Here is a 115,343-nt window from a genome sequence, read left to right as displayed (position 1 = left end):
TTCGCACGGGCGGTGTCTTGAATACCTGGAAGCTGCACAACAATGCGATCAGCACCTTGCTTTTGTACAAGCGGCTCAGCCACACCAAGTTGGTTTACACGATTACGAATAATGGTAATGTTTTGCTTAACCGCGTTGTCGCGAATTTCCTGAAGCTTGCTTTCAGCAAAAATAGCGCGAAGTGTTAAGTCGTCCACCTGGTTAAAGGTAAGGTCGCGACTTTGGTTGCGCAAAAAGAACTCTGCCTTGTCTAGCGCATCTTCATCACGGAACGTAATGTCGATATGATCGTCAACCTGTTTTACACCGCGATAACGAATGCCCTCTTCACGCAGCGAAGTACGGAAACCACCCTCTGCGTCTTCTAGCGACTTAGCAATCACTTCGGTCATATCCACTTCCATCAAGAAGTGAACACCACCGCGAAGGTCAAGACCTAGCTTCATTGGCGCGCCACCTAGGCCTTCAAGCCATTCTGGCGTGTCAGGGGCAAGGTTCATAGCCACGTAGTAGTCATCACCAAGCGCCTTTTCAAGCGTTTCGCGCGTTACAAGCTGGGTGTCAGAATCCGAAACGCGAACTAATATTTGTTCATTCTCAAACTCAACACGTTTTGGAGAGATATTCTTTTCACTTAGCGCGGCTTTTACTTGTTCCACAGTGGCGTCAGTTACCACAGCGTCACGGCCTGCTGAGATTTGTACGGCGTGATCTTCACCGTAAATGTTAGGAAGCGCATAAAGTGCACACATTGCAACCACAATGAGTGCACTCAGTACTTTCCAAATAGAGTTTTTGTTTAGCACTGGATAATCCTTTCGTGCCAGTACCGGGAAGCGTCCCGGCCCCGGCTATTGTTACTTACAGTGACTTCATCGTGCCTTTAGGCAGCACAGCAGTTACTGAAGACTTCTGAACAACGATGTTGTTTGAATCGTTAAGTGCAACTTCAATGAAGTCTTTTTCTTCTGACACTTTAGTGATTTTTCCTACCAAACCACCTTGTGTTAACACTTCATCGCCTTTGCTAAGTGACGATACTAGGTTTTTATGCTCTTTTACACGCTTAGCCTGTGGACGGTAAAGCAAGAAGTAAAAGATTAAACCAAATACAGCTAGCATGATGATCATTTCCATGCCGCCACCTTGCGGCGCACCAGCAGACTGTGCGTAAGCGTTAGAGATAAATAGGCTCATAAAATTCCCCAAATATTATCGTTGTTATAGTGCCGGAACCGGCAACCCTTTTTGTTCATAAAATTCTTGTACAAACTCATCAAGCGTACCTGCGTCAATCGCATCGCGAAGACCCTGCATCACACGCTGATAGTAGCGAAGGTTATGGATGGTGTTTAAGCGCGCACCCAGGATTTCGTTACACTTGTCCAAATGATGTAGATAAGAGCGAGAATAGTTTTTACAAGTGTAGCAATCACAATTCTCATCTAATGGCGAGGTGTCGTTTCTGTGTTTCGCATTGCGAATCTTCACTACGCCTTCAGTCACAAACAGGTGACCGTTTCGCGCGTTACGCGTGGGCATTACACAGTCAAACATATCGATGCCGCGACGCACAGACTCTACCAAATCTTCAGGTTTACCCACGCCCATTAAATAGCGAGGTTTATCTTCCGGAATTTTAGGCGCGGTATGATCGATAATGCGGATCATATCTTCTTTCGGCTCACCTACTGAAAGACCACCAATGGCGTAACCGTCGAAGCCAATAGCTTCAAGGCCAGCAAGTGAAACGTCGCGCAGACCTTCGTACATACCGCCTTGAATGATACCAAACAGTGCCGCTGGGTTATCGCCATGGGCTTCTTTACTACGTTTGGCCCAACGTAGCGACATTTCCATTGAAACGCGCGCTTCTTGTTCAGTAGCGGGGTACGGCGTGCACTCATCAAAAATCATCACGATGTCAGAGCCCAAATCGCGCTGAACTTCCATCGATTTTTCAGGCGTAAGTAAGATCTTTTCGCCGTTTATCGGAGAGCGGAATGTTACACCTTCTTCGGTAATTTTACGCAAATCACCCAGGCTAAACACTTGGAAGCCGCCCGAATCCGTAAGGATTGGCTTGTCCCAATTCATGAAGTCATGTAGGTCGCCATGCTGGCGAATAATGCCTGTACCAGGACGAAGCATCAGGTGAAACGTGTTTCCAAGACAGATGTGTGCACCGCTGTCTTTTAATTCTTCAGGGGTCATTCCCTTAACAGTACCGTATGTACCTACGGGCATGAACGCTGGGGTTTCTACAACACCGCGTTCAAACACCAAACGACCGCGTCGTGCTCGGCCTTCGGTTTTTAACAACTCAAATTGCATGTGAAAGCATTCCCACTTTGGTGCGCTTTTGCGCTGGGTATAAAAATAAATTGGCGGCGATTATACCAGTAATTCGGCTGAGATCATGCCCCGTATCTATGTTTATCTGTAACTAAGCTAGAAAGGCCTGCAAAACACCGATTTAAACGCCTGATGTCCTTGAGCAAATGTGCTTAGGCGCGTTCAATAAACATAGAATCTCCATAGCTAAAGAATCGGTATTCTTTCTCTATCGCTTCTTGATACGCCTTCATGACATTCTCTTTGCCAGCAAATGCGCTAATTAACATCATTAGCGTGGACTCTGGAAGGTGAAAATTGGTGAACATTGCGTCTACCACTTTAAACTCAAAACCAGGGTAGATAAAAATCTCAGTATCTTCGTTAAATGGCGCAATAACTTCCTCGTCACCGCGCTCTGCACTTGCCTTTGCCGCTGACTCCAAAGAGCGTACAGAGGTTGTACCCACTGCAATAACGCGTTTACCGTTGGCCTTTGTGGTTAGAACAGCGTCAACCACGTCTTGCGGTACTTCGGCGAACTCTGCGTGCATCTTGTGCTCTTGAATATTGTCAACGCGCACAGGCTGGAACGTACCCGCGCCAACGTGCAAAGTTACAAAGGCCAAATTCACGCCTTTTTCTTTTAACGCAGCCAGTATGGCATCGTCAAAGTGTAGCCCTGCAGTAGGCGCCGCAACCGCGCCCGGCTTTTGATTGTAAACGGTTTGATAGCGCTCTTTGTCTGAACTTTCATCAGGACGGTCGATGTAAGGAGGTAGCGGCATGTGGCCATGGGCTTCTAGCAGCGTTAATACTGTCTCATCGTGGTCAAACTGTAAAATAAATAGCGCATCGTCTCGCCCTGTCACCGTAACATTCACTTTTTCTTCAAGAATAAGCTTAGATCCAGGTTTAGGTGCCTTGCTCGCGCGAACATGCGCTAACGCTGTATTGTCTGATGTGATGCGCTCGATCAGCACTTCAACCTGTCCGCCCGTTTCCTTTTTGCCCAGTAAGCGTGCAGGAATAACCCGCGTATTGTTGAACACCAAGAGGTCGCCTGGCTCTACGAATTTCAGCATGTCAGCGAACATTGTATGCGCCACAATGCCTGTCTTCCCGTCTAAATGTAACAAGCGGCTCGCTGTACGTTGCTGAGTTGGGTATTTGGCGATAAGTTTTTCGGGTAGCTCGAAGCTAAAATCTGATAGTTTCATAAATACGACTAAATCACGGCATAAAAGTTAGACAAAAGTAGAATATTAAGTGCTATTTAAGTTGAAACTAAAGGCTAATAAAAATAGATTTATAGATTAAACCAAAGTCAAAACAAAAACAAAAAGCCTTACTTATCAAAAATTTAAAAAATAACGTATATTATAAAATAACTTTATATTGAACAATATACATACAATTCAATTTATTAAATAGCACTTAACTCCTTAAACGGTTAAGATACCTGCAGATAGTGATGATGTTCTCCCATAAACATTCCTTATCATTCGTACCCAGCACTTGCTGGGTATTTTTTTATCTGCTTATTTTCCCTGCCTACCTTCACTCATCGCAACGTTATTGCGAAGCTTCGATTCCTCTGCGCGACAGGTTAGTTGAATATCGATATCTTATAAACGGCGGTATTTTACGCTGTTTATTGCTGTAGGTCAGTTAAGATTTCCTCTAAAAGCGCCCCATCTAATGGACGCGCCTTCAACACGTACAAAATTTGCAGAAGTAAATCGGCGCCCATAATACCTTTATTTACCTTATTTCTAAGGTTATCTGCGCTTTGCTCCACGCCAATCTCTTCCAGCCTTTGGCTTAACGCTTGATATTTTACGCCGCGCACAGACATCTCAGATTTCACGACTCTTGCTACCGTTTGCCGCCACGCATTTTTAGCACCTTGCGTATTTCCAGTGTTCACACAGCCTCCAAAAACCACACAAATGTGATATATATTTTACAAAAACACACTTTTTTACACTTATAGCATGTATTTAATGTTGACGATTATGGCACAACAGGTCTACACTGCAAGTCTAGATATTGGCGAAGATGAAAATAGTCGTTACAGTAACTTCGGTGGTTAATACAGCAAAGTATCTGTTTTTAATAAAGTGCAGTTGTATAACACACCACTTACGCGACATTCATTTTCACAACTATCGCTTCAATAATTAAAGGAGAAAGGTATGAGCTGGGAACTGGAAAGCATCGAAGCCTTATTTAAAGAGCATGATGACTTTGTGGTAACACGTGAGGAAAACTGCTTACTTATTGCTAATCAAGACGGCATAGATGCCTGGCTTGCTATCAGCGGAGAGCAGATTTTAGTAGAGAGTCTTTTGTTTGCAGCGTCGGAAGTAAAAGATAAGCCAGCGCTAGATCATGAAATATTGTCTACTCATATGGTGTTCCCTTTGACCACGGTAGGCATTTCAAACATTGGTGGTGAAGAGTACTACACTGCCTTTGGTGCGCTAAGTGCCCAGTCAAAAGCCGAAAGTATCGTTATTGAAGTGGAAACCCTGTTTCAGAATGTTGCATCTTTCTTAGATGCCTACGAAACACACCTTAACTAAAATTTACTTCTAAGGAGAAGCGAATGTCAGTGTGGAAAAAATTAGTAACTGCAGTAAAAGGTGGTGCAACCGAAGCTGCTCAATCTGTCGTAGACAGTCAGGCTATTCGAATTCTGGAACAAGAAATTAGAGAAGCCAAAGAAGAATTGCGTAAGTCAGACCATGCACGTACCCAAATCTTGGCAAAGTGTAAACTTTCTCAGCAAAAAGTGGATAGCTTCAATTCGTCAATTGCGGAATACGAAGCTCACGCGCGCAAGGCCATCGATAGCGACCGCCAACTCGCGCTAGACTGTGCGCAAAAGGTGTCTGAACTTAAAGAAGAACGAGACCAAGAACAAACATATCTTGATCAGTTCCAGCAGTCAGAAAAGCAGCTGGCACAAAATATCCAACAGGCGAAAGCGAATTTACGTCGCTTAGAGCAGCAAGTGGATATGGTAAAAGCCACTGAAAGCGTTCAGAAGGCGCAAGTAGCGGTTTCTTCACGCCACATGGGTGCGAATAGTAAAATGAAAACGGCGACAGAGTCACTGTCACGTATTCAAGATAAGCAAAAGATGCGCAATGCTGAGCTACAAGCTGCAGAAGAGTTAGCAAATAATGAATCGAGCAGCGATCTAGAAAAACGTCTAGCCGAAGCGGGCATTAAAGGGGGTAAAACCTCGGCCGATGACGAGCTAGCGCGAATTCTAGGCAAGTAAGTGAGAAAAATGGGAGCTACGCGCTCCCATTTTTAATTCTTGTTACAATAATTTCCTGCGTAAATTACCGTTAAGTAAAGCGCTAACCTAGACAAATCAAGTACTTCAAGGCAGAGTAAGGGCACGCATAACAAGGGCTGTTTCTTTTATGTCTCCATGGATAAAACTGCGAAAAATCATGCTGCAATATTTTGCAGAATCACGCTGGTACACTATTGTCGGTGCCACCGCCTTTTACGCAGTAACAAGCTATTGGCTACTTTACGCTGCAGACGAGCACGATTTAATTACCAACGCCGACTTTATTTACTGGCTGGCGGTCACCGCCTCTACAGTGGGCTATGGTGATTTATCTCCCGTCACGCCAGCGGGAAAACTGGTTGTAGCGCTTTACGTCATACCGCTTGGTTTGAGTATCTTCGCCATGGTAATTGGCCGGATTGCAGCTTGGGTTTCATTAACGTGGAAGAAAGGATTGTTGGGTATGAATAGCTTGATGCTAGATGAACATATCTTAGTAATTGGGTGGAATGAGCAGCGTACTATGCTGCTGCTTGATTTAATACTTCAAGAACGCGATGCCATGCCAGAGCGCCCCGATATTGTGCTGTGCGTGAAGGCCGATATCACTAATCCCATGCCTGGCGTGATTGAGTTCGTGAAGGTAGATTCGTTTAACAAAGACGAAGATATGGATCGCGCTTGCGTGTCCACCGCCCGAACTATTCTTATCGATAACCCACAAGACGATGTCACCATGACTACCGCGCTGTATTGTACTAAGCGTAATCCTGATGCACATCAGGTGGCTTATTTTGATGATGATAGCCTAGTCAGCTTACTTCAGGATCACTGCCCTAAAGTGGAGTGTACACCGAGCGTGGCAATAGAAATGTTAGTTAAAGCCGCTTTTGATCCTGGTTCAAGTATGCTTCATCACGACTTGCTGAGTATTGAAGAGGGCCAAGCGCAATTTTCAGTAAAAATCCCAGAAAGTAGCCACGCCATCTCTGTTGCTAAGTTATTCATTAATTTGAAACGTAAACACGATGCCATCTTTATTGGTTATGCGCCAAATGGCCTTGTGAAAGAAATGGTGGTAAACCCACCGTTGGACGTTACGTTAAACCCGGGTGACACTTTGTTCTACATTGCTGAGCGCCGCATTAACGCAATTAACTGGTCTTCCCTAGACGCTGATTAAGAGGCGTAAACATGTTTAGTAAATTATTTAAAAAATCAGAACCTAAAAAACCTAAGTCGCCAGAAATAATGGGGCTTTATTTAGGTGGCTCTTTCGAGTTAGATAACTTGAAACTTTCGCTATTAGAACCTGAGCTCACTATTGAAGGCGCAGCCCGTTCTCAATTAATTCAAGCGGTAGGTGAAGCCCCCTTAGATACAGGTGGCACTCTGCTTCGCTTTTACACCGACGACGATGGATTTTTACAGGTGGTCACCGACGGCGGCTTGTCTGAGAATCACATTACCGATGTTAAGCTGTGGCACTTTTATGAAACGAAAACCATTGGTAATACTGCTCAGTGGAACGAATGCTTGAAAAACGTTATCAGCCAGCCCACCTATGAGCTTGACGGCAAGGTCTATACCCGCGTGTGGGGGGCAGTGGGCGATGAGTCACCGCCTGTTGCCGTCACTGAAACTACCTATGAAGAAGATGGTGATGTGAGTACCACCGATCAGTTTATGATGCTGTATGAACGCCCAATCAGTAATGACAGAGTTGAAACCCTGCTTGTTGTGGGTGAAGAAAAGCAAGTAGGTAATAATTTAGATAGATGTTTGGTGATTTCAACGGGGTTTGATGTTGAACCTGCAGATATCACTATAAACGGTTAATAAAAAGGGAATAACTATGGATACGATCATGCAATCTTTGGCTGGCCTGGATAACTTTGCGCTTTACTTCGGCTTGTCGATTGTTTTTTTGTTTATCTTCAAATTGGTGTACGCCTTGGTCACACCTCACGATGAATGGAAGCTGGTAAAAGAAGAGAAAAACGTTGCCGCTGCCATCGGCTTTGGTGGTGCTATAATCGGTTTTGCTATCGCCCTTGGCAGCGCAGCTTCAAACTCGGTTGCTGTAGTAGATTTTGCTATTTGGGCGCTTGTTGCTGTGATTGCACAATCCCTAGCGTTTGCCATTTTGCGTTTCAGCTTTATGCCGAAAATCGCTGAGCGCATAAACAATAACGAAGTTTCTGCGGGTGTTATGCTTGCCAGCATGTCTATTGCCGTAGGCTTACTCAATGCCGCTTGCATGACCTATTAAGGGGGCAGCGATGACTGATAAACGAAACACTCAGCTTGATGTTGTTGATAGCGTGCAAGGTGAGAAGCCCGCATTAAAACGCACCAAACATATTGACCTTGGTCGCATGCGCAAAGGTTTTAGCGTGAAGCCTTTAGCATTGGGTGTGGCCAGCGTTATTTTAAGTGGTTGTGGCGGCGAAAAAGAAGACGCCACCATTTACACCTCGCTAGAAGACTGTAAACAGGATTTTCCTGATGCAGTAGAGCGTTGTGAAGCTGCCTACCAGACAGCTGTCGACGAGGCCATGCGCACCAGTCCGCGCTTTAGCTCTGAGTACGACTGCGAACATGAATTTGGCCCTAACCAGTGCCAATATGTGAATAATAGTAGCGGCAGCTTTTTCATGCCGTTCATGGCAGGCTACATGGTGAGCTCTCTGCTATCGCCAAATCGCTATTACTCACAGCCCTTATATACTTCCTATTCATATAATTCACCGTTTCGCTCACGCTGGATAACGGCAGACGGCTATGTGTTCGACGGCGACATTCGCAAAAGAAAATATCGCGTAAACAAAGACGTTTATAAGCCTAAGCCTACCGTGAACCGCACAATGAAACGTGGCGGTTTTGGTAGCAGCGTTCGTGCAAAATCGTCTTGGGGTAGCAGCAGCCGTAAAGGCGGCTGGGGCGGATAACTATGTTTAGAATGCCTTGCCAGCCTCGCAAGGGCTGGCAGCATTTGGCTAACGAGTTTGGTTTTCATTTCCACACCATGTATGGCGAGCCGTATTGGGATGAAAGTGCCTACTACCAATTCACGCTAGCGCAAATTGAAAACGACATTGAAGACCCCACAGCCGAGCTACATCAAATGTGCTTGGCAGTGACCGAAGATGTGGTTAATAGTGAGGAATTACTTACTCGTTTTCGAATCCCAGAGCAACATTGGGACTTAGTAAGAGATAGCTGGCAGGAAAGAGCCCCCAGTTTGTATTCACGCCTTGACCTTGTCTACAGCGGCAAAGGGCCAGCTAAGCTGCTAGAAAATAATGCAGATACGCCCACCAGCTTGTATGAATCTGGGTTTTGGCAGTGGCTGTGGCTTTCACAAAATGTGGATGCCGGCAAACTCGCCCTGCACGCTGATCAGTTCAATAGCTTGCAAGAAAAACTAGTTCATCGCTTTCGCGAAATAGCATTGCACTACAACATTAATCAACTGCACATGGCGTGTTGTAAAGATACCGTAGAAGACCGCGGAACAGTGCAGTACCTGCAAGACTGCGCTACAGAGGCCGGGCTTTTAGCTGACTTCGTTTTTATTGAAGACATTGGGTTAGCGGACACGGGCGTTTTTACCGATCTTCAAGACGCGCCAATTACAGACTGCTTCAAGCTTTATCCTTGGGAGTTTATGCTGCGCGAAGAGTTTGGCGATGTGTTAGAAGATGCCCAAGTTAATTGGATAGAGCCCCCATGGAAATCGATAATTTCCAATAAAGCCTTGCTTCCTCAGCTTTGGAAGAAATTTGAAGGCCACCCTAACCTGCTTCCCGCTTATTTTTCAGATGAAATAAACACAAACACACTATCAGGAAAGTGGATTAAAAAGCCTCTGTTTTCTAGGGAGGGCGCGAATGTTTCTATCATTGAAGGTGGGATTGAGAATAGGCTTAGCGATGGTCCTTACGGCGAAGAAGGCTATATTGTTCAAGCATTTGAACCTTTACCCGTTTTTGAAGGTAACCATACACTCATAGGTAGTTGGTTGGTAGATGACATGCCAGCAGGTATTTCAGTAAGAGAAGATGCATCTGCTATTACCCAAGATCTCTCTCGCTACCTTCCTCATATTATTTTGTAATCTACTTTAGGGGCGTTCGATGAAGCCGCTTTCTTTCCAAATTCGCGTTCTACTGACGCTAGGTGCATTGTTAATCGTAATAGGAGTAGCAAACTTACTTACCGGCAATGCACTTAATCAGTTTGGTGTAGTGCCTCGTACACTTTCAACCTTGCCATATATATTCACAGCCCCTTTCCTTCACGGTACACCCACGCATTTGATGGCTAACTTGGTGCCTCTTTTGCTGTTCATGTGGCTTACTATGCAGTGGGGAAAACGCACGTTTCTTATCGCTACGCTAAGCGCACTGCTTATAGGTGGTTTGGGCGTGTGGCTGTTCGGTAGAAGCGCTACGCATATTGGCGCGAGCGGCATGGTATATGGCTACTTCGGCTTCCTCGTGCTAGCAGGGTTTAGAAGTAACAAAGTGCGGTATTTGCTTATTTCACTAGTAGTTGCAGCGCTATACGGAGGAATGCTGGTTGGTGTGCTTCCCACATCCAAATTTATTTCCTTTGAATATCATCTGTTTGGCTTTATTGGCGGCTTATTTGCCGCATGGCACTGGGCACGCTAATTAGTTTACGTATAATTAGCCTCAAGATAAGACGTTGTAATTAGATATGTCAGCAGTACAAGAACCTACACAAAAAAACCAAGGCTTTTTCGGCAACCTCGCGTTTAACATTGTTATTCCTGTGGTGCTAATGAGTTATGCAAGTTCAGAAGATTACCTAGGCCCTGCGTGGAGCATTGTGGCGGCACTCAGCTTTCCTATTGGTTATGGCCTATGGGATTTAAAAGAGTCGGGAAAGGTCAACGGCTTTTCCATTTTAGGCATTATCAGCGTACTACTTACCGGCGGGTTTAGCTTACTTAAACTGCCCGCAGAGTATATTGCGATAAAAGAAGCCGCTATCCCAGGCATTATCGGTATTGCTGTACTGGTAACCCAATACTCCAATAAACCCTTGGTCAAAATGCTTATTTTGAACGACCAAATCATAAACTGGCCACACCTAAACCAAGTTCTTGATGCGAAAGGAAAGCAGAGCGAGTTTAAAAAGAAAGTCGCGGTTAGCTCTTACATCGTAGCCAGTTCGTTTTTCCTCTCTTCTGCACTTAACTATATTTTAGCTAAAATGATTTTGGTCAGTGAGCCGGGCACTACGGCATACACTGAAGAGCTTGGCCGAATGACTGCGCTTAGCTATCCAGTCATTGTGATCCCGAGCATGATTTTGCTTATTGCAGCGCTCTGGTATTTATTCGCTCAAATCAAAAAAATTACTGGCGAAGAACTCGATAACTTTATTAATCAGTAAAAAGACAATCGATAAGGGGCTTAACGCCCCTTTAACATGCCCTTCCCTACGACTGAAGCTATTACATATTTTGTAATTTAGGCTACTAAAGCAATTTCCTGAAACGCAGAAGAATACTAGCCATCAAATTCCCACACCGCTTTTAACCAAAAAGCGTGAGTATTACGTATACTCTCAATGATAAAAATAACCCATTCTATTAGAACATGTTGGCGCTAATTTAAAGCGCGCATTGCGCCTCTAGCATTACGCCATAAGCGCTGAATATTGCCTATTGCATGCATTCTCGCTCCTTCATGTTCACACTAAGACGGTTCAATACAAAACGGCGAATTATGCTGACAATAAAAGACTTAAAGAAATCTTTTTCAAAGACAGGGGCTCCGCTCATCAACAACCTTAACCTTACCGTAAAGAAAGGTGAATCGGTGAGTATTCAGGGGGCTTCTGGCTGCGGTAAATCTACCTTGCTGTCGCTTATTGCTGGATTTGAGACGCCCGACGGAGGAGATATTTCGGTAAATGGATTGTCGATTGCTGGCAATAGCAAACTCGATAATACATTTAAAGCGAAGGATATTGATAGTTTTCGCAAACAGCATTTAGGTATTGTGTTTCAAAGCTTCAATCTATTCGACTGCTTTAATGCGTGGGACAACATTGCCTTTACTGCAAGGCTAAAAGGTAATGTAGATAACGACTACCAATTAGCGTTAATGGAGCAGCTAGGGATATTACCCCTAGCGCAAAAGCCGCTAAGTCAGTTATCTGGCGGTGAACAGCAGCGCTGTGCCATTGCTAGAGCACTTGTACATCGCCCCTCGCTTATCTTGGCCGACGAACCCACCGGCAATTTAGACGAAACCACTAGTGAAACCGTGTCTGACTTACTCTTTAAAACGTGTAAAGAGGCCAATACTTCTCTTGTTGTGGTAACTCATAGCCAAGACGTCGCAGTAAAAGCAGACGCCGCTTTGCGACTACATAAAGGGGTATTAGAGAGTGTGAAATATAAAACTAAAGAACAAACCTTATCTTCACCAGTAGCAGCAAGCTAATTACAGGTGAAAAACGTTAGCGATATGCGCCCTGTGAAAAAGACACCGAAAACAGCAAGTAGGAAAATAACGTGCTACGCACTCTACTGTTAACACTTTCTAGCTTACTTGCAATGGCAAGGCACAGGCCGTGGGAGCCATTGCTCATTATGGCCGCAATTATACTGGCCAATGCTGGCTTGGTTACCGTTTTGCTTATAAACGAAGGCGCTACACAAGGTGAACTGTTACAGTCAAAGCAAGGGCTTACCTTGGGCAGTATCATCACCCCAGCAGACAGCCGAGCGCGCTTTACACAGAGAGATTATGCCACGGTTCGCAAGCAGGGTTTTACCCAGCTTGTTGCGATAGCTGAACGAGACATCACCCTATCGTGTAATGCCAGCAAGCCCACAACAACTCTCACATTACTCGGTGTTGATACTCAGCCTCTTTTAGGAAGTGCATTTAGAAAGAGAGGTTTTGAAGCGCCTGCCCAAAACGATAGCGCTCTTTCGCTTTCCTATTTATCGCAAAATGCGAAGAAATTTAGTGAAATGGAAAACCAGCAGACGCCAGCGGGACGCGAATTGCGCTCAAATTCTGGGGGCGACTTCGCTGTAAATGGGCTTATTCACCCCTTAACGAACGCAAAACTGGCCTGTCACGACACGCTCAATGAAATCCATAGAAAATCCGCGCCAAGTCCCTATTGGCCTGCAACGGTAAGCGCGTATGTGAGCAGCTTTGCTCCGCAAAATACAATTTTAATCTCTATCGATGAATTTTACAGAGGCGGGGTAACGATTGAGAATGATGAACCTGTTAAGCCTGTTATTCCTGACAATGCTAAACGCGCGCAAGAGAAACAAGCAAAGCAACAGAAAGCTTACGTCCCACTTTCCGGGTTTATTGCATTTTCACCGCTATCACATCAGCATTTAACCCAAATAGAAACCCTACTTGGAATACCTGTAAAGCAAACCACTAGCAATACAGACAATGACACCGGTTCGTTGCCAGATAGTTTTAGATTAAATCTTTGGGCGATGAGTGGACTGATGGGCGTTGTGGCGCTTTTTATAGTACTTAACGCGCTAAACTTGATGTACCGCACGCGGCTACCCAATATCATTCGTTTACGGCAGCTGGGCATATCTCAGCGAATTTTAAGCATTGCCTTATTCACCGAGTTGCTTGTTTACTGCGTAATAAGTATTCCAATTGGCATGTTCATCGGTTTTCAAGCTGCGTCATGGTTGTCACCTGTGATAAACGGTACATTTACGTCGTTGTTTAACGCTGTATTTGTTAACCCAGACGTTAATCTGCTTTTCACCTTCGGCTTCGCATTAACAACGACCTTTATATCGCTAGTTGTTTTTTCGTTAGTTTCTATAGTTAAGCTTTCAAATGCCCTAACCGTAGCACCTGTCAAAAAAGAAAACGCGTTAGGCCAATTTGCCGTAGGTCTTATCTCATTATGTGCCCTACTACTATTATTTATCGCTGAGGGGTTCGTATCTTCTACTGCTTCAGCACTTTTCTTTGTTGCACTGTTACTCCTTACCAGCTGCGCGCTTATTCTTCTTTGGTTACCTATTTTCTCTAGGCTACTGACTAGATTTGTACCAAGACAGTGGCCCGCGTTCCACTACGTCATTGCTAATATGCATTTACTGTCTAGCAAAACCCGTCTCGCCGTTTGTGCATTCTTTATCGCGCTAACCGCAAATATTGGTATGAACACCATGACGGACAGCTTTAGAGACGCCACTGAACAGTGGTTAACGCAAAGGCTTTACGCGCCTTTCTATCTGTACACCGACGCGCCACTTAGTCGTATCGAAACGTTATCTACCAAATCGTTACCTCCGCTTGCTTTAACTCCTTTACTTAAGGCCGAGGGAGCTGTTATTGGCTCATATGCTCAAGAAGAGACACATAAAGAGATACATAAAGAAACACGTGAAGTCAGTAATAGCCCGCCCACTTACGGTTCTATCAGTAGCTACCCCGTTCACCAAAATGGTAAAAAGGCGCTTGTCCTCGATGGTGTAATAAACAACGACCTCAACACAGTGTGGCGTGAGTTTACAGAAGGAAAAGGGGTATTCATCAATCAGCAATTAGCATTTACCCTTAACGCTAAGTTAGGACACACGCTAGATGTAGAAAATATTCGCATTCGTAAAACTGCGAATTCAAGTTCTTCGGCGATTAATACATCTAACGAGGCGTATAGCTCGCCACAAGATAAAACTACTGACCCAACACAAGGCTCACAAAGCAGTTCGTCGAACTCAAACGTATTTGCAGCGACGCCTCAATGGAAAGTACTGGGTATTTATCCCGACTACGGTAACCTGAACGGGCAAATATTAGTGCCTCTTCCCTCATTTAATCGAAACGATGTCCTTATCAGGGATCAACTTTTTTCCGGTGTAGTGGCTATTTACCCAGAGCCGCCTATTGAGACTAACGTGATAGGCGACAACAAACAAAGCACCTATGGAAAGGACATCCTCGAACAGCAGCTAAAATCACAGTTAGGGGAACACCGCGAAATTGCCCTTTATACCCGACAAGCGCTGTTAGATACCTCTATGCAGACCTTTGATCGTACCTTTGTATTAACCGACGGCCTTAACATTACCACCCTATTGGTGGCGGGCGTCGCCTTCGCTGTTTCGCTGACGGTGCTGACCATAGGCAGCGCAGCGCAGTTATCTGTATTGCGTGCCCTTGGCGTTAGTCAGCTTAAAGTAAAAGCATCTCTGTTTGCGCAATATCTGCTGCTTTGTTTTATCTCAGCCTTGCTCGCCATTCCTTTTGGCGTGTACTTGGCCTATGTCTTTATTCAACAAGTAAACCGGCATGCATTTAGCTGGGTGTACCCGCTTTCAATTAATGCAGAGGTTATTCTCTCTAGCGTGGGGTTATCGCTGCTTATCGTTTCACTGGTGCTGTTGTTACCTTTAGGAAAACTTAAGCCGAAAATTGATTTAAGGCAGGAAGTTCAGCTATGAAAAACCATTTAGGTAGCGCCAACACTACGTTTTTGCGATTTAAAGCCAACATCTTTTTAGTACTTGTAGCTGTTTGTTTCACTTTGAATGCATGTACTGAAAACCCAAAAGATGAAAACGAAACTCTGGGAACCTCCACGCCAAACGGCTTTTTTGGAAACATGCAGTCGAGCGACGCCTTTACGCCAGTAAAGCGGGGCTATACTGTTGAATTACCACGCGATCACATGAGTCATCCCGATTTTCAGTTAGAGTGGTGGTACCTCACGTTTGTGTTAAGCGCTGAAGATGGGCAAGAGTTCGGCCTTCAATATACGCTTTTTCGTTTCAATACTGAGCTAGACGCCCCTCAAAGCGCTAGGGCTAATGCTAAAAAGAGTGCTGAAGGTAGCGCCGAAAGTAATGCCAAAAGTAATTATAAAAGTAGCGTCGAAAGTAATGCTAGTCATAGCTCTGAAGATAACCTCCATACTAACGCTAATAGCCATATCGCAAGAAACTGGAGCAATGGCCAGCAGTGGATGGGACATGCTTCGCTGCACACCGCTGAACAGCATTATTTCGAAGAACGATTCGCAAGCGGTGGCGTAGGTAATGCCTATGTGAATCAACAACCCTTTACGACAGTGATTGACGATTGGGTTTGGAAAGCGGCACAGGCGGAGGTCCAAACAGGTGCAGAAAGCAAAGCCATGTTCCCGTCCGTATTAACTTTCTCTTTCGGGCAAAGCAGCACGCTTCATCCGCTTAAAACACGTGAAAAAATCCCCGCTACCTCTGCAGACAGCTTATCAGAATTAAATGACGCGCCAAGCGTTAGCGCCGTCAAAATAGCGCTTAACCTAAACACCTCTGGGCCTTTCATCAAACAGGGGGATAACGGCTACAGTAAAAAAACACAAGACGAACGCCTTCGCTCCTACTATTACAGCCAGCCGTTCATTAACGCGGAAGGTACGTTAAACATAGAGGGCAATAGCGTAAAAGTTGCGGGTAAAGGCTGGTTTGATCACGAATGGACGAGCCACCTAGCCAACAGTGAAGCCATGGGATGGGATTGGTTTTCGCTGCATTTAGACGATGGAAGTAAATTGATGGCGTTTCGCATGCACGCCATGAATGAAAACATGAAAAATAGCAAAAGCAAACACAGCGAAATATTCACAACGGCTAGCTATATAGCGGAAAATGGCACGAAAGAAACTATCGACCAAGCCAACGTATCAATTACGCCAACGGCCTATGAAACAATCAACGAGGGAGAGTCAGCTCGCTCTGTTCCCACCGCTTGGCGCATTCAAATACCAGAAAAAGATATCGACCTATCCATTCGCCCGTTCAAGGAAAGCCAATGGAATAACAGCTTATTTCCCTATTATGAAGGGCGAGTGGATATAAAAGGCTCCCATTCAGGGAGCGGCTTTATGGAATTGACAGGCTACTAAGGCCTGTTGACCTTTGATATACAGCGAAGCGTAATAGCCCCTAATAAATAGACCAATTGATGCGTTCGCTTAGCGATGTCAAAGCCGCCACACCTAGCTGAGAATTACCCACGCTATTAAGCGCTGGCGAAAATACGCATATTGAAAAGCGTCCTGGTACAACAGCCACTATGCCTCCACCTACGCCACTTTTACCCGGCAAGCCTACTTTAAAAGCAAAGCTCCCAGCTTCGTCATACATACCACTAGTCGCCAGAAGCGCGTTCACTTGTTTGGTTTGATAAGGCGTTAGCACCTTTTCATTTGCGCAAGTAGAAAAACCTGCGTTAGCGAGAAAGCTCGTTGAGCGCGCCAAGTCCTCACAACTCATTTCTAGCGCACAGTTGTGAAAGTAATTGCGAAGCACATCTTCCACTTCGTTTTCAAAATTTCCGTAGGCTTTCATCAAATATGCCATTGCTGCATTGCGAGAGCGGTGCTCGTATTCAGACTCCGCCACCACCTTATTTACCACGATATCGCCGTTACAGCTTAAGCGTCTTACGAAATCTCGCATGGCAATATAAGGGGAAGCGAACCGAGATTGCACCATATCACTAACCACCAGCGCACCGGCATTAATGAAGGGGTTGCGGGGAATACCGTTTTCATATTCCAACTGTACAAGAGAATTAAACGGCAGGCCGGATGGCTCGCATCCAACTCGCTCCCACATGGTTTCACCGTAGTGATTGATAGCTAAAACAAGATTAAAGACTTTTGAGATACTTTGAATAGAAAAAGGAACGCTCGCATCGCCTATCGACGTTATTTGACCGTTTGTATCGCAAATTGAAATGCCAAATTGCCGTGGATTAACCGTGGCCAACGCAGGGATGTAGTCGGCAACTTTTCCCATGCCCAACATGGGCTCAACTTCATCATAGATATCTTGAAGTAGTGCCAGCATTTCGTTTTTCATAGTTCCCCTTTCCTGCTTACCACAGATAAAAATAAAGCGCCTTGTTATAAAAACGCTGGCGCTTTAATTTCTATACAAACAATGTAGCGATTAGTTACAGCGCCAATCTTCCTTAAAGTCACACAAGCCATCATCATCTTCGTCTGACGTAAGCTCAATGTTGGTCGATACCTTTTCTGATACTTTATTTGAATCGGAATCGATTATTACTGGCTGTTTTTTATCGATAAAACTGAAGATTGTTTTTGCAATATCCGTGTTATCAATTTGCCCCATAAGCGATTGATAACCAGCGCCAAAAGCAAATACTTCAACATCTACACCAGTGTGACCGCCTGTTGTCCACCCCGTGTTTGTTTTGGTGTCTAAGAAGGTTTTTACTGCCATGAAGCGAGTTTCATCATCTTGGTTTGATACGCTATCTAGCGTGGCAAGCTCTTCTTCACTCAACGACAAGCCAAGCTTCTGCGCCACAAATTCGCCAGGGTTCTCTTCATTTGCCATCTCTAAAGCAATTGTCATTACCGAGGCTGACATAGACTTAAGATGTTCAGGGCTCCAGCGGTAGTCGCCGTTTGCGCCAATGGTTAAGCCACCTGTGCTGTGATCCGCCGTCAAAATAACCAAGGTGTCAGGATTCGTTTTTACATAATCTCGCAAATATTCCATGGTTTGCGCTAAGTCGTGCATCTCAGCCATGGCAGACGCGATATCGTTTGCGTGACCAGCCCAATCTACTTGACTTGCTTCAACGAGAAGAAAGAACCCATTGTCGTTTTCTAAGTGTTTAATAGCATGTTGAGTTAGGTACTCAAGACGATTTTTGCGCTTGTCATCTAATACCGCAGGCAGCGCTACTGGAGCAAACAGACCGAGAACATTACTTCCCGCAGGCACTGAAGCCAGACGGTTATATGAATCGGCATATTCGTAGCCAGCATCAATAAACTGCGCCAAAATATCTCTGTCATCGCGTTCAAAGTAAGACGTTCCACCGCCTAGCATCACGTCAGCGACAAACTTACCGTCCACGCGAACATCAAAGAAATCTTCAGCTATTTCGTTGTAGTTCTTACGGCTTTCGTTATGCGCAATGTATGACGCAGGTGTCGCATGAACAATTTGAGACGTTACTGCCAAACCAGTACGCATGCCTTTACTCTTAGCATGGTACATAACGGAGTTTACTGGTTGTTTATTTACATCAACACCAATTGCACCGTTGTATGACTTAACGCCAGTAGCAAGAGCGGTTGCAGCTGCGGCTGAATCGGTAACGTAACCAGATACTTGCGCAGGATACGTTGAAGCATTGCCCACTAAAATATCGTCAAACACAACCGATTCGATTTTCGGTGTTGACGGGTCATCTACATAATTACGATAAGCCGTGGTATAGGCAGGCCCCATACCGTCGGCTACAACCATTATTATATTTTTCGGTACACCTTTAGTTTGCGTACCGGTTGCACTTGCTGATTCGGTCATAGATTCAGTGATACCACAACCCGCAAGAACAGCAATAGACGCACAACTTAGTAGTGATGTGCGAACAAATTGTTTAATCATTTAAACTTCCCTGAGTAAGTAAGGTACCTACTGGCCTGGATACCCGCAGATACAACAATAACGACACTATCGCGAATGATTCTTTGGTGATCATAATGGTGTTAGCAAAGCGATAAGATGCAATAGTGTAAAGCAGGCTGGCAAGATGCTCAAAGCTTTTGGACAAAATAACGCAAGCATGAGATGACCAGATGGTCATCTCATTAAATTAGCAACTTTTAAGAAGGAAGCGACTACTTATTTTGTGATGAGAGGTATTCGCGCATGCGCTGTTGTGCCACGTCAACGAGCATGTCGGGCTGGAATTTGGAGATAAACCTGTTGCATCCAACTTTTTCTACCATGGCGTCGTTGAAGCTTCCGCTTAATGATGTGTTGAGTGCTATAAATAAATTGCTCATACGAGGATCGTTACGCACTTCGGAAGTAAGCCGATAGCCGTCCATTTCTGGCATTTCTGCGTCGGTAAACATTAGCAAAATTTCGTCGGTTGGATTCTTCCCCTCATCGGCCCACTTCGTCAGCAGCGCTAACGCTTCAGCGCCGTTTTTACGTTCGATGATTGTTATACCTAGCTGCTCTAACGTATCTTTAATCTGTTTTCTTGCTGTGCTTGAGTCATCTACTATCAACACTTTCTTGCCTAAGAAGTGGTTAACAATGTCTTTATCTAGCACTTCTTCAGAGATAGATGTGTCGTAATCGATGATTTCCGCGAGTACTTTTTCAACATCGATGATTTCTACCAGCTCTTGTTTACCCTCAACATTCACCTGAGTTATGGCGGTTAAATAATTGGATTTTCCAATGCCGCTAGGGGGGGGTTGAATGGTTCCCCACGATGTATTCACTATGTTTTTCACTTCACCAATAATGAAGCCCTGCACGCTTCTGTTATATTCAGTGATAATGACATTCTTCGCTGTTGCTTGCGTAGCTGCACCGCGCATTTTGATTGCCTGACGCAAGTCTATAATTGGAATGGAGCTTCCTCGGTAGTTCATCACGCCTTTCAGGTTGTGATGTGAACCCGGCATTATATTGAGCTTGGGTACGTTTATAACTTCTTTAATTTTAAAGACGTTCATGGCAAAAATGTGTCGCGTTCCCAGTTGAAACATCAAAAGCTCAAGCCTGTTTTCGCCAACAAGCTTGGTTCTTTGGTCAACTGACGACAATACACTACTACTCATAACACCCACTTTTCATATTATATATCAACAAGCTAAAACAAAAGCGCCCTCGTATCGGACAAGACTATTTAGCGTGAAGCTTTACGCCTAAATTTACCTTGCTCACACCGGCAAAGCTATTACCCTTTTAGCTAATAGACAGACGAAATAGTCAATACCAGCAAGCATTTGCAACCTACGTAAGTTATTTATTACCGACCACTTCTTGCCCCGCTGCTGCCCCATTGCCTTAAAACCACCAAACATAGGTGTCAAAGATTTACAGTATCTAGACTTCTCTCGGCGCCTGTCATTCACAAAATAAATGACCGCAATGCAAAATATATATTTCTATTATTCCAAATCCGGCACTAGGATGAAATGGAATCAACGGGAACGCCCTACAGCGTAAACATAAACAACGTTAAGTATTTTAATTATAGTCGGGAGAGACGCTCATGTCGCAATATCAACAAGACATTGATAACTTCGCCACATTAAAGGCAGCACAAAACGGAACTTGGGAAGGTATCAACCCAGAATTCGCTGCACGCATGAAGGTTCAAAACCGTTTTAAAACAGGTTTAGACATTGCTCGCTACACTGCAAGCATTATGCGCAAAGACATGGCTGAATACGACGCAGATTCGTCTCAGTACACACAGTCACTAGGCTGCTGGCATGGCTTCGTAGGCCAACAAAAAATGCTTTCAGTTAAAAAGCATCAAGGCACAACTAACAAAAGCTACCTTTACCTTTCAGGCTGGATGGTAGCAGCACTTCGCTCTGAATTTGGTCCTCTTCCTGACCAATCAATGCATGAAAAAACATCAGTGTCTGCGCTTATCGAAGAACTTTATACTTTCCTTCGCCAAGCAGATGCGCGTGAATTAGGCGACCTTTTCCACAAGCTAGACGACGCTAAGAAAAACGGTGGTGATGTAGCTGCGATTCAAGCTGAAATCGACAATTACGAAACTCACGTAGTTCCAATTATCGCAGATATCGATGCGGGCTTTGGTAACGAAGAAGCAACCTACCTACTTGCAAAGCAAATGATTGAAGCAGGTGCATGCTGTATCCAAATTGAGAACCAAGTATCGGACGCGAAGCAATGTGGTCACCAAGACGGTAAAGTAACCGTGCCACACGAAGACTTCCTAGCGAAGATCAATGCAGTACGCTATGCATTCCTTGAACTGGGTGTCGATGAAGGTGTAATTGTTGCACGTACTGACTCACTAGGTGCTGGTCTTACCCAGAAGATCCCAGTATCTACATCAGAAGGCGACCTAGCTGCTAAGTACAATGCGTTCCTTAAAACCACCGAAGTTGCGGGTGTTGAAGACCTAACTGAAGGTGATCTAGTGCTTAAACAAGGTGGCAAGCTGGTTAAACCTGAGCGCCTACCAAACGGCTTGTTCCGCTTTAAAGACAACACAGGTTTTGACCGTGTAGTACTTGACTGTGTAACGTCGCTTAAGCACGGTGCTGACTTGCTTTGGATTGAGACTGAAAAGCCTCACGTTGGCCAAATTGCTGAAATGGTTAACGCTATTCGCGAACAAGTACCAAATGCTAAGCTGGTTTATAACAATTCTCCATCGTTCAACTGGACGCTTAACTTCCGTCAGCAAGTATTTGATGCTTGGAGTGAAGAAGGTAAAGACGTTTCTGGCTACGACCGCGCGAAACTTATGTCTGCCGACTATGATGACAGCGAGCTAGCAGCTGCGGCCGACGAGAAGATTAAGAGCTTCCAGGCTGACGCAGCACGCGAAGCGGGTATTTTCCACCACCTTATCACGCTACCGACTTATCACACTGCAGCACTGTCTACTGACAACCTTGCAAAAGGTTACTTCGGTGAAGAAGGTATGCTTGCTTATGTACGCGGTGTTCAGCGTCAAGAAATTCGCCAAGGTCTAGCGTGCGTTAAGCACCAAGCGATGGCAGGTTCTGACCTAGGTGATACACACAAAGAGTACTTCTCTGGTGAAGGTGCACTTAAAGCGTCTGGTGAAGATAACACCATGAACCAGTTCGACGTATAACGCGAACAGGCAATGAGTTAAACGGAAAGTATCCCAACCTTTCCTACAGGGCACCTTCGGGTGCCCTTTTTTGTGCGCGTCATTCACTTCACTTATGCTTTTTGCATAAAACAAAAAAAGCCATATTTTTCTAAATTTCATAAAAAAACAATATACCAACTATATTTCAATACCTTATAGGTATAACGGCGGCCAATTTAAGACTAAACGCTTATCTGACATTGAAATAAAAAAGCTTTATAATAGCTATGTTTAATTAGGTTTAAAAAGAGCATTAGAATAATGAATATAGCGAAGGTCGACCTGAATTTATTGGTTTATTTAGATGTGCTGTTGCGCGAAGGAAGTGTAACGAAAGCTGCAAACCAGCTAAGCATTACTCAGCCAGCAATGAGTAACGGCCTGAAGCGCCTTCGCGATCTATTTAAAGATCCACTTTTAGTTCGTACCAGCGATGGGATGACCCCCACTAAGCGCGCGCTTGAACTACAACCCATTATTCGCGATGTGCTTAGTCGATTGGAAAGCTCTATTCAACCCGAGACTGATTTCGATCCGTTAACCAGCGACCGAACCTTCCGCATTATGACCAGTGACTATGCAGAGAGTACCTTGTTACTTGAACTTGTTGGAAGACTGGCGGATTTAGCGCCCAATATTACGCTTGACCTTATTACGCCGAGTGACGTGACGTTTCACGATGTCGAGCAAGGTAAAGTGGACATGGCAATTAACCGCTTCGATGAATTGCCTTTGTCGTTTCACCAAAAAGTTATCTGGTATGACACCTTTAGCTGCGTAATGAGTTCCGACCATCCGCTAGTAGAAAAATGCAACCTAGAAGGCTATTTGAGTGCCCAGCATATTTGGGTGAGTAAAACTGGGTTTGGCGTAGGTGTAGGTATTGACCCGAATGAAGTACAAAAATTGGGTTGGGTTGACGCAGAGCTTACAAAAATCGGAAAACAACGTGCTATTCGCGTATTTACTCGTCATTACCATGCAGCGCTTCAGATTGCGAAAAAGCAAAAACTTATTGCTACCTTACCAAGCAAAGCGGCGCGTTTATTCAAACACGACCCAGATGTGGTGATTAAAGAGCCACCTTTCGACATACCACCTATTGCGCTAAAAATGGCGTGGAGTGCCTTACTTCACCACGACGCAGGTCACATTTGGTTGCGCCGCTTAATCAGCGATGTAGCTAGCGAAATGAATGCGGGCTAAACATTCACAAAATATATGGCAGAAATACAAACCATAAATTAAAAAACTATCTCTATACACACTACACTGGGTGAACAGACAAATGTATAGAGGTAGTTATGCAAGGATATATTACTAGAGGCCGACTACAGGTTGCCGAACAACTCGATAACTTTATTAATGAACAGGCACTTCCTGGCACAGGCGTAGATAAAGACACCTTTTGGCAAGGTGCAGAAACCCTCTTCGAAAAATTCATTCCTCAAAATCGCGCACTATTAGAAAAGCGAGAACAGCTTCAGCGCGCTATCGACGATTATCATAAAGCTGGTAACCCGGTAAACGGAAACGAATATACCGACTTCCTAAAAAGCATTGGTTACCTTGTTGAGCAGCCGTCACAAGTAAGTGCACAAACACAAAATGTAGACGCCGAAATAGCAACAATGGCAGGCCCTCAGCTAGTCGTGCCAATCAACAACGCTCGCTATGCACTTAACGCGGTAAATGCCCGTTGGGGTAGCCTTTACGACGCACTATACGGCACTGATGTCATCAGCAATGAAGGTGGAGCAGAAGCGGGAAAAAGCTACAACCCCGTACGCGGCGCCAAAGTAGTTGCGAAAGCGAAAGACTATCTAGATAGCATGATACCCCTTGCGAAAGGCAGCCACGCTGACGTTACTGAGTATAAGATTGAATCGGGTAAATTGGCGATCACTCTTGCCGACGGCGATGAAACCACCTTAGCAAACACAGAGCAATGGCAAGGATACCAAGGTGACATTAGCGCACCGTCAAGCCTGCTATTTGCACACAACGGTCTGCATTTTGAAATTCAACTAGACCCGACTCATCCTATTGGCGAGAGCGATGCCGCAAACGTAAAAGACGTACTGGTTGAAGCTGCATTAACCACCATTATGGACTGCGAAGATTCCGTTGCTGCTGTTGACGCTGAAGACAAAACCTTGGTGTATAGCAACTGGTTAGGCTTAATGAAAGGCTCTCTAAGCATTGAAATGACAAAGGGCGGCAAGCAGCTTGTTCGCGCTATGCATGACGATAGAAGCTACCAGCCGTCTAAACACGCTTCACAAGACAAGCTAAAAGACGGCGAACTAGTACTTTCTGGTCGAAGCCTTATGTTTGTTAGAAACGTGGGCCACCTTATGACTAACAATGCCATGCTCTTTGACGGCGAAGAAGTGCCAGAGGGGATCATGGACGGTTTAGTCACTTCACTTATCGCAAAGCATGATCTTTTAGGAAACAGCAAATTTAAAAACAGCCGCGAAGGCAGTATTTATATTGTTAAACCTAAAATGCACGGGCCAGAAGAAGTGGCATTCTCTAACGCATTGTTTGGTGCTATCGAAGCGATTATCGATGTTCCAGCTAACACCCTTAAAATGGGCATAATGGATGAAGAGCGCCGTACGAGTATTAATCTACAAGCTTGTATTGCAGAGGCTACTTCACGCGTTGTGTTCATTAACACGGGTTTCTTAGACAGAACTGGTGATGAAATTCATACCTCAATGCTTGCCGGCCCTTTTGCAGAAAAAGCCGCGCTCAAGTCTATGGCGTGGATTAAGGCTTATGAAACTGCAAACGTTGCAGTAGGCCTTCGTTGTGGTCTTTCTGGCAAAGCGCAAATTGGTAAGGGCATGTGGCCAATACCTGACGAAATGCAAAATATGATGACCGCCAAAATAGGTCACCCTAAGGCTGGCGCTAATACTGCTTGGGTTCCCTCACCTACTGCAGCAACACTGCACGCGCTTCATTACCACGATGTAAATGTGTTTGACGTTCAAAAGTCGCTAGATGAAAACTTTAGTGGCCTTGCTGACATACTTACCATTCCATTGTTAGAAGATGCCTCTACTCTGACGCGTGAAAGTATTAAGCGTGAAATCGACAATAATGTTCAGGGCATTTTAGGCTACGTTGTACGCTGGGTTCACCAAGGCGTAGGCTGCTCGAAAGTTCCTGACATCAACAATGTAGGCTTGATGGAAGACCGCGCGACGTTGCGTATTTCATCTCAGCATATCGCTAACTGGCTAGAGCACGGCATTGTAAGTGTAGATCAGGTAAAAGAGTCTTTGGCTCGTATGGCTGTCTTAGTAGATGAGCAAAATGCGGGGGATCCTGAGTATATCCCTATGGCACCTGATTTAGACAGCTCAATTGGCTTCTTAGCCGCAAGCGATCTAATCTTCAAAGGTAAAGAGCAGCCTAGCGGTTACACAGAACCTTTACTGCACGCCCGTCGCCGCGAAATGAAGGCAAAACTTGCGACGAGCTAGCACAAAATATGAGGGCTAAGAATTGGAAACTAAAAGCTATATTCCAAACGGTAAAATATCAAAGAATTAGCTAGCTAGTTTCAAGCCTCATCAGACGCATTTGAATAAGGCTCACTCTGTTAGTAAACAGCAGTGAGCCTTTTTATTTATTGCTGGTGTATTACTAATGCGTTTGCATTTATTGTCGCGACACGTGAAATCAATTCGCAAACACACTCAAAGCGAATTGTGTAGCAATATGGCAACACTTTAGACTAAAGATATCGCTTATCTCCCCCTTGATACTTTGCTGATAATGCATGAGTAAACTACGCTTTTATAGTGTGGGGCGCAGCGTTTGTTATTCCGTTGGAACTAGACACTTAGCGTAAAGCCTCCTTAGTTTGGAGTATGCACATGCAGATAGCCTCGGCAGCAATACCGAATAATTTATTACAGGCGAACGTCACGCAAATTGTGCCCATCTTTTCAGGTGGAGGAACAAGATTGAGCGCCCATATCGGCATCATTAAAGCGCTGCAGGACATGAACGTAGGCTTCGACACTTTAGTGGGTGTATCAGGTGGCTCGATTATCGCTTCGCTTTATGCCAAAGGTTACACAGTGGAGCAAATGCGAGAGCTCGCACTGGTTACTGATTTCAAGCAATTCACTGAATTTTCACTCGTAAGATTACTCCGGGAAGGCGGGCTGTCTTCTGGCGACGTATTTCAGCGATGGATTGACGAACAATTGGAAGGCGCAGTGTTTGCCGACCTCCCGCTCAATCTGCATATTCTCGCTACCGACGTAAACGGCGGCGGACCAGTTTTGTTCAACAAACAAACCTCTCCAGATATGAAGGTGTCAGAAGCAGTGCGGTATTCTATGTCGATACCGCTCATCTTCTCGTTTAAACCGTTTAAAGAGCACTTGCTAGTAGACGGCGCTATATTGTCTGAAGATGCGCTGTTTGAAGATTGGCGAGGCGATGGCACGCCATCAGTATGCTTCAGACTGCAAAGCACCGAACAAAAACGTAAAGCCATTAAAAAGAACTTACTTCAACTGCCGCAATACGTCAGCATGCTTATTCGCACGTTTATGACGGCAATATCCAGGGAGTACGTCAATGCGAAGTATTGGCACAATACGGTGGTGGTGAATACCGGGGAGATTTCCGCGGTAGATTTTTCGCTTACACCTGAAATTAAGAACACACTTTTTGAGCTCGGTTATGCAACCACGAAAGAGTTCTTGCCCAAAAAGTGTGCGGGATTTATGAGAAGCAGTGCACTTTAACGGTTTCAGAAAGTAATTATAAGTCGCTAGCGCTTACACTTTATAAAAGTCACGATACCAGTCGACAAACGCTTTTACGCCTGTTTCAACATCGGTAGATGGCTGGTACCCAGTATCTTCAACGAGCGACGACACATCAGCATAGGTGTCAGGCACATCGCCTGGCTGCATAGGAAGAAGTTCTTTCTTCGCCTCAATACCCAATGCACTCTCAAGGGTTTCAATAAACTTCAAAAGGTGCACTGGTGTCTGCGCACCAATATTGTATACCTTATAGGGCGCCTTACTCGTACTTGGATCTGGATTGCCGCCGTCCCAATTCTCATTAGGTTTAGCCACATTATCCAATGAGCGAATTACGCCTTCAACGATATCATCGATATAAGTGAAGTCACGACGGTGGTTACCATAGTTGTAAACCTGTATTGTTTTACCTTCCAAAATAGCCTTAGTGAACTTGAAAAGCGCCATGTCTGGACGGCCCCAAGGCCCGTAAACAGTGAAAAAGCGCAGCCCCGTTGTAGGCAAGTTATACAAGTGACTATAAGTATGAGCCATTAGCTCGTTAGCTTTTTTAGAAGCCGCATACAAGCTAACTTGATGATCTACGTTATGCTGTTCTGAAAACGGCATAGTCTCATTCGCACCGTAGACTGAGCTAGATGACGCGTACACCAAATGCTCGACTTTATTATGGCGACACCCTTCTAGAATATTCACAAAGCCAACAATATTTGAGTCGACGTAAGCGTTAGGATTTTCAAGTGAATAACGCACACCAGCTTGAGCAGCCAAATGCACCACTCTATCAAATTTGTGCTCTTCAAAAAGCGCAGCCATTTTGTCGCGCTCCTCTACCCCCATCTCGATAAATGAAAATAAATCAGCAGCAGTAGATGATTTAATCTCGTCTAGACGAGCATGTTTTAAATTCACATCGTAATAATCGTTAATGTTGTCAATCCCGACAACATGGTCACCACGATTGATAAGGTATTGCGATACAGCTGCACCAATGAAACCAGCTGCTCCGGTGACTAAGATTTTCATTTACTATTCCTGTTCAATTACTTTCCACTTTCGATAAAGCACGATTTAATAAAGCGATAACGTGTTTTACAGGTATTGCGTAGGAAATACCTGAAGGGTTAGTGAGAGCACTTTCTTTACCGTCTCTAACATACACTTTATTTATTACAGCAATAATCTCGCCAGTTTTTTGGTTTACCACAGGACTGCCTGAATTGCCGGGAAAAGCGGTTATGTCTAATTGATAAATTAGTTCTGGATTTTTTAAACGCCTTAGTTGGTTACTTGTTAATGCTCTAGCGTCATTGGCAGGCATAAAGTCGGGTGTTAACGCAGCGATTATTCCCCTGTGAACGGCAGGATACAAACCAAGGGCTGCGCCAAGGGGATAACCAAATATGGCAATGTCAGTGCCCGCTGGTTGCAAGTCCTCGTCTGCTAGAACAAGAGGAGACATCGCCTCACTTGTGGCGAAGAGCGCCAGGTCGTGTTCTATATCAATTTCCATTAATTGAAGTTTTTGGAAAGAAAAGCCCCCGTCAGTAGGCAGCATCGCTACATAATATTCTACTATTGTAGGATCCAATTCTTGCTCAACAACGTGGTAATTTGTAACAACATAGTGTCCATCGTGTACCACAAAGCCAGTTCCTTTTATTGAAGGGGCATTGCTTTTAATAGGACTGTGAAGTGCGATGGCAACGGTAGACGCTGTAACGCGTTTAGTGAGAGATACTAGATCTTCCGCAAACACTGGGGCCTTTAAAACTGTATAAATTAAAAGAAAAATCACTGAACATATTGTTTTAGAGCTATTTTGTGTAAGCATATAGAAGTATATTGTTATAAAAATAAGAACTTGCAACGAGGTATTGTTGCTCATGAAGCGCTAGAGAGCCGAAAAAAATAATACGTACATGAACGTATATTTACAAACTATACTTACTCTAGCTGAATACAATATAAAAACATCATTGCCTAAACAGCATCAATGGTCGTAGTCTCTAAGACAGGTAGAAAGTGTTATGCAAAAAGGAAAGTTGGTACAAAAGGTACAGAATATTTTTGGTGCCAATAGTCGAGTAACTAAAGCACTTAAGGGATATCAAAAACTACAAGAAGTTAAAGAGATATCTCACCACTTTTCTACTTACTTAGTGCCAAAGATAGCGCATGACGAGGCTCTGAAAAATGAATCATTCAAAATTAGGTATCAAGTATATTGTACAGAAGAAGGTTTTGAACCACCTAATCCTTTAGAAATAGAAAGTGATGAATTCGATGCTTATTCGGTGTGTTGTTTAATCGAACATGTACAAAACCAGAGATTCGCGGGTACTGTTCGAATGGTTCGCCCCAATACAGAAAATCAACTTCTTCCCATAGAAAAGTACTGTTGTGATTCGATTACAAATAGCGCACTTGATCCTAGAAACTTCCCCCGCCATGAGATTTGTGAAATTTCTCGACTTGCAGTACCAAATGAGTTCCGTCGAAGACAGATGGATAAATTCGATGGTGCTGCAATTGGTGCTATCAATCCAGAAAGTTATTCTGAAACAGAGTTACGTTGCTTCCCTTTCATTGCGATAGGACTATATCTTGCTGCCGCAGCAGTCTCAGTTAACTCAGGTGTTAAACATAACTATGTAATGATGGAGCCAAGGCTTGCTCGGTCAATGCGTTTTATTGGAATACGCTTTGAACAGATTGGACCGATCGTAGATTACCATGGTAAGAGGGCCGCCTATCACATCACGCCGGAAATGCTTCACAAAAACCTCCCTAAAGGGTTTTCAATAATGTATAAAAACATAAAACATACATTAAGATCACAACAAGGATGATGCCGTTGAGCTCTTTCGCAACTATGACTTTGAGCTGTCAGCATAATTTACACCGCGAAAATGGAATAATTAATTTTCATTACTTATCAACAACTTAAAAGTTGGCACGCATAGTGCTTTAACCAAGTGACTTCAAGAAATCGCTGCAAACATAACGGAGAGCGGAAATGAAAAAGTTACTTCTTACAACAATGATGGCTGCTGGTTTAGCGCTTAGTGGACAAGCAGCAGCGACACCTTTTTACTTAGACTTATCTGACGATTCAGTAGTTAACCCTCGCGGTGCAATCGATGGTTTAGGTCTTCAATACGACTCAGTTTCTGAAGTAAATACAGCGACTGGAGATATTGTGTCTCGCGGTGGTATTGGCCTAATCGGCTATACCTTTAACGGTTCAATGGCTGGATTTACTGATCTGTCTGACCTTGTGCTTTCTGACGATGGCGCTATTGCGAACACGTTTACTTACGACCCTGAGCCAAACAATCTTGGCGTGGACGGTTCAACTCTCCCTACTGTCGTAGTTACTGCACTTACATTTGATTTCGAATTAGACGGTATCCTTAACCCAGGTGGTGACTCTGTTACTTACACTGGCGGTGTTCTAGATATCTACTCTTATCAATACAGCTATGACTTCTTTACTCCTGATGTTGTTACTGTTGATAATGGTAGTGCAGAGTTGTTAGTACAAAGCGAGTTCAGCACAAGCTCAATTAACCTTGGTGAGCAAGTTATCGAGTCGCTAATTACTGAAGTTAGCCTTACTCCAGCTGGTCAAGAAGTTTTCTACTTCCAAGACAGTTCAGGTAACTTCGTATCTTTCCAAGATTACATTACTGCAACGCTAACTGACATCCTACTTTATGCTTCACAAACAGTTACTGTTGGTGAGTTAGCAGATAACATCGCTAACCCAATCGACTCAGATGGTGACACAGTGCTTATCAGCGATAACCACGCTGTTACTGTAGAGTTCCGTGTACCTGAGCCATCAACAGTTGCAGTTTTGAGCCTAGGCCTTATCAGCATGTTCGGTTTCTCACGTCGTCGTAGAAAATAATATCGACACGGATACAAGCAAAAGACTTAAAGAGCTGCCTTAAATAGGCAGCTTTTTTTTTGCTCTTTTCTTATCAGAGTGATACAGAATTGCCTTAGAAAAAGTCCTTGAATAGCTTGTAAATTATCTGGAATACGTTACCTTAGCTAGGTTAAGCAATAAGGAAGCTAATGTGAAAAATTATTCTAAATTGTCAGTAGCCATGCTGTTATGCTTGTTGTCTGCGTGTAGCGACAACTCTCCAGAAAAGCGTCTGGCTGACGCAGAATTAATGCTTGAAAAAGGGCAATTACAAGAAGCGTCAGTTACCCTCAAAAATGTAATAAAAGACGACCCTTCGCTTTTAAAGGCAAGAGAAATGTTAGGTTTAACATATCTCCAACAAGGCCTATACCTTGCAGCGCAAAAAGAATTACTACGCGCACAGAGCGTATTAAGTGATGAAAGCAAAGTCGCATTAGCAGAGACCCATCTTTGGCTTGAAGAATACGAGAGCATCAAAGACCTTAGTGTTGATAACGAAGGCCAAACTAAAGATAAGTTAGAAATATACCAAGCAATTGCTCTGTTTCGAGCACAAAGCCCGACAAGTGCGATATCAGCATTTGAAAAGTTAGAGGCTTCACCTTTTGAAGATATTGCATCTCTTGCGAAAGCTTACAACGCTACGATAAGAGAGAAACCTGCTGCAGCTTTAAAGGTATTGGTTGACAATGCAGCACAAATAGAAGACTCGCCGCTAGCGCTTCAGTTAAAATTTACCCTAGAAAACTTTGTTAATGATTGGTCGAGTGCTATTGATACCAGTAAAAAATTGCTTTCTTTAAGGCCCGCTGATTATAAGGTAAAAACCCAACTAGCAACGGTTTTAATAAACGCTGGTGAATTCGAAGAAGCAAAACCTGTTGTTGAACAACTTTTACGTCTGAGTCCTGAGCAAGCCTATTTTAACCAGTTAAAGGGTACCTTGTTGGTTTCTGAAAAGGACTATGAGGGCGCAATTCTTTACCTAGATAAAGCAATAAAAAATGGACGCTCAAACCAAATTACTCGGTTATTTTCCGCCATATCTCATTATCAACTGGGAAATTTTGAGCAGGCATATCAGAACCTTTCAGTCATCATTGACACATTGCCTAAAGATCATTACGCCAAAAGACTTTATACGAGCATTCAACTGAAATTAGGCTACGTTCAGGACGGTATTGATACAATTAATACAATGTCCGATCTTGGACAGGACGATCTATTGTACATCGTTGAAACATCTAGATTACTTGTTCAAAAGAACGAGCTTGACGAGGCAAAACGCTTGATTGGCAAAATTGAGTCGGACCAAATTTCGGACTCCAAGATGCTTCAAAACATCGGTTTGTTGAAACTTATTACTGGCAAGGAAGGTCTTTCCGAGCTAGAGCGAAACCTAGATATATCACCTGAATCTGAAAACAGTTTCTACCTGCTATTAGTGGCCTATGTTGAAAATAAGGCCTACGACAAAGCCTACGAGCTTATAGATTCGCGCTTAACAGGTGAAGAGAATAAAATTGAGCGATTGAATGCAACAGGTTTTGTTCAACAGACAGCCGGAGACATTGAGTCTGCGCAACAAACCTATCAAAAACTAAAAGATATAGACCCCAAAAACCTTGAAGCGGCCCTATTTTTCATAGAGCAGTCAATAAAAAATGGAGAGCTTGAAAAAGCATCGAAACAGCTTTCAAGTGCTATTGATAACTATCCTTTGAGCACTCGCCTGTTAATACGCTCTTTCCAAGTGGCTCAGCGCTTAGGAAATATCAAACCAGCCATTAAACAATTGAAAGAAGCTCAAGGGAAATCGAAAGAACCAAAATACGCTCTCCTTTATGCCGCTGCGCTTTCTTTAGATAATCAATTCAAAACTGTAGTGGATTACCTTTCGGAAAATCAACAAAAGCTAAAAGATACCCCTAAATATTGGATGTTGCTGGGTAATGCCTATGCAAAACAGTCTAATTACAAGGATGCGCGAAAGGCATTCACTGAATGGAGAAAACTGGAGCCTTCTCAAAATTCGTTTGTACAGAGTATACAAATTGAAGAAATTGAACGTGACTACCTCAAGGCGGAACAGGTTATCGAGGAAGCGCGCAGAAACCTTGGTAAGAATACAACCATTGAGCTGCTGGCTGCTAGGTTAAAGTTACTTCAAGGCAAAAACAAAGACGCAAGTAAAGCTTATAACGCACTTCCTGACGAAGCGAAAAAGTCGTTAATTGGTCAGGTAGTAAAAGGACGCTTAGCTATTACTGAAGGTAATTACCAGTCTGCAATATCCACACTAGAGCCGTTGTACGAAGACGCGCCATCTAGTGAGTTAGCACTGCTGCTACTTACTTCATATGTGCAGTTAGAGCAGCACGAACAGATACTTAGCTTTGCAAAAGCACACCTTGAAAGAGCGCAAAGTGACAACAAAGTCCGTCTTCTCTTTGCCAATTATCTTCTTGAGCGTGAACCAGTACTTGCAATCGAACAGTATACGTATCTTGTTGATAACGTGAAGAAAGAGAGCCCACTCGTGTTAAACAACCTTGCTTGGTTGCTTAATCAAAATGGTTCACCATCTAAAGCTTTAAAGCTCATTGAGAGAGCTAACGAGCTCGTTCCAAACAACCCCAACATCTTATCCACTTACGGAGCTGTACTCTCCTCTTTATCAAAACACGAAGCTGCAATAGAGAAAGCAAAGGAAGCATTCGTGATAAGTAAAGAAAATGTCTCTATCGGCATAGAATACGTTAGAGCTTTAGCGAGGGGCGGAAGAAAAATTGATGCACAACGAGTAGCGTCGACTATTATTCCAGTAACCGCTGCGCAAGAAACGCAGCTCAATCAAGTGAAACAACAATTCCAACTTTAGGAATAACCTGGGGCTCGACAATTATGTTTGATTACAATGATGCTTTCTCAAGGAATATTGGTTGGGTAACGGAAGAAGAACAACTAAAACTCAAAAATAGCAAGGTTGCCATTGGTGGCTTGGGCGGTGTTGGTGGCGATCACGCTATTGTTTGTGCTCGTATGGGGATAGGCAATTTTAACATCTCAGATCTTGACGCTTACGACTATGCCAACTTCAACCGCCAAGCTGGTGCGTTTGTTTCAACAATCGGTAAAGAAAAATCTGAGGTGATGGAAAACACCCTGAAGGATATTAATCCAGAAGCGACAATTAGGAATTTTAAGAGCGGTATAACTCTCGAAAACCTTGACGAATTTCTTGATGGTGTGGATGTTTACATAGATAGCTTAGATATATTTGCACTCGAAATCCGCAGGCAGGTTTTCCGACGCTGCTACGAATTGGGGATTCCTACTATAACTGCAGCCCCGATGGGAATGGGCACAGCAATGTTGTGCTTCAAACCGGGTGAAATGTCTTTTGATGACTATTTTGCTATGGTTGATGCTCCTTCGAACGCCAGTGAACAGGAAAAAGAAGAGTATTTTGAAAATAATATTGTACGGTTTGTGATTGGCGTTTCGCCGTCAGTTCAACAGCGACATTATTTAGTTAAGAACTCCTCTGTCAACTTCATGAAAAAGAAAGTCCCTTCCACCTGCATGGGGATTTCATTGGCCGCGGGGGTTCTCTGTACCAATGTATTAAAACTACTGTTAGGTCGTGGAAAGGTCGTTTGTGCTCCTAGAGGACTGCACTTCGATGCTTATAGAAATAATCTAATTAAAACTTGGCGTCCTTGGGGAAATAAAAACCCGCTTCAGAAATATATGTTCAAAAAAGTCAAACAAATATTAGAAGATAGCAAAGAAGACTAAGAATGTCTGAGACAATAAAACTTATCAAATCGGACATAAAGCAAAAAAAGCAGATATTTCTGAACGATGGTGCGAGTATATCAACGTTCCGCACTTTGCTTACTGATGGCACGAGCGCTAATATTTTGTATAGATTAGCTTTTCGTTGCGCGCAATCGAAATTACTCACTCCTTTTGCATTAATTCTGTCTCACATCAACCGAGTATACAATGGTTGCGTGATAGGCGTGAACGCAAACTTTGGCCCAGGATTCGTGATTATGCACCCCATAGGGGTTGTAGTTAACTCAAAGGTCGTTGGGGGTAAAAATATAACGCTTGAAAGTGGCGTGGTAATTGGTGATGAAAAAGGAAAGTCTCCAACTCTGGGGGATAATATTTTTTTTGGAGCCGGCGCTAAAGCTTTCGGCGGTATCAGTATTGGAACTGATGTGAAAATTGGCGCAAATGCTGTAGTAGTCAAGGATATCCCTTCAAACTCTACTGCATTAGGGATCCCAGCAACTGTTAAGTAAATAATATGAAGTACATTGAATTCTTTTTTTGGGTAGCTAGCTTTCTTATTGTTTACAGCTATTTGCTATATCCCGTTATCCTATTCTCCCTTAGTCGCTTACTTTCTAAAAAGGACAACCAAACCTTCGTCTTCAGGCAAAATGACAACTCTTTGCCTTCAGTTTCGGTGGTCATTTCCGCTTATAATGAAGAGGCATGTATTGAAGAGCGCATTAAAAACTTACTATCTCTTGAATATCCCCATGACAAAATTCGTCTTCTAATTGCATCAGACGGTAGTACAGACGACACAAATGCAATACTAAATAGTTTTGACGACCCACGCCTTGCTGTTTTTTGCTTTGAAGAGAATCGGGGCAAGATCAATGTTCTAAACGATCTTTTATCACGTGTAACTTCAGAGATTACCGTATTTTCAGACGCGAATACGATGTTTGAAAACGATGCGATATTGAACCTTGTTGCACCTTTTCGTGAAGATCAAGTGGGGGCGGTTTGTGGTGAACTCAACTTAATTGATGTTTTTTCAGGTGACAACAAGGACAACCTATATTGGAAATATGAGCAATTTTTGAAGTTTCACGAGTCCGAAATTGACGCGTTGCTAGGTGCTAACGGCGGTATTTATGCGATAAGGACCACACTATACGAACCTCTTCCAGACAATACCATCATAGATGATTTTTGTATTGTGATGAACGTCGCAAAAAATAACTACAAAATTGTGTACAACAAGGAAGCATTAGCTTCTGAGGAAATCGCCCCTACTCTTAAAGAAGAAGCTGGTCGACGTATTCGCATTGGCGCTGGTAACTACCAATCGCTCTCACGTTTAAAGTGGTTACTTCACCCTCGCTATAAGTGGCGGTGGTTTTCATATTTAAGTCATAAGGTCATTCGCTGGTTTGTCCCACACCTTATGATTATTGCATTAATACTTAATGTTATTCTTATTTGGCATCCCAACTCTACATATGAGCTGCTACTAGCCTGTCAGGCTGGTTTTTACGCATTTTGGGTCATGGGTGAGCTTAGTCTCTTCAAGAATACTCCCATAATTGGAAAAATAGTTAGTTTGATAACCTTTTTTGTTTCAATGAATATATCGCTCTTTAAAGGATTCATTCGTTTTCTATCGACTAATTTAACAGCGACATGGCAAAGGACATCGAGATGATCGCGTTTTTACTGATATTTTTAATTCTATTTTCAGTGGCATTTAGCATTATTGTTAAGAAGAAAAAAATGCAAAGTTGGCTTTGGAATTATACGAAGAGTCGATTTTCAAGCAAACCAACTGTGAATGGCACTACACACGTAATGTTTTGCTTTGTAGACCACTACGAACCCCAGTGGAAGAACAAAGATAATATTGAACTTGAAAGGCAGCGCGTTGATAGATGGATGGTTGATTACCCAAAGATGGCGAGCCAATTTACGGATGCGGATGGAAATCACCCCAAGCACAGTTTTTTCTTTCCTGAAGAAGAATACCGAAAAGAACATTTAGACAAAATTTCAGACCTTTGCGCCAAAGGATTCGGTGAAATAGAGATTCATCTGCATCATGATAACGACACTAGTGAAAATCTAAGAGCCACGCTTTCGGGCTTTGCACAGTGTCTTCACGAAGAGCATAATGCGTTGAGTATCGACCCCAAGACAGGTCAGCCGGTTTATGCGTTTATACACGGTAATTGGGTGTTAGATAACTCTCACCCTCATGGAAAGTGGTGTGGCGTTAACGACGAACTTATCGTATTAAAAGAGACTGGCTGCTACGCAGACTTTACGTTTCCCTCGCCAGACGAATCACAACCTGCCATGTTGAATACCATCTACTACGCTAAAGACGATCCTGAAAAGCCAAAATCATATGAAACCGGCAAAGCGATAGTTAAAGGCGGTAAAGCGTGGGGGGATATTTTGCTTATTCAAGGAATATTAGGTTTGAACTGGAAAGTGAGAAAGAAAGGCATTTTCCCACAAATTGAAAATTCAGATGTGAGAAAAACATTTCCTCCCACACCTAATCGCGTAGACCTTTGGGTTAAAGAAGGTATTCTTGTCGAAGGCAAGCCGGATTGGATTTTCATTAAAGTCCATACTCATGGCGCGCAAGATGGCGATATGGACACGTTGCTAGGTGATCCTATCAAAGAGATGCACAGACATTTGACCACGCAGTACAATGACGGCCGTGATTATGCACTTCATTACGTTTCGGCTCGTGAAATGTACAATATAATAAAAGCTGCGGAAGCAGGAGAAGAAGGAAACCCTAACGATTTTAGGGATTATCTCCTTCCAGCTCCAAGTTTTAAAAAGCTTTCTTAACATGTTTTCAAGAATTAAAATGAAAGTAGGTCGACTACTCGGCCTCGATGAAATTACGTGGCGCTCGCGTCCCAACGGACTGTATAGTGTTAACTTTCATAGAATTGGAAATAGTAGTGAGACTGCGTTTGATCCTTGCGTGTACTCATGCACCTCTGAAGAACTCGACCGCCATGTCAAATTTTTTAAACAACACTTTGACATCATAAACCCAAAGACATTACCTGATCTTTTAGATAGTGATATCAGACCTTCTTCAAGGCTAATGTGTCTTACTTTTGACGATGGTTATATCGATAATTTCAATGATGCATTGCCAGTTTTGGAAGCAAATAATGTTAAGGCTAGCTTTTTTATCGCTACTGGCTTAATTGGGAACAGCGTGGTCCCTTGGTGGGATAAAGTTGCTTACCTAATAAAAAATCACAAACCTCGTAAGTTACATTTGCACGCCTGGCGAGAAGAAGTCATTTTTGAAAACTGCCAAGAGCGTTTTATCCGGAATGTTTTACGAGCCATAAAAAGCTGTCAATTACCCGCTCAGCAACAAATAAATTTGCTAGAACAAGAATTACTTCATCAAAACGGTTACCCTCCAGCAGAATTCATGGACTGGCATCACTTAGCAGCACTGATAGACGCAGGTATGGAACTTGGAGCCCATTCTCACAACCATGACATCTTGACAAAACTATCCGCAGACGAGCTTTTCTACGAATTGAGCCATTCAAAGACGCTGTTGGAGACAAAGCTAAAATGCGATATTTCTGCATTCTCTTATCCAGTTGGCAACAAGTCTACCTACAACAAAAAAGTGATTGAGGGATTGAAGAACACTGGATATAAGCTCGCATTTAATTTCCAACCTGGAATAAATACCTCGCCCAGTCAAAATCCTTATGACTTGCACCGATTTCCAATAGCGCCAGGCATGTCATTAGACGACCTAAAACGTATGTTCAGCTACGCAAAGAGGTACTAAAATGCGTATATTACATTGCGTAAGTAGCCTGAAAGTAGGTGGGGCGGAAAAATGCGTAAAGAATCTGGTCAAAGCGCAGTCCGAAAAAGGTCTTGATGTAGAGGTGCTTTCTTTTGGCAACGAGTGTGACGCATTTCAGCACGATATCAAGGCCCTTGGAGTAAAGGTTACAAACATCAAAGGCAACATTTTTGTCCGACTTATGAAGACAGTACGAACACTACTGTCCTTCAGCACTATTCACATTCACTCTCCTGCCGTGATAAAGGCTTTTGCTCCCATTTTTCCCGTACTGATGGCTAAGAGAGTAATCTACACAATTCATGGTGAAGTCGAGCCGCCTATAAGCTTTGTAAGGGGTTCTCACACACTTGCTCAACTGTATATCAATAGGGTTTTCGGTGTGTCAGAAAGCATCAAGTCTGGCATCAATAAGCGCTATGGCTGGAATTCAAACACGGTGACGGTAGTAAATAATGGTGTTTACTGCCCCCCTATTCCACAGGATATCGCACAGCAAACTCTACTTCATTTATGTACAGTCTGCCGACTTGTTCCGTTGAAGAATATCACTCAGCTTGTAGAGGAATTTGGGCGCCGCAATCTTGGTAATCACGCTGTCTTGAATATTTTTGGTGATGGGCCTGAAAGGTCGAAGATAGAACAGATAGTTGAGAAGTATGGATTACAAAGTTCTGTAATTTTACACGGTGAGGTTTTGGATGAAGACCAGATCTATGCCCAACAAGATTTGCTCTTGATTAACTCTACAACTGAAGGGTTACCCATGTCTCTTCTTGAAGCCATGGCAAGAGGCATCCCGGCCCTATCAACGTCTGTGGGACAAATTCCTCTCTTGATAAAGAATAATCACACGGGCTTTGTATACTCTGTTGATGATATTGAGTCTTGGTATTCAATTTTACTTTCGTTGATAGAAGATCGAAGTAAGTTAAAACAAAATGGACGTCATGCGTTTGCATTCACAAAACAATGCTATGCAATCGATAATGTTTCAGCCATCTATGAAGTCACGTATAAGTAATGAAAAAGCGTATTCTATTTTTTACTAATCTACATCCACTTCCTTGGCAACCCACACGGGCAACGTATAATTATGAGGAAATACGCAACCTAAAGGCGCATGCAAACGTGAGGGTGCTCATGCCTGTTCCTTGGTTTACATGGTTCAAGCAAGTCGTGTTGAAGGGCCATAGAAGTCCCGAAGGCTTCTGTTTGTTTCCTTTTTTCTATGTGCCCAAAATACTCACATCTTTTCACCCGCTTTTTCTTCTAATTTCTCTGATTATCAGTGTGAAGCCACTAATCTGGTTAGCAAAAAGTGAAAATGTAATTGCAAGTTGGGCCTATGCAGAGGCAGTCGTTGCGGCGTTTGGCAAAGCGCTATTTAAATATAAATTAGTAATTGAGTGCTTAGGTAGCGATGTGAATGCTCTTATGCAACAGCCCCTGCATAAGAGACAGATGTGCTGGGCATTTAGGAAGAGTACGGCAGTTACAACTAAAAGTGTCGCTCTAGCGAATGCAGTCAAGCAGCATGTGCCAGATGTAAATCCTCATGTTATCTATAATGGGGTTGATTTTGACGTTTTTGCGCTCAGACAGACAGAGCCTTTCTCTTCCCCATCTAACCACTTTTTATTTGTCGGCTCACTCATTGCTACAAAAGGGGTATTCGAACTAGTTGAAGGCTTTGAAGATGCGCTCAATCAAAACCCTCGCATGACGCTAAGAATTGCTGGGGAAGGCGCTAGCAGAGACGCCCTAATGAAGATAGTAAGTGCTAAATCACTCACAAAGGCCGTTACATTTTTAGGTGCTATCCCTCATCAGTCACTGGTAAAAGAACTTCATCAATCAGACGCACTTATTTTGCCTAGCTATAGAGAAGGTGTACCAAACGTTATTATGGAAGCGTTAGCAACAGGAACTCCAGTTATCGCTACAGATGTCGGAGGTATTTCAGAGGTTCTCATACCTGAGGTGGGAGGTATATTAATTAACCCTCAGTGCGCTCACTCGGTTACCCAAGCACTGCTGACCTTGCCTAAGTCCACATGGAACAAAGAAAAAATAAGGAATTCTATCTCCAAGTACACGTGGGATAACTCAGCAAAACAGATTATGTCTCTTTTTCGCTAACTGGATATCGGATATATCTATTCAGATAACGCGCGGTGTCTCTCAACAGACAGAGTCACACCCTATCACTTGGAAGTAAGGCTTTTGGGTAGTGAACTACCCAAGCCTACCCATTTTTCATGATTGAGGGTAAGCACTAAATTTTTCCATCTTATCCCCAAAAGAAGTCTACCCGAACAGACAACACGCCAAATGCAAAAGAATTGCATAAACTGCCTACGTTTTAGCTATTTTTCCTCTGAACATCTCTACTAGTTCTTTTAAGTATCCACGTGAGAAAATCCAGATGAGACCCAAATAGATGAGCGCTCCTGCTATCACCTGTATAGCCAAAGTGATAAGTGGATGGACTAAGTCAATATAGTGCCCTATTAGTAAACACGCTACCGCCATAACACCACCGTACAGGTGCACTTTATATATACTGCCAAGATAGTGCCTAAAACTTATATTAAGTGCTCTACAAGAACGGTAAGTCGCAAGAAAGAAGGCAAAACCAAAAGCAGCTAACCATGATATGGCGATACCTACCCCACCAAATTGAGCGCCTACAAAAAAGCTTGGTATGAGAATAAGGCCATACAGAAGCGTATTGGAGAGAACCACCTTCATATGGCCGGTCGCTTTCATAAGTGGGCTGAAGAGTTGCTGTAAACTTTTAATAGGCATAGAAATACAATAAACCGCTATGACCATTGCAGCGTCACTCCACTTTTCTCCAAAAACAGTTGGGATAAGTACAAACGCAGTTCCCCCCATCCCCCAGAATACAGGAACGAAAATCAACGCGCTGATACGCTGAGTTTTGAGGAAATACCATTCTAACGATGCAGGTTCATCTTGGATCTTTGCATATACCGGTAGCGCGATTTGTCGGAGCATAGGCAGTACTTTAGCCGCGGGCATCATCGCCAACACTACCGCGAATTGATAGATTCCTAACTCAGTAATGCTCAGAAAGACGCCTGCGATAGCAACATCTACGTTAAAAATGATATAGCCTAATGCTGACTGAGTAGCAGCGCGCCACGCAAATTCGTATGTATTCTTGATTCTTTCAGTAAACTTTTTAGGCCAAATCCAAGAGGGTGATCTGAATAAGTATCCAACTTGCTTAAGAATCTCTGTGAGCACCACGCCAAATACAATAGACCAATAACCATAACCCAACCAAGCCAAAGTAACGGTGGCCAATGCTCCTATAGACTCTGCAATGGCATCTACCATAGCAAGTTTTTTAAACAGCATTTCTCTATTTAGCAGAGTACTTGGAATAAAACCTATTAGTGAAATGATAAAAGTTAGTGAGGTGACCCTTATAACATCTTCAAGTCTCGCGTCTCCATAGAATGTCGCTAACGGCTCCGCGAGTATTTGCAAAAGGATGAAGAGCAGAAAGTGTGCAATTATTGATAAAGTGAAGAACTCCCCTACCAGGTGGTCATCGATATTTTTTTCTCTGATAAGCGCAGGGGCAATACCGCCTCGGCTAAATGACCATGAAAGCGCCATAAAAAATGTTGAGAGTGCTATTACTGCATAATCTTCTGGAAACAAAAATTGCAGGGTAAAGATGGTGGTAACCCATCTTACAGATTGACCTATAGCCTTACCAAAAGCGACCCATTTCAGGGAGTGGAGTACGGTTTCTCTCATTGCACCTTCTCGGTTGAAAAATACGTTTAGCTCAAACTAGATGAACGAATTCATTATCGAGTTACAACATTCGAACTGACAGATAAAAATTACACGAAGATGCTTCAACCTTATTTTACTTAGCCAGATACAACTGTATGATATTGAAATTATTCTTTCATATTGATGCATGTGAGTACATCAATTTATAACGAGTGAGACTTTTTAAATGCAAAATGGAAAGGCAAGGTATACGTATCTTGTTGGGGCTGCGAAGTCGGGAACTACAAAACTTGCAGATCTTCTTGATTTACACCCCGATGTGTCGCTCGCTAAAGGAAAAGAGCCTGATACTTTCGCAATTAATGAAGTAAATGAAAGTAGCCTGCAACAGTACGATGCACTATTCGATAGTACGTCCTCGGTTAGAGTTGATGCGTCAACATCTTATACCGAAACATCCGAAACTGTGGACATTGCTAATCGACTCTTTAAGGTTGATCCATCTGCTAAGATTATTTATATAGTAAGAGATCCGGCAAAGCGTGCTTGGTCGTCGTATTGGCACTATATTAGAAACGGTGTAGAAAAAGGTAAGCCTTTAGAGGCTATCTCATCGCCCACTTCACCTCACTTTAATGGCTCGTGTTACTATCAGCAATTAAGCGCAATAGCGGAAGTATTTCCTAAAACACAGATTCGGGTTTTGTTCTTTGAAGATTTTGTGAAGAATACTGACGACGTGTTTCAGCAATTGCTCACTTTTCTCTCACTTTCCCCTGTTGATATGCAGCAAGGCGAAACAGAAAAAACTAAAAATAAGTCTTACCAGTGGCGGGGAGCTGCTAGCGTGCTAAAACATGTTAATCCCGCGCATATACAAAAAGTCACTAAGTTTCTAAAGAGAGTTTTACCAGGCCAGATTATCGCCAGTATAAAGAACTCTGCTACAAAACCTGTACCCTCACTAGATGAGAAAACTTACGCTCAATTAAACGTGCTTTTCGAGAAAGATTTTTGTAAATTGCAAAGTGAATTCGCAGACTGTTTCCTAGTTAGTCAACATTGGAAAAAGTAGGTTTAGTACGTCGGGTTCTACTGACAATAAATTAGGTACTGAAGTGCGTACTTACTCAAATTGAGTAAACGTAGAGGAAGCCAAATGATTAGAAAAATTTTGAGAAAATTGCGACCGGTGAACCCTGTAAACATAGCAATTCAAAATGGCGCTAAAATTGGTAAGCATTTTAATATGTTGCGCGGTGTAATTATTGACCCGGATCACGCTTGGCACATTACCATAGGCGATAATGTAACCTTGGCTCCAAATGTTCATATTCTCGCTCATGACGCCAGTACAAAACACGAATTAGGGTATACACGCTTAGCAAAGGTATCCATTGGAAATAAGGTATTTATCGGGGCAGGAAGTATCGTATTACCAGGTGTTACGATAGGTGATAGGGTCATTATTGGTGCTGGCAGTGTTGTAAGCTCCGACGTGCCGTCGAATAGCGTTTTCGGAGGCGTGCCCGCTCGCCACATTTGCTCTTATGATGCGTATATTGAAAAAAGGCGTGCGGAAATGGAAAACTCTCCCATTTTCGGTGCTGAATATACGGCGGAAAATAATATTCCCTCTCACCTTAAAGCGTCTATGAATAAAGACATGGAGAAAGGCGTAGGTTACGTTGTCTAGTTCAACCCTATGTCACCGACATATTCTCTGGGGATGGGACGATTTGAATTGAGGATATCTCTTGATAACTGTAAAGGCTCAAGATTACGGTTTTTCTCTATTTCAACTAAACTTTGATCTGCTTTGCTGCTGCGCTCTAGCGTAGTTAGCAGAGTAACAGATTGATTAACTGTATTACCAATAACAGAAATTTTCGCCTTACCCTTTACCCAGTCCGTATTGTTTAACTCATCCTGCACGAAAGTAATAGGGGCTGTCTCTCCTGTATACGCTACAGAATTATTTAATACGTTTAATTCACCAAGTCCCTGAAAAGTTCTAATAAGCGGAAACGAAAAGCCCGAACCAATTATAAATAAATTATTTTTAAACGATACGCTTCCTCTGGATGGTCCCTTACCGTCACCCCCAACTCTGCTCCCTAAGCCGTATCGATTGTGAATAAGGAAATTATTTTGCACAACGTATTCTTGACCCGTAAAATCATAGTGCCCATCATAACCAATTAACTCAAGCACATAACGGGCTTGATTATCATTGCCGGCTTCTATCCAGTTATTGTGAATGAGGCTTTTTTCGTATCTGGACTTTACGTTGTTTCCTTGATTATCGTGTATGAAGTTATGCGCTAAAACTAGCTGCGCTTGAGGAAAAGTATGGGGGTCGCTTGCCACATAAATAGGGTGGCCCCACTTTTTACCCGCTTCTCTCCCACCGCTTTCAGTTATTTCCGAGTGAGCAATCGTCAAACTGCCAGCATTATAGTCCGTTCCCATCACTCCGATATGACACCCTTTTATAAGTACTTGCTTCAACACCGTACCGTGGGATTCATTTCGAAAACATACTGCAGCATCTTTAATTACAATGTTTTTAACTACCCAGAAATGGGATGAACGTAAACCAACTGCCCAGCCAAAACGGGGCACCCCACCACTTATGATCGGACGCTCATTAGCACTTTCTGCATTGGAAGTCAGAGTAATTGGATGCTCCTTACTTCCCGAAACAAATTTAATTTCGAATGGCTCAAAAACTTCAGCTTTATTCAGTACAATTGTATCTCCACTGCGTACTTTCGCCAGAACTTGAGATACTTGAGTAAAGCGTTTGTCTGAACCTACATACCACGTGGTAGGGAGTGTATTACTGTTATTAGTTTGAACTTGCCAGGCAATTCGTAAAACGTCTCGTCGCATAGTTTTATCAGTTTCAAAAAACTCAAGACGAGTTACCTTGTGGTCATTGTGTTTTGCGGGTGCTAAAAGCTTTATACGCAACACGTCATTATCGAATATTTGTAACGTCTTGCCTGTTATGAAGGGACCACCGTTGACAGATAAATCGTAATGCTTAGGCGTTATCTCAAGAGGTTTAGTACCAATACCCGTGAGTTTAATGCAGGCATCTAGTGTATCTCCGGGAGGAACAGATAGTGATGCTGGCATCGCAGCATAGTGCCTTACTCCCCATTGATACACTGCAATATTTTTTTCTATACAGTCACCTTCCGAGGCTATTGCGCAATGAGCGCTCAATAGCACTACGAAAAAGAATATTGTATTGTAAAAACGTTGCATAAAGAGCCTCGTAAACTTTGACCGCTATTTCGTTATCATAAAATCACAGTGCGGAATTATTTACCATGAATCACTTTATATTCTTCATGTTTGATACCGAAAAAGCCGGCAACTGAACCAGCCGCAGAACAAAGTCTAAACAGGCCGTCTACTAACTTTGTTTTGTTCAGTGTAACGATGCCCTGTACGAAACTCAAAAGGCTTCGCCCCAATCTGACCATGGTCATGAAGGTAACCCGAACTAGCGCTTTGATATACGTTTCTTCAAAAAGGTGAGATCGCGTATATCCTATACCGGAACGAAATCCCCTTCTGCAAAACCACTTAACTGTTGCTCTGCTCCTAGGAAATTCTTCGTGTACAGGAGCCTCTGTGTACACGCAACGAAACCCAAGATGATTACACCTTAACGCAAAATGATAATCACTGGCTCCCGTCATGGCAAAACGCTTATCAAAACAGGGAACTGTAGCTTCGAGAACGTTTTTTGAAAGCAGTAAGTTATTGGTATAAAACACTGGTACTTGCTCGCCTTCACTGTAAGGATTTTTTCCGTAAATGAGGTTAACAGCCCAATCAGGGGTGCCACTCTCTCCAACTGATACAACCCGACTGGTCACAATATCGCAGTTATATCGCTCAGATGCTTCCAGCAACGTGTTAATCCAATTATCTTGCTCTAACCACTCGTCGTCATCTATAAACGCTAAAAAGTCAGCATCTAATGACTGACATAGGGAAACGCATTTATTTCTTGCAAACACTATCCCCGGCTCAGGCTCGATATCGTAAAGAAGGTTAATTGATGCATTTAAAACTTTTTTTGATTCAACCACTTTTCGGGTTTTGTCGTCATTTGCATTATCAACGACGGCAATTGTGATTTTTATTTCCTCTCGCACTTTTTGTTTGAGTAGACTATCGAGGAGTCGAGACAGCCATTCAGGCCTTCTACAAGTTATAACCCCCACAACGACGTGTCTCATCACTTTTTCCCTCTAATCAACTCTTCTACTTTCTTAATTGGCCAACTGCATTTCCACCAAAACGAATTGTATGCATCGACGAATAATTTCCTATAAAACACTTCTTCCTTTTTTACTGCTAATAAGTGTTCTTTTAATACGATGGATAGACTAGATTGATAACTCAAGTAATCGTTTCTAATTTTATCTACTTCTGCCTCATCTACTTTATCCTTCGATAGCTGTTCATAAAGTGACTGCGCCATCACAGCAAGCGGAGTTTCTAAAGTAGGCTCAGTGCGTTGATTTCGCATCTTTTTATCTACGAAAGACAACGGTGATGCAGCGATATCAAAAGGTTTATCGATTAATGCAGCAATGTTTTTGGCCACGGATTCCGGAGATGATAGGAGCTTGTCGTAATGAACAATCAATCGAGGTGCGTGCATTGAGTGATAATACCCACTCAACGTATAGTTCATCCACAACATTAGTGACTTTTCCAAAGAAAAATCATCTCGCTTTTTGAGTGAACCGAACACCTCGAACGGAGATCTCAGCATCAGTATATAATGAGGTAATACCTTTTCATTTTCTTCAAGTACCTTTTTCCAAAAAGGAAGTAACAAGGTAGTTCTGGGGTCTTTCATTCCCCAAAAGGCCTGATTATCGTAATCTTCCTTAAGCAAAGAGTGAGCTTTTTCTATAAAGAAAGACTCCTTGCCGATAGAATAATCGCCAATGTCCGCTATCGGATCATCCCAAGAAGATGCTAGTTCATCTAACATGAGATCGTTAAGCGCTACCAATTCCGCGTTTTCAAAGAAGCCTTTTTCATTTACCCCTTTCTGTGCTGCGAATAAAGTTTTGCCCATAAAAATACCTAGTTCATCAAGTAAACCAGAAAGCGCGGAAGTTCCGCTTCTGTGCATCCCGATAACGATAAGTGCTTTATTTTGCATTCTATTGGACTCGATTTTTGGTTTGTTTTAATTTAATGAGTAGGTTAGAAGGCATCACTGATAATAATGACGCTGCAACTAGGCTTTCTAAATGCCAAGGCTTTACCTTCCAAGCAGATAGGAAGCAGCTTGCCGATAATTGTGGTGAATTTCTATATAAAAAATTATTAGCGTAATGCTTGTAAGCATTGTATTTGGCGTTTTTGCAGAGCGACTTTTCTCGAGGTGTCAGGTCTTCTATAGACGCTATTTTTTCAATGCAGGAGAGGTCAGCGATTAGCATTTTTTTATTATCCAAGGAGTAGTTTTCCCCGTGAATAAAATAAATGGCTAAGGGGGTTTTAGCGACGGCAAGTTTTGATATTCTTGCTACCTTGAGCCAAAGGTGCCTATCGTCCACTCCGTGTAGTTCTCGGCTTTCATCCAACCCATTCACCTGATTTAACACCGTCCTACGGACCATAGCAGTGCAACAAGAGACAAAATTTCTGTTCAGGAGCGCTTCAAAACACTCCCCCTCAAACTCAGGGGTTGAGCATTCACGTTTGCCGTGCCTATCAATGTCCACCCAGCTATAAACCAACCCTACATCGGGGTCGCTAAAAAGTGGAATTTGTTTCTCAAGTTTTTGAGGAAGCCATTGATCATCTTGATCGCAAAAGCCAATAACTTCACCAGTTGCTCGTGCAATACCAAAATTTCGAGCAGATGCTACGCCACCATTTTGCTTTTTAAAGTATTTAACGCGCTCATCTTCCAGATATTTTTCTATTAGGTTTTTCGACTCATCAGTGGAGCCATCGTCAATAAGGAGCAGTTCAAAATTATCGTAGGTTTGAGACAATATACTTTCAATTGTTTGGGTAAGTGTCTTCGCCCCATTGTAGACAGCCACGATTACACTTGCTTTTACGCTGCTCACTTCTTACTCCTTGAGGACTAAAGCCTCATCAAAAATATTATTATTAGATATAAACCTATCAAGCTCATCAAACTAAGCACAAAAGTTTGGGCTATCTCTTTATTGGAAATTGATAGACCTAAGTCGGGATATTGTTTCGAAACACGGATGAAGCACGCTGCAGTCATAGCTGCAAAAATGTAGAAAAAGATTACGTAACTTCTACTAATAAAGAAAGCTGTACTACAAAATCCAATTAGAGAAACTTGCAAAAATATTGCAAGTGAAATTTCACGAGAAAGTTTAGGATCTTTGGCGTGTTCCGTTTTCTTGAGATTTATGACTTTAAGCAACATGATCATGCACAGAAGAACAAAGGTCATCCACAACATGTAACCTACAACTCCCAATTCTGCCATCACAGTGACAAATGAGTTATGGGCGACTTTGTAGTGATACTCCAGAAAACGTTCTTTTCCAAATCCAAACAGTGGCCTGTGGAATAACATTTGAATGCCTTCATACCACGCCGTCAGTCTCTGCATGGCGCTTTCATCGTCTTTGCTTATCGTCCTAAATGAACTCATAACGATAATTACGCCTGGCACTGAAAGACTTGCTAGCACCAAAGATTTTACGCGACCAAACCTAAGGTAGAAAAATGAAAATAGAACAGCCATTACACCCACTAGCGAACCTCGACTCCCTGTCCAGTAAATACCCATCACCAGTACACCGGCTACTGCAAGCCACATAAGCTTCATGAGAAAACGTTGAGTATTGACCATAAAGAAAATAGCGATGGGGATATTCATTACCAAAAACATCCCCATGTCATTCGGGTCGTTAAACACCCCAATGTATCGCGCCTGGGCCATTTGATTAGGACCGTCGTTTCGATAAATAACTGTTTCAGCCCAACCTTCTCCAAATGGCGAGGATATCTGAACGTAGGCGTGCTGAGACATAATCACGCAAGCAACTAGAGAGATAAATAGAATGACTTTTTGTCGGCCGAAGGATGTGAGAAAGCCTAGGAAGAGAATGAAGGGGATAATATTCGCATTGATCCAGTCGATAACATATCCAAGGTCATTAAAATAACGTGACGCTCGGACTTCTGAAAGCAACATTGAGAAGAACATCAATATTAAAATTGTGCATTGAACGTTCCATGCCTTCGGCCTTAACGAAACTAAATAAGCAAAAAAGGTAATTATTAGGACTATTCTAAGCAGTGGAAACTGTACATTCAGCACGGGCCACTCGTGTGGTCTTATAAGGACTAACGCGGTATAGACACAAAGTAAGAAAAAACCGAACTTAGCATCAGATGTAGATGAGCTTGCGCCAAACGACGCTTTTTTCTGGGGAACTGCAACCATTAGAAAACTAAACGCCTTTTTATTTTTCTGGCAAAAACCTTAAATTTAGCTAAAACCCAGGTAAGCTTATGTGCATGTATTTCTACTTCATAAACAGGCTCTGAGCTCGATGCCAAACTCTGTTTATAGGTCTCATCAAGTGATGAAGACATAAAGTCATAATGAGAAAGCGATTGTTCTCTGGCCTTTTGGGCTTGTGCGCTATGCAACAACTTACCGGGAGATACGTTAGGCTTTTTGTCTTCGTCGAAACCACTTTGGTAAAAAATGACGGTATTGTTTGAGCGTATACCGTAATTTACGCCGATAACTTCACTTCCCTGCTCCAAATACAACATAGACAAGCTTCCGGTACTTAATAGCTTACGAGCAATATTACGGTGAAATTCTCGAAACACATGAGCATCGAATATCGCTTTATATCCCCTACTTATCCACCTTTTCCTATTAAGGGTGATTAGAGCATTAAATACTCGTTCAAGGTCGTGCTCAGTTGTTACTTGGCAAATACGCATCCCTGCCCGAAGCGCGGCATTCCGAAGCCTTTTCGTTTTTCGTATAAGCTTTTCTGCACCATCAGGGATATCAACAAGATAGCGCCTTCTAACCAGATTAATCGTTGTGGGAAAATCACTTCTTTCCACTGCGCTTAGTATCAATGCATTGGGACTCACATTACTTAACCGAATGGAATTTAATCCTTCTTTCCTCATTGTTAATTGAATGACCGATAAAGGTTCGCTCACATCAACTGCTGAAGAGCGCATCAAAAAGTCCTGTGCTTCACTGCATGTCTCTATGTCTGTTGGTTCATAGCTACCTATGTAGCAAGCGGTTTTTAAATTACTTTTGCTTATATAAAGTGGTAATACACAAACAAGCGCTTCAGCATCCCAACTAGTAAAAATGAGCAGCTTTTCGATATGTTCTCTGTAAAATTCCGCCCATGTGGATACCCAATCAAAACTATTAAATGCGCTTTTAAACTGGGCGTTGCGCTCCAACTCTAACCAAGAGGAGCGAATGGCCTTCATTTCATGAACATTATTTATAATTCGTGTGCTTATCACACTATTCACTGCAGCGCTCTTTCGATATTGCTCAGGTTACAACTAGATTCGCAAGGCGCAATTATCCACTGAATAGATGATGACATATCACCGGAAAGAGCGTTTTTAAGTCGGGATTTTTTTAAACCAAACGGCGACTTGTAGAAGCCAGACGATGTGCCATATCGATATGCGATCAAAAATCGCTTCTTATGTTTATCACGAACTTCCCGAACATTCCATTTGTCAGTATCGAGACTTCGAACTACGTTAAACCCTTCTGGTATAGGGTTATTCAAATAATAAGACGCCTTATCGTCTAAATGCTCTCCGTCGAACTCAAAATTTACGAGCTCAATATCTTCTATTGTTACACTGCAAACTCTCGCATAGTTATATATTCTAGGCTCTATGGTGAGTGTCGCAGCCGAACAATCCTCATTCGCCACATCATCTGCAACCATCAAGGCAACGCTAGAGGATAGGACTAAACAAAGCCCACATGCAATGATCAGCGCACTACGGGATAAAGACGAATTCAAATCGCGCTTACTGGTTATTCCGCTTTTTCCTGCCGCATGCTCCCTATCTTCAAGTTTCCTACCTATATAAAACTGAAAGATTGCGACGGGAATATAGATGTACCAACCAAAGTTATTGTGATCCGTCATCAAACTGCTTTGCATATCAGTTTCATGACCAATTACGATAAGCGCAGCGATACGAAGCCAATTCGTAACAAGAGCCCCAAGTAAAGAAACTGCGGTAAAAATGAAAGCAGAGCGAAATGTTTTAAGATATAGAAATATGTACAGGCTGCTAATCGCAGCGGAAACAATCACATATCGTAAACCACTGCACCCTTCGGCAATTTCAAATACACCTGCAGGTATAGTAACGAACTCATTTTCTACATAAACCGGGATATTCGTTAAACCCATTATCGCCGTAACGACATAAACCGACAATGACTGCAATGGAACAGCAAGCGCTCCCCAAAAAGGGAAAATAAAAACTAAGAAAGCAAAGGGGAAAAAAGTAGAGACATTAAATCTGAATACACAAAATATCAGCGAATATAGAACAGCCAAGGAAGCTGCCCAATAAAGCAAACTAGTTTGTGACCACGTGGCGAGTACAAGACCTACGCCAGTTGCGAGCGCGAGCCCTATCCACACTAGGCTCGGCTGTGTTCGGAATAGGACGCGATTTTCTTCTTCAAGAATATAGAAGAGGTAAACAATGATGAAGGGTACGAGATAAGCATGTGAATAAGTCCCATCATCGAAACTATATGCCCATAAAGAGCCCATAATTGGGTAGTTGAATATACACCACAATAGTGTGATAAAAATTAAAACCCAAAAATGTCTGTGCACCCTCAGTTCCATTGATACTTCCCTAATTCAATTAAAATGCGCTATCTGCCCTTACCGAACAACACAACTTCTACCGTTCTGATGAGAATAAGAATATCCAAAAGCAAGCTCTGATGCTTTACGTAATACAAATCAAACTTCAATTTTTCCATTGAATCTTCAACGCTCGCTCCGTATGGATAATTGAGCTGTGCCCAACCCGCCAAACCAGGCTTAACGTTATGACGTTGATTGTAATACGGCACCTCTCGAACAAGTTGCTCTACAAACTCTGGACGCTCAGGACGAGGGCCGATGAAAGACATTTCACCCTTAAACACATTAAGCAATTGAGGTAATTCATCAACGCGGTATTTGCGAATAAAGTGACCAATTCGAGTTACTCGATCATCATTCTTACTCGCCCATTTAGCGCCATCTTTCTCCGCGTCGGGGCGCATACTGCGAAATTTAATTATTTTAAAAAGCTGTCCGTTCAAGCCAACACGCTCTTGTTTATAAAATACAGAAACACCGGTTCGCCGCCCGTCATCTAAGTAAATGATAATGGCTGTAGCGAGCATAATTGGCCAGACAAAGAAAAATATGATGAAGGCGAGAATTGCGTTAATAGAATAATCTAAGGCGTCGCGAAGATAGTTTTGACTCTTGAAACCATTTGAGTAGATAACCCAGCTCGGATACATGAGATTCACGACAATCTGTCCTGTTTCCCTTTCCATAAAGTCGAGAAGCTCGGTAACTTCAATGCCACGCAATCTGCAATCAAACAAGACTTCTACTGGTAACGTTCCTCGACGCTGATCACACGCGATAACGATTTCTTCAATCTCGTTATCAGCAATAAACTGTTGGAAATTTTCATCTACTTTTACATGAATGATTTTTTCTTTGTGAATTCCGTCTTCGCGATTGTCGCCAGGTATAGGGATGAATCCAACCAACTCGAAACCAATGCGATCAACATCACGGCGCATTCTTTTTTCAATAATGGAAGCACGCTCTCCTGCACCTAAAACGATAATTCTGACTTTTCCAAGTCCGAGTAGACCAAGACGATTTGTGAAATATCTGAAGACAACGAGCGTTATAATGATTGCGCTAACTGATGCAGGTAAGAAGTAGCTATCCATCAACAGTCGATCGAATAGAGCACGGCTGACTACTTCAACTAAAAAATAGCTCAAACCAACACTTACAAAAATTCGTCGAATTATTCCTCTAAATGTTTCGCGAAGTTTTGCTTCATAGAGTCCTACCGACAAGGAGCATAATAGAATCGCGACCGTTAATAGCCCGGTATTTACCAAGAGCTTTTCAATAGGAACTTGGGAGGATAGCCCAATTTGCGTCAATATAAAGTGAGTAATATACCCTATATAAGCAATAAGTAATGCTTCGGTTATAACTAATATATTTGAGCGTTTATTCTGATTTCGCTTATTTACTGCCACCCCTGGCCTCCCAAAACTACTTTATATTACCCATCATAAAGGGATTTATTCTAATAGACTAGAATTGATGTTGGCATTATAGTGTCAATTCCCGTAGGGTAAACAAAAAAGCACGCTAAAAATTAACCATACGAGTGTAGGATGATCTCTTATGTATCGCTTTAAGTCGTTCTGTTTTATTTCCACCGTAGCGTTAGCCACTACAATAATTGGATGTTCGAGTAACTCGACACTTCCACAGGCTACAACCCGCGCATCACTCACCACTGATGTGAATCAATATCAATATTTAATAGGTCCTGGTGACACATTAACTATCTTCGTGTGGAGGAACCCCGAAGTATCAGGCCAGTTTGTAGTTCGCCCAGACGGGAAAGTAACCACTTCCTTAGTTGAAGACATTGATGTGGCAGGTAAAACTCCGTCAATGCTTGCCCGTGAAATTGAAGAGCAGCTTTCTACATATATTAATAGCCCACGTGTTACGGTTAGTGTAAACAGCTTTTCTGGCCCACTCAGTGAACAAGTGCGCGTTATCGGGGAAGCAACTAACCCGAGTGCCGTTAATTACACTGAACATATGACGCTTCTTGACCTCATGATAGCTGTAGGTGGACTAACAGAGTTTGCCCATGGTAATGGCGCGAAATTAGTTCGCGTGGTCAATGGGCAACAGAAAACTTATACCCTAGATATTGATGATTTAATTCGCAGCGGAGATATATCAAAGAATGTTGATATTTTACCGGGCGACATTGTCATCATCCCGGAAGCATGGTTTTAGTTCTAAGCAGTTAACGGAACAATTTAATGCAGGATTTACAACAAACGCTTCTCCAGTTCCTGGATTTAGCTAAAGGGATATGGATAAAGAAACGCCATGTCATTATTATGTCGTGGCTTATATGCCCACTTGGCTTCCTAATGGTAGCCACCCTACCCGATGAGTATACCTCTAAGGCGCAAGTTTATGTGGATACTCGGTCAGTCCTTCAACCTTTACTTAAAGGTTTAGCGATTCAATCCGATCCCGATTCAGAAGTAAAAATGATGGCGCGCACTCTTCTTAGTCGCTCAAACGTTGAGACTATAGCAAGAGAAAGTGATTTAGATATCACCACAAATACGGTCAACGAATTTGAAGACTTGGTAACGCAGTTAGCCTATGAAATTCAGCTCAAGTCTGCGGGTCGCGATAATATTTACAATATATCTTACGAACATACGAATGCAGTAACCGCACAACGTGTTGTTCAAGAAACACTAGATTTATTTGTGGAAGGCTCCCTAGGCAACAATCGGAGAGATACCGACACAGCGGGACGTTTTTTGGAAGAGCAAATTGCGGAATATGAAGCCCGGTTATCAGAATCCGAGCAGCGGCTAGCTAACTTCAAAAGACAGTATAACAATATACTTCCCCTATCGGGCACATACTACTCGAGACTACAAACGCTTAATTCAGAGCTTGAAGCAACGGTACTTTCTATTCGCCAAACTAATGAACAAGTTGATTCTTTAAAATCTCAAATTAAAAATCAAGTTGCTTCAACAAACCTAGGAGTTACTAATCAGGAAGATAGCGTTCTCAAAACCCGGTACGACGACCGAATTAAGAACTTAGAAGAAGAGCTTGATAAGTTAAAGCTAAGATTTACTGATAAACACCCAGATGTGGTGGAAACTAAGCAATTATTGGAAAGCTTGGAAGCCTCAAGACAAAGAGAGGTTGACGCATTTCTCGCCGCTGCTGAGGGTGACATTCAGGGCCCGATGAATGAGTTAACTCAAGAAATCCGCCTAGAAATGAGCCGTCTTCAAAGTGAAATCGCTTCGTTAAGCGTTAAAGAGGCAGATTTAAAAACAAAAATTGCTGAGCTAGAGTCAAAAGTTGATCTTATTCCTCAAATAGAAGCTGAGTCTACGGCACTAAATCGTGATTATGACATTCTTAAGAAGAAATATGAGGAACTATTAGCACGACGTGAAGCTGCAGACCTGTCTCGTAGAGCAGAAGTATCGGCTGAAGAACTACAGTTTCGTATTATTGAGCCACCAATGGTGCCAAACAAGCCATCTGGACCTCACAGAATTATTCTTTATACCGTCGTTCTCATTCTTGGATTTGGTACAGGTATTGGTTTAGCTTTCCTTATAAGCCAACTTAGCCCGGTGCTTGTCAGACCTAAACAACTACTGAGACTTTCAGACTACCCAGTTTGGGGAACAGTGAGTCACTTAGAGTTTGAGCGAATAAACAAAAAGAATAATCGTAGGCTACTCGTTTTTCTCGCCTCCTCGGGTGCAATCGTTATGATATACGGTGTGCTTATTGCCGCTGAAATAATGAATATTAATATTGCAGAGAGGTTCTTTTAAATGAAAAATACAATTGAAAAAGCTCTGCAAAGACAAAAAGCTGAGCGAGAAAAGCAACAAAAAGAAAAGCAGGAAGAATCTCCACGCTTTGGGCATGATAGTGCAGTTGAAACGCAAGAATCAGAGTCGACGAAAAAGGTTTCGCGTGACGAGCCACTTCCAAACAAAGCAGAAGAAATTGAGCCACGTGAACCTCTACACGAATCTCCTCCGTTTAACCTAAACTTAAAAGAGCTTAGCGACAAGGGGCACATTTCGGTAATAGGTGAGCGTAAGCAAATTAATGAAGAGTATCGAGAAATTAAGCGTAAGCTAATCGCTAACGCCTTTGGCCCTCTATCAAAAACGCTCAATAATCCGAACATTATCATGGTTACCAGTAGCCGCCCTTCTGAAGGTAAGACTTTCACTGCAACTAACTTAGCGCTTAGCATTGCAGCAGAGCAAGATAAGACCGTATTGTTAGTCGACGCTGACGTTCTCAAACCAAATGTATTGAATACATTAGGTTTAGAGCGGAGAAGAGGATTGATGGAATATTTGACGGGAGATGTGGAAGATATTTCTGAGGTGCTTTACCCGACAAACATCGATAAGCTTAAAATTATTCCCGCAGGAAAATCACATCATTTATCTACAGAGATGCTCGCAAGTCAAAAAATGCACGAGACTGTAGATGAATTCGCCAATCGATACCCAGATCGTATTGTAATCTTTGATACACCTCCTCTTATTGGTATTAACGAAAGTGCGATTTTGGCAAACTTCGCAGGTCAAGCAGTAGTCGTGGTAGAGGAAGGGAAGACGAAGATTAACGATATCAAAATGTCGGTGGAGCGATTAAATCCCGAAATGGCTATCGGGTTCGTTGTGAATAAATCAATACACCACGATACTGATGGAAGTGGATATTATGGATATTATTATGCCGAGCGAGAAAATTAAAACACAAAGGCGGCAGCAATTGACGTTATGGGGTGCATTTTTAGGTACCTCTTTCTTTTGCACATCCGATGCGTTCGCAGAATTAAAAATTACTGGCAAAGCTGAGGCTGAATATATCTTTCAAGATGTAGACTCTGAGTCAGAGGGTCAACTTTCATTAGATACTTTTCAGGTAACACCAACTATCAATGCCAGTCTCGATACAAAGACATTTACTGGCTTTTGGACTGGCTCTATAACGCATTTAGAGCGCGATAAAGTTGACGATAGCCGCAATGATACCTTTGAAGAATACCTTTACAGTCTTGTTTGGCAACCACTTGACCGTTTTGTACAAATTGAGGCACAAGGAGCGCTAAATTATCAAAACACTAACGCCAATAATTATTTGGTATCAGACCTTTTAAACAACTCAGACTCCCTCTCGAAAACTCGTTCAAATCGAATTTCGGCGCTCACAAATATGGAGCAGGGGGATTGGATTAAAATTCAAGGTGGCATTGCTTATTCAGATGTCGCTTCTGAGCGCTCTACGCTCAACAGTGGTAACGCTCTAAACAATAACACAGTGGAACTTTTTGGTGGCGCTTCCAATGGCGATAATCCTCAGAGATTTATGTGGGAGATAAACGGTGCATATATAAACACTGATCGCGCACAAAATAACGATGATGAATTTATTACTCGAAATGGAAACGCTTTTGTAGAGGTTGCTGTTTTAAAGAATATCGGTGTCAGATTAGCGGCACAGCACGAAGCAAACCAAATTTCAAACCGTGACGACACAACAAGTAGCACACGTGAATTTAACTCATACGGAATAGGCTTGTCCTATCGGCAAAGCCAAGATAGGTATATTGCCATTACTGCTAACACCAGTGATTCTGATGTTGAAGAAAATGACGGCGAGACCTTTATAGGTTTAGATTTTAGCTGGGCATTGAGTCCTAGAACGAATTTATCGGGTTCCTACGGTAGACGCTTCTACGGCGAAGCTGCCTCGTTTGACGCAAGCTATAACTCTAAGTACTTGCGTACAAATTTTAATTACAGTGAGGACGTAACAAATACGTCTAGGCTTTTAGCCAATCCGCAAAACCTTGGTGTGTTCGTATGTCCTTCAGCAACTATCTCTATTGCTGACTGCTTTCAACCTAATAGTCTAAGTTATCAACCTGATGCAAGTGAACAACTTGTTCAATTAACGTCTCAAGTTATCGAGTTTGACGATAATATAATTGTTAGAAAAAGCTCTAATTTTCAAGCAGGCTATGATTTTTCTCGCATTACAGTGGCCTTAACGTCTCGCTATGCTGAAGATGATTACCTCGATTTAGATCGCCTTAGACGAACTTACTCCCTTGGAACAACTTTGGTCTATAAGCTAGGAAGCTACACTAATTTAAATGCGGAAGTTAACTACGCCAATATTACTCAAACTGCTGAGCAGGAAGATCTGGATGGAGAATCCGACAATTGGCGTGGCAGTGTTGCCCTTCAGCGCCAACTGGGACGATACATAACTGCAGTTGTCGATTTTACCTATGTAGACCAGTCTGGTGATATTAATGCGGGAGTAGGCTTGTTTGGCAATGATTTCTCAGATAGGCGCTTGTCACTTTCAATCATTTATAAGTACCAGTAAACAAGAAAGCGCCATAAAGGCGCTTTTTTTACAACTATTCTTTCTTATCATCACTCTTAAGCCGCACATACGTCTTAAACTTCTTCTTCATCAGTTTATCCACGTACTGCGTCATTTTCACTTTTTGTGAAATGGCGTCATCTAAGGCATCAACTAATTCAGCTAACATATCCAAGTAGTATTTGGTGTCGCGAATAACATTGCCTTTAGGTGTCATGATAGTTTGGTTTTCCGGGTGGTCAGCAAAGCCCATATGCTCCGTCACTTCCGCGCCCGTTTTATCAGGCTCGAACATCTCTGCTTTTACTTCTTCAATTACTTCGTTTACCGCGTCCGCGTCAAAGCTCTCTAGTTCTTCTAAAAAGCCATAGAGCATTACCCTATCCATTAGGGTATTAATTTTACGAGGGATACCGCGAGAGAACATGTGAATTCGTTCAAACGCCTCTTCACTGAATAACTGTGAGCCGTTCCATCCCGCGTGGTGCAATCGGTACTCAATGTATTCTTTGCACTCTTCCAATGAAAGCGGAGCGAGATGGCAAGACGCCACAATACGTTGCCTAAATTGCTCCATATTCGGTGCGCGCAGAATAGGCTGCAGTTCTTCTTGCCCCAGCAAAAAGCTTTGAATCAACGGTTTGCCGTTCAGCTGAAAGTTACTCAGCATTCTTAATTCTTCAATGGTCTCTAACGGAAGGTTTTGCGCTTCATCAACCAATAGTAAGGCGCGGCGACCCGCTTTGTTCAGATCGTATAAGAAAATTTCAAGCGCTTTTAAAATATCGGCTTTTGAGCGACCTTCCGTAGGGATATCAAATTTAGACGCGACCATTTTTACCAGTTCGTCTGGCGACAGCTTTGGCGTAACAATTTGAGCTGCCGCAATGTCGTCTTCAATTTCTTCAAGCAAGCTGTTTGCTACGGTGGTTTTCCCGGTTCCAATTCCGCCGGTAATAACAATGAACCCTTCAGCTTGAGAAAGTCCATACTGTAGATAAGACATGGCGCGTTTGTGCCATTTACTTGCGAAGAAAAATTCTGGATCTGGGGTTAACTGAAACGGTTTCGAGTTAAGTCCATAATAACTTTCGTACATGCAATTTACCGTTTTTCCATTAAAAATGTGCGTTCGAAAACATGAGTGCGAACACGTGAATTCGAAACAGCGCGCTTATTCTCGTATATATGGTAACCAACATCGCGCGATTATCGAAGTAATATATTCACGCCGAGTCTTAAGGGCTGGTTGATCCATGTTGTACAGCAAAGGTCAACAAGCACTAGTTAATTCTGCTAATATAAAGCTACGAAAAATTTCTATACATTGAATTACATTGGCACAAAGTATACCAGCCAACGCAGGCAATACCCACCAGGGAAGTACAAAAGCTACGTGGTATCTCTACTTAGTTGAAAATAAGCTTGGCCAACTCTACACAGGAATTACCACTAACCCCAAGCGCCGCATAGCGCAACACCGAGGAGAGTTAAAAGGGGGCGCCAAGGCCTTAAAAGGTAAGGCACCACTGACCTTTAAAGCCATATTCGAAATGACTGACAAGTCACATGCCTCAAAGCTTGAATATGAGGTAAAGAGAATGAGCCGCCCTCAAAAAAACGGGATTATTCGTAAAGGGCAACTCAATGAGCTAATGTGTATGAAAACCCAATTTGAAGATTAAGACGTTAGGTTCGTTATCCAGAAAAGAGTATTCCCCTACCCGCCTAAGACACCGTTAATGATCATGGCGTTTCCTATGCTAAGGGTAAACCCAAGTGCAGCTACACCAACGTTATGCTGTTGGTCGACTTCCTGCCGGAAATTCATGCCAAATAAAATAATTTTTTTGCTCGCTAGTACCAAAATATGAAGTGCGATTGCTAAGCCAACACTAACAATCAGCCAACCTGTTATATTGCTCACGTAGCCTGATGGGTTGTAAATGAGTAAATTCTTTGCTGCCGACACAATCATAGCAGTTCCAAGTAAATTACCAGTGTGCTCGATAGCGAGTGCTAACTGCCCCTTCTCTAGCGCCCCTTGAAATGAGTCGTTTTGATTATCTCTAGCATATCTAAACTCTAAAATACGCGTCATAACAAGCAACATGGTCAGAACTACGGTAAAGCCGGTCACAATAGCAATGATTGCGTTCATGTCGCTGCCATCAACCCACACCATAATATTGCGTAAAACAATTGCGCTTGCCACCAAACTAGCCGCATCAACCAGCGCCACACTCACACTCCTTTCGGCAATCATCGCATGCGTATCAACTTTATTAAGTACTAACTTATCGTGAGCGAAGCGTCCGAACTTCACCAATATAATGCCCACAATGCCGAAAGTTACCATTCCAATCGCCGCTTCTTTATAACCCACGCCAATATGACGGCCAACAACCGAGCTCAATACTATGCACAACGACAGCATGCCTCCCGCAATGCTTATCCCAAATGCGAAATTATCTTTAACACCCAGTTCTTCTGTTACCGAGTATTTCCTAAATGCGCCTGTCAGCCACTTCATAATCATTAGCAGTACTAACGCAATTGCGACATCCATAGCGAGATATATCAGCAGTTCTTGCGTTAGAGGTACTAGTTTTACTAAGGCTTCCACGTTATCTTTGCTCCTTGAACACACAAAGTTCTTCTGATTAGTTTTTGATGTAGTTTCGAAAAATCAGTGATGGCTAATTGAATAGCGTTCATCTAATACAAACTTGTACAACGATGACATCGAACTTGTTCAGATTTATTTTAGTTAGGGCTAAATGACCTGTAGATCACACCCTGGGTTAGCAGGCACTTAACCACATTGAATGCAGAGCTGCACGTTAGCGCACTTAGCAGACCTTGTTTTGAGTACTTGCAATGGCAATTGTGAGTATTCAACCGTAAAACACGAGCTATATCTCATAAGACGCGAGCATTATGCCAACAGACAACGAAAATAGCATGACAAACGTAGAACTTGCCGAAAAATTTTGGCAGCAGTTGTTAACAGCGCCAGCAATTAGCGAAAGTGACAGAGCCGTAATTGAGGCTCATTGTGAAAAACTAATGCTCTCCTTCACGCGCTCCTCTTTCTTGGCTGAGACATTGATTCAAAATCCTTCATTTGTTTCTCGCATCGTTGAGCATTATCAACCCCTTGAGAAAAGTGTGACGCTTCAATCTCTTGGCAATACCATGTCATCTAGCTATCTCGCAAGCCTAAACAATGAATTGCACACCGTTGCTAGCGAAGATGACTTACTGCAAGTGTTGAGGGAATTTAGAAATAAAGAGATGGCGCGGATTACTTTCCTCGACGTTTTGAACAAGCAACCCATCGAAATATCACTTATGCAGGTTTCAGCATTAGCTGATGTACTTATTAACGGTGCGTACCACTGGCTTTATCAACATTTAGCAGTGCGCTATGGAAAACCGCAAAGCCATAACCAAGACATGCACATGTATATCTTGGGTATGGGGAAATTAGGAGGAAAGGAACTCAACTTTTCTTCTGATATCGATTTAATTTTTACGTACCCAGAAAAAGGCGAAACCCAAGGTGGTCGAAAAAGCGTTGAGCATCAGCAGTTTTTTACCAAACTCGCGCAAAAACTAATCCAAGCATTGAACAAAGTGACTAATGACGGTCAAGTCTACCGCGTTGACATGCGTTTACGCCCCTTCGGCGATTCTGGCCCCCTTGTGATGCATTTCGCGGCACTTGAAGATTATTATCAAGACCAGGGTCGACACTGGGAGCGCTTTGCCATGGTAAAAGCGCGGGTGATTAACGATGATAACTCGCAAGATGTGAAATGGTTAAAGAGCATTTTGCACCCGTTTACCTTCCGTCGTTACTTAGATTTCACCACATTAGATGCCCTTCGTAACATGAAAAAGCTGATCGCCATAGAAATACGCAGGCGCAGACTGAGTAACAATATAAAACTCGGCGCAGGTGGCATTCGTGAGGTGGAGTTTTTTGCCCAAAGTTTTCAGCTTATTCACGGAGGACGAGAGCCAGCATTACAAAGTAAGTCATTACTTCGCACGTTAGACGCATTAACTGAACTCGATATAGTCGAACGCGATGTAACGCAACAGCTAAAAAGTGACTATTTATTCCTAAGAAAAGTAGAGCACACGCTTCAACAAGCTCAAGATCACCAGACTCAAACTCTTCCTGAGTTACCTTGGCAACAAGCTGCGCTTATTGAAGTCATGGGTTTTGATTCTTACAGTGAATTTTTAGTGCATTTAGATACTGTAATGGCGCGTATTCATGCCCATTTCAACGAGTTAGTAGAAGAGTCTCATGATACGCACTCAGAAGAAGACCAGCTGTTTACTGCCTGCCAAGATGCGTGGCGTATTTCATTGCAAGAGGATGAGTTTACTGAGACCTTCAGTGAATACCTGTCTGCTAGCGATATTAAAGGCATATATTCTATTCTCGTCGCCTTCAAGGATAAGCAACGCAATTATCGCATAGGCCAAAAAGGTGAAGACACGTTAAATAAGTTGCTTCCCGAAATTTTGTATGTGCTCATCAACCAACATCCAAACTACATCCCTCAGGTACTCGACCGTTTACTCGGTGTTATAGAAGCGATTACAGGCCGAACCACTTACCTTGACTTACTACTTGAAAATCCGGATGTGTTAAAACAGTTAGTAAGGCTATGTGAACGAAGCGACTGGATTGCTCAAGAAATTAAGCGCTTCCCATTACTATTAGACGAATTACTCACGCCGTTATACCTCGGTCAGCAAAATACCAATATCCATACCAGCAAGCAGGAATATCAGCTGGAACTGCGTGAAATCATGCTTCGTATTGAACAAGACGATGTTGAAATGCTTATGGATGGATGGAGGCAGTTCAAACTTTGCCAACAGCTTCGCATAGCCGCCAGCGACATCAGTGAATCACTACCTATAAACAACGTGAGCGATAAGCTTACGGTGCTAGCTGAAGTGATATTGGAGAACGTAGTAGATGCTGCGTGGATGCAAATGCAACAGCGTTATGGCGTTCCAGCACACCTAGAGGGAACTGACAAAGGATTTGCCGTGATCGGCTATGGAAAACTAGGCGGGTATGAATTAGGTTACGGCTCAGACTTAGATTTAGTGTTTTTGCATAATGCCCCTCGCGGCATAAGTACAGACGGTAAGAAGTCTATTGAAGCGCAACAGTTTTACATTAAGTTGGCGCAGCGCATCATGCATCTTCTCAATACGAAGACGTTGTTTGGGCAATTATACGAAACCGACCTGCGTCTACGCCCTTCTGGCAATGCGGGATTGTTATGTTGCCATATCGATGGTTTCGAGAAATACCAGACCGAAGAAGCATGGACTTGGGAACATCAAGCGCTGGTTCGTGCAAGAGCCATTTGCGGAGACCCACGCCTTTTGAATGACTTCACGCAGGTAAGAAACTCCATACTAACTCGCTCTAGAAACGCTAAAACGTTGGCTGACGATGTGTGCAAAATGCGTTTGAAAATGCGGGAGCACTTGCTTTCAAAGGACAACGATAAGGTAGACTTAAAGCAGTGTGTAGGTGGTATTACCGATATTGAGTTCATGGCTCAATATCTTGTACTCGCTAACGCAAAGTCACAGGCTGCCATGACAGAATATCCTGACAATCTTCGCATTTTTGACGCCGCAGCCAAGAGCAACATTATTGATGTCGCCACTGCGCACAAACTGCAAAAGGCATATTTAAAGCTGCGAGAGCAATACCACCATTTAACGTTAGCAGATACCAAGTACGCAGATCAGAGCGAAGAATTAGATGCCATACGAGAGCAAGTAACCATTCAGTGGAATACACTATTTGGAACGTGTAGCGGCCAGGCGATGAAGCTTAACCTCTAACCAAACGACAGTTGGTGGTGAGAAATTCTGTTTCTTGGGCAGTCACCACCAGCGAGCGTTGCTCTGCACATAAATAAGCTTTTACTTGCCCTTCAAAACTACTGTCTATGGCACTGGCGATTTTAGCAAGCGATCCTGCAACCGTGTTGTCCAATTGAAACTGGTGCTTAATAACAAAGTCTTGCTCCAGGTTCCATATCACCTGCATGCCTTCAGCTTGAGCGTATTGCGAAATAGCTTCGCGCAGTGTGTTCCCTTCCTGGAACGTGCGGTATTTATGTTCGCCGGTCCAATTCTTTTCAACCGGACGTGTTTGGCTAGACATTTGTGCAAGCTTGTTGTCTAAATTAGGATCAACGCCCGCAATATCCAGTACAAAATCTCCCTGCTCATCTTCTGCTGGGTCAGTAGCAGACATACGAAAGTCTCGATAGAACTCACTTAACCCACGTGATACAGACTTTTCTTCCGCTTGCCCTTGAGGAACAGGCTCTTGGTCCTGTGTTTGAAGCATGTAAATGAGTACGCCAGCAATGATAACAAGCACTGCTGCTATGCCAATTTGCTTTGCCCAAAACGATGAACTTGAATAACTTGCCTGTCCCATACCTTACCAATGTGTAGCCACTTTTAATCGAAAATCAGCTTATGCTATGTGAATGAACTTAAGCATAATTCTTCTATTTTAGTCTACCTTCGAACGGAAAGCCTATTATTCTATTTATCTAATTTTCATCGCTAGGTATTTATTCATACACAGCTATAGTGATTTATACAGCGATTCAGGGTTACCTTCCGGTCTGGTTTTAAATCGCTTGTGCATCCACAAATAGCTTTCTGGCTGTTCTTTAACCGCAGCGTCTACATGTTGATTCAGTAATGTTAGTGCTTCAGCGTCTTCCATATCGCCTAACTGAGAAAGCGGTGGATAGATTTTAATTTTGTAACCGCGTTTGGTGTATTGCGACGTGATGATCATTGGCTCAGAGTGACTACGTCGAATAAACATCAGCGTTGCTGTAGTTGTCGCGGTATCTTTCACCCCACCAAATGGCACAAAGATACTTTGTTTCGGGCCATAATCCTGGTCGGGCAAATACAAACAAAGTTCTTTATCGTCAAGAGCAGCAAGTAAGGCTTTTGCGTTGCGCTTATCAATCATGTATTTGTTCGAGCGGTTTCGCCCATGATACTGAAGGTAATCAACGAGAGGGTTGTTGTGTTTGCGATAAAACGCGATGCTTGGACGGAAGAAGCCAATACCTCTACAGGCAAATTCCAGATTCATATTGTGGAGTGCCATACCAAAGACACCTTTCCCATTTGCAAGAGCCGCTTCAACATGCTCAGTGCCTTCAATCACAATGGCTCGTTTTACGCGCCAGCTAGGCCACCACCATCCCATAGCAGTTTCAAATAGTGCCATGCCTGTACGCCGTACATTTTCTTTGTAAAGCGCCTCTACTTCACTGGCGGAAAGTGTAGGGTTCCAGAGCGTCAAATTACGCTTTGCGACTTTTGCCCGTTTAGGAACAATTAATGCGATAAGTTTACCGGTACCGCCACCGATAGCGCGTATCACGGGTAAAGGCAACCATGTAATTGTATAAAGAACGAAAACACCTAACCATACAGGCCAAAACTTAGGGCCTAAAAATGCTAGTTTAAATTTAGGAGCTTTAATTGCCGTCGCCAATGTCTGTATCCTTTGAAACGAAGTGGGCGGCATTGTAGCAGAAGGTTTTTGGTGGGGCTAATTTAGACAGACAGCCCACAGTGCTCTTGCGATTAATAGAAGCACTTAAGCAGAGAGAGCCCACACTTGCTCTCTCTGCTTAAGAAACATATTGCTTGTTATCAATACAAACTGAAATCAGGTCACTAATATTCTTTATCGATTTGCTTCAACTTTTTCTCAAACGATTCATATTGCTCTTTTGAGTCATAGTCAAAATGGTATTGATTGTGAAAGCCGAACTGCAGCTTCACATTAACGTCTTCAATGTAAAGCGTATAGCCATCGTGATCTGTAAACGCAGTGATCCCATTAAGCTTATACTGTTCATTTTCTTTCGCGCCATGCTGGCGGATCTTGTCGAAAACCTGAAGTAAGAACTTGCTGTCTAATTCGTTTTTCATTGTAAATCCATTGTTGAGAATTTATCTATTTTTACACCACCAAACGATATTTGGATTCAAACCTAATAGAGGTCAGTTGAAGTTATACCTAAAGCCGATATTAAACATATTTGTCGAAAAACTATCTTCACCCGACATATGGGTATATTCAATGCGTACCATTGATCTAAGACCTACATAATAGTCATAGCCTAAACCTACAATTCCAGCTGCCAGACTGTTTTGTTGACTACATACGATTGAGGCGTCTCCATCTCCACACTGCATTGCAATATCGACATCCACCTTAGCAACCCCGACTTTATAAAATAACTCGCCAGTAGCCCCGCTAGCTTTACCGAGTAAAGATAAATATAGTGCGTCTCCTGTGGCTTCGCCGTAATCATTCGAAAAATCGAAAAGGTTCAAATAACCTAACTCTGCATACCACTGCTTATGTATTTGTTTTCCAAAAGCTGCACTATAAGCAAATTCTTTGTCGTTAACGCCAGACGTGTCAAAATCATTGTAGGCTATTGTGACTAATCCATAGTTTTTTGGTGCAGCATAGGCCTGAGAAAACCCTAAGAATACAACACCAACTATCCATACAAACCGCTTCATTCAATCCCTAACCTCAAAAATAGTACTCTAATGAAAATTGGACGTGGTCATCACGTCTTAAGAAGAAAAATGGATCTTCTTCGTCATTCGATGAAAAGAAATACCCGTCCACTTTCCAGCGCCAGTTGGCAGACAATCGACTGCTTGCCTCAAGATATGCGGAATAGGTGGATTTTTCATCCAAGTCTTTTACAAAACCCAACAATATTTCCGACCCAGCGATATCATTGGCAATAATTCGCAACCCTAACATTAAGTCGTTTTGGCCAATAGCGAAAAAGTTATCATCTCGCTGGTCATACTGATACTCAGCCAAATAACCTAAACCATAACGACTGCCAAGGACGCCCTCTTGGGTATATTCGAATCCAGCAACAACGGCTGTAAAGTCCTCAGACTGCCCTTTACGATAAATACTCTCAAGTTTAAGTAACCATGCGCCGCTCACCTTTAAAAGATCCAAGCCCACTTGATCAATTTGGGCGTAAAAAGGATTTATAGACACTGTTCCATCAGAAGATTGAGTGGTTACCAACTCAGGCTCTCTTGTCGTTCCTGTAAAATATGACAATCCCACTTCCCAATCACCAATTGATGACTGCCAACGCAAGGCATAGTCAACGTTGCTTTCTTCATTGGATGATTCATAAATCGCATCAGAAATTGCCAAAGGTGGACGTATACGCCCTTCACTGCTTTGGAACGTGCGTTCTCTAAAATACGGAAGAACAAAAGCAGAGAAATTGCCGTAGTTGGAAAAATAGGAAAAACTAACCATTGGCTGGCCTAGTTTGTCTTCCCCATCAACCGATTCAACCGCATCAGTCTGGTTAATAATATCAACAAGGTGAAGTGACTCTGTCTGGCCCCAAAAAACCTTACCTATACCAACTTTTGTTTCCCAGTCATCTTGATAGTGTGCCCATTGTAACTCTCGGATGTCGCCATGAGTTCGCTCAGAATCGTGCTCATCAACACGATAAAATGGTTTGAAAATAAGCGTATCTTGCCCTTCGTTGAACTCACTATAGAGCTCAGGAGAGACAAATAGTGAGCTATATGTGCGCTCTTGCTGTGGATATAACGCATCTTGTAAGTAATAACGCAAATCAACGCCGGCTGAACCTGTCACTTCTACCGCATTGATTGAGGGGGTTAAACTTACCGAGAGTGCGAGGCCGAGAATTTTTCTAATCATCTAACTCTCTTTAAACTGTTTTTATCAAAGTCACTGTCTGTTAGTTCTGTATCAAAGGACATCTCTTCAGTTAACAGATACGTTGACTTCCTAGTCTGTACGTTGCGCATAAAGCTTTTCATTGGTCGCCAATACTTATCTTTAAAAAGCTTATAATCAGATAATTCAAGCGTTTTCAACAACGCTTCTTTTTGGTCATAAAATTCTATTTTTTGTACGCGATAATGTGATTTATCTATCCACACTTTTTGGTACGAATAACCAGAAAACTCATATTGAGGAGTTTGCTTTAGAACATAACACTCCTCTCCATTTACTTTTTCTTCACCTAAAAACACATAAGAAAATTTCTCTACCTCAAACGAGGTCATATCTTCAAACGCAAATTCACTCCCGACAAAGGGGCCGCTTTTACTTTTAGATGATATTCTTTTAACTCTCTTCAATGCTGGCAAAAAGATCCATTGTTCATCTGCCTCCAACGCATGTGAAAAGCTGAGAAAAGCAGTACCTTTCACATCACGAGGCGATTCAAAGATAGTTAATGCTTTGTCACCATCGTCCACTACTTCCAATGTCTTAACTTTGAGCTCTCGAGTTGCTTCATTCCCCTGTGCATTTTTCAGCACCATAAGAACCTTAGCTTCGTTTGTACCCCAGCCAATGTCTCTTGCTTTACGCTCTTTTGCTATGGCAATAGCCTTTTCGTCCCCCTGAATCTCTGCAGCTACGCTAAAATGCACCGCGATAAATACGATTAGTAAAAAAAACTTTTTCGATAATCTCTTCATATTAAGACTCCTTATGGACCGTCTTTGAATCTCCCAACCATGCAAGTAAAGCTGGCAAGAAAATAAAATCAACCAATAGCGCCGCCAATATAATGATAATCGTCAACATACCCATATGGGCATTTAAAACGAAACTTGAAGACGCTAGTACTGCAAACCCCATTGCTAGTACAACTGTAGTAGTTGTTAATGCCATACCTACGGTTTCAAACGCATAAACAACACTGTCTGCCGCAGATAATTCTTGTGATTTCGCCACTTGATATTTCGTTAAGAAGTGAACTGTATCGTCGACAATAATGCCCATCGTCATGCTGATTACAACAGACAAGGCCATATTTATTTCACCCGAGATTAGCCCCCAAACACCGAAACCTATTGCAGCAGGTAATAAATTAGTAATTAAACTAATACCGCCCAGTTTTATCGACTTAAGGGCGAATAGTATGAGTATTGATATTAGAACCAGCGCAAATACACTCCCCCAAACCATATTTTTCATATTGCGCTCGCCAATGTGCGCAAACATGAGAGGTGGACTAGCCGCTTCGATACGATACCCGTTTGTCTGGCTTAAAAAGTATGCTTTAGCCTCTTTTTCTAAGGCCGTGATATCTCGACTACCTAGATTATCTATTACCGCAATGACCCGAAGAGCAGACTTATCAATATCAATTTGATTTCCAAGGTCTAACCCAAACGGTAAAGACATCTCATACAACAGCAAATATTGAGAGGCCAACTCTCCGTCTGTAGGTATAACAGCGTAATCAGGGTTATCCCCATTCATGTTTTTGTTCAATCGTTTAAGTGTATCAGTAAATGAGAGGACATGATTAACCTCTTCCCTCGCCCTAAGCCACTCTGCAAACGAGTCAATCTGCTGCAAAAATGTGGGTTCTGTAATGCCGTATGGGGTATCCGTATATATAACGAAATCAATGTTAGACATTCCACCGAGCTTTTCTTCGTTGACTTGCACCGCCTGCCTAAAGGTACTGCGTTCATCGAAATATTTAACTGCCACATCATTTAAAACATTGTTTGTCGCAAATAAACTAATGCCAGCAATTACGATAAGCGATAAAGGAAGTAACTTGCGATGATGCGTATTAACTACTAGCGCCCAATGCTTAAACACAGTATTGCGAATTGCTGTAGAAGCCTTAAGGGGGCGCAAGGTCAGCAGAGAAGGCAGTATCGTAAGTGAAAAAACGCAGGCTAACATTACACCAAGTGCTGTCATATTGCCCAAATGAGCAAGCACTGGCACTGCTGAAAAATTGAGCATGATGAATCCGATTGCAGTCGTGATACTGGTTATAAATATTGGCTTTCTATTTACATCTATACTCTTCTGTATCGCTTCTTTTGTTCCTAGCCCTTGGCTCAGATAATACTTTACGCCGACAATAATATGTATGCAGTCCGCCACAGCAAGGGTAGTGATCATTGTAGGTGCGTTAACAGTGGCGGTACTCAAATAAACGCCGAACCAGCCGGTAATCCCGATGGTAATAGCGACTGACACTAAAACAACAACAATGGTAAATGCTGCGGCCCATAACGAGCGGACAATGAGAGCGATGGCAACAAAAATCAGCAAAAACATAAGTGGAATAAGTGTTTCCGCGTCTTGTTGAGCTGCAACAGCAAATGCGTCGTTCATTACGACCATACCGGTCAGATATATGTTGTGCCCTGGGTACTTGGCTTCATACATGCTTTTCATTTCTTTTGCCGCAGCGGCAATTTCGATAACTTGCTGTGTTTGATCTCCGTCTGGCAACTGAATAGTCGTATCCACCACCGTCACATCAGCTGATCTAGAAATTAAACGACCGTAGAGCTCTGTGCTATTGGTAAGAACATCACCGATATCATTAATAGCCTCTGCACTCAAAGATTGCTGGGTTATTAAATCCTCTACCACCAAATCCCCATCTTCGTCATAGGTATGTTGAAAATTAGATATAGACTCGACTCTTGTAGAAAGGGGCAATTGCCACGCTTGTTCGGTAAGTTCGACGACAAGCTCAAGCGTAGCAGGCTTAAGTACTTCGCCGTCCTCAGGAACAATCATAAACGCTACGTTTTCACTTTTATTGAATATGTTCTGCATTTCTTCAAAGGCGAGCCGCTGAGGATTATCTGGTTCGAAGAACACTTTATAATCGCCTCTAAAATACAAATTCTGAGCCCCAATCATTGCGACCACAGTGACAATGAAAACGAGAGCAAGCGAAATAATAGGCGACCGGATAGCGAAAGGCAGACGGTTATATTTATGGGGCATCACAACGTCCTTAGTCTTGTATAAGGAAATTTTACATTCAAAACAGTAATTAACATAACCCACACAAAAATTTAATTATCCATAAAATTCTCACATGCGTATATTTCACTATAAACAAGCCTCTTTATATTAAGAATAACCCATTGATAAAAATGACGAAACATGTTGTACAGGGCTTGATGTAGCGAATTTTTTTGATCTTTTGTGAATTTGTTGTAGTATAAAAGAACACAACTGGTCAGATGAGCGGATGAGTTATTATGAGTATCAGAACTAGCTTAAAGAAAGTATTACCCCCAATTTCAATCACAGAGCAAGAAGCCTTAGATGCAGGCGACGTGTGGATTGAATCTTCTATTTATCAGGGTAAGCCTGACATGCAGGCACTACGCGATATCCCTCAGGCAAAACTGAGCGCAGAAGAACAAGCATTCATGGACGGTCCAGTAACCGAGTTGCTGAACATGATCGATGATTTTGAACTAGGCAACGGCAAGCACATTCCACAGGACGTTTTAGACTTCCTAGGTAAGAACCGTTTCTTCTCTATGATCATTCCAAAGAAATTTGGTGGTCTTGAGTTCAGCCCGTATGCAAACTCTACAATCGTTGCCACTATCGCAGCGAAAAGCGGTGCAATTGCAGTAACCGTAATGGTTCCTAACTCATTAGGCCCAGGCGAGCTTCTTATGCACTACGGTACGACCGAGCAGCAAGATTACTGGCTACCTCGTTTAGCAGACGGTCGCGATATTCCGTGCTTCGCGCTTACCAGCCCTGAAGCAGGTTCTGACGCAGGTGCGATTCCTGACGCGGCTATCGTGACTAAAGGCGAATTCAACGGTGAAGAAGTGCTTGGTTTACGCGTAAGCTGGGACAAGCGCTACATTACACTTGCACCAATTGCGACCGTACTAGGTCTTGCGTTTAAAGTATTCGATCCAGACCAACTACTTGGCGACAAACTAGAGCTTGGCATTACCTGTGCCCTTCTACCTAAGTCTCACCCAGGTGTTGAGCTTGGTAACCGTCACGACCCAATGGGTGTACGCTTCTACAACGGTACTACTCGTGGTCAAGATGTGTTCATTCCTATGGACTTCATCATTGGTGGTCAAAAGAACATTGGTCGTGGTTGGCAGATGCTAGTTAGCTGTCTAGGTGCAGGTCGTGGTATTTCACTTCCAGCAATGGGCGTAGCGACTGCACAATCTGCATTTAAAGGCACGGTTGAATATTCTTTCGTACGTGAACAGTTTGGTCTTCCAATTGGTCGCTTTGAAGGTATTCAAGAGAAAATGGCAGACATCGCGGGTAAGACGTTCTTACTTGAGGCGATGCGTGTTCTTACAACTGAAGGTCTAGGCCTAGGCGTGAAGCCATCAGTAGTCACCGCTATTGCTAAGTATCACATGACTGAATTAGGTCGTGATGTGATGAACTCTGCTATGGACATCCAGGCAGGTAAAGCGATTCAACGCGGCCCTCAGAATACGTTAGCGGGCGGCTATGCTGCGCTTCCTATCGCGATTACGGTAGAAGGTGCAAACATTCTTACCCGTAACCTGATGATCTTTGGCCAAGGTGCAATGCGTTGTCACCCTTACCTTAAAGACATGGTTGACCTAATCCACAGCAACGAAAGTTCTGCGGATGCAGAGTTCAACAAAGTACTTCGTAAAACAGTTGGCTTCAGCGTTAAAAATGCATTCCGCAGCCTAGGTAAAGGCTACCTTCCTTTCCTACGCGAGAGCGAGTCTGCACTACCAGAAGTTCGCAAGTATGAGAAGCGTGTTAACAGCATTTCTGCAAAACTAGCTCCACTTGCTGACTTGTCACTTGCTGTGTTAGGCGGTGACCTTAAGAAAGCTGAGCTTTTATCAGCACGTTTAGGTGACGTAATGAGCTACCTATACGGTGCAATGGCGGCAATTCGTTTCTACGAGCAGCGCATTGAAGACAGAAAACTTGCGCTACCGTATTTCGAATACGCTATGCAGTGGTCTTTACAACAAGCTGATCAGGCAATTGTCAACTTTATCAACAATTTCCCGAACACGGCGACACGTGGTCTAATGCGTCTTCTTACAAATACCTACACCAATAGTGTTGCGGGTATCAGCGATGACCTAGTGCGAGAGCTTTCTATCGCGTCTATGCAAGATAACAGCGTGAAAGAGCAGCTTACTCACCTTGTTCGCGTTACGCCTGGAGATGGCAACGACATCAACGAGCAAGCGTTTAAAGCGAAGCACGCGGTAGCGCACCTTCTTGGCAAAGTGCAAAAAGCACTTCGCAAAGAGCCTGTAGTGCCGTTCATTTCTTTTGAACATGCACTTAACAAGCTTCAAGAAAAAGGCGTAGTAACGGCTGATGAAGCTGCTAAGCTTCACGACTATAACGAAAAACGCAAGCTAGCAGTTCGTGTAGACGAATACACGTTCGATATGGAACTTGTTCCAGCGTCTCAAACGCTTAAAGCAATCGACGGCGGTCAAAACGCTGCGTAAACTGTCATAATTGCAGTAACTTGATTAACGAAGCCCCATCCTTGAGATGGGGCTTTTTATTTGCCCGTTAAATTACCTTTCTATTGTTTCGTTCGTACTCTACCCTTAGCTTATCGTGGTTTTCTTAAACAAGGATTTGTAAAGTGAAAACGATGCGCTTTATTGGCATTCAAACCGTTTCAACATTCTTTATTCTCTTTATCTCGTCGCTGCTATTCAATTCAAACGCCAGTGCCCAGCACGATGATACTAACTTCGTCATTGGAGAACTAACTCATCCTCGAGTAAGTAGCTTCTATAAACCCCTAATAGCACGTGCGTATCAAGATATCGGCATTGAGGTTACATTCGAAAAAGTGGGTGGGGAAAGAGGCTTACGGCTTTTGAATGAAGGAATGACAGATGCAGATATTACTCGCTATGACGTAGTGTCTCAGCCTGACAATAACATTGTAATTGTCCCTCCAGCACTGTCTCATGGCACATCATTTCTATTGTGTATACGGGGAGCTGAGTGCAGTAAAAGCATCATTCAACAACCAGATAAGGCAATAGCCGTCACTATCCGATTTTTCTTCAATATGCACGCCAAACCTGGCGAGTTAAATGCCAACATCTTTGAATTTGATGACTTTCACCACGTCATAAATTTACTGCTCAACGGGCGATTTGGCTACGCTATTTTACCGAGTGACTATTCTGAAGAAGCCATTTTCGATCAATCTGGAATTGAGTATATACCTCTAGTGGAACACGAATTGGTACACGTTATTCATAAGAAACATAGCCACTTAATTGACCAACTTTCTGCAGCAATCGCCAAGCAGCTTCAGCTACTCAAAGCCGCGGAGAGTGAATAAATAGAAAACGCCCGCATCAATTGCGGGCGTTAATTGAACAATAACTAGTATCTTCGCACTAGATATTTGCTCGTTAGTCGAACATATATTTAAGCGACAGTACCGTAGTACGACCATTTAGCGGTCTTCCGCGGACATAATCACCTGTTGAAATCTCTCCAAAAGGTGTTCCTTCTACTTCAGTTACTACAAATTCGTCTGTAGCATTGTTCATGTTTAACGACACTGAAAACTGGTCATTAACCCAATACGTAGCGAATAAGTTTACAAGGTTATAGCCTTCTTGTTTCAGGTCATTATTATCTTGTACGTAGTACTCTGTCGAACCTTGCAGCGAAGCACCAACTGACCAATTGTCAGTGACATACTCAGGTGTAATAGTCCAGATCAAATCAGCTTGACGTCGAGGCGTATTTCCTACGAGCGATTGGTCATTAACATCTTTACTGATTTCAGCATCTGTCCATGTTAAGTTACCTGACATCACAAAATTGTCAGTTGCATTCCAACGACCTTCTAGCTCAAGACCAGTTGCTTCGTATTCACGCATGAAAGTTAGACCACTTGTTACTTCTGCTTGCGTATCTTCAGTAACAGTATCAAACAAAGTAGCGTTAACCATTAGGTCTTTAGTACCGTACTTGTAACCAATTTCGAACTGCTTGGTTGTGTCGTAACCTGAAGTTGTGCTTGTTAGGCTACCATCCGCGTTCAACGTACCGCCAATTTGAAGTAGGCGGTCAGCAATGGCACGGCCACCTTTTGAGTAACGGGCAAAAAATGTCTGACTGGCGCTTAGCAGGTACGAACCACCGATTGAATAAGACGTATTATTCGCGCTGTAATCAACAATTTGAGATGACGCACCTGCGCGATTTAAGTTGATAACACCACCGCTAACGAAGCCGCTGTTGATTGCTGAAGCATCTTCAATTTGCTCAATAGTTCCGTTACCGTTTAGGTCGAAGTCAGCATTTCCGCCGCAGCACGAGCTGATGAGTTCACCTGAAGCTTCGGTCGTGTCATGACGTACCGATGCATCAATAAGAATGTTATCTGAAAATTCAAAACCAACGTTCATGTACGGCGCTTTTGTTACATAGTTTAAGTCCCACTCCCACGAAAGGAAGCTTGGTGACAATAAACCGTTTGAAACAAGTTCCACGCCATCGCCATCTGTAATTGTTAGAAGCTGTGAATTGTCACCGTCTAGAGTTTGTATAAATGTCTGCCAGCTTGACCAGCTTGTGGCGATGTCCTGGTTTGAGTAGTAATAACCTACTGTGAGGTCGATACCATTATCAAATTCTTTACGCAAGCTGAAATCGTTGATCATGTTACCCAGATCGTTGATTCTTGTGTCGAACTGAAGGTTTGTAAATGCTTGTCCTGTGTACACTTCACCAGCGCCAGGTCCGTTCGCGAGTACAACACTTGTGCTGTCGCAATTCAGCGCATTACCGTCACCGTCAGTAGCGCCGGCACAAAGTGCAGAAGCGAAATTCGATACATCGCCAGGGCCCGCTGGGAATCCATCAGTAAATGGAGCAATAAAACCACCTGAGATATCTGAAATACGGAACTTGTTTAATAAGAACAAGTTTTCAGCCACTTCGAGGTCAACTTCAACGCCAAATGAGTTTACTTTTGATTCGATGCCATCGCGAACGTCGCGATTCTCTGGATTACCATAGCTGTCAAAAGTAGAAATGTTTGTGTTGTAAGCTGAGTTTAATGCCTGTGAGCTGGCATCGTAACCAGGTACTGGGCCATATTCACCATCGCCTTTCACCAATACCGGAGAAGGAAGGTATGTTGATACTTTGTCATCGAGGTTTTTATAGAAGAAACGGATGTGACCGTTATCTAGCATCTTAGTGATATTGAACTTAACCTGACCGCCTTGATCGCCATTGTATCCCGTTTCTCGCGGGCCCTCTCCACCACGGGCAAAGCCAGCAATGTGGTAGTAAAGGTCGTCGCTAATTTCACCGCCATAGCGAAAATCTAAACGAAACTCTTCGTAATCGACGCCAAATGACGTTCCAATGGCACCGCCACCTACTTCGCCCGTGTTACTGATCAGGTTAATAACACCGCCTGGCGAGTTACTTGCGAATGTTGACGCTGAACCACCGCGCACTGCTTCCACATTCGCTACTGACCAGTCGTAGCGTAAAAAGTTATCGGCATTGCCAAAGTTAATATCACCATATTCTAAAACAGGTAAACCGTCTTCATGGATTTGCAAGAATTTAGAACCACCCGTCGCAAGTGGAATACCGCGAATAGTAATATTTGCGTTACCGCCACCGCCTGAAGACTCGGCACGAATACCGGGTAACGCGCGAAATACCTCAGCGGTAGAACGGGGAGCTAGTTTAAGAATATCGTCTTCGTCGAATGCACTTACAGAAACACTAGCTTCTTGCATCGTTGCACCACCCGGTGCAGCGGTAACCACAATCTGTTCGAATTTTTCTTTCGACTTTGCGTCAGCATCAGCTGTTGATGATTCCTGTGCGATAACCGAGCCCGAAAAAGCGGCGCAAATCGCTAGGGTCAAAGCGTTGAGTGTGTGATTTTTGTTCATTTTTTCTCCGGCAATGTGTTGAATTTGTTAAATCCAAGGTAGCCTCTGCCCCTTTAACGTAGGGAGGCGGCAACACAATTCAAACTTAATCGATTAAGAATTTATAACAAAGGAACAACATTGTAAACATCCTGTGAAGAATTTTTACTCTTGCGCAGCGCCTTATTTAACTTTTATATACTAAAGTTTTAGCTATATTTAGCAGTTCACATCGCAGATAAGAAACAAAAAGCAATATCGATTAAGAACACTACATTTTCAGGTATTTAGAACGAACTGTGAAAAACATAGATAGACTAAAAGCGGGTTGCTTTAGTCGAATTTTAAAATGCCCCCGTCATATGCATTATATTTAGCCTATACTACAATCATTTAGTGCACTTAAGTTTGTACGCTTCCCGCTACTCTGTACGACTAAATTTGCTTTTGAAGTAATGCATTAAATTTGAATCACAATGTAATTAAGGCTTTATCCGGTTGAACACGTATCAAGAATCGATATCACAAACTGAAATAGAACGAGACACAACCGACATGCTAATTGGCAATAGCTTTGTCGGCTTCTTGATGACGATATTTGCCTTTTCTGGCCTGGTATTTTTCTTTGAAAGCGACTCCCCTTCAACATTTGCAAATAAACTACAGATTTGGGGAGTAATGGTGTGCGTCTCACTTCTGAGGCTAATTGATGCATTATATTGGCGCACTAATTTGGCAGGAAAAGCTTATAACCCGCGCCCTGCTTTGATTCGGTTTTCGACCGGTCTCTATGTTACGGGTTGTATTTGGGCGCTTTATTCAGTGCTTTTCTATTCATCCATGACAACTGTCGAACTAGCAGCGACTATGGTTGTACTCGCCGCTATGTCCGGAGGAGCTGGAACCGTCCTGTCTCCGAACATAAAACTCGTCGGATTCTACTCTACTGCTCTTCTTGTACCTATGTCGTTATGTGCGTTAATAGATGCTAGCGGGAAATTTTTTGTTTTAGGTGTGCTTGGCTTGGTTTTCTGGTTTGGTATTTTCGCCAGTGCTTTTCGCTACCATCGCTTTTTCATCAGTACGTTACACCTTAAAGCTAAGAATAATAGTTTGATGGAACAGATGCGTATTGAGCGTAGTGAAACAGTTAAAGTAAACAAACTACTCATAGCTTCAAACGAAAAGCTCGATGCATCTAACGCCAACCTTGAAGCGGAAGTGGAAAGAAGAACGGCGGATTTATATCGGTTGTCTAACAGAGATCCACTGACAAATTTGCTTAATCGCAATGGCTTTCTCAAGCATCTCAACAATTTGATAGACACTACACGTGCCCTTGATAACTCGCTCGCCCTTTTATTTATCGACTTAGACGGATTCAAGCAAGTTAACGACAGTTTAGGACATAAAGTCGGCGATATTGTCCTTGCCGAAATTGCCAACAGACTTCGTAACTATACGGAAGAAAATCACCTAGGAAGATGGGGAGGAGACGAATTCGTCGCCGTAATTCCTTATGCTAATGTTGATACCGCAAAGGCCGTAGCACACGCTATGCGCAGTGGCGTCACTATTCCCATTATTGCGAACGACAATCAGGTAACGTTAGACGCCACTATCGGCATCGCTATGTTCCCCGTTCATGGCGACAGCGCTGTTGATTTAATTCAACAGGCCGACCTGACTATGTATGATCAAAAGCGTAAGCAAAGAGGCTCTATTGGCGTATTTAACGAAACGTTGCACAACGAAATAAAGCGAGAGCAGCGCCTTTGTGAACGCTTAAGATTAGCCATTGAAAATAGTGAGTTTACTGTTTTTTATCAACCTATCATTGACGTCACGACAAACTCCTTGTCGTCAGTAGAAGCGCTTTTACGGTGGAACTGCGACGGAGAAAATATCTCTCCTGCGGTATTTATCCCCCTTGCAGAGCGCAGCGGGCTAATGCCAGAAATAGGTGCGTGGGTATTAAATAGAGCGCTTATCGACCTTTCGCATTGGCAGTTCAAACCCGGTCTCGCAATGTCGATAAATGTATCAGTCGCGCAGCTGCTCGATGACAGCTTCTTTAAAGTTTTAGACAATGCCCTCAGCACAACTAAAATTTCACCAGAACGCCTCTATCTAGAAATAACTGAAAGCGTATTCGCTATTGATAAAGATCTAGTGACTAAACGAGTGAGCGAACTTGTAGCCCGTGATGTCAAAATATCAATTGATGACTTTGGTACAGGTTATTCATCTTTAAACCGTCTTCAATCTATGCCATTCAATTTTATTAAAATTGACCGCTCTTTTATACAGAATAGCTCTGAAGAGAGTGATACCATAATAAGAGCAACACTTTTAATGGCTAAAGAGTTTGGCTGTAAAACCATTGCAGAGGGCATCGAAACTGAGCAGCAAAGGCAACATTTATCGCAGCTTGGAACCGATTATTTGCAAGGCTTTTACTTCGCTAGACCAATGAACGCCAACGACCTTATTTCTTGGTATAACGAAAACTACTAATAACCATGGCTCAACTTTATTTTTATTACTCTGCAATGAACGCAGGGAAGTCTACATCACTCCTCCAATCAGCTTATAACTACCGTGAACGCGGTATGCATTCAGTGATTTATACCGCAGCGCTTGATGATCGATACGGCGTTGGGAAAGTCACTTCTCGTATCGGCTTACAAGCAGATGCCAAGCTATACGCAAAAGGCGATGACTTGTTTGCCTCAATAAGCAAAGACTGCGAAGCGTTAAAGCCCGACTGCATTTTTATTGACGAAGCACAGTTCTTAACAAAGGCACAAGTAAAGCAGCTAGTGGACGTAGTTGATGAACTTGATGTGCCGGTACTAGCCTACGGCCTGCGTACCGACTTTTTAGGTGAAACCTTTGAAGGCAGTCATTATTTGCTGGCTTGGGCAGATAAACTATCTGAACTAAAAACCGTTTGCCATTGCGGTAAAAAAGCAAGTTTCGTGGTGCGTTTAGACGAAAATGGCAATGCAGTAAAAAATGGTGATCAAGTACAAATTGGCGGCAACGACACCTATGAATCAATGTGTCGCAAGCATTTTAAAGAACTGGTTTGGGACTAAACCCCAACGTCAAGTAACCTAACTAACATAAGCGGTCATTGAACCTCATATCTGTTGCGGGCTATAGCATTTATTGTCCGCTTCTCATTCTCTAAAAAATTTGCCACTCCCCCTTCTGCTCTTTGCCAGATTTCAATCGGCGTTATCCAAACTTTCTCGGTACTATTTAGAGGTAGCAAGAAAAAGCATTAAGCATTCTTGCTAGCCACGAGTAGCCGTTTATGCCCTATATTTGAAAACACTTTTCTTAAACAATTAAGAAAACACTTGCGTATGAGTAAAACAACTACTATTGTTAAAACGTTGTAAATAATAAAACCTTTGTTTAACACACTCAGCAAGGTATGACTCATGAAGCACACCAGTACGTTTAAACCTGCGTTAATCGCTATTTCAATTACCGCCGCCCTTAACAGCGGTTCAGTAGTAGCACAAGACACACCAGACGACGAACAAGTAGAAATTATTCAAGTTTCGGGGATTCGAGGCTCTTTGATGCGCGCCCAAGCGGTGAAAATGGACAACGACTCCATTGTTGAGGCCATTTCCGCAGAAGACATTGGTAAGCTTCCAGACTCTTCAATCGCAGAATCACTTGCCCGCTTGCCAGGCCTTTCAGGCGAGCGCGTTGGGGGACGAACGTCTGGTATTTCGGTACGTGGCTTCAAAGAAGACTTTACCGGCACCTCGCTGAACGGACGAGAGCTTATCGGTATTGGCGATAACCGTGGCGTAGAGTACGACTTATACCCTGCTGAAATCATGACAGGTGCCACAATTTACAAAACCTCTGACGCTTCGCTTATTGTCCAAGGTATTGGCGGTACAGTAGACTTGCAAACGGTACGCCCTCTAGCAGCCCAGGAAACCCTTACCGTCACTGGGGTCTACGAACTTGGTGGCAACGATTCAGATAATCCAGAGTTCGACAATAGCGGCAACCGTTTTGCCCTTTCCTTTGTAGAAAAGTTTGCAGATGACACGGTAGGTCTCGCACTTGCCATTGCATCAACGGAGTCCCCCAGAAACGAGAGAAAATACGGTGTTTGGGGATATGGTGAGAATGACGATGGTCAGGTGCTTCCGTTTGGTTTAGACACTCAGGCCATTAGCCGCGTGCTAGAACGCGACACGATTTCAGCCATTCTTCAATGGCGTCCCACCGATAGACTAGACATTGTTTTTGATGCGCTAGATATTGATTATTCCGACTCAGGTGTGATTCGCGGTTTCATCGAACCCTTCGCTGCGGCAAATGTAAGTGGTACAGGCATTAACAACTCGGGCACGCAAGTTAACGCGAATCCAGTACTGCGTACAGATCCCGCGCAAAAAGATGGCGAGCTTCAAACCTTCGGTTTAAATATCAAATACGACATAACCGATGAGTGGTCTCTTACTTTAGATGTGGCAGACAGTGAGTCGAACAAACGTGACTTGCGTGGTGAATCATACGCTGGTTTAGCGCGTTCTGGTGCGCTCGGCGAAGGGCAATTAGGTTCACGTCAATTCGAAATGAGCACAGATGGTATTTACTTTACCGGCAGTAGCGGCCTTGATGCATTCTCTGATCCCACCATGTTACAGCTTGCGGGTCCTCAAGTTTGGGGGGGCGGTATGGCTAACATTGCCGATCAGTTTACCACCGATGTTTTACAGGCAAATGGTCAACCTTACAGCTATTTCAACGCCCAAGACGGCTTCCTGAACTTTGCTGATTTTGAAGAAGAGTTGACCACAATACGTTTTGAGGCAGTTGGTTATGTAGATTGGGGAATCTTCAACACTTTTACGGCCGGCGTAAACTATAGCGACCGATACAAAGCAAAAGATAACAAAGGTTTCTTCGCAACCGCTTCATCTTATCCATTTTCTGAAGCGATCCCTGAGCAGTATCTGTACAACGGCTTAGCTGACTTAACCTGGGCTGGCATGGGTTACGTTGTAGCCTACGACGGCTTTGCCCCTTACAACGATGGTGAATATACGCTTAATGATGCAGGGCTTCTAGAGCCTGATCGTTTAGGTGATACCTACACCATTGATGAAGAAGTAACTACATTATACGCCCAGCTAGACTTTGAGACTGAAGTTCAAGGTTTCAATGTAAAAGGTAACGTGGGTGCACAATATGTACAAACGGACCAAAGCTCAACGGGTTTCATTGGTATTGTAGGCCCGAACTTTGCCGTGTGTGACGACGATGGCAACGAAGTGGTTGATGCGGACTGTATTATTACCGATGGCGATGATTACTCTCACTTCCTCCCTAGCCTGAACGTAAGTGTCGAACTTAATGAGAATCGCTATTTGCGTTTTGCGGCATCGAAAACCATTAGTCGAGCACGTATCGACCAAATGAAAGCGTCGGGCTTTGTTAAGTTTGATCAAAATATTGAACTGATTGCCACAGAAAATTCTGAGGCAGCGGTGAGAGAGTTCGGGTCGCCTTGGTCTAAATTTACAGGTAACCCAACCCTTCGTCCGTTAGAAGCCAACAACTTTGACATTTCATTTGAAAACTACTTCGATGAAGAAGGTTATGTCTCAATTGCGCTTTTCTATAAAGATTTGGTTAATTGGACCCGCGACGGTAACCAGCTTATTGATTTCACGAACGACGTGACCAATGACGGTGCTAACTACTTCATCCCTGGATTCCATGACAGGATAGTGGACGTTGCGGGTAACTACGGCCCGCAAGACACGCCTTACGAAGTGGGCGATTTAGTAACTCCGCCAGACCAGGGCTTCTATTCATTCTTCGAAGATGGCCTAAAAGGTGAAATGAAAGGGGTTGAGCTAACGGCCAATGTTCCTTTGAGAATGCTCACTGACTCTCTGGATGGATTTGGTATTGCCGCTTCTGCGACAATCCTAGATGCGGAGCTTGAAGATGGAACAGCCATTCCAGGCCAATCAGACAATACGTACAGCATTACAGCGTACTATGAGATGAACGGCTTTGAGATTAGGGTTGCGGCAACCGATCGTTCTGAGTTCCTTACGTATCAGCGTGGAGGTTCAAACAAAATTGAGCCTGCAACTCGTAACGCCGTTACCCAAGTCGATGCTCAAATTAGCTACGATTTTGCAGATAGCGGAATTGAGTACTTGGAAGGGCTAAGAGTGTCGTTACAAGGCGTAAACCTGACTGATGAGAAAGAAGAAACCATTGATGATGCGGGCATTGTTACGCTCCGCCGCGAGTTTGGTCCTTCTTATATGCTAAACCTCAACTATTCGTTCTATTAAAAGGGACCATCCCTTTTGAACGCACGAAAATAATGGCACGCACCTTTAGATAGTGGATACGTGCCTTGCATTACTGCCATGTAAAGTGTGGCAGTAATGCGCAACTCTGATACTGTTTAATTTCACCCTTCTTTTATTGCAGAGCCTTTAATGACAACACCACACCGAATTGTTATTGCTGGAGGCGGCACAGCAGGTTGGATGGCTGCCAACCTTTTAGCTCACCGCTGGGCTAATCAAGCTGTGACCATCACACTCATAGAATCAGAAGACATTGGCACTATAGGCGTAGGCGAAGGCTCGACACCTACTCTCAAGCGTTTCTTTCAAACTCTTGATATTCCTGAGTATGATTGGATGGAAGAGTGCCAAGCAACGTATAAAGTTAATATCAAGTTCACGGGCTGGAATGGCAATGATTCACACAGCTATTCTCACCCCTTTATTAGCCAGTTAGATGTTTTTAGTGAACGGGCATTTCACGTTAACGCCTTAACCAGAAGACTGGGCCTCGATGTTGAAACTCGACCTGATAAGTTTCTTATGGCTGGGTATTTGGCAAAGAAAAACCTTGCCCCTCTTCCCTCACATAATTTTCCATTCGATATAGAATACGGCTACCACTTTGACTCTCTAAAACTTGGACGATTTTTACGCGAGCGCGCTAAATCAAAAGGCGTATATCACGTTGTTGGTAATATTGAATCGGTGCATACCTCACCATCTGGCGACATTTCACATCTCGTCTGTCAAGACGGACAAAAACTTGATGGAGACCTGTTCATAGATTGCACGGGTTTTTCGGGGCTCCTTTTACAAAAGACGCTAGGCGTACCGTTTAGGGACTTTAGTGACAACCTATTCAATGACTCGGCCGTTGTGTTGCCTACACCAGCATGCGCTAATTTACCGGTTGAAACTGAATCGGTTGCCATGTCGAACGGTTGGCGTTGGCAGATACCGCTTCGCAACCGCACGGGAAACGGGTATGTGTATAGCCAGGAGTACCAAGAGAAAGACGCTGCAGAATGTGAATTGCGACGCGCATTGGGGATGGAAAATACCGACGTTGAAGCAAAGCATTTATCTATGCGTGTAGGTCAATGTGAAAGGCACTGGGAGAAGAATTGTCTTGCACTAGGCTTGTCGCAAGGGTTTATTGAACCTTTAGAAGCAACCGCACTACACCTAGTTCAAACGAGCATCGAGCTTTTCGCGGACAACTATTCGTTCAACGAAACAAGTGCTCAACAGAGACAGGCGTTTAATCGGGAAGTTTCAGAGCGCTTTGAACGCGTCCGAGATTATATCGTGTGTCATTACAAGCTAAACGGGCGCAACGACAGTGACTATTGGAGAGACAACAGAGCTAACATGAAGCTGTCCGAATCACTGCTTAGTTTACTTGATGTGTGGTACAGAAAAGGGGATATTGTTGAGGAAATAAAGCGCCAAGGTATTGGTCGACATTTCAGCACTACGTCGTGGCACTGTTTGTTGTCTGGCTATGGTGTATACCCGCCACCGGCACTCAATCAGCCCGCTTCTTTGAAGGAAAGCGGCGATCTTTTTGAAGAAAAGAAACTTGCCGCATTTTTCAATCGCTGCTCGTTAAACTTTGATAAGCAATCTACCTTATTTAACGCGGGCTGAACCTCTTGGCTCAGCCTATACCGTCTCGCCGACTTGCAATTCAAATGGCAGCGTACTCTTTGCTGTTGCTTGATTAAGCAATGCTTTAGTTGCTTCTACGCCTTTGCCACTGCTGGATTGGCAAACTGTAGTAAGACGCGGGCGCGCTCGCTCGGCTTCCCCAATACCATCAAACCCTGTAATTTTCAGCTCTTCCGGTACCTTAATATTCATATCCAAGGCTAAGTGAAGTAGCTCAAGGGCTATAATGTCACTCATACACAAAACCACATTAGGTCTTGGAGAGCTGGTCAGTACTTCTTTGGCAGCCTGTCTTGCAAAGTGTCTGTCACTTTCTGGAAGGTGCCAAATACGCTCATTGCTTACCGTGATGTTCTTTTCTTCAGCGGCCCTTAAATAACCATCTAGTCGACGGTGAGCAATTGAGCTGTCTACGTCAATCAACGGACTATCGTAAATACGACATGTAGAAGGCGAGTCAATCAGGCGAAGCCCAAAGATTGCCACATTGTCACCTTCATTTAACGCATGAGACGCAACGCGATAGGCCGCCTCTTCGTTATCAATATTAATAGATGGCTTGTCTTCGATATCAAAGTCAACGGTGACCACAGGTTTTGGCGACACTGCCAACTCCGCTACCAAGTTGCTGTTGCGCGGTTGTCCGTAACAGATAAAACCATCAACAAAATCTACAACATCAAGAATGCTGTCAGAGTCGCCCGCGTACAGTAACAAATGCTTGCCATTTTCTTGAAGCGCAGAAGAAACACCTTTAATAAAAGTACTCGCGACGGGGTCACTCACCATATATGAAATGCTGTCGGCTAATACTAAAGCCACAATATTTGATGTGCCCTTTCTGAGGATCTGTGCTGCTTTATTGGGGCCGCTGTAACCAATCTTTTTGCACTGCGCTAAAATCTCTTCGCGCTTCGCTTTTGATAATTGGTCCGGGCGGTTAAATGCATTTGAAATGGTTGCCGTTGAAACGCCCAACTGTTCAGCAACATCTTTTAGGGTAAGTTTTGTTTTATTCATTATTTTTAGCTCTTTTCACGAAACTAACTACCCAGATTTAAAAACCAAAAAGGGTAGCAAGCGTGCGCTCTGACTACCCTCTGACTATATCATTAACTTAAACGTTTAACGCGTGAAATTTAGCGCTAATTCGATGAGTTGTGTAACAAATTGCTCAATGACTTAATTTTTAGAGATTTTCGCTCTTAGCGCGTGCCAAAGATTTTGTCTCCAGCATCTCCTAATCCCGGTAGGATATAGCCTTTCTCATTCAATCTATCATCGATTGCGGCGGTAAAGATATCAACATCAGGGTGTGCTTCAACAACGGCTTTAATGCCTTCAGGCGCAGCAACAAGAAATAGTCCCATTATTCTTCGACAGCCTTTCTTTTTCAGAAGATCGATTGTTGCAATCAACGTACCGCCTGTTGCCAGCATTGGGTCAACAATCAGTGCGGTACGTTCATCTATGTTTTTTACTACCTTGTCAAAATAGGCAACTGGCTGAAGTGTATCTTCATCACGGTACAGACCGACTACACTAATCTTCGCATTTGGAATAAGTTCCAGTACGCCTTCAAGCATACCTAAGCCAGCACGAAGAATAGGGACAACAGTAATTTTCTTACCTTTAATTTGTCTTACTTCTACCTCATCCCCCGACCAGCTTTTAATCGTCGCTCTTTCCGTAGGCAGTGTTCGCGTTGCTTCATAAGTCAGAAGGTTCCCTACTTCAGAGGCAAGCTCGCGAAAGTCTTTGCTGCTAATTTTAGCGTATCGCATAAGCCCTAGTTTGTGCGCAATAAGCGGGTGGGTAATTTCGTGAACGGCCATGTAAGACTCCTTGTAATCGATTTAGCTATATTTTAACCCAGAAGTATTTTAGTTAAAGCGATTAGTCGTAAAAATATGTTTATTCAATGCTTTAAAACGCCACATCAACGCTAGACAGAGTGGATAAATGCTATAACCTAGTGCGTAGGCTATAGCCACAGTTCGTGGCGCAATTCACGATCATGAATGTATAGCGCTCGCTATGAATTGTCGTAGTTACGCGCTAATGAGATCGATTGAGAAAGTTTCAGGAAGTTCAATTTTCTCATAACAGCCGAATCAAACTTACTATTCAAACCATGTTTATCTATGTCAAAAGGAATTGTTTATGCATTCTTACGCTAAACGTTTTCGCTATTTTGCTGTAATGGCACTGAGTTTCTGTGCCCATAATGCCTTTGCACAATGGGAGCAAATCACTCCTGAAAATGAGGTGGTGGTATCAGTACCTGGCGGCGGTGAAAAAACCGTTTACCCATCATGTTCTCTTCCTGCTTTACCGGGACCAGAGGGGTTAGCACCCAACCCATTCTCGTTTTATTTCGAACGAGGAGAAAGTGATAACCTACTTATCTACTTCAATGGTGGCGGCGCCTGCTGGGACAGTGCCACTTGCTTAGCGTCAATGCAGCTAGAGTTTGACGACAACCCGATGTCGCGAGCCGCTTATAACCCATCAGCCATAATCGAAAATACGCCATTTATTTCAGGCGGAATATTTGAAGATACACAAGAGAATCCTTTTCAAACTTGGTCAAAAGTTTTCATTCCCTACTGTACTGGCGACCTACACTTAGGCTCAAAAGACACGCAGTACGTTGACGAGCTTGGTATCGTTACAGGTCTACCTGGTGCCGAAGTTACTTTAAAGCACCGTGGTCACGACAACGCGCTAGTTGTTATGCAGTGGATTAAAGAAAAACTGAACAACGATGATTTATCACCCAACAAAGTGCTACTCAGTGGAAGCAGTGCGGGCGGTTATGGTGCAACGTTCAACTTCCCCTACTTCCAATCGCTGTTTGGTCGCACAAAGGTTGCCCTCTTCGCTGATGCGTCGCTTGGTGTTATATCCCGCGGCTTTACGCAAACAGTACTAAACTATCAAGGGCCTTGGGGGATAGAAGATACACTACCACGTAATTTCCAATCACTGATTGGCAATTTTAACCATCTAACGCTCAATAAGCAGGTGATGTTGCGATTAGCTTATCAGTACCCTTGGAACCGTTTTGCGCAATATTCAACAGGAACCGACATTGTTCAAATTCAGTTTTCTAAAATCTCTGATCAGGTCTCTAGAGGTAATTTAGACCCAACGACATGGGGTGTAACAGAATCTGATTTAGGCTACATACTTGGCTGGCAGCTTCAGGCTAATGCGTCACTCCATGCGCTGTCAGCTTTCACATGGAATTATCAATTTTACCTTGGTGAAGGCACCTGTCACATGGTGCTAAACGATTTTTGTGAAGATAATGCCTTCCCAGTATCCTCACCTAGCCCATTTTATAATGAGCAGAGTGCGCGGGGTATTTCCTTTAACGAATGGCTACACACGTTTGCTACGTCACGCCGCTTTAGAGAAAATAGCGCGGCATACTATCACTAGGATACGTAGTGCCAACTTGTATTAAAAAGTAATCAATAACATGGCAAGTCCAACCCAGAAGTGGTTGGATTAGCCATATTTATACCTTCGGTAACACGCCGCGATTACGAACATTTTAAGTCTCACTGAATGAGTAATTATCTATGAGGACTGGTATTACAACTAGGATTTGTCGTTCCTTGCTGTGCATTTATGCAGCAACAAATTAACACGCCCTACTACCCTACTTGTAAAGTAGCGCCATCAGGCATAGTTACTTCAATTTTCATGTTCCCGCCAACCGCAGCTAAATATGCAGCTGCACGTTGAAGTGAAACGTCCTGAATACGTTTTGATTCCAACTTACTTACACCAGAAGCTGTGACCGATAACGCCATTGCTACGACTTCCTGTTTAACTCTGTGCTGCTTTCTGATGTCACCTAGTGTGATTTCTTTCATTGTCTTTTACCGAGAATTACGGGCATTAAAAAAGCCCAGATGGTGATACCTTCTGGGCTTTTGCAAAACGTTCTACCTGCAGTGCCCAGAAGCCAATACTTGCCCCTGAACACCGACGGTCAGGTGCAATCAGTAATTAAAATTATAAAAATAACCAGTTGAAACGTTTTGCATGATAATTCTCTTTTCACAATGTGCTTGTACAATCGGCCCTTTGCCGCGACTAAGCTAAATGTATTGGCCTCGGTGCTTTTAAAATATATAGCAGCGGCCTTCTGTTACTTATCCTTAACCATACCATGTAGATAAGCAATAGCAATGACTTTCCAAAAAGGAAAGCGTCTAAAGCATGCTATGAGTGCGTAATTAGACAAGAAATGCCTTTAAAAGGCTACGCTATCACCCACCGCCGCTTTCTTAAGTGATGCTAGAAAATTGGGAACCTGGTCGTTTCCTTCTTCAGGAGACCAGCTTGCAAAGCCTTTATCATCGGTGACTTCGTATGGACCCTGTTTAACTTCCATGAAAACTACTGGGCTATGACACACCGTTGCGTGCCAGGTATTAGGAGGAATCTCAATTCCGCTGGTCTCTCCATGAGCCGTTAACGTTACTCTGTTTTCAACGTCGCCATCGTCGCTGAAAAATAGAATGTCTAACTCGCCCTCTACCACCATGAAGAACTCCCACTTATGAGACTGTACATGTCGATGAGGCCGCACGTAGGAGTCAGGCATCATTGCAATAAACAAACGCTGTACCATGTCGGTATAAGATTTATGTACGTTCAAATTAGCCCGTCGGCGAGGACTTTCCTCAGCCGACTGTTTAAGCGTTTCAAACAACGCTTTATCAAAATACTGAATATTGTCCAACATCACACCCTGTCTATTATTGCGATAGTAATTTAAAGCGTATCGCTCCTCCCCCCGATGGCGCAAGCTTTAATGACAAGACATCAGCAGACGTCACTACCTTTTTCTCGATGTTCATTGCGTAGGGGTTTGTTTTCCAATGCGCTTTCTCTCCATCCAGATAGAGCTGCGCTTCATACTGCTGACCTTCCTCTAGAAAGGTTAGCGGTAGTGATAACTCTCTGGCTTCTTCATTCGTAATCGCACCAACAAACCAATCGTTTTCAGAGTCGGATGTGTGCTTGCTCGCTTTACGCGCCATTACAATATATTCGCCCACTTCTCCTTGAAGCGCTCTACTATGAGACCAATCTGTAGGGACGTCTTTGATAAACTGAAACGCCGGTAAATTATTCTCATAATTACGAGGTAAGTCTGCTGCCATTTGGATAGGGCTGTACAGCACTACATATTGGGCCAGTTGCTTGGCAAGCGTTGTTTGAGGGCGCATAACCTCTCCTTTGCCCCACTCTATTCCGCCGTCATTTTTTCTTATGTAGTCAAAATTGAAAATGCCAGGTGTGAAATCCATCGGACCAGCGAGCATGCGAGTAAACGCCAACATGGGAATATGGTTAGGCGGATTAGGTGCCGCCCACCCTGAGTTGTATTCCTGACCACGAGCGCTTTCTCGCGATATCCAGTTCGGATAAGTACGGCGAAGGCCGGTATCTTTTACCGATTCATGAGTGTTGATGGACAACTGATATTTCGCAGCGGTTGTGACGTTTTTAATGAAATGATTTACCACGTCCTGGCTGTCGGTATATTCATAGCGCAGTACGTTGTTGTCGTCGCGCACTTTGAGATTTTGGCCATGGGCAACATAGCCCGTTTTAATTTGAGAGCCCCCCAGCTTGTTGTACAGGGCAAAACCGTCTTCCATCTGCGCTTCGTAGTTGGTTATTCCTCCTGATGTTTCATGGTGTCCTATTAACTTCACGCCAACGTTCTCGCCGTAGCTGGTCACCGCTTCAATATCAAAGTCTGGATAACTTTCTGTGAAAGAAAATAACTCTGAATTCGCTATCCAATCACCATCCCAACCTTTATTCCAACCTTCAACCAATACACCATCAAAACCGTGTTTAGCGGCGAAGTCCATGTATTGCTTTGTGCGCTGAGTAGTAGCACCATGCTTGTCTCCAGAGCCCCACGTATACTCATCAATGTGCATTCCCCACCAAATACCTATGTATTTTCCTGGTTCAACCCAGCTCACGTCACCGAGTTTATTTGGCTCATTAAGATTCAAAACAAGGTATGAATTAACCAAATCCGTTGCGTCATTTCCTAACGTAATAGTGCGCCATGGAGTAACAAAACTGCCAGTTTTATGCACCAAACTCCCGTCGTGACGAGGTGCCAGCGACGCTGTAAAACGCCCTAACTCTTGTCTTTTAAGGCTCATACCCGCGTAATCAACAAGGGCAGCTTCATGAATAGCGACATGAGTGCCGTTTTCATACTTCACCGTGAATGGCGTGTGAGCGGTGTGAACGTCTTGCAGATTAGTGGATTGATAAACATATTCATATCTATCTCGACCATGGGCAGGGATCCAAAACGCTTTTGCTTGATGAGAATTGACTAAGTTAAATTCAGTCAGCTCTCTAGTAATTATGCGATTACCGCTTGCAGGTAGCTCGTAGCGAAAGCCGATACCATCGTTAAAAACTCTGGCTCTTACAAGAAAAGTGCGGTCTTTATCGCTAGGGTTATAGAACTTGACCAAAAGCTCATTGTGGTTGTCGCGAATGTTTCGCTGCTCTCCCCACGGCTGCTGCCATGTTTGATCCACCGTATTCCTGCTTATCTCTTCTACTTTAAAGTCGCGATATAAAGGGGCGGCTTCTGCAAAAGTAAAACCAAGCTTACCGAGCCCTAAAACGGGTTCTCCATTAAATGACACCCGATATTGCGCTAATTCGCCATCATCTGTGAACGATAACTTTACTTTTTTATCTGGAGAGAGAACCGACAACTCATTAGCTATTGAAGGCAAGGAGACGGCCAATAGAAGGAGCAAAAATACGCGCATCAAATATCCAACAAAAGTTGTTAACCTAATGTTAGTATCAAGTGATAGCGAATTTTTGCAACCCATTTCTTAATCGATTAAGCCTATTTTTTGGTTAGCGCTTATTTTTCTTCATCCTACGGCTTTGTTCTTGACGCTTCTCTTCTCGTTTTTCTTTCCGATCTTTCTTATCCGGCGTTAACGAGCCTGTTTTGAATTTTGCTTTACGCTTGGCTTTCGCTTCAGCTTTCTTCGCCGCCTCAAGTGCCATTTCTTCTTTTTCGACTTCCAGCATTTCTGGTGTCTCAAGGGTTATTCGCCCTAACTTACCCGACTGCAGTTCTTTAAGCAGGATCTCGCATATTTTATGAAGGTTTACACGACCACCCGCTTGAATTGCCCCACGCGTTTTGGCGGCGGCTTCCAGAAACTCTATTTCAGTATCTGGCAACTCGTCCAGCTTGTAGCGCTCCTTCATTACCTCTGGATACGCTTTAATGAGGTAATCTGCCGCAAAAAAACCGACATCGTCGTATTCCATGGCAGTATTTTTAACAGCGCCCGATGAAGCTAACCGATAAATTGAATGTGGGTTTTCAAGCTTAGGCCACAGTACTCCCGGTGTATCAAACAAGATAATACCGCTGCCTAAATTTATGCGCTGCTGGCTTTTCGTTACAGCGGGCTCGTTGCCTGTTTTAGCAATGATTCGGTCGGCTAGAATATTAATTAGCGTCGATTTACCCACGTTAGGTATACCTGTGATCATAGCTTTAATTGCTTTTGGCTGACCTTCTTTATACGAACAAATGCTTTTAACCAGCTGCATAATTTGCTTGCTGTTGCCCGGGTTATCGCTAGAGGTCGTGATCGTCTTCACGCCGCGCTCTTTCTCTAAGCTCTCCTGCCAGCGCGCAGTAATTTCTGGGTCTGCCAAATCATACTTATTAAGAATTTTAATACAGGGCTTATCGCCGCGTATTTTTGCAATTTCGGGGTTTTCACTGGAATATGGAATACGCGCGTCAAGCACCTCAATAAGAATGTCTACTTGATTAAGCGACTCTTTAATTTCTTTCAGGGCCTTGTGCATATGCCCTGGGAACCATTGTAATGCCATGGTTGTTTCCTATCGTAATCGAGTTGAGGGGAGTGTGCTTAACGGGTTAATTCATAAGCGCAGATATTCACAGCGCTGGCTAAGTTTAACGAGTCAATCTTACCGCTTCCCGCAATGGTATACGCCGTTGCGTTTAGCTTTGATAGTGCGTCAACAGGCACGCCACGGGCTTCGTTACCAAACAGATAACACTGATAATCACCAAAGGTGTTAGAGGTGATATTACTACCATTCATATCCAAGAAAGCGAAACGTTCGAACCGCTCGCCTAGGCTTTCAAGCGCCACGTTTAATTCCATGTTTACATGGAAAATAGCCCCCATACTTGAGCGTACAACTTTCGAGTTGTATGGATCTACGCTATTTGGGCTTAGTAATAATGTAAAATCCCCAAACCACGCTAGCGTTCTTAGTATGGTGCCTAAGTTGCCAGGGTCTTGAACTTCATACAAATAAATGTACTTTTCGGCACTGGATTTGTTTGCTGAAATGCTGGTTTGTGACCGCTCTGAATATAACGCGGAGTTAGGAAGTGGAACGCGAGCAATAATACCTTGAGGTGACTTAGTATCGCTGAGTTGCTGCATTTGTTGAGACGATACCGTTTCCACCTTCATATTAGAGACTGAAGAATCAAGTTTTTCTTTCAGCCACGCCTCATAATTAGCTGTCACATAAAGGGTTATATCACCTAATGTACTGCTGTCATGCTGAGCAACATTAATTAACTCTAAAACTAAGTGCTCTCCTTCCACCAAATAGAATCCGAACTGCGTTCTAAATTTCTTTTGATGAAGCTTTTTCACGTCACTTAGTTTCATTTGCACTGCCCTTTTTATAACTTTCGGCGCAAGTGTAAGGTATGAAACCCAAAACGCAAAGCGGCAACGCTTAATAGTGAAACAAATAATGAGAGAAAAAGATTGTAGTGGAGAAATACGGGATAAAGGAGAGTATCAAAAAGGCGTTTCAAATATACTTGTAAACGCCTTTTTAATTACCGAGATACCAAGACACCTAAAGCGTTCCAACGTTTGCGTGGCTCACCAATTGGAATACATAAGCAGGCCTCTTCTTTTTCACTTGGTAAAATCTGACATACAACATTTGCACTTTTAAACTCGTGAGCAAGTTCTGTTGCAAATATTTCCGTCACACCTTCCACCAGCACAAACTCGTTTTGCTTTTTCAACGCTGTAGCCAACTCTTCTACCGCTTTTAGTGAAAGCGGCCATAAAGTACGCAATACTCTTAACGATGCAACTGAGGTGATCTCGCCACCTTGAATTTGTACTTTAAACATTGAATTACTCGTCTAATGTTGTTGCTTCTTGAGTATCATCACTCGTTGACGCTAATGACGTGCCAGCGGCAAATCCACCTGCGCCTGCTAAACCAATACCAACGACACCAACTCCGATTTCACCAAGCGTTGCAGCGCCCGCAAGAGCAATGGGCACAGTTGCTAACCCTGCTGTGCCAACAATGGCAATACCCAAACCAATCATAGCAATGCCAACGCCTAGCTGCTCCCAACCATCAAAGCCGCCGGACACCATTTCAATTTCACTTGTATTTAACTCTTTCATTTACATTTCCTTGTTTTATTAGGCTTCCATTCGAAGCCAAAAACAGGGTAAAAAATGGAATAACAAATAGAAACTGTTCGATGGACGGGTTTTAACACTTAAGAGCTAAAGCACCGTCCAAACTGGTTTGGTTCGCTTTTTTTCCTACTGTTGGTCAGCTACAACATAAATTTCACCGTCGTAAATACCTTGGACGGTAAGCTTCTGGCTTGCCAGTGCCTGAAGGTAATCAATATGCGCTTGTTCCACTTTCTGTCCAGGAACAATAAGCGGAATACCAGGCGGATACGGTGTAATTAAACCTGCTGCAGTGCGTCCAACGCTGTTTTGCCATGGAATGGCTTCCCTAGGGCTGAAAAACGCTTTTGACGGAAGGTCGTCTAAATGAATTGGCGGAATGTCTGCCGGTAACGGACTCTTGCTCTTGCGCTTGCTTAGGTTAACGGCGCCATCATCAAGACGTTTTAACGCGTTGTATAGCCTTACAATTTTAGAGCGCATTCCACCTAGCGTAAGCAGTACTAGAATAGTGCTATGAGTAAACTTCTCGATTTCTAAACCAACTTCGTCCATTAAGAAACGATGTATTTCTTGGTTTGAATAATCAAGCGCCGATACGTCAATTAAGATTTTAAGCGGATCATGCCCAATGTTGTCACTTTCAAAGTGAGAAAACATATTCGCAAAGTCACTAGGCGAAAGTATTTTAAGTCGCTTAAACTTGGCCATTTGCGATTTGAGTTCGGCAACATTGCTCAATAGCTCATTAAGGATTTTGTAGCCTTCCATTTCCAGCTGCTGACGACATACATCAAGCGAGGCAATCAGTTGATACTTGGGCGAGGTACTGGTGTGAATTGCAAACACTTCTTTAAAGAAATCTTTATCGAAATCTGGATCGTTTACATGAATAAAGGATGCTTGCGAGAACGCCGACACCACTTTGTGCGCAGAGTGAGTAATATAGTCTGCCCCAGCGGCGATAGCCGAGTAGTCACGCAATGCAGGATGGAACAAGGAATACGCAAACCATGCTTCGTCAATGAACACTTTAATGCCATGCTCGTGGGCTAAATTTACGACTTGCTTAAGGTCAGTCAATAACCCGTCGTAGGTACAGCCCGTCAGTACGATAAGTTTAGCGTCGGTATTTTCTTCAATAAGCTGCTTAATTTGCGCCATTCTAGGCGGTGAGAAAATACCGTATTCAGGGTTAAATACACTGTCTAAATACACCGGCATAGCGCGCGCCTGAATAATGCCGTAGTGCACTGACTTGTGGCAGTTTCTGTCGGCAATTACTTTGTCGCCCTCACGCAACAGCGTCTGCAAAATGATTTTGTTTGATGTCGAAGAGCCGTTCGTGACGAAATAGGAATGGCGAACTTCAAATGTATTCGCGACAGCGGCTTGCGCTTTCCCGATAGCGTGAGTGCCATCTGATAGTGAGCCCAGCGAGTCTACGCTTACCGATAAGTCACTAACAAACACGTTACGACCAAAGAAGCGATAAAAATCACTGATATAGGGTGAATTTCTAAAGCTTGCGCCACCGCTGTGACCTGGCGTATGCCACGAGTCATTAGACTCTACTACATAGTCTTTGTATTCAGTCCAAAACGGCGTTTCGTTTCTATCATCAAAGTCATTGATGATATAACCCAAAATGGACTCTGGGTCTGAAATAATGTCGTTACGATAGAAGAATGATTCAATGCCATTGGCTTGGTTTACAATATCCAACCCTTTTACTGCATCGCCTAAGACATACACGGGGAGTTCAGGGCGAATGCGTTTAATGGCGTCTATAACTCTGGCGTTATTATCAATAAGAGCGTTGCGTGCGGACGACTTTTCGCCTGTGGTTTTCTCGTTCGCGTTTTGTGAACTAGCGCTTTCGGCTGCGGGGCTCGTATTTTCATTAAGTACGCCATTTAAAGGTACTACGTCTGTTAGCTCTTTGACCTTCGCCACCACATCCCAGCTAAATACCACAGCCTGAATGTCACCGTCTTCACGAACAAATTGTAGTGCTTTTGCAACGGAGTTCGCTTCAAGCAGGCTTATTTCAACGTCACTTCGGTCAAAGTAAGTGATGGTGTTGCCTATACTTGACGTAATTTGTTCCAATAAATCAACAGCATCTTCTATAACAAGAATTTTTAAATGAGGGCGCATTAACCAACCATGTAATTAATAATGAGCATTTAGCGCTAGGCTAAAACTCATAAAACTAAGAATCAATAAACTAAACACAGTAAAACTAAAAATAGTGTAACTCTGAATTTCACTGGTGTCGTGTAAACTCTTGCTATGTCGTAATAAAAGTGCGTAAACGAATTGGACGAGGGCTAAATCACTCATGCACACACCTTCCCTTCAGAACCAATTCCCACACGCTTATCTCTCAAAATCAACGGAGCACACGAAGAACCTACGAGAATTTCTACACTACGCGAAAAATGTGCTCCCTTCTATTGCATCTGCAAAGAAAAACGCCTGGCCAATACATCATGACCACTGCTTTATGCGGGTGATTTTAGACAATATTGTCGGCTGTGCGTGGTATGAGGTCATTCCCTCGCCGGCCTATAAAAACCTGACCGACGAGCAAGCCAGCGCAGCGTTAAACCTCGCGAGACAGATAGCCACTGAGAGTGTCTCGCTTCACGCAATCAACCAATGCTCGAAAAAATGGCGCAATAAGCAGCTAAAACTGGAGTTTTAGTATGACAAAACGAACAACCATTAACGACGCAATTTTGATAGAGGATGGCCAAGACCTAGAGCGAATTGTGAAAGACAAACGTGCGCAGTGGCGGGCTAATAACGCGAAAGCGCGTCGCAGACAACGCCGATATTCATAGCACATATCCCGAAGATGAAGCCTAAAGCACTATCATAAAAGAAATCAATTACCTACAATCACTGCTAGAAAGTTGCGCTTAACAGAGCGTAACGTAAATTAATTCCTACTAAGAAAGTGACAGGACATACCATGGCGTTTAATTTAGCTATTAACAACGATATTGCTGTAATCACCTTTGACGACGGAAAAGTTAACGCCGTTGGGTTTGAGCTTATTCAGCAGTTTAACGATGCCTTAGATGAAGCAGAGCAAAACGCAAAAGCGGTTGTATTACACGGTGGTGAAGGCAAGTTTTGCGGCGGGTTTGATTTATCGGTAATGAAAGCCGACGACAAAGCAAAACAACACGAGTTGGTGTCAAAAGGCGCTGAGTTAATCGTACGTCTTTATAGCTTCCCACTACCTGTAGTCGTTGCTGCAGAAGGTCACAGCATTGCAATGGGAGCAATTATGCTTATGGCTGCTGACCTGCGCATTGGTAAAGACGCAGATACTAAGTATGGGCTTAATGAAACCGCCATTGGTATGGTGCTACCGCCTTTCGGTATGGAGCTAGCCAAAGCCAGACTAGCGAATACGTCTCAAACTGAAGCATTGCTTTTTTCACGTATTTACCAAGGTAAAGAAGCAGTGAAAGCGGGCTTTATCGACGCTGCGGTGCCTCAAGAGCAGGTTTTAGCAACGGTCATGGGTTATGCAGAAAAGTTGAAGATGTTGCCTAGACAGTCTTTTGCTGAATCTAAGCTTCAGTTGCGTAAAGAGACAATAGCCAAGATGCAAGCCTAGGCCCTAGTTTGTAATAACGCGTTGAGACTTGTTACTTCAACGCGTTGTTTAGAAGTGATTACTTTACAGAGCCAGAACGGCGCTCTATCTCTTCCTTAAGTGCACTTCTCAGGCCTAGCTCAAAACTTAATTCCGCAAGCACAAAAAGTGGCCCTATCGCCAGCCCCATTATGTCGTCGACAAACGCAGGCTTTTTACCCTCATAGTGATGACCAATGAACTGTAGCACCCAACCACCAATAAAAATACCAAGTGATATAGCAAGCCATGTTCCCACTTCATTCTGTGCGATGGGTTGAGCGAAATAGACCATAGCCCCCGTGATAAGCGTCATCACTATGCCAAGTTTTATATCTAACTTAATGTAGAACGCATTACCAATAGCCCAAACAAAGAGCGCTGGGCTTATGATCATATCCCAAAAAATTGGCGCACTAACTAGAAACGCAGGCTTACTTAGTAGACAGAAAACCGAAAAAACAATTAGCGGAATACCGACGTAATGGGTGTATATGTTTCTTTGATCTCTGTGGTACTTGGCGTACTCACTCAAGTGCTGTTCTAAATTTTTCATACTGCGTCACCCATAAGTTATATCAAGGTGTTAGTTTACTCCCTTCTTTCGCTTACTAACTGTCGTTTTGACGACAAAGTGGAGGTATAGTGGTGCTCTTCGTGCTATTTGAGCTCAACGATTAAAGATGAACTTAGTTGGCTATCGCGAATCATAGTGAAATTGATTAAAAACAATTGGAGTTTTCATGACTTACAGGAAGTACCTTTGGGCTTTGACAGGTTCTGCGCTTCTTTCTTTAACAGCGTGCAGCTCGGTCTCCTCTCTCTATTCAAATGAAAGTGAAGGTAGTGAAAAGCATACCGAAGGCAAACCCCTTACGTTAGCGGACAGTCATTGGCAGGTTGAAAGTATAGACCGAGCAGGAATTATCGATTTCAGCCATGTTACGCTTAACGTAAATTCAAACGGAGACACTAGCAGAGTAAGCGGCAGTACAGGTTGTAATCAGTTTACCGGAGCGCTAGATGTTGATGAAGCCGATACGGTATTTAGTAATAAAAGCTCAGCTGAATCCTTTTCCACTGATAAGCTCATTCTCACTAAAAAGGCATGTGCGCCTGCACTGATGAAACAAGAGCAACGCTTCATCGAAATGTTGGCCGCATCGGCAAGTTATTCGATAGTGGAAAATACTTGGTTGGTGCTTTACGACAATAGTGATAATGAAACGATTAGAGCGATTGCTGCACAGATTTCTCAATCGACGACAAACAAATCGGCAAGTGCGACAAAAAGTAATGTAGATACGAAATTGTCTGACCTGGCGTCATCGCAAAAACAAGATGTGGTTGGCTCAAATGAACAAGAGTCGACCAAAACGTACAAATGTGAAACGCCTAATGCCAATCTCGCTACATTACGTGTAAATACGCTGGGGCCTGACACATTGGCTTTATCATTAAACAACACCCATCACATTGTGCAGTTATCACGTTCAGCATCGGGGGCAAAATACACCAACAACAAGAACGTAGTGTTTTGGAATAAAGGTGATGTTGCTACCCTATCGATCAACTCAGGTTATTACCATTGTAGTTTAAGCACCTAAAGCGAAATCGACGCTTACTTTTCTGTTTTAGGCTCAGTCTCTTCTACCTTAATATTTACCTGACATAATGAAAGGGCCTCAGCTGCCCTTTTAACTTCTCTTTTCAACAGTATCAAATTGCTTAGAGCAATTGCTTTTAGCCCCGCAAGGTTAACCCTTACCTCCAACTCAATTAGTTTCAGTTAAACATTTTCGCACCTTTAATTGGTCAATCAAAAAGGAATTAAGCATGGGGATAGCTAATTCTTTATATATTTAATGTTTACACTTTTACCATTTAAAATCATTCACTTACCAGCAAGTTTCGCAAGTTACTCCTAGTAATTACGCGTCTGTAACAATGCTCACAAGTTGAAACAATAGTTAGAACACTATACAATTTATTTTTATTGAACGACCAATTAAAATAAAAGCGTCAGTAAAAAGACGTGCGACATTACGTCCTAAAACCTTCAATAATGCGTCATGGGCGCAGTAGGTGATGATGTTTTTACAGGGTGACTTTTACTAAGCGAAAGTGTTCTATTCGTGCAAGTTAGCAACTCAATAGAGAAAATAGTTTCAACACTATTCATCATTTTGAAACTATTTCTACGTATTAGGTATTCGTAATAGAAGTTAATTCGCAGTACCCGCAAATTGGCGAAAGTTTTAGTCCTTTTAAAAGTAGGAGTTTATGCATGTCATTACCGACTTATCAGAATTTCATTCACGGCAAGCCGATGGCAAACAAAAGCAAAGAAACCTTTGCTGTAACCAACCCCGCAACCGGTGAGGTAATTTACCACGTAGAAGTGGCTGATGAGTTTATTCAACAAGAAGCAATCAAAAGCGCTAAAGAAGGTTTTTCAGTGTGGTCAGCAATGATGCCAATTGAAAGAACCCGCATTCTTAATAAAGCGGTTGCATTGCTTCGTGAGCGTAATGACGAACTCGCAAAGCTTGAAGTACTCGATACCGGTAAGCCTATTCAAGAAGCCGACTGTGTTGATATTGAAACTGGCGCTGATGTCATTGAGTACTATGCCGGCCTAGCTCCTACTCAACTAGGTACCCAGCAACCTGTGGGTGGCGATTTCTTCTACACGCGCAAAGAAGCGCTAGGTATATGTGCCGGTATTGGCGCATGGAACTACCCTATTCAAATCGCTTGCTGGAAATCAGGCCCCGCCCTTGCCGCAGGTAATGCGTTTATATTTAAGCCGTCAGAAGAAACCCCAATGGGTGCGCTTAAACTGGCTGAAATTTTCACCGAAGCTGGCGTACCTGACGGCGTATTCAATGTGGTTCAAGGCGCAGCACAAGTAGGCCAGTGGCTTACAAACAGCCCTGACATAGAGAAAGTATCGTTTACTGGTGAGGTAGGCACAGGTAAAAAAGTGATGCAAAGCGCCGCTGCGTCGAACTTAAAAGACGTGACAATGGAGCTTGGCGGGAAGTCACCGCTTGTAGTATTCGAAGATGCCGACATTAGCCAAGCTATTAGCGCCGCTATGCTTGGTAATTTTTATACCCAAGGTGAAATCTGCACTAACTGCACCCGTGTTTACGTTCAACGTTCTGTTTATCAAGCCTTTATTGATGAGCTTAAAGCCCGTACCGAAAACAACATTGTTATGGGCGATCCACTTGACCCCAACGTAAACCTGGGCGCACTTATTTCTAAAAAGCACCAAGAGCTGGTACTTGGCTATATTGCCAAAGGAAAAGAAGAAGGCGCAACGCTATTAACCGGCGGGAACGCTGCCTCTCCGGCATCTGCGCCAAATGGCTATTTTGTTGAGCCAACAATTTTCACTGACTGCACTGACGATATGACTATCGTTAAAGAAGAGATCTTCGGACCAGTAATGAGCGTGTTAGTTTTCGATGATGAAGACGAAGTGATCGCACGCGCGAATGACACTGAGCTAGGTTTAGCTGCCGGTGTATTTAGTAAGGATATCCAGCGCGCGCACCGCGTTATCCACCAGCTTCAAGCCGGTATTTGCTGGATAAATGCATATGGTAACTCTCCGGCTGAAATGCCTGTAGGCGGCTACAAACAGTCTGGCATTGGACGTGAAAACGGCGTTGAAACGCTTAATAGCTACACACAGACCAAATCGGTTTATGTAGGTATGAGCCAAATTGAGAGCCCGTTTTAAGCCGCAGTAGGAGTACATATGCAGACATTTGATTACATTATTGTTGGAGCTGGTTCTGCCGGCTGCGTGCTAGCGAACCGCTTATCAGAAAACCCAAAGCACGAGGTGTTGCTACTGGAAACCGGTGGCTCAGATAAAAGCATTTTCATCAAGATGCCAACGGCGCTGTCTATTCCTATGAATACCGACAAGTATGCGTGGCAATTCAACACTGAAAAAGAGCCCTATTTAAACAACCGTGAGATGCACTGCCCACGCGGTAAAGTGTTGGGCGGCTCGTCATCCATTAATGGAATGGTATACGTACGCGGCCACGCTAAAGATTTTGATGAATGGGAAGCTCACGGCGCAGAGGGCTGGAATTATCAGGCGTGCCTCCCCTATTTCCAAAAAGCTGAAACCTGGTACAAAGGTAACGACGCGTACCGAGGTGGCAATGGTGAACTCGGCGTTAACAACGGTAACGAAATGAAGAACCCGCTTTATACGGCCTTCATTAAAGCCGGCGAACAGGCGGGCTACGACATCACTAGCGATTACAATGGCAAGCAGCAAGAAGGCTTCGGCCCTATGCATATGACCGTGAAAGACGGTGTACGCAGTTCAGCAAGCCGTGAATATCTTGACCCGGTAAAATCGCGTAAGAATTTAACTATAGTGACTGGCGCGCTGGTTACTAAAGTTGTGCTGGAAGATAAAGTCGCAAAAGGCGTTGAATATGTAGTTAACGGTAAAACCGAGACTGCCGCCACATCTAACGAAGTGATTTTAAGCACCGGCTCTATTGGCTCGCCACACATCCTGCAGCTTTCTGGAATTGGCGACAAAGATATTCTTGAAAAAGCAGGTGTCGATGTTAAGCACCACCTGCCGGGTGTGGGTCAAAACCTGCAAGATCATTTGGAATTTTATTTCCAGTACAAGTGTAAACAGCCAATTACGTTAAATCGCAAACTGGGCTTAATTTCAAAAGGGTTGATCGGCGCTCGCTGGTTGTTAAACCGTTCTGGGTTAGGCGCTACGAATCACTTTGAGTCTTGCGCCTTCATTCGCTCGAAAGCAGACGTAGAGTGGCCTGACATTCAGTACCACTTCTTGCCTGCCGCTATTCGATACGACGGAAAGTCAGCGTTTGATGGCGATGGTTTTCAAGTGCACGTAGGTCACAACAAACCTAAAAGTAGAGGTAGCGTAACCCTTCAGTCGGCTAACCCGACGGTTCCACCTAAAATTTTGTTTAACTATTTGCAGCATCCAGATGATATCGAAGGGTTTAGAGCATGCGTAAGACTTACACGAGAAATCATCGCACAGTCAGCATTCGACGACTTCAGAGACGGCGAAATTCAGCCTGGCGAGCACATTCAGACGGATGAAGAAATAGACGCTTTTGTGCGTGAAGCCGTTGAGAGCGCTTACCATCCATCATGCTCTTGCAAAATGGGGGAAGATGAGATGGCAGTGGTAGATTCTCAAACCAATGTTCATGGCATTGAAGGATTGCGAGTGGTGGATTCTTCTATCTTCCCCACAATTCCAAACGGAAACCTAAATGCGCCAACCATCATGGTGGCGGAAAAGGCGGCAGACATCATTCTGGGTAAACCTGCTTTGCCACCACAAAATGTACCCGTGGATATTCACCCGCATTGGCAAACAAAGCAACGCTAAATTTTTAAACTAGCTCGCACCAGTGTGCTTGTTGTTAAAACAAGCGCACCTTCCACAGTGCCTACATACCGCCTTTAATATAAGGCTTTAATGTGTAGTTGGGTGGACTGTTTAATAACGAAAAAAAGGAAAAAACATGTTTCATTTTTATCAATATTGGGAGGGTGATAATGACAGTATGGCTTAGTGCAGGCATTATTTTCACTCTACTTTCTGTAGCCTATATTTTGTTTAAATGGGGCAACATGAAAGTGGTCGGCGTAACGCCAGTTAGAACCTTTACCTTTATTGCCATTCTCTTTACCTCAGGTTTGGACGTGGGCCTTATTATGTTCCCGCTCACTGAATTTGCTGGTTATGCTGACATAAGCGCAAGTCCTGAATATGCCTTCACCAATCCGCTCGCCATTGAGTTTGGGTTCTGGGGATTCTTAATTTGGGGATTCTACTTTCTTACTTGTTTTTATTTCTGCGTAATCGAACCGAAAGTAAAGTTCTTCGAGCTTCCCGTTGTTAAGTTCGTAAACAACGTTGTAATCATCGGAACCTGTGCTTTCACGGCGTTTCTATTACTGTCTAACCTTCCGTGGTATTTACCGTCGATAGGCGACGGAGAATCTGTCGTGCCTGCGTTCTACCTGATTGTGTTTGCAGCCATTGCTTTTGCCGTATATTCGAGCACTAGCATTAAATACGTGCGTATTTTAAGCCTAACAACCACATGGGTATTTATAGCGCTTATTATTGGCATGTGGGCGGCTGCATTTGTATTTGGTGAAAGTGAGATAACGGCTTATTTTACCAACCTAGGTCTTATTGGCGGGTACTTTGCGAACATCGATAACTTCGTATTACCCATTAATGAGTATCACGAGTTCTATCTATTCTGGTGGTTCAGCTGGAGCATCATGATTGGTCAGTTTACGTCTCGTTTCGTGGGCGGTCTTAAAACTTATCAAGTCATGTTGGCTATGATGGTCATTCCATCTATCCCGATTGCGGCTTGGTTTTCAGTACTGTACCACTATCACAGTGCCGGTATTCCTACTGAGGGGATAACCAATTTAGCCATGGTATGCGTGGGTGTCGTCTTTGTGATCAACTCACTTGATTCACTGATTAGACTGTACACAGATAATCTAAACATGACCGTTGAACGCATCGGTAAAGGCAATTACATTGCTCTCAATATCGTGGCGCTTTCGCTACTTACGTTGCTGTTCAAACTAGACTTCTTGCAAATTCAGTGGGTGGGTGCGTTAGTTATCACTATCTTCTTTAGCTGCTTTGCTTTCATTCTAAGTCAGAAATTTAAATCGGTGACGGCCATCAAAACATCGCCGAAAGAAAACAAAATCGACTTTACCAAGATAGAAAATCTCAACTAACTAAATCATTTACTTTTTACCTTCTTAACATTGGCTCATTTTGAGCCAATGGGGGTAAGTATTGCCCGAAGCTTGCGTAAGAGCGCATTAACTAGGAAGCGGGCCAAATAAAACAATGATAAAAACAGGTGTTTAACAATGAAAAAATTGAATTCTTTTTTTACATCCACGCATATTTTCACAGTGGCTATTGTCGCAGCGTTATATTCTTCAGCTTCATTCGCTGATTGGAGCGCCAATATCTCTGCGGTTTCAGATTATACCTTCAACGGCGTTAGCCAAACGCAAAACGACCCGGCTCTTCAGGGCGGCGTTGATAAAGCATTTGATAACGGCACTTATGCAGGCACGTGGGCATCTAATGTAGATTTTGGTGGCGATACAAACCTTGAATGGGATTTTTACGTGGGTCGTTACCAAATGCTAACCGAAACGGTGAGTTTGGACTACGGCATCGCTTATTACTCTTATCACGGTGGCGATGATTCAAGTGATGGCAATTACCCAGAGGTGTATACCAAGTTTGGTTATGCCAGTGACTACGGTAGTTCAGAACTAAACTTCTGGTACACGTGGGATTACTTTGGAACAGGCGCAAAACACGCTATCGCAATGGTTGCTCATACCTTTGAACTCGCCCCCAACCATCATTTACGTGCAAGCTTTGACGTATCTAACTCACTAGACAGTGACAAGTGGCTGTGGAATGGTGATGACACCTCTTTCTACCACTACCGTTTGGCTTACCAAACAAGCTATGAAGGGTTCGATTTCGAAATTGCTGCTGAAAACACCAATCTTGATTTTGATACCGCCGATGAGCGCATTGTGTTTGGTGTGTCAAAAACCTTCAGCTTCTAAACGTTGAATTGGAAGGTGGTTCTTCAGAACAAGAGCCACTTTCCTTAGCAAATGCTATGCGTGTTCGCACTACGCTGCTTCAACTGTACTCGGTCAATTTAACTTAGCGATACGACGGTTAAAAAGTCCACGCAACAAAACGACTCAATTTACTTCCCTGTCCCATATCAATCACTTTACACTGCGCAGCACCGTAATAATCAATACTGGTTTTAATTGGTTTCAAATGGGCACTCTTCGACACCAAGCAGGTGAACCATTCTACATTGTCTTTTACAGAGACACTCTCTTTAACCATGCGCTGAATAAAGGCAAGTTCACCACCTTCGCACCACAGTTCATTCGCCTGGCCCGCAAAATTTAAGTTTGCGTCCTTACCTTGGTAAGCGGCATTTTTACCTTGTAGCTTGGATGTACGATGCTCAAAACCTTGCTCACGATTATCGGTTAACTTCGCACCACTTCGTTTCTGTTTATTGCGGGTTAAATTAGATGTCTTCCTTCGCGTGCCTGACAGTGCCTCTTGCGCAGACTTTTGAAACGGCGGATTGCACATCGTAAAAGTAAATCGTTCGTTTTCTTTAATCACACCATTGAAAATACTTGCTCTATTCAATTGTTTACGCACTTGGAACTTATGGGCTAATACACTGTTTTTACTAGCAATAGCTTTAGCACTTTTTACTGCGACGTCGTCAACGTCACTCCCTACGAACGACCAGTCATAGGTTGTAACGCCGATAATAGGATAGATAGCATTTGCGCCCACGCCTATATCAAGCCCACGAACGTTTTGATCTTTCCCCTGTTGACTCTGCTCACCCTGTGCACTGCTGCTCGTTGATTTTAATAAATCAGCAATACCGTGGATATAATCTGCTCTTCCAGGTACAGGGGGACATAAATAGCCATCAGGAATATCCCAATATTCAAGACGGTAGTAGTGATGAAGTAAGGCCGCATTAAGCACCTTCACCGCTTTTGGGCTGGTGAAATCTATACTGGTATTGCCGCTTTTAGCACGAACGAGAAAAGACTTGAGCGCTGGGTATGTCTGGCACAGCGTATCCATAGGATAGCCGTTCTTGTGAAGATTTTTTGGGTGCATGAAGCGCTACTTTTTGTGTGAAACTAAGAACTGGTATTGCACGTTTTCATCGAGCAACTGGGCACCGCTACCTTGGGCTGCCACTTTATCGTCGGTATTGTAAAGCCTACAGCGGTCTAATGACAAACACCCACAGCCAATACAGCCTTCTAACGACGTCTTCAAACTGGTCAGCGCTGCAATTTTTGCTTCGATATGCTGATTAAACACCGTACTTAATTTTGCCCAATCAGCTTGTGTTGGCGTTCTGTTGTCTGGAAGTGTAGACAACAGACTCTTTATCTCAGCAAGGGAATAACCCATGTTTTGCGCTATTAAAATAAAAGAAACCCTGCGAATAACAGAGCGAGGAAAGGCTCTATTTCCGCCACTTGTGCGCACAGAAGGAATAAGCCCTTCGTTGGCATAATAGCGAATTAATGAAACAGCATTGCCAGTACGTTTAGCAATAAAGCCAATGCTTACCATAGGTTCTGGTGCCATAACGCCCTTTTTCCAATTTCAAATTACGGGTAAAAAATGCTTGATCTAAAGTTAGCTTTAGATATTAAGCTGTTTTTCGTTGATTATCTACACAAGGAAAAACACATGACAACTGCATACTTAGAGCACGCGAATATCACCGTTGAAAACCCAGATGAGCTAGCCAGCTTACTTTGTACGCTATTTGGTTGGAAAGTACGGTGGAGCGGCGGCGCCAAAAATGACGGCTACACGGTGCACGTAGGAAACGATAAAGACTACCTCGCCCTTTACAGACCTAAAACTATCAATGATATTGAAAGCGATTATAAAACCCTCGCCAATATCAACCACATCGGTATTGTTGTGCCTAATTTAGACGAAACAGAGCAGCGGGTTCTGGCACTAAATTTCAATACTTTTAGCCATGGCGATTATGAACCAGGTAGACGCTTTTATTTCATGGCTCAGCAAAACATAGAGATTGAAGTCGTTTCATATAACTAGGGCTATTAAGTGATACGCCTAGCTGAACTTTCAAATTTAGTGTTAGATTAACGTTACCTCACTCGTGCGCGTTTTACTTTGTATTTTTGTTTGCTAGGTTTGTTTACTAAAAATGGACGCGCACTGTGATCATTTTAATAATAATAGACAGGAAACATGGATGAGAAAGTTACTAGCGATAAGTTTAGGTTTAGTAATGTTGTCCCTATCGGCAAACGCATGGGCGAATAACATTCTTAGTATGAAACAGCGAAGCGAGCTGATTGACAAGATCACCGTTGAACGCTTCAACTCCGTGCTGCCCCAAATTATGGAGCGTGAAGGCATCGACATGTGGGTGTTAATGTCCCGGGAATACAACGAAGATCCCGTTTTAAAAACCATGTTACCTTCTACTTGGATTTCCGCACGACGTCATACCATGTTAGTCATTTATAACCCCGGCAATGGTCAACCGCTAGAACGTTTGGCCGTTGCAAGATATGCGGTAGGGTCACTATTTAAAAAAGCGTGGGATAAGGAAGCACAACCCGACCAGTGGAAGGCATTGAAGCACGTTATCGAAGCTCGGAATCCCGCTAAAATTGCCATTAATACGTCTGATTCATTTGCGCTCGCTGATGGTATGACCTCTACCGAACACGATAAATTTATGGCTGTACTTCCTGAAGCGCTGAAAAGCCGCGTTGTAAGTGGCGAAAGACTCTCAATCGGTTGGCTGGAAACGCGCAGTGACCTTGAAATGCAATATTATCCGGTACTTAATCAAATTGGTCATTCACTAATAGCAACGGCATTTTCAAATGAAGTTATAACCCCTAACGTGACAACTACAGACGATGTGGTGTGGTGGCTGCGTGATCAAACGCGCGCTTTAGGGCTGACCAACTGGTTTCATCCTACTGTCTCAATTCAACGTAAAGACAGTGAAGTCTTCGACCAAATTACCGCGTTTAGCAAGCGTCCTGGTGAAAACATCATTCGGCCGGGCGATCTCATTCATGTCGATTTCGGCATTACTTACCTTCGACTTAATACTGATCAACAGCAGCATGCTTACGTGTTAAAGCTTGGTGAAAAAGACGCGCCAGCTTCACTTAAAGAAGCACTTAAATCTGGAAACCAGTTGCAGGACATTCTGACCGGTAATTTTAAAGTAGGCAGAACAGGTAACACTATTTTGAGTATGTCGCGACAGCAGGCTATCGAACAAGGCATTACACCCGCTATTTACACCCACCCGCTTGGTTTTCATGGGCACGCGGCAGGTCCAACGATAGGAATGTGGGATGCACAGGAAGGAGTACCAGTTCAAGGTGACTATCCAGTGTTTGCACAAACGGCTTATTCGATAGAACTCAATGCAGCAAGCTTTATTAAAGAGTGGAACAAAGAAATTAGAATTATGCTGGAAGAAGATGCATTTTTTGACGGTCGGTCAGTAACCTATTTAGATGGCAGGCAAACTGAGTTTCATTTGATTCATTTAGATGAAATCCAATAACTATAGGTGGAGCGTTACGCCTATTTTAAGGCCTATACGAAATGAAAAAACTGAACGGTGCGGCTAAAGGTTGGCCGATGCGAGAAGACTCATGTAGAATTAAATTAAGCGAAGCGTAAAGTGTCAGGCCTTTCGCCCTTTCAAGCGAAAGGCCATGAAACTGTACTAAATATTAGCAGTAGGTTGCTATCCTAAAACGCAGTCTTATTCAGCAGCAGTGCGAACAACTACGTTCTCTGCACTATATTCGCGAACAAAATCAGACATTGTTTTGTGGTTACAAATAATGTTCTCACCTTCCAAACCAAACTTCGCTAGTGCCGCTTCTTTACCTACTGAAAGCGCTTCTAGACAAGCCTGTGACGCAACATCTTGGTTCTTAGCAACAAGTGCTACAGTTTTCGCGTTCTCAGTCGCCTTGTTGTTTTTGTACATGTAAGCAAAAGTGCGAAGTGATTCGCCGTTGCAACGTACAGATGCACTGAACTCTTCTGCATTAAAACCTTTTGAACGGATAAGACGCAATGCAGGACCAAAACCATCTTCAGCAGCAGTTAAACATGCTTGTGTTTCGATGTTGTCGTTAATTGGCTTTAGTACAACATCTTTTGCGAAAGATTGAGTGGCAGCAACAGATAGTGTTAGAGCAATAGCGAAAGTAGACAGTTTCATTTTTGAATTCCTATTTTGTAACTAAATTAGATATCACCTGAGTGATGAATACATTATGAACAATACTTTCAAAAAATAAAGCATTTTTCGTAATTTAATTACAGAAATAGCAAAATAAACAGACAGATCACGACAAAACTGAAAGTTATTTACAACAACAAACATATATATATATAAAATTTTACATATAAGTCTTTTTAGTTACAGAATGACTTCAGAAGGAATATAAAAAAGCGCGCATGAAATTGCTTTCAGCGCGCCTAGCCTTGTGAACGATATGAAATAAAATCGGGCAGTAGAGTAATCTTAAAAGTTTAAACCTATAAAATCAGATCATGCATCCAATTTAGTGAAGGCAACTGCTGTTCTGGTTGGTAAAAGAGTCGATTTAGTCTACCTAGTAAATTAACTGAGCGGCTGGGATCGTGCGCTTTAACCCTATGCTCACTTTCGGTTAGCATGAACTCCCAAGGCTGAAGATTGAGTTCGTCTACTTCTTCCTGCCTAACGCCCAGTGATTGCAATGTTGACAAAATTCGCTCCGTTTTACTTTCGGCAATAGGAATGATTTCGTTGCCGTATAAATCATCGAGCGGCGCATTGATAGCTTCTAACGTGTGATTTATTGCTGCCCACACTTCATCATGGTCAAACGCCCAGCCTCGCGGAGCATAGTACCCCTCTATTTCCCACTCAAACTCTGCGTTGCTTACAGCAATAGAGCTTTCTGCTTCAGGAGAATAAGCTAGATCAGGTTTAGCGCCAATGTTGTAGGCGTCTACACTCATGGCGACGCAAATGATCAAATCACCACAATGTTGCTTGTTTGTGTAAAGCGCTTCAAATGCTGCCCGCTTAACCCCCATCCAACCGTGTACTCTAGAGGGTTGTTCAACAAAGTGTCTTACATCATCGGGTAAGTCTTCGCCATAGGCATTGATGAGCAAAGGAAGCGGATTTTGATCTGGCGCTTCGTCTGGCATCCACACTTCGTATTCTTGTCGGTTGTCAGCTTTTCCGCGACTTTTAATTCCGAACGACAAATTCACAGGGCGGCAAATACTTCTATCTTCATCCACTTTGTGAAAATACTCAGAACGCATACGTTTAATAAATGGCGCGTCTAGCCCAGCCAACGCTGCCGTTGGGTAGCGATAGCCTATTTCACTATGCTCAACCATATGTAACGTGGGAATAGCCTGTGTCAGCTTATTCTTCAAGCCCGACAACGCATGAACTTTAGGCAGTACAATGCTTCTCTCTGGTTCGATGGTAAGCCGACTTCCATCTTCGGTTACAAACTTTGGCGTTTTATGAAATTCATACCCCGTAAACCCCAAGGTATCTACAGCGGCGTTTCGATACTGAGAAAGCTCATTAAAAAGCGCTGTATGATTGCGAATATGCTTAAATAACGGTCTTGATGCGGTCATCTTCTCTCCATTTACGCTACTTCCATTAGAGCTAATTACACTTAGCGTTCTATGCGGCCAAATAATTACTTACCGTCTCATCTTTCTGACTGTTCTTACACGATACATCTATATGTGAAATTTACGCTCAACTGTGTGTAACGTATCTGTAACCCTCTTTTTGAGCTGTTTACCTTTAATCTCGCTTAGTTTTGATTTAAAAAGCGGTGCCAAATTTGTGCGCCAGCATCATCGTACCGTTTTACTAGATTACGATAGCGCTCACGCATTGCTACATCTGCAAGTGGCGATGGCAATAAGGGGTCAAACACCAAGTGGTACAACGCCCTGTCTCCTATCACATAAGATTCTTTGGTTGCTTCTTCAAGGGGTAAAGACGTTAATCGAGCAAGAGATTCCTCTATTTCGATGCATCCGTCTTTATAAAGTGCCTCTAGGTTTAGGTGGCTCCATAATCCCATCGCCCTGCTGTGTGCTTTAGTGTCAAAGTCGCTGGCACTAAACACGAGCGCCTTTCTCGATAGACCAAGTGTGTAAAGTTTGTCTCTTACTTCTACTGCTCCGCCTGAGAAATTGTTCGGTCTGAGGTAAACGTCGTTTGTCAGCTTTCTCATCCCCAAAAGCTTCAGCGCTCGTTCATTATTTCTGAGCTGCTTTTTATCACTTTTAGGAAGCGTGCTGGTTTGAGCGACAACCCAATCGTTTTGCCAGGGTACAAGCCCATCCTCATCCTCTCGCCACTGATGAATTTCCTTTGCAAAACGAATGCCTTTGTCGCCCAGCTTGTAAAAACCGCGTTCAACCAAGGTAATAAGCTGTGCAGACTGTAAACGCGTGAGCGTTACCCGAATGTTATTTTCAGAAATACCAAACAGCGCCCCTACGCGAACAGCTGCGCTGGCATTCATTTGAATATTGTCACGGGAGCCCAATAGCTTTAGCAGTAGCTTTCTTGCATTGGGCTTTTTCTGTTTTTCTAATTGCAAACTCTATTTACTTCTTTGTCTCAGATAGGACGTAATTTTAATTAAAATATAAGTTGGCTTAAGGCCAAACATATACGCATTCATCATTATATAAACACGCGCCGCGCACAAATATTACATGAAATACCAATTTACAACTATTAATGTAATGTTTTAAGGTAGTACTTGGAGATAGTGCTTTAACGTAGCCCTTTAAAGTAAAAGCCCATTTCAAGGGTACACCTTGTATATTCACCAAGTGGAAATGCCATGACTTCATCAAATCGATTTGTTACGCACGTTGTAGAAAACCAACCCACCATTTCCACGCCCTACAATTTGTGGCGTGATGACACCTTACTGCGCGTGTTAGTCGATCAGCATTTGCCATCATCCCACCAGCATGACGAAGGGTTATTAGGCCAGTATGGTCAAATCGCGGGGGATGCACTTATGGCTCACGGAGAGCTTGCTAATAAGAATAAGCCAACTCTCCACACATTCGATCGCTATGGCCGCCGCATTGACGATGTTGAGTTTCATCCCAGCTATCACGCGCTTATGGAAAGTGCGATGCAGCACAATGTACACAACTATTCGTGGAAGCATGAAGGCATTGAAGGCGCACACACCTTCAGGGCAGCGCTAATGTATATGCATTATCAGGCTGAGTCTGGCACGTCTTGCCCGCTGACTATGACCCACGCAGCTATTCCGGCCATGCGGTATGGAAAGCAGCTGCCACCCGTATACCTAGAGAAAACCATTAATGGTGTTTATGATCCTCGTTCCCTGCCAGCTAGTCAGAAACATGGACTGACCATTGGTATGGGGATGACTGAGAAACAAGGTGGGTCGGATGTTAGGCGTAATACCACTACAGCGGTTAAACAGGCTGATGGAAGTTACCATATCGTAGGGCATAAATTCTTTTTCTCAGCCCCCATGTGCGACGCTCATCTTATACTTGCGCAAGCCGAAGGCGGACTAAGCTGTTTTTTACTACCTAGGTTGTTGGAAAATGGTGCACTCAATAACGTGCGAATTCAGCGTTTGAAAGACAAGCTGGGTGACTGGAGCAATGCATCGTCTGAAGTTGAATTTCAGGAAGCCACGGCATATTTGATTGGCGAAGAAGGTCGTGGTGTGCCGGTGATCATAGATATGGTGTCGCTTACGCGGTTAGACTGTATGATTGGCTCATCAGCACTTATGCGACAATCACTGATTCACGCCTTACACCACGTAAGTCATCGCGACGCATTCGGCAAGACCTTAGTCAATCAGCCTTTAATGCAAAATGTGTTGGCAGACCTCACCATTGAATGTGCGGCTGCTACTGCACTCACTATGCGCGTTGCCAAAGCGGTTGATAGTGCATCGAGCGATAATCATGAAGCTGCACTGGCAAGGCTGGCCACCGCCATTGGAAAATACTGGGTTTGTAAACGCACGCCTATGTTTGTTAACGAAGCTCAAGAGTGTTTAGGCGGTATTGGTTACGTTGAAGAAAACCCCATGCCACGATACTATCGCCAAGCGCCTCTGAACTCTATTTGGGAAGGAAGCGGAAACGTACAATGTTTAGATGTACTGCGCGCACTCGCCAAAGAGCCCAACGTTAAAGAGGCTTTGTTTAGTGAGCTTAAAACACAAGCAGGCAAAAACAAGCACTATGATATTCATCTTAGTAAGCTATTCGACGAGCTATCAAACACGCAGAATATGGAAACGCGCAGCCGATATTTAACAGAACAAATGGCGCTAGCGCTACAAGCATGTTCACTTCTTGCTACGTCACTTAATAACGACAACGCCCTTATCGACATTGCCCACACCTTCTGTGAATCAAGGCTTGGCAATGCATGTGGTTTTGCCTTAGGTACATTACCCGACACCACACCGTTTGAGAAAATTATTGCGTTTGGGCAGGTATCGTCTAGGGCCTGTTGACCTTTGGTGTACGAATTTTGGTCTAAATGGAAGCCTTTTAATCGCGAAACAGTCCTGCAAGCCTAGCGGGCTAAGTTAAAGGAC

General features: G+C 43.2%; 97 protein-coding genes (1 of these 97 running past the window's edge). 52 read left to right on the top strand and 45 right to left on the bottom strand.

Annotated features, from left to right (window positions below; translation table 11 throughout):
* From secD to MHN09_RS04015, 5 genes are all read right to left on the bottom strand, one after another.
* Positions 1 to 806, bottom strand: partial view of a protein translocase subunit SecD gene (secD, locus tag MHN09_RS04035; protein ID WP_014950187.1) — the beginning only. The gene continues 1,039 nt to the left of window position 1, outside the view; 806 of the gene's 1,845 nt are visible here — the first part of the coding sequence; the start codon lies at positions 804 to 806; the stop codon falls past the left edge of the window.
* A 55-nt stretch (positions 807 to 861) separates the two neighbouring features.
* The gene (gene yajC / locus MHN09_RS04030; protein WP_014999069.1) at positions 862 to 1,197 is read right to left on the bottom strand and encodes a preprotein translocase subunit YajC; all 336 of its coding nucleotides are present in this window, start codon (positions 1,195 to 1,197) and stop codon (positions 862 to 864) included.
* 24 nt (positions 1,198 to 1,221) lie between these two features.
* The gene (gene tgt / locus MHN09_RS04025; protein ID WP_014950189.1) at positions 1,222 to 2,334 is read right to left on the bottom strand and encodes a tRNA guanosine(34) transglycosylase Tgt; all 1,113 of its coding nucleotides are present in this window, start codon (positions 2,332 to 2,334) and stop codon (positions 1,222 to 1,224) included.
* Positions 2,335 to 2,507: 173 nt separating this feature from the next.
* On the bottom strand, positions 2,508 to 3,554 hold the full coding sequence (queA, locus tag MHN09_RS04020) for a tRNA preQ1(34) S-adenosylmethionine ribosyltransferase-isomerase QueA (RefSeq protein ID WP_039228383.1): 1,047 nt from the start codon (positions 3,552 to 3,554) through the stop codon (positions 2,508 to 2,510).
* Positions 3,555 to 3,988: 434 nt separating this feature from the next.
* Complete coding sequence (locus MHN09_RS04015; protein ID WP_202942201.1) at positions 3,989 to 4,264, bottom strand: DUF6471 domain-containing protein; 276 nt, start codon at positions 4,262 to 4,264, stop codon at positions 3,989 to 3,991.
* A 268-nt stretch (positions 4,265 to 4,532) separates the two neighbouring features.
* Between MHN09_RS04015 and MHN09_RS04010 the strand changes: the two genes are divergently transcribed.
* The 12 genes from MHN09_RS04010 to MHN09_RS03955 all read left to right on the top strand — a co-directional run bounded on the left by MHN09_RS04010 (position 4,533) and on the right by MHN09_RS03955 (position 16,585).
* Positions 4,533 to 4,922 carry a DUF2170 family protein gene (locus MHN09_RS04010; protein WP_014950192.1) on the top strand — a complete coding sequence of 130 codons (390 nt, stop codon included), beginning with the start codon at positions 4,533 to 4,535 and terminating at the stop codon, positions 4,920 to 4,922.
* Between the two features lie 23 nt (positions 4,923 to 4,945).
* Positions 4,946 to 5,626, top strand: a complete 681-nt coding sequence (locus MHN09_RS04005; RefSeq protein WP_014950193.1) for a PspA/IM30 family protein — start codon at positions 4,946 to 4,948, stop codon at positions 5,624 to 5,626.
* Between the two features lie 148 nt (positions 5,627 to 5,774).
* Positions 5,775 to 6,830, top strand: coding sequence for a potassium channel family protein (locus MHN09_RS04000; RefSeq protein WP_170826512.1), 1,056 nt, complete (start codon positions 5,775 to 5,777; stop codon positions 6,828 to 6,830).
* Between the two features lie 11 nt (positions 6,831 to 6,841).
* Positions 6,842 to 7,486: a YjfK family protein gene (locus tag MHN09_RS03995; RefSeq protein ID WP_014979843.1), complete on the top strand. Its 645-nt coding sequence runs from the start codon at positions 6,842 to 6,844 to the stop codon at positions 7,484 to 7,486.
* A 16-nt stretch (positions 7,487 to 7,502) separates the two neighbouring features.
* On the top strand, positions 7,503 to 7,919 hold the full coding sequence (locus tag MHN09_RS03990) for a DUF350 domain-containing protein (protein ID WP_014950196.1): 417 nt from the start codon (positions 7,503 to 7,505) through the stop codon (positions 7,917 to 7,919).
* Positions 7,920 to 7,929: 10 nt separating this feature from the next.
* Positions 7,930 to 8,598: a DUF1190 family protein gene (locus tag MHN09_RS03985; protein WP_014977050.1), complete on the top strand. Its 669-nt coding sequence runs from the start codon at positions 7,930 to 7,932 to the stop codon at positions 8,596 to 8,598.
* A gap of 2 nt (positions 8,599 to 8,600) precedes the next feature.
* Entirely contained in the window at positions 8,601 to 9,767 is a 1,167-nt protein-coding gene (locus tag MHN09_RS03980; RefSeq protein WP_239239255.1) for a glutathionylspermidine synthase family protein, read from the top strand.
* Positions 9,768 to 9,786: 19 nt separating this feature from the next.
* Positions 9,787 to 10,326 carry a rhomboid family intramembrane serine protease gene (locus MHN09_RS03975; protein WP_239239253.1) on the top strand — a complete coding sequence of 180 codons (540 nt, stop codon included), beginning with the start codon at positions 9,787 to 9,789 and terminating at the stop codon, positions 10,324 to 10,326.
* A gap of 46 nt (positions 10,327 to 10,372) precedes the next feature.
* Positions 10,373 to 11,074 (top strand): VC0807 family protein, encoded by a 702-nt coding sequence (locus MHN09_RS03970; protein WP_014950200.1) that lies wholly within the window; start codon positions 10,373 to 10,375, stop codon positions 11,072 to 11,074.
* Positions 11,075 to 11,409: 335 nt separating this feature from the next.
* Positions 11,410 to 12,132 (top strand): ABC transporter ATP-binding protein, encoded by a 723-nt coding sequence (locus MHN09_RS03965; RefSeq protein WP_239239251.1) that lies wholly within the window; start codon positions 11,410 to 11,412, stop codon positions 12,130 to 12,132.
* 71 nt (positions 12,133 to 12,203) lie between these two features.
* Positions 12,204 to 15,140, top strand: a complete 2,937-nt coding sequence (locus tag MHN09_RS03960) for an ABC transporter permease (RefSeq protein WP_239239248.1) — start codon at positions 12,204 to 12,206, stop codon at positions 15,138 to 15,140.
* A complete protein-coding gene (locus MHN09_RS03955; protein ID WP_239239246.1) occupies positions 15,137 to 16,585 on the top strand; it encodes a lipocalin-like domain-containing protein in 1,449 nt (482 codons plus the stop codon). The genes MHN09_RS03960 and MHN09_RS03955 overlap by 4 nt, the downstream gene beginning before the upstream one ends.
* Before the next feature lie 40 nt (positions 16,586 to 16,625).
* Here MHN09_RS03955 and glsB read toward each other — a convergent pair whose 3' ends face one another.
* The 3 genes from glsB to MHN09_RS03940 all read right to left on the bottom strand — a co-directional run bounded on the left by glsB (position 16,626) and on the right by MHN09_RS03940 (position 20,308).
* A complete protein-coding gene (glsB, locus tag MHN09_RS03950; RefSeq protein ID WP_014950204.1) occupies positions 16,626 to 17,534 on the bottom strand; it encodes a glutaminase B in 909 nt (302 codons plus the stop codon).
* Between the two features lie 102 nt (positions 17,535 to 17,636).
* On the bottom strand, positions 17,637 to 19,115 hold the full coding sequence (locus MHN09_RS03945) for an alkaline phosphatase (RefSeq protein ID WP_014950205.1): 1,479 nt from the start codon (positions 19,113 to 19,115) through the stop codon (positions 17,637 to 17,639).
* A gap of 233 nt (positions 19,116 to 19,348) precedes the next feature.
* Entirely contained in the window at positions 19,349 to 20,308 is a 960-nt protein-coding gene (locus tag MHN09_RS03940; protein WP_239239245.1) for a chemotaxis protein CheV, read from the bottom strand.
* A gap of 437 nt (positions 20,309 to 20,745) precedes the next feature.
* On the opposite strand from MHN09_RS03940, the gene MHN09_RS03935 reads away from it, so the two are divergent.
* From MHN09_RS03935 to MHN09_RS03920, 4 genes are all read left to right on the top strand, one after another.
* A complete protein-coding gene (locus MHN09_RS03935) occupies positions 20,746 to 22,341 on the top strand; it encodes an isocitrate lyase (protein WP_239218872.1) in 1,596 nt (531 codons plus the stop codon).
* A gap of 282 nt (positions 22,342 to 22,623) precedes the next feature.
* On the top strand, positions 22,624 to 23,568 hold the full coding sequence (locus MHN09_RS03930) for a LysR family transcriptional regulator (RefSeq protein ID WP_014950208.1): 945 nt from the start codon (positions 22,624 to 22,626) through the stop codon (positions 23,566 to 23,568).
* 98 nt (positions 23,569 to 23,666) lie between these two features.
* Positions 23,667 to 25,862 (top strand): malate synthase G, encoded by a 2,196-nt coding sequence (locus tag MHN09_RS03925; protein ID WP_239239243.1) that lies wholly within the window; start codon positions 23,667 to 23,669, stop codon positions 25,860 to 25,862.
* A gap of 396 nt (positions 25,863 to 26,258) precedes the next feature.
* The gene (locus MHN09_RS03920; protein ID WP_014977059.1) at positions 26,259 to 27,143 is read left to right on the top strand and encodes a patatin-like phospholipase family protein; all 885 of its coding nucleotides are present in this window, start codon (positions 26,259 to 26,261) and stop codon (positions 27,141 to 27,143) included.
* 33 nt (positions 27,144 to 27,176) lie between these two features.
* Here the strand turns inward: MHN09_RS03920 and MHN09_RS03915 are convergent, their stop codons facing one another.
* Both MHN09_RS03915 and MHN09_RS03910 read right to left on the bottom strand, forming a co-directional pair.
* Complete coding sequence (locus MHN09_RS03915) at positions 27,177 to 28,193, bottom strand: NAD-dependent epimerase (RefSeq protein WP_239239241.1); 1,017 nt, start codon at positions 28,191 to 28,193, stop codon at positions 27,177 to 27,179.
* A 13-nt stretch (positions 28,194 to 28,206) separates the two neighbouring features.
* Complete coding sequence (locus tag MHN09_RS03910; RefSeq protein WP_157187955.1) at positions 28,207 to 28,926, bottom strand: serine protease; 720 nt, start codon at positions 28,924 to 28,926, stop codon at positions 28,207 to 28,209.
* 271 nt (positions 28,927 to 29,197) lie between these two features.
* Here MHN09_RS03910 and MHN09_RS03905 point away from each other — a divergent pair, with 271 nt between their 5' ends.
* The 10 genes from MHN09_RS03905 (at position 29,198) to MHN09_RS03860 (ending at position 40,906) form a co-directional block, all read left to right on the top strand.
* Complete coding sequence (locus MHN09_RS03905) at positions 29,198 to 30,019, top strand: PEP-CTERM/exosortase system-associated acyltransferase (RefSeq protein ID WP_239239239.1); 822 nt, start codon at positions 29,198 to 29,200, stop codon at positions 30,017 to 30,019.
* 167 nt (positions 30,020 to 30,186) lie between these two features.
* Positions 30,187 to 31,083, top strand: coding sequence for a PEP-CTERM sorting domain-containing protein (locus MHN09_RS03900; RefSeq protein WP_239239237.1), 897 nt, complete (start codon positions 30,187 to 30,189; stop codon positions 31,081 to 31,083).
* Between the two features lie 172 nt (positions 31,084 to 31,255).
* On the top strand, positions 31,256 to 33,988 hold the full coding sequence (gene prsT / locus MHN09_RS03895; protein WP_239239235.1) for an XrtA/PEP-CTERM system TPR-repeat protein PrsT: 2,733 nt from the start codon (positions 31,256 to 31,258) through the stop codon (positions 33,986 to 33,988).
* 23 nt (positions 33,989 to 34,011) lie between these two features.
* Positions 34,012 to 34,908, top strand: coding sequence for a ThiF family adenylyltransferase (locus MHN09_RS03890; RefSeq protein WP_239239234.1), 897 nt, complete (start codon positions 34,012 to 34,014; stop codon positions 34,906 to 34,908).
* 2 nt (positions 34,909 to 34,910) lie between these two features.
* A complete protein-coding gene (locus MHN09_RS21385) occupies positions 34,911 to 35,423 on the top strand; it encodes a serine acetyltransferase (protein WP_014999091.1) in 513 nt (170 codons plus the stop codon).
* Positions 35,424 to 35,428: 5 nt separating this feature from the next.
* Positions 35,429 to 36,601: a glycosyltransferase family 2 protein gene (locus MHN09_RS03880; protein WP_239239231.1), complete on the top strand. Its 1,173-nt coding sequence runs from the start codon at positions 35,429 to 35,431 to the stop codon at positions 36,599 to 36,601.
* A complete protein-coding gene (locus MHN09_RS03875; protein ID WP_239239228.1) occupies positions 36,598 to 37,761 on the top strand; it encodes a hypothetical protein in 1,164 nt (387 codons plus the stop codon). Before MHN09_RS03880 ends, MHN09_RS03875 begins: the two co-directional genes overlap by 4 nt.
* A 1-nt stretch (position 37,762) precedes the next feature.
* Positions 37,763 to 38,743 carry a polysaccharide deacetylase family protein gene (locus MHN09_RS03870; protein WP_239239225.1) on the top strand — a complete coding sequence of 327 codons (981 nt, stop codon included), beginning with the start codon at positions 37,763 to 37,765 and terminating at the stop codon, positions 38,741 to 38,743.
* A 1-nt stretch (position 38,744) separates the two neighbouring features.
* Positions 38,745 to 39,788 carry a glycosyltransferase family 4 protein gene (locus tag MHN09_RS03865; protein ID WP_239239222.1) on the top strand — a complete coding sequence of 348 codons (1,044 nt, stop codon included), beginning with the start codon at positions 38,745 to 38,747 and terminating at the stop codon, positions 39,786 to 39,788.
* Positions 39,789 to 40,057: 269 nt separating this feature from the next.
* Positions 40,058 to 40,906, top strand: a complete 849-nt coding sequence (locus MHN09_RS03860) for a glycosyltransferase (protein WP_239239220.1) — start codon at positions 40,058 to 40,060, stop codon at positions 40,904 to 40,906.
* 216 nt (positions 40,907 to 41,122) lie between these two features.
* Here MHN09_RS03860 and MHN09_RS03855 read toward each other — a convergent pair whose 3' ends face one another.
* Positions 41,123 to 42,562, bottom strand: a complete 1,440-nt coding sequence (locus tag MHN09_RS03855; RefSeq protein WP_076010968.1) for a lipopolysaccharide biosynthesis protein — start codon at positions 42,560 to 42,562, stop codon at positions 41,123 to 41,125.
* Positions 42,563 to 42,770: 208 nt separating this feature from the next.
* Between MHN09_RS03855 and MHN09_RS03850 the strand changes: the two genes are divergently transcribed.
* Together MHN09_RS03850 and MHN09_RS21380 are read left to right on the top strand one after the other, a co-directional pair.
* Positions 42,771 to 43,619 carry a sulfotransferase gene (locus tag MHN09_RS03850; RefSeq protein WP_239239217.1) on the top strand — a complete coding sequence of 283 codons (849 nt, stop codon included), beginning with the start codon at positions 42,771 to 42,773 and terminating at the stop codon, positions 43,617 to 43,619.
* An 84-nt stretch (positions 43,620 to 43,703) separates the two neighbouring features.
* A complete protein-coding gene (locus tag MHN09_RS21380; protein ID WP_275446413.1) occupies positions 43,704 to 44,240 on the top strand; it encodes a DapH/DapD/GlmU-related protein in 537 nt (178 codons plus the stop codon).
* On the opposite strand, the gene MHN09_RS03840 is transcribed toward MHN09_RS21380, so the two are convergent.
* The 8 genes from MHN09_RS03840 to MHN09_RS03805 are packed head-to-tail and all read right to left on the bottom strand — an operon-like array spanning position 44,237 to position 53,915.
* The gene (locus MHN09_RS03840; RefSeq protein WP_239239215.1) at positions 44,237 to 45,820 is read right to left on the bottom strand and encodes a hypothetical protein; all 1,584 of its coding nucleotides are present in this window, start codon (positions 45,818 to 45,820) and stop codon (positions 44,237 to 44,239) included. The two genes, MHN09_RS21380 and MHN09_RS03840, sit on opposite strands and share 4 nt — an antisense overlap.
* A gap of 56 nt (positions 45,821 to 45,876) precedes the next feature.
* Positions 45,877 to 46,806 (bottom strand): glycosyltransferase family 2 protein, encoded by a 930-nt coding sequence (locus MHN09_RS03835; RefSeq protein ID WP_239239212.1) that lies wholly within the window; start codon positions 46,804 to 46,806, stop codon positions 45,877 to 45,879.
* A complete protein-coding gene (locus MHN09_RS03830; RefSeq protein WP_239239210.1) occupies positions 46,806 to 47,747 on the bottom strand; it encodes a hypothetical protein in 942 nt (313 codons plus the stop codon). Before MHN09_RS03830 ends, MHN09_RS03835 begins: the two co-directional genes overlap by 1 nt.
* A 1-nt stretch (position 47,748) precedes the next feature.
* Positions 47,749 to 48,669 carry a glycosyltransferase gene (locus tag MHN09_RS03825; RefSeq protein ID WP_014999103.1) on the bottom strand — a complete coding sequence of 307 codons (921 nt, stop codon included), beginning with the start codon at positions 48,667 to 48,669 and terminating at the stop codon, positions 47,749 to 47,751.
* Positions 48,670 to 48,686: 17 nt separating this feature from the next.
* Complete coding sequence (locus MHN09_RS03820) at positions 48,687 to 50,033, bottom strand: O-antigen ligase family protein (RefSeq protein WP_014999104.1); 1,347 nt, start codon at positions 50,031 to 50,033, stop codon at positions 48,687 to 48,689.
* Positions 50,033 to 51,112: a GNAT family N-acetyltransferase gene (locus MHN09_RS03815; RefSeq protein WP_239239207.1), complete on the bottom strand. Its 1,080-nt coding sequence runs from the start codon at positions 51,110 to 51,112 to the stop codon at positions 50,033 to 50,035. The genes MHN09_RS03820 and MHN09_RS03815 overlap by 1 nt, the downstream gene beginning before the upstream one ends.
* Complete coding sequence (gene xrt / locus MHN09_RS03810; protein WP_239239204.1) at positions 51,109 to 52,473, bottom strand: exosortase; 1,365 nt, start codon at positions 52,471 to 52,473, stop codon at positions 51,109 to 51,111. Before xrt ends, MHN09_RS03815 begins: the two co-directional genes overlap by 4 nt.
* Before the next feature lie 29 nt (positions 52,474 to 52,502).
* Positions 52,503 to 53,915, bottom strand: coding sequence for a TIGR03013 family XrtA/PEP-CTERM system glycosyltransferase (locus tag MHN09_RS03805; RefSeq protein WP_239239203.1), 1,413 nt, complete (start codon positions 53,913 to 53,915; stop codon positions 52,503 to 52,505).
* A 151-nt stretch (positions 53,916 to 54,066) separates the two neighbouring features.
* On the opposite strand from MHN09_RS03805, the gene MHN09_RS03800 reads away from it, so the two are divergent.
* From MHN09_RS03800 to MHN09_RS03785, 4 genes are read left to right on the top strand one after another with little or no spacing between them, the layout of a single operon-like run.
* Positions 54,067 to 54,699, top strand: coding sequence for an XrtA/PEP-CTERM system exopolysaccharide export protein (locus MHN09_RS03800; protein ID WP_239239201.1), 633 nt, complete (start codon positions 54,067 to 54,069; stop codon positions 54,697 to 54,699).
* Positions 54,700 to 54,725: 26 nt separating this feature from the next.
* A complete protein-coding gene (locus MHN09_RS03795; RefSeq protein ID WP_239239199.1) occupies positions 54,726 to 56,294 on the top strand; it encodes an XrtA system polysaccharide chain length determinant in 1,569 nt (522 codons plus the stop codon).
* On the top strand, positions 56,295 to 57,239 hold the full coding sequence (locus tag MHN09_RS03790; protein ID WP_239239197.1) for an XrtA-associated tyrosine autokinase: 945 nt from the start codon (positions 56,295 to 56,297) through the stop codon (positions 57,237 to 57,239).
* Positions 57,208 to 58,884 (top strand): TIGR03016 family PEP-CTERM system-associated outer membrane protein, encoded by a 1,677-nt coding sequence (locus tag MHN09_RS03785; protein ID WP_239239195.1) that lies wholly within the window; start codon positions 57,208 to 57,210, stop codon positions 58,882 to 58,884. The genes MHN09_RS03790 and MHN09_RS03785 overlap by 32 nt, the downstream gene beginning before the upstream one ends.
* Before the next feature lie 34 nt (positions 58,885 to 58,918).
* Here MHN09_RS03785 and MHN09_RS03780 read toward each other — a convergent pair whose 3' ends face one another.
* Positions 58,919 to 59,983, bottom strand: coding sequence for an XrtA/PEP-CTERM system-associated ATPase (locus MHN09_RS03780; protein ID WP_239239193.1), 1,065 nt, complete (start codon positions 59,981 to 59,983; stop codon positions 58,919 to 58,921).
* Between the two features lie 238 nt (positions 59,984 to 60,221).
* Between MHN09_RS03780 and MHN09_RS03775 the strand changes: the two genes are divergently transcribed.
* Positions 60,222 to 60,569 carry a GIY-YIG nuclease family protein gene (locus MHN09_RS03775; RefSeq protein WP_014977101.1) on the top strand — a complete coding sequence of 116 codons (348 nt, stop codon included), beginning with the start codon at positions 60,222 to 60,224 and terminating at the stop codon, positions 60,567 to 60,569.
* A gap of 35 nt (positions 60,570 to 60,604) precedes the next feature.
* Here MHN09_RS03775 and MHN09_RS03770 read toward each other — a convergent pair whose 3' ends face one another.
* Positions 60,605 to 61,510: a DUF350 domain-containing protein gene (locus MHN09_RS03770; RefSeq protein WP_014950251.1), complete on the bottom strand. Its 906-nt coding sequence runs from the start codon at positions 61,508 to 61,510 to the stop codon at positions 60,605 to 60,607.
* A gap of 314 nt (positions 61,511 to 61,824) precedes the next feature.
* Here MHN09_RS03770 and glnE point away from each other — a divergent pair, with 314 nt between their 5' ends.
* On the top strand, positions 61,825 to 64,779 hold the full coding sequence (gene glnE, locus MHN09_RS03765) for a bifunctional [glutamate--ammonia ligase]-adenylyl-L-tyrosine phosphorylase/[glutamate--ammonia-ligase] adenylyltransferase (protein WP_239239191.1): 2,955 nt from the start codon (positions 61,825 to 61,827) through the stop codon (positions 64,777 to 64,779).
* On the opposite strand, the gene MHN09_RS03760 is transcribed toward glnE, so the two are convergent.
* The 7 genes from MHN09_RS03760 to MHN09_RS03730 form a co-directional block, all read right to left on the bottom strand.
* Entirely contained in the window at positions 64,769 to 65,386 is a 618-nt protein-coding gene (locus tag MHN09_RS03760; RefSeq protein ID WP_239239189.1) for a TcpQ domain-containing protein, read from the bottom strand. The genes glnE and MHN09_RS03760 overlap by 11 nt on opposite strands.
* Before the next feature lie 153 nt (positions 65,387 to 65,539).
* Positions 65,540 to 66,475 (bottom strand): LpxL/LpxP family Kdo(2)-lipid IV(A) lauroyl/palmitoleoyl acyltransferase, encoded by a 936-nt coding sequence (gene lpxL / locus MHN09_RS03755; RefSeq protein ID WP_239239186.1) that lies wholly within the window; start codon positions 66,473 to 66,475, stop codon positions 65,540 to 65,542.
* A gap of 185 nt (positions 66,476 to 66,660) precedes the next feature.
* The gene (locus MHN09_RS03750) at positions 66,661 to 66,918 is read right to left on the bottom strand and encodes a DUF3081 domain-containing protein (RefSeq protein WP_014999118.1); all 258 of its coding nucleotides are present in this window, start codon (positions 66,916 to 66,918) and stop codon (positions 66,661 to 66,663) included.
* A gap of 72 nt (positions 66,919 to 66,990) precedes the next feature.
* Positions 66,991 to 67,521, bottom strand: a complete 531-nt coding sequence (locus MHN09_RS03745) for a hypothetical protein (protein WP_110288337.1) — start codon at positions 67,519 to 67,521, stop codon at positions 66,991 to 66,993.
* Positions 67,522 to 67,534: 13 nt separating this feature from the next.
* The gene (locus MHN09_RS03740) at positions 67,535 to 68,719 is read right to left on the bottom strand and encodes a hypothetical protein (protein WP_239239183.1); all 1,185 of its coding nucleotides are present in this window, start codon (positions 68,717 to 68,719) and stop codon (positions 67,535 to 67,537) included.
* Positions 68,716 to 69,510: an outer membrane lipoprotein-sorting protein gene (locus tag MHN09_RS03735; RefSeq protein ID WP_239239181.1), complete on the bottom strand. Its 795-nt coding sequence runs from the start codon at positions 69,508 to 69,510 to the stop codon at positions 68,716 to 68,718. Before MHN09_RS03735 ends, MHN09_RS03740 begins: the two co-directional genes overlap by 4 nt.
* A gap of 1 nt (position 69,511) precedes the next feature.
* Entirely contained in the window at positions 69,512 to 71,806 is a 2,295-nt protein-coding gene (locus MHN09_RS03730) for an MMPL family transporter (RefSeq protein ID WP_239239177.1), read from the bottom strand.
* Between the two features lie 260 nt (positions 71,807 to 72,066).
* Between MHN09_RS03730 and MHN09_RS03725 the strand changes: the two genes are divergently transcribed.
* Positions 72,067 to 74,316, top strand: a complete 2,250-nt coding sequence (locus MHN09_RS03725) for an acyl-CoA dehydrogenase (RefSeq protein ID WP_014950257.1) — start codon at positions 72,067 to 72,069, stop codon at positions 74,314 to 74,316.
* A 152-nt stretch (positions 74,317 to 74,468) separates the two neighbouring features.
* Entirely contained in the window at positions 74,469 to 75,176 is a 708-nt protein-coding gene (locus tag MHN09_RS03720) for a hypothetical protein (protein WP_239239283.1), read from the top strand.
* Positions 75,177 to 75,249: 73 nt separating this feature from the next.
* Here the strand turns inward: MHN09_RS03720 and MHN09_RS03715 are convergent, their stop codons facing one another.
* Positions 75,250 to 77,769, bottom strand: coding sequence for a TonB-dependent receptor (locus MHN09_RS03715; protein ID WP_049587167.1), 2,520 nt, complete (start codon positions 77,767 to 77,769; stop codon positions 75,250 to 75,252).
* A gap of 477 nt (positions 77,770 to 78,246) precedes the next feature.
* On the opposite strand from MHN09_RS03715, the gene MHN09_RS03710 reads away from it, so the two are divergent.
* The 4 genes from MHN09_RS03710 (at position 78,247) to MHN09_RS03695 (ending at position 85,757) form a co-directional block, all read left to right on the top strand.
* Positions 78,247 to 80,265, top strand: a complete 2,019-nt coding sequence (locus tag MHN09_RS03710; RefSeq protein WP_049587166.1) for a bifunctional diguanylate cyclase/phosphodiesterase — start codon at positions 78,247 to 78,249, stop codon at positions 80,263 to 80,265.
* Between the two features lie 5 nt (positions 80,266 to 80,270).
* Entirely contained in the window at positions 80,271 to 80,849 is a 579-nt protein-coding gene (locus MHN09_RS03705) for a thymidine kinase (RefSeq protein ID WP_014950261.1), read from the top strand.
* A gap of 351 nt (positions 80,850 to 81,200) precedes the next feature.
* The gene (locus MHN09_RS03700; protein ID WP_049587165.1) at positions 81,201 to 84,104 is read left to right on the top strand and encodes a TonB-dependent receptor; all 2,904 of its coding nucleotides are present in this window, start codon (positions 81,201 to 81,203) and stop codon (positions 84,102 to 84,104) included.
* 150 nt (positions 84,105 to 84,254) lie between these two features.
* Positions 84,255 to 85,757, top strand: coding sequence for a tryptophan halogenase family protein (locus MHN09_RS03695; RefSeq protein WP_049587163.1), 1,503 nt, complete (start codon positions 84,255 to 84,257; stop codon positions 85,755 to 85,757).
* 15 nt (positions 85,758 to 85,772) lie between these two features.
* Here MHN09_RS03695 and MHN09_RS03690 read toward each other — a convergent pair whose 3' ends face one another.
* The gene (locus tag MHN09_RS03690; protein WP_049587161.1) at positions 85,773 to 86,798 is read right to left on the bottom strand and encodes a LacI family DNA-binding transcriptional regulator; all 1,026 of its coding nucleotides are present in this window, start codon (positions 86,796 to 86,798) and stop codon (positions 85,773 to 85,775) included.
* Positions 86,799 to 86,983: 185 nt separating this feature from the next.
* Positions 86,984 to 87,613, bottom strand: coding sequence for a uracil phosphoribosyltransferase (gene upp / locus MHN09_RS03685; protein ID WP_014950265.1), 630 nt, complete (start codon positions 87,611 to 87,613; stop codon positions 86,984 to 86,986).
* 328 nt (positions 87,614 to 87,941) lie between these two features.
* Between upp and MHN09_RS03680 the strand changes: the two genes are divergently transcribed.
* Entirely contained in the window at positions 87,942 to 89,225 is a 1,284-nt protein-coding gene (locus MHN09_RS03680) for a pectin acetylesterase-family hydrolase (protein ID WP_049587159.1), read from the top strand.
* 218 nt (positions 89,226 to 89,443) lie between these two features.
* Here the strand turns inward: MHN09_RS03680 and MHN09_RS03675 are convergent, their stop codons facing one another.
* From MHN09_RS03675 to MHN09_RS03640, 8 genes are all read right to left on the bottom strand, one after another.
* Complete coding sequence (locus MHN09_RS03675; protein ID WP_014950268.1) at positions 89,444 to 89,665, bottom strand: XRE family transcriptional regulator; 222 nt, start codon at positions 89,663 to 89,665, stop codon at positions 89,444 to 89,446.
* A 383-nt stretch (positions 89,666 to 90,048) separates the two neighbouring features.
* Positions 90,049 to 90,543 carry a WbuC family cupin fold metalloprotein gene (locus MHN09_RS03670; protein ID WP_049587158.1) on the bottom strand — a complete coding sequence of 165 codons (495 nt, stop codon included), beginning with the start codon at positions 90,541 to 90,543 and terminating at the stop codon, positions 90,049 to 90,051.
* A 13-nt stretch (positions 90,544 to 90,556) separates the two neighbouring features.
* The gene (locus MHN09_RS03665; protein ID WP_049587157.1) at positions 90,557 to 92,620 is read right to left on the bottom strand and encodes a glycoside hydrolase family 97 protein; all 2,064 of its coding nucleotides are present in this window, start codon (positions 92,618 to 92,620) and stop codon (positions 90,557 to 90,559) included.
* 94 nt (positions 92,621 to 92,714) lie between these two features.
* A complete protein-coding gene (gene ylqF / locus MHN09_RS03660; protein ID WP_014977114.1) occupies positions 92,715 to 93,719 on the bottom strand; it encodes a ribosome biogenesis GTPase YlqF in 1,005 nt (334 codons plus the stop codon).
* Between the two features lie 38 nt (positions 93,720 to 93,757).
* The gene (locus MHN09_RS03655) at positions 93,758 to 94,540 is read right to left on the bottom strand and encodes an RNA methyltransferase (protein ID WP_049587156.1); all 783 of its coding nucleotides are present in this window, start codon (positions 94,538 to 94,540) and stop codon (positions 93,758 to 93,760) included.
* A gap of 176 nt (positions 94,541 to 94,716) precedes the next feature.
* Positions 94,717 to 95,022 (bottom strand): hypothetical protein, encoded by a 306-nt coding sequence (locus MHN09_RS03650; RefSeq protein WP_239239174.1) that lies wholly within the window; start codon positions 95,020 to 95,022, stop codon positions 94,717 to 94,719.
* A 4-nt stretch (positions 95,023 to 95,026) separates the two neighbouring features.
* Entirely contained in the window at positions 95,027 to 95,308 is a 282-nt protein-coding gene (locus MHN09_RS03645) for a hypothetical protein (RefSeq protein ID WP_014950274.1), read from the bottom strand.
* 144 nt (positions 95,309 to 95,452) lie between these two features.
* Positions 95,453 to 97,486 carry an aminotransferase class V-fold PLP-dependent enzyme gene (locus MHN09_RS03640; RefSeq protein WP_049587155.1) on the bottom strand — a complete coding sequence of 678 codons (2,034 nt, stop codon included), beginning with the start codon at positions 97,484 to 97,486 and terminating at the stop codon, positions 95,453 to 95,455.
* Positions 97,487 to 97,835: 349 nt separating this feature from the next.
* Between MHN09_RS03640 and MHN09_RS03635 the strand changes: the two genes are divergently transcribed.
* The 3 genes from MHN09_RS03635 (at position 97,836) to MHN09_RS03625 (ending at position 98,963) form a co-directional block, all read left to right on the top strand.
* Positions 97,836 to 98,036: a hypothetical protein gene (locus tag MHN09_RS03635; RefSeq protein ID WP_239239171.1), complete on the top strand. Its 201-nt coding sequence runs from the start codon at positions 97,836 to 97,838 to the stop codon at positions 98,034 to 98,036.
* A gap of 1 nt (position 98,037) precedes the next feature.
* On the top strand, positions 98,038 to 98,175 hold the full coding sequence (locus tag MHN09_RS03630) for a hypothetical protein (protein WP_168463548.1): 138 nt from the start codon (positions 98,038 to 98,040) through the stop codon (positions 98,173 to 98,175).
* 131 nt (positions 98,176 to 98,306) lie between these two features.
* On the top strand, positions 98,307 to 98,963 hold the full coding sequence (locus MHN09_RS03625; protein WP_239239170.1) for a crotonase/enoyl-CoA hydratase family protein: 657 nt from the start codon (positions 98,307 to 98,309) through the stop codon (positions 98,961 to 98,963).
* Positions 98,964 to 99,021: 58 nt separating this feature from the next.
* Here the strand turns inward: MHN09_RS03625 and MHN09_RS03620 are convergent, their stop codons facing one another.
* A complete protein-coding gene (locus MHN09_RS03620; protein ID WP_049587151.1) occupies positions 99,022 to 99,537 on the bottom strand; it encodes an Mpo1-like protein in 516 nt (171 codons plus the stop codon).
* 187 nt (positions 99,538 to 99,724) lie between these two features.
* On the opposite strand from MHN09_RS03620, the gene MHN09_RS03615 reads away from it, so the two are divergent.
* The 5 genes from MHN09_RS03615 to MHN09_RS03595 all read left to right on the top strand — a co-directional run bounded on the left by MHN09_RS03615 (position 99,725) and on the right by MHN09_RS03595 (position 106,655).
* Positions 99,725 to 100,588, top strand: a complete 864-nt coding sequence (locus MHN09_RS03615) for an META domain-containing protein (protein WP_049587149.1) — start codon at positions 99,725 to 99,727, stop codon at positions 100,586 to 100,588.
* A 680-nt stretch (positions 100,589 to 101,268) separates the two neighbouring features.
* Positions 101,269 to 102,735 (top strand): betaine-aldehyde dehydrogenase, encoded by a 1,467-nt coding sequence (gene betB / locus MHN09_RS03610; RefSeq protein WP_014950281.1) that lies wholly within the window; start codon positions 101,269 to 101,271, stop codon positions 102,733 to 102,735.
* A gap of 18 nt (positions 102,736 to 102,753) precedes the next feature.
* The gene (gene betA / locus MHN09_RS03605; protein WP_049587147.1) at positions 102,754 to 104,406 is read left to right on the top strand and encodes a choline dehydrogenase; all 1,653 of its coding nucleotides are present in this window, start codon (positions 102,754 to 102,756) and stop codon (positions 104,404 to 104,406) included.
* Between the two features lie 170 nt (positions 104,407 to 104,576).
* Positions 104,577 to 105,794 carry a choline transporter gene (locus MHN09_RS03600; RefSeq protein WP_049587146.1) on the top strand — a complete coding sequence of 406 codons (1,218 nt, stop codon included), beginning with the start codon at positions 104,577 to 104,579 and terminating at the stop codon, positions 105,792 to 105,794.
* Between the two features lie 138 nt (positions 105,795 to 105,932).
* Entirely contained in the window at positions 105,933 to 106,655 is a 723-nt protein-coding gene (locus tag MHN09_RS03595; protein ID WP_014979915.1) for a TorF family putative porin, read from the top strand.
* 118 nt (positions 106,656 to 106,773) lie between these two features.
* Here MHN09_RS03595 and rlmF read toward each other — a convergent pair whose 3' ends face one another.
* Positions 106,774 to 107,763 carry a 23S rRNA (adenine(1618)-N(6))-methyltransferase RlmF gene (gene rlmF / locus MHN09_RS03590; protein WP_049587143.1) on the bottom strand — a complete coding sequence of 330 codons (990 nt, stop codon included), beginning with the start codon at positions 107,761 to 107,763 and terminating at the stop codon, positions 106,774 to 106,776.
* A gap of 6 nt (positions 107,764 to 107,769) precedes the next feature.
* Positions 107,770 to 108,246 carry a redox-sensitive transcriptional activator SoxR gene (gene soxR, locus MHN09_RS03585; RefSeq protein WP_049587142.1) on the bottom strand — a complete coding sequence of 159 codons (477 nt, stop codon included), beginning with the start codon at positions 108,244 to 108,246 and terminating at the stop codon, positions 107,770 to 107,772.
* Positions 108,247 to 108,351: 105 nt separating this feature from the next.
* Between soxR and MHN09_RS03580 the strand changes: the two genes are divergently transcribed.
* Both MHN09_RS03580 and MHN09_RS03575 read left to right on the top strand, forming a co-directional pair.
* Positions 108,352 to 108,732, top strand: a complete 381-nt coding sequence (locus tag MHN09_RS03580) for a VOC family protein (RefSeq protein WP_049587211.1) — start codon at positions 108,352 to 108,354, stop codon at positions 108,730 to 108,732.
* A gap of 160 nt (positions 108,733 to 108,892) precedes the next feature.
* Positions 108,893 to 110,236 (top strand): M24 family metallopeptidase, encoded by a 1,344-nt coding sequence (locus MHN09_RS03575; protein ID WP_239239168.1) that lies wholly within the window; start codon positions 108,893 to 108,895, stop codon positions 110,234 to 110,236.
* A 204-nt stretch (positions 110,237 to 110,440) separates the two neighbouring features.
* Here MHN09_RS03575 and MHN09_RS03570 read toward each other — a convergent pair whose 3' ends face one another.
* The 3 genes from MHN09_RS03570 to MHN09_RS03560 all read right to left on the bottom strand — a co-directional run bounded on the left by MHN09_RS03570 (position 110,441) and on the right by MHN09_RS03560 (position 113,327).
* Positions 110,441 to 110,908 carry a hypothetical protein gene (locus tag MHN09_RS03570; RefSeq protein ID WP_014950289.1) on the bottom strand — a complete coding sequence of 156 codons (468 nt, stop codon included), beginning with the start codon at positions 110,906 to 110,908 and terminating at the stop codon, positions 110,441 to 110,443.
* A 320-nt stretch (positions 110,909 to 111,228) separates the two neighbouring features.
* Complete coding sequence (locus MHN09_RS03565) at positions 111,229 to 112,341, bottom strand: hypothetical protein (protein ID WP_014950290.1); 1,113 nt, start codon at positions 112,339 to 112,341, stop codon at positions 111,229 to 111,231.
* A 185-nt stretch (positions 112,342 to 112,526) separates the two neighbouring features.
* The gene (locus tag MHN09_RS03560; protein WP_049587139.1) at positions 112,527 to 113,327 is read right to left on the bottom strand and encodes a PaaX family transcriptional regulator; all 801 of its coding nucleotides are present in this window, start codon (positions 113,325 to 113,327) and stop codon (positions 112,527 to 112,529) included.
* Positions 113,328 to 113,576: 249 nt separating this feature from the next.
* On the opposite strand from MHN09_RS03560, the gene MHN09_RS03555 reads away from it, so the two are divergent.
* Positions 113,577 to 115,259, top strand: a complete 1,683-nt coding sequence (locus MHN09_RS03555; RefSeq protein WP_049587138.1) for an acyl-CoA dehydrogenase family protein — start codon at positions 113,577 to 113,579, stop codon at positions 115,257 to 115,259.
* Positions 115,260 to 115,343: the final 84 nt, after the last annotated feature.

It is taken from the genome of Alteromonas sp. MmMcT2-5 (genome assembly GCF_022348315.1).
GTDB classification, from domain to species: domain Bacteria; phylum Pseudomonadota; class Gammaproteobacteria; order Enterobacterales; family Alteromonadaceae; genus Alteromonas; species Alteromonas macleodii.
The sequence above is the reverse complement of the archived record's forward strand: the minus strand, read 5'-3'. Positions and strand labels throughout refer to the sequence as shown.

Bases quoted from the DNA above. Each gene is read 5' to 3' on its own strand.
- yajC (WP_014999069.1), bottom strand. From the start codon at position 1,197: ATGAGCCTATTTATCTCTAACGCTTACGCACAGTCTGCTGGTGCGCCG.
- tgt (WP_014950189.1), bottom strand. From the start codon at position 2,334: ATGCAATTTGAGTTGTTAAAAACCGAAGGCCGAGCACGACGCGGTCGT.
- queA (WP_039228383.1), bottom strand. From the start codon at position 3,554: ATGAAACTATCAGATTTTAGCTTCGAGCTACCCGAAAAACTTATCGCC.
- MHN09_RS04010 (WP_014950192.1), top strand. From the start codon at position 4,533: ATGAGCTGGGAACTGGAAAGCATCGAAGCCTTATTTAAAGAGCATGAT.
- MHN09_RS04005 (WP_014950193.1), top strand. From the start codon at position 4,946: ATGTCAGTGTGGAAAAAATTAGTAACTGCAGTAAAAGGTGGTGCAACC.
- MHN09_RS04000 (WP_170826512.1), top strand. From the start codon at position 5,775: ATGTCTCCATGGATAAAACTGCGAAAAATCATGCTGCAATATTTTGCA.
- MHN09_RS03995 (WP_014979843.1), top strand. From the start codon at position 6,842: ATGTTTAGTAAATTATTTAAAAAATCAGAACCTAAAAAACCTAAGTCG.
- MHN09_RS03990 (WP_014950196.1), top strand. From the start codon at position 7,503: ATGGATACGATCATGCAATCTTTGGCTGGCCTGGATAACTTTGCGCTT.
- MHN09_RS03985 (WP_014977050.1), top strand. From the start codon at position 7,930: ATGACTGATAAACGAAACACTCAGCTTGATGTTGTTGATAGCGTGCAA.
- MHN09_RS03980 (WP_239239255.1), top strand. From the start codon at position 8,601: ATGTTTAGAATGCCTTGCCAGCCTCGCAAGGGCTGGCAGCATTTGGCT.
- MHN09_RS03975 (WP_239239253.1), top strand. From the start codon at position 9,787: ATGAAGCCGCTTTCTTTCCAAATTCGCGTTCTACTGACGCTAGGTGCA.
- MHN09_RS03970 (WP_014950200.1), top strand. From the start codon at position 10,373: ATGTCAGCAGTACAAGAACCTACACAAAAAAACCAAGGCTTTTTCGGC.
- MHN09_RS03965 (WP_239239251.1), top strand. From the start codon at position 11,410: ATGCTGACAATAAAAGACTTAAAGAAATCTTTTTCAAAGACAGGGGCT.
- MHN09_RS03955 (WP_239239246.1), top strand. From the start codon at position 15,137: ATGAAAAACCATTTAGGTAGCGCCAACACTACGTTTTTGCGATTTAAA.
- glsB (WP_014950204.1), bottom strand. From the start codon at position 17,534: ATGCTGGCACTACTTCAAGATATCTATGATGAAGTTGAGCCCATGTTG.
- MHN09_RS03945 (WP_014950205.1), bottom strand. From the start codon at position 19,115: ATGATTAAACAATTTGTTCGCACATCACTACTAAGTTGTGCGTCTATT.
- MHN09_RS03940 (WP_239239245.1), bottom strand. From the start codon at position 20,308: ATGAGTAGTAGTGTATTGTCGTCAGTTGACCAAAGAACCAAGCTTGTT.
- MHN09_RS03935 (WP_239218872.1), top strand. From the start codon at position 20,746: ATGTCGCAATATCAACAAGACATTGATAACTTCGCCACATTAAAGGCA.
- MHN09_RS03930 (WP_014950208.1), top strand. From the start codon at position 22,624: ATGAATATAGCGAAGGTCGACCTGAATTTATTGGTTTATTTAGATGTG.
- MHN09_RS03925 (WP_239239243.1), top strand. From the start codon at position 23,667: ATGCAAGGATATATTACTAGAGGCCGACTACAGGTTGCCGAACAACTC.
- MHN09_RS03920 (WP_014977059.1), top strand. From the start codon at position 26,259: ATGCAGATAGCCTCGGCAGCAATACCGAATAATTTATTACAGGCGAAC.
- MHN09_RS03915 (WP_239239241.1), bottom strand. From the start codon at position 28,193: ATGAAAATCTTAGTCACCGGAGCAGCTGGTTTCATTGGTGCAGCTGTA.
- MHN09_RS03905 (WP_239239239.1), top strand. From the start codon at position 29,198: ATGCAAAAAGGAAAGTTGGTACAAAAGGTACAGAATATTTTTGGTGCC.
- MHN09_RS03900 (WP_239239237.1), top strand. From the start codon at position 30,187: ATGAAAAAGTTACTTCTTACAACAATGATGGCTGCTGGTTTAGCGCTT.
- MHN09_RS03890 (WP_239239234.1), top strand. From the start codon at position 34,012: ATGTTTGATTACAATGATGCTTTCTCAAGGAATATTGGTTGGGTAACG.
- MHN09_RS21385 (WP_014999091.1), top strand. From the start codon at position 34,911: ATGTCTGAGACAATAAAACTTATCAAATCGGACATAAAGCAAAAAAAG.
- MHN09_RS03880 (WP_239239231.1), top strand. From the start codon at position 35,429: ATGAAGTACATTGAATTCTTTTTTTGGGTAGCTAGCTTTCTTATTGTT.
- MHN09_RS03875 (WP_239239228.1), top strand. From the start codon at position 36,598: ATGATCGCGTTTTTACTGATATTTTTAATTCTATTTTCAGTGGCATTT.
- MHN09_RS03870 (WP_239239225.1), top strand. From the start codon at position 37,763: ATGTTTTCAAGAATTAAAATGAAAGTAGGTCGACTACTCGGCCTCGAT.
- MHN09_RS03865 (WP_239239222.1), top strand. From the start codon at position 38,745: ATGCGTATATTACATTGCGTAAGTAGCCTGAAAGTAGGTGGGGCGGAA.
- MHN09_RS03855 (WP_076010968.1), bottom strand. From the start codon at position 42,562: ATGAGAGAAACCGTACTCCACTCCCTGAAATGGGTCGCTTTTGGTAAG.
- MHN09_RS03850 (WP_239239217.1), top strand. From the start codon at position 42,771: ATGCAAAATGGAAAGGCAAGGTATACGTATCTTGTTGGGGCTGCGAAG.
- MHN09_RS21380 (WP_275446413.1), top strand. From the start codon at position 43,704: ATGATTAGAAAAATTTTGAGAAAATTGCGACCGGTGAACCCTGTAAAC.
- MHN09_RS03840 (WP_239239215.1), bottom strand. From the start codon at position 45,820: ATGCAACGTTTTTACAATACAATATTCTTTTTCGTAGTGCTATTGAGC.
- MHN09_RS03835 (WP_239239212.1), bottom strand. From the start codon at position 46,806: ATGAGACACGTCGTTGTGGGGGTTATAACTTGTAGAAGGCCTGAATGG.
- MHN09_RS03830 (WP_239239210.1), bottom strand. From the start codon at position 47,747: ATGCAAAATAAAGCACTTATCGTTATCGGGATGCACAGAAGCGGAACT.
- MHN09_RS03820 (WP_014999104.1), bottom strand. From the start codon at position 50,033: ATGGTTGCAGTTCCCCAGAAAAAAGCGTCGTTTGGCGCAAGCTCATCT.
- xrt (WP_239239204.1), bottom strand. From the start codon at position 52,473: ATGGAACTGAGGGTGCACAGACATTTTTGGGTTTTAATTTTTATCACA.
- MHN09_RS03800 (WP_239239201.1), top strand. From the start codon at position 54,067: ATGTATCGCTTTAAGTCGTTCTGTTTTATTTCCACCGTAGCGTTAGCC.
- MHN09_RS03795 (WP_239239199.1), top strand. From the start codon at position 54,726: ATGCAGGATTTACAACAAACGCTTCTCCAGTTCCTGGATTTAGCTAAA.
- MHN09_RS03790 (WP_239239197.1), top strand. From the start codon at position 56,295: ATGAAAAATACAATTGAAAAAGCTCTGCAAAGACAAAAAGCTGAGCGA.
- MHN09_RS03785 (WP_239239195.1), top strand. From the start codon at position 57,208: ATGGATATTATTATGCCGAGCGAGAAAATTAAAACACAAAGGCGGCAG.
- MHN09_RS03780 (WP_239239193.1), bottom strand. From the start codon at position 59,983: ATGTACGAAAGTTATTATGGACTTAACTCGAAACCGTTTCAGTTAACC.
- glnE (WP_239239191.1), top strand. From the start codon at position 61,825: ATGCCAACAGACAACGAAAATAGCATGACAAACGTAGAACTTGCCGAA.
- MHN09_RS03760 (WP_239239189.1), bottom strand. From the start codon at position 65,386: ATGGGACAGGCAAGTTATTCAAGTTCATCGTTTTGGGCAAAGCAAATT.
- MHN09_RS03750 (WP_014999118.1), bottom strand. From the start codon at position 66,918: ATGAAAAACGAATTAGACAGCAAGTTCTTACTTCAGGTTTTCGACAAG.
- MHN09_RS03745 (WP_110288337.1), bottom strand. From the start codon at position 67,521: ATGAAGCGGTTTGTATGGATAGTTGGTGTTGTATTCTTAGGGTTTTCT.
- MHN09_RS03740 (WP_239239183.1), bottom strand. From the start codon at position 68,719: ATGATTAGAAAAATTCTCGGCCTCGCACTCTCGGTAAGTTTAACCCCC.
- MHN09_RS03735 (WP_239239181.1), bottom strand. From the start codon at position 69,510: ATGAAGAGATTATCGAAAAAGTTTTTTTTACTAATCGTATTTATCGCG.
- MHN09_RS03730 (WP_239239177.1), bottom strand. From the start codon at position 71,806: ATGCCCCATAAATATAACCGTCTGCCTTTCGCTATCCGGTCGCCTATT.
- MHN09_RS03725 (WP_014950257.1), top strand. From the start codon at position 72,067: ATGAGTATCAGAACTAGCTTAAAGAAAGTATTACCCCCAATTTCAATC.
- MHN09_RS03720 (WP_239239283.1), top strand. From the start codon at position 74,469: ATGCGCTTTATTGGCATTCAAACCGTTTCAACATTCTTTATTCTCTTT.
- MHN09_RS03715 (WP_049587167.1), bottom strand. From the start codon at position 77,769: ATGAACAAAAATCACACACTCAACGCTTTGACCCTAGCGATTTGCGCC.
- MHN09_RS03705 (WP_014950261.1), top strand. From the start codon at position 80,271: ATGGCTCAACTTTATTTTTATTACTCTGCAATGAACGCAGGGAAGTCT.
- MHN09_RS03700 (WP_049587165.1), top strand. From the start codon at position 81,201: ATGAAGCACACCAGTACGTTTAAACCTGCGTTAATCGCTATTTCAATT.
- MHN09_RS03695 (WP_049587163.1), top strand. From the start codon at position 84,255: ATGACAACACCACACCGAATTGTTATTGCTGGAGGCGGCACAGCAGGT.
- MHN09_RS03690 (WP_049587161.1), bottom strand. From the start codon at position 86,798: ATGAATAAAACAAAACTTACCCTAAAAGATGTTGCTGAACAGTTGGGC.
- upp (WP_014950265.1), bottom strand. From the start codon at position 87,613: ATGGCCGTTCACGAAATTACCCACCCGCTTATTGCGCACAAACTAGGG.
- MHN09_RS03680 (WP_049587159.1), top strand. From the start codon at position 87,942: ATGCATTCTTACGCTAAACGTTTTCGCTATTTTGCTGTAATGGCACTG.
- MHN09_RS03675 (WP_014950268.1), bottom strand. From the start codon at position 89,665: ATGAAAGAAATCACACTAGGTGACATCAGAAAGCAGCACAGAGTTAAA.
- MHN09_RS03670 (WP_049587158.1), bottom strand. From the start codon at position 90,543: ATGTTGGACAATATTCAGTATTTTGATAAAGCGTTGTTTGAAACGCTT.
- MHN09_RS03665 (WP_049587157.1), bottom strand. From the start codon at position 92,620: ATGCGCGTATTTTTGCTCCTTCTATTGGCCGTCTCCTTGCCTTCAATA.
- ylqF (WP_014977114.1), bottom strand. From the start codon at position 93,719: ATGGCATTACAATGGTTCCCAGGGCATATGCACAAGGCCCTGAAAGAA.
- MHN09_RS03655 (WP_049587156.1), bottom strand. From the start codon at position 94,540: ATGAAACTAAGTGACGTGAAAAAGCTTCATCAAAAGAAATTTAGAACG.
- MHN09_RS03650 (WP_239239174.1), bottom strand. From the start codon at position 95,022: ATGTTTAAAGTACAAATTCAAGGTGGCGAGATCACCTCAGTTGCATCG.
- MHN09_RS03645 (WP_014950274.1), bottom strand. From the start codon at position 95,308: ATGAAAGAGTTAAATACAAGTGAAATTGAAATGGTGTCCGGCGGCTTT.
- MHN09_RS03640 (WP_049587155.1), bottom strand. From the start codon at position 97,486: ATGCGCCCTCATTTAAAAATTCTTGTTATAGAAGATGCTGTTGATTTA.
- MHN09_RS03635 (WP_239239171.1), top strand. From the start codon at position 97,836: ATGCGGGTGATTTTAGACAATATTGTCGGCTGTGCGTGGTATGAGGTC.
- MHN09_RS03630 (WP_168463548.1), top strand. From the start codon at position 98,038: ATGACAAAACGAACAACCATTAACGACGCAATTTTGATAGAGGATGGC.
- MHN09_RS03625 (WP_239239170.1), top strand. From the start codon at position 98,307: ATGGCGTTTAATTTAGCTATTAACAACGATATTGCTGTAATCACCTTT.
- MHN09_RS03620 (WP_049587151.1), bottom strand. From the start codon at position 99,537: ATGAAAAATTTAGAACAGCACTTGAGTGAGTACGCCAAGTACCACAGA.
- MHN09_RS03615 (WP_049587149.1), top strand. From the start codon at position 99,725: ATGACTTACAGGAAGTACCTTTGGGCTTTGACAGGTTCTGCGCTTCTT.
- betB (WP_014950281.1), top strand. From the start codon at position 101,269: ATGTCATTACCGACTTATCAGAATTTCATTCACGGCAAGCCGATGGCA.
- betA (WP_049587147.1), top strand. From the start codon at position 102,754: ATGCAGACATTTGATTACATTATTGTTGGAGCTGGTTCTGCCGGCTGC.
- MHN09_RS03600 (WP_049587146.1), top strand. From the start codon at position 104,577: ATGACAGTATGGCTTAGTGCAGGCATTATTTTCACTCTACTTTCTGTA.
- MHN09_RS03595 (WP_014979915.1), top strand. From the start codon at position 105,933: ATGAAAAAATTGAATTCTTTTTTTACATCCACGCATATTTTCACAGTG.
- rlmF (WP_049587143.1), bottom strand. From the start codon at position 107,763: ATGCACCCAAAAAATCTTCACAAGAACGGCTATCCTATGGATACGCTG.
- soxR (WP_049587142.1), bottom strand. From the start codon at position 108,246: ATGGCACCAGAACCTATGGTAAGCATTGGCTTTATTGCTAAACGTACT.
- MHN09_RS03580 (WP_049587211.1), top strand. From the start codon at position 108,352: ATGACAACTGCATACTTAGAGCACGCGAATATCACCGTTGAAAACCCA.
- MHN09_RS03575 (WP_239239168.1), top strand. From the start codon at position 108,893: ATGAGAAAGTTACTAGCGATAAGTTTAGGTTTAGTAATGTTGTCCCTA.
- MHN09_RS03570 (WP_014950289.1), bottom strand. From the start codon at position 110,908: ATGAAACTGTCTACTTTCGCTATTGCTCTAACACTATCTGTTGCTGCC.
- MHN09_RS03565 (WP_014950290.1), bottom strand. From the start codon at position 112,341: ATGACCGCATCAAGACCGTTATTTAAGCATATTCGCAATCATACAGCG.
- MHN09_RS03555 (WP_049587138.1), top strand. From the start codon at position 113,577: ATGACTTCATCAAATCGATTTGTTACGCACGTTGTAGAAAACCAACCC.